Genomic DNA, 115,343 nt, shown 5'->3' with positions numbered 1-115,343 from the left:
CGGACGCCATCTCTGCGCTGGGCGACAAGGTGCAGGCACGCCACATCGCCGAAAAGGTTGGCGCTCCTCTGGTTCCCGGCACGGCCGACCCCGTCGAATCCGCTGACGAGATCCTGGCCTTCGCCCAGGAGTTCGGTCTCCCGATCGCCATCAAGGCTGCCTACGGCGGCGGCGGCCGCGGCATCAAGGTGGCCCGGACCATCGAGGAAATCCCTGAGCTTTTCGAGTCCGCAGTGCGCGAGGCCATTGCCGCCTTCGGCCGCGGCGAGTGCTTCATCGAGCGCTTCCTGGATTCCCCGCGCCACGTCGAGACCCAGTGCCTCGCTGACGCCTACGGAAACGTCGTCGTGGTCTCTACCCGTGACTGTTCGCTCCAGCGCCGCAACCAGAAACTCGTGGAAGAAGCCCCGGCGCCGTTCCTGAGCCCCGAACAGAACGAGCGCCTGTACGAGTCTTCCAAGGCCATCCTGAAGGAAGCCGGCTACCTGGGCGCAGGAACATGCGAATTCCTGGTGGGCCAGGACGGCATCATCTCCTTCCTCGAGGTCAACACGCGTCTTCAGGTGGAGCACTGTGTTTCAGAGGAAGTCACGGGCCTCGACCTGGTCCGCGAGCAGTTCCGCATCGCCCGAGGCGAAAAACTCGGCTATGGCGATCCCGAGGTCCGCGGCCACTCCTTCGAATTCCGCATCACCGGCGAAGACCCGGGCCGCAACTTCATGCCCGCACCGGGAACCATTAGTACCCTGAAGAACCCGACGGGTCCGGGCGTCCGCATCGATTCCGGCGTCGAACAGGGAGACGCTATCAGCGGGAACTTCGATTCCATGCTGTCCAAGCTGATCGTCACCGGCGCCAGCCGCGAACAGGCCCTCCAGCGTTCCCGCCGCGCCCTCGAGGAAATGGTGGTTGAAGGCATCCCCACCGTCATTCCCTTCGACCTCGCAGTGGTGACCGATCCCGCGTTCGCTCCGGCCGAAGGCCCGTTCAAGGTGCACACGCGCTGGATCGAGACCGAATTCATCAACAACATCCCCGCGTGGACGCCCACCGGAACCGGAACAGAAGCCGTCGACGCCGGTGAGCGCCAGCGCGTCGTCGTCGAGGTTGGCGGCAAGCGGCTGGAAGTTGTCCTTCCCGCGACTCTCGGCTCGGTTTCCTCGGTTGCCAGCGCGGGCGCCAAGGGTGCGAAGGTCAAGAAGCGCTCCCGTTCGGCGGGCGCCACAGCCGCCGTGGCGGGCGGCAACGCCCTCACTTCGCCGATGCAGGGCACCATCGTCAAGGTGGCAGTAGCCGCCGGCGATGTGGTTGCCGAAGGCGATCTGATCGTGGTCCTCGAAGCCATGAAGATGGAACAGCCCCTCACCGCCCACAAGGCCGGCACGATCCACGGCTTGGTGGCCAAGGCAGGCGAAACCGTCTCCGCAGGCGCCGTCATCGCGACGATCGAAGACTAAGCACAGCTCAAATGGTTCCGGCCCCGCACCAAGAGGTGCGGGGCCGGAGCCATTTAACGGGAGGCTGCTAATGCAAGATCAGGCCACGTTGTTCTCGTAGTCTGTGTCCTTGGTTTCCTTGGACAGGAACAGGGCCACAAGCGTCAACACTGCCATGGCGCTGAGATAGACACCCACCAGGACTGTGCTGCCCTTGGCCGATTCCCAGAGCCACACCGCGATGAACGGAGCCACTGCCGCACCGAGGATGCTGGACATGTTGTAGCTGACGGCGGATCCGGTGTAGCGGACGTTGGTGGGGAACAGTTCCGGGAGCAGTGCGCCCATCGGTCCGAAAGTGAGGCCCATCAGGGTGAAGCCGATGATCAGCAATGCCATGGTCCCCACGAAACCGCCATTGAACAGGGGCACGAAGAGCAAGCCGAACACCAGGATGCCCGCCGTTACGGCCAGGAGCATCTTGCGGCGGCCGTACTTTTCGGCCAGCGGACCGGCCACCAGGGTGAAAATGCCGAAGAAGACGACGCCGGCAATCAGCATCCAGAGGAAATCGTTGCGGGCGATGCCCAGGCCGGGGACGAACGCCGCGGCGGCCGCTTCGGTCATCGGCTTTCCGGCCTTCACTGCAGCTGCTTGCGCGCCCGCCAAGGTGGGCTTGGTGCCGTAGGTCAGCGTGAACGTGGTCATCAGGTAGAACAGCACGTACGTCGCAAGCATGATGAAGGTACCGAGGATCAGCGGGCGCCAGCTCTTCTTGAACACGCGTCCGATGGGCAGCTTGGCGACTTCGTTGGATTCCAGCACCTTGGTGAATGCGGGAGTTTCAATGAGCTTGAGGCGTACATAGAGGCCGAGGATCACCATGACGGCGCTCAGCAGGAACGGCACGCGCCAGCCCCAGGCGGCGAAGGCCTCGGGAGTCAGGGTGTAGCTGAAGATCAGGAAGATGATGTTGGCCAGAATGAAGCCGATCGGCGCACCCATCTGCGGAAATGTTCCATAGATGGCGCGTTTGTTGGCCGGCGCGTTCTCGGTTGCTAGCAGCGCGGCGCCGCTCCACTCACCACCGAGGGCCAGGCCCTGGGCGAAACGCAGGACTACCAGCAACGTGGGGGCCAGGAAGGTCCAGCCGGGGACCTGTGCCGTGGGGAGGCAACCGATCAGGAACGTGGCAATACCCATGGTCAGCAGGGACGCAACCAGGGTTCCCTTGCGACCGAACTTGTCACCGAAGTGGCCGAAAATTATCGAGCCGAGCGGCCGGGCGACGAAGGCGACACCGAACACCGCGAACGAGCTCAGAAGCTGGGTGGTCTCGTCCGCCGTCGGGAAGAAGAGTTTGGGAAAGACGAGCACGGCTGCCGTGGCATAAACGTAGAAATCGTAGAACTCGATGGACGTGCCAATGAGGCTGGCGAAGATCACGCGTCCCCGCGAGTTGACCGGCTTGACTGACTCGCTTTCCTTGGATTCAGCGATGGAAGACATGTAATGGTTGCTTTCGTTCACGCCGGCCCGGCCTTCCTGAGCCTGCCGGCAAAGATTATTGAAAGTTCAATAATAGTTCCCTATATCCAACAAGTGGACAATCGAGTCCAACATTCGGACGCTTTGAAAAGTCTCACTTTGTGGTCCGCGCCACAACAACCTCACCATCGCCTCACGCACCGGTGACCCCCGCCGATAGGCAAATGTCACAGCACGTTTACAAACCGCGACGGTCCGCGAAACGCGCCATCCCTAACGTGGAAGTACAACGTCCCCACAAAGGAGGCACTCCGTGACAGTTGACCGAAGCACCGAAATCCTCACCAACGAGCAGGCGCCCACCGCCCTCGTCCCCGAGCTTGAACACCGCCCTGGCCGCTGGATTGCCAACTGGGATGCGGAGAACAAAGAGCAGTGGGAAGTTGCCGGCCGTTCCATCGCCAAGCGCAACCTGTACTGGTCCATCTTCGCCGAGTTCCTCGGCTTCGTCGTCTGGCAGCTCTGGTCGATCGTCGTCGTCCAGCTCCCGGCAGCAGGCTTCAAGTTCGACACCAACCAGATCTTCTGGCTCATCTCGATCCCCAGCCTGGTCGGCGCCACGCTGCGCATCCCCTACACCTTCATGGTTCCGAGGTTCGGTGGCCGCAACTGGACCATCGTCTCGGCCCTCCTGCTACTGATCCCCACGGCGGGCCTTGCCCTGTGTGTCTCGACCCCCGGCACTCCGTTCGGCGTCATGCTGCTGGTAGCGGGCCTTGCAGGCTTCGGTGGCGGCAACTTCGCCAGCTCTATGGCAAACATCACCTTCTTCTACCCTGCCCGTGAAAAGGGCTGGGCGCTGGGCCTGAACGCCGCGGGCGGAAACCTCGGTGCCGCCGTCGCGCAGCTTGTCGTCCCGATCGCCGTCACCCTCCTGGCCGCCGGCACGGTCAACCTGCCCATGGCCGGCCTCATCTGGATTCCCCTCATCCTTGTCGCCGCGTTCGGCGCTTGGAAGTACATGAACAATCTCACGAGCGCCAAGGGTGACGTTGCAGGCTCCGTCGCCGCGCTCAAGGAACCGCACCTGTGGATCATGGCCTTCCTCTACATCGGCACCTTCGGCTCGTTCATCGGCTTCTCCGGCGTCTTCCCCAAGCTCATCAAGGACTACTTCCCGGCCTTCTCCGCCTTCCACGTCGGCGCGGTGGCCCTTTCGCTCGCGTTCCTTGGCCCGCTGGTCGGCTCCCTGGCCCGCCCCTACGGTGGACGCATGGCCGACCGCATGGGCGGAGCCCGGATGACCGTCACGGCGTTCGCAGCGATGGCAGTCATCACGCTGACCATGATCTGGACCCTTCCGCTCAAGAACTTCTGGCTCTTCCTGGTCCTGTTCCTGTTCCTCTTCACGGCGAGCGGTTTTGGAAACGGCGCCACGTACCGCATGATTCCGGTCATCTTCGCGACGTCGAGCCGGGCCGCACGCTCCGGGGCAAAGCCCGCCGAGACCGCCCGCCTCGCGGCCTCCTCCCTTGGCCTGATCTCGGCGATCGGCGCCTACGGCGGATTCGTCATCCCCCAGGTGCTCAACGCTTCCAGCGCTTCCGGTTCCTACACCCCCGCGTTCTATGGCTTCGTCGGCGCCTACGTGCTGATGCTCATCGTCTGCTGGGTCTGCTACCTCCGGAAGGCCAACCGTAACGCGATGGGACACATCTAATATGCCCAATGGCGCCAACACCCACTGCCCGTATTGTGCGCTGCAGTGCGCCATGACCCTGACCCCGGCAGCGCCCTCGGCGCAGCCGGGGTCAGACCCCGCTCCCGCAGCAAAGGCACTTCCACTACTGGAAGTATCCGGCCGCGACTTCCCCACCAACCGGGGCGGGCTGTGCCGCAAGGGCTGGACATCGCCGTCGTTGTTGAACCACACCGGACGCGTCACGGAACCCATGCTCAAAGGGTCCGACGGCGTCCACCGGCCGGTCACGTGGGACCAGGCACTCAGGCTGGTCACCGGAGCCGTCAAGCAGGCCCGCGAGCAGTACGGGCCCGACGCCGTCGGCGTGTTCGGCGGCGGCGGACTCACCAATGAGAAGGCCTACCAGTTGGGCAAGTTCGCCCGCCTGGCGCTGGGAACCTCGCGCATCGACTACAACGGACGTTTCTGCATGTCCTCCGCTGCGGCAGCCGGAAACCGCGCGTTCGGCGTGGACCGCGGCCTCCCGTTCCCCGTTGAGGACCTTGATTCGGCGAACGTCATCTTCCTTCTCGGTTCCAATGTTGCCGAGACCATGCCGCCATTCGTCCAGCACTTGCAGGGCGCGCGTGACTCCGGCGGGTTGATCGTGGCCGATCCCCGCCGTTCCGCGACGGCCGCATTCACCGGCGACGGCGGTGGCATCCACCTGCAGCCGACCCCGGGAACGGACCTCGCCCTGCTGTTGGGTATCTCCCACGTAGTGGTCCACGAAGGCCTCGCCGACGCCGAATACCTCCAGAACCGCACCACCGGGTACCCGGCGATCGTTCGTAGCCTCGCCGCATTCTGGCCAGAGCGCGTCCAGTCGATCACTGGCGTACCCGCCACGCTCATCCGTGACACCGCCCGCCGCCTCGCCGACGGCGCCCGACGCGGCGGCAGCTACATCCTGACCGGCCGCGGAGTCGAGCAGCACGTGGACGGTACGGACACCGCCACCGCCGCGATCAACCTCAGCCTCCTCCTCGGCCTGCCGGGCTCCACCCGCAGCGGCTACGGCACGCTGACCGGCCAAGGCAACGGCCAGGGCGGCCGCGAGCACGGCCAAAAGGCCGACCAGCTCCCCGGCTACCGCAAGATCACCGATCCCGCCGCCCGCGCCCACGTCGCCAAAGTGTGGGGCGTCGACGAATCCCTCATCCCCGGCCCCGGCCTGCCGGCCGTGGAGCTGCTGAAGTCTTTGGGACAGCCCGACGGCGTCCGTTGCCTTTTCGTGCACGGCGCCAATGTGGCGGTGTCAGCCCCCGACGCCGGTGCGGTGATCGAGGGCCTGCGCAGCCTGGACTTCCTGGTTGTCTGCGATTTCTTCATGTCCGAGACTGCGCTGGAGGCCGACCTGGTCCTCCCGGTCACCCAATGGGCCGAGGAAGAAGGCACGCTGACCAACCTCGAGGGCCGCGTGCTCCGGCGTCGGAAAGCCCTCACCCCTCCCCCGGGCGTCCGCAGCGAATTGTGGCTCATGGCCCGGCTCGCCGAATCGCTCGACGCACCGTCCACGTTCAGCGACGATCCCGAGACCGTCTTTGAGGAGCTCCGGCTCGCCTCTGCAGGCGGCTTGGCCGACTACTCCGGAATCGACTACGCCATGCTGGATCGCGGAGAGGCCGCCTACTGGCCCTATCCCACCGGCAGTTCGGGAACGCCGCGACTCTTCCTCGACAGCTTCGCGCACGCCGGCCGACGCGCGGTGATGGTCCCGGTGGCTCCGCAGAAACGGTCCCAGCGCACCGCCGTCGTCGGCTCTGATCCCGATCCGCTGACGCTCGTCACCGGGCGGCTGCTGGAACATTACCAATCGGGCGCCCAGACCCGCCGCGTGGCCGAGCTCGCGGCCGCGCAGCCGGAGCCGCTCTTGCAGATCCACCCCGCAACAGCCGCCGTCAGGGACATCTCCGACGGCGACTTCGTCCGGGTCTCCAACGAGCGCGGAGAGGTCCTGTGCAGGGTGGAGCTCAGCAACAGCATCCGCACGGACACAGTCTTCCTGCCCTTCCATTTCCCGGGACTGGGCAGCGCCAACCGTCTCACTGAGGCGGTCACGGATCCCATTTCCGGCATGCCGGAGTTCAAGACCAGCACGGTCTGGGTCCGGAAGGCGGCACTACCAAATGTCGAATCGGCGTTGGCTGCCCAGTTGGCTGTGTCAGCGGCGGCCGGCTCGTCAATGCAGGTCAGCTTGTCAATGCAAGTCGGCGTGTCAACGCAGGTCAAGGAGGCATCGTGAGTGAGCGAATTGTGGTGGTGGGGTTCGGGCCGGTCGCGGCCCGGCTGGTCGACGAGTTGTTGCCTGCCGTGCGCAGCGGCCTTGTCCAGCTGCTCGTCGTCGGGCAGGAAGCCGAAGCCGCGTACAACCGCGTCATGGTGGCGGAACTCGGCGTAGGCCGGACCACCGCGGAGGCCCTCGCGATGGCGGACGCTAGCGATTTGGCGGCCGACGGCGTCGAGGTCCGGCTGGGCGTCACCGTCAAACGCATCGACCGCGCACGCCAGCAGGTTGTCCTTTCGGACGGAACTACGCCCGGCTACGACCGCTTGGTGTTCGCCACGGGCTCGCGGCCCGTCATCCCCAACCTCACAGGCATCAACCCTGATCCGTCACACCCGGTGCTCCCGCTAGGCGTGACCGCCCTCCGTGACGTCCGCGACGCCGCGCAACTTCGCGACGCCGTGACTGCAGGCAAGCGCGTGATCGTCCTCGGCGGCGGCGTACTTGGCCTCGAAACGGCCCTGGCCGCGGCAGAAGAAGGCGCCCTCACAACTGTGGTGCACAACGGTTCCTTCCCGCTGGGCCGCAATATCGACCGCGGCGGTGGAGCCGTTCTCGCGGCGAGCTTGCGCAACAGCGGGATCACCATGGTGGGCAACGCCCGTTCCACGGCTGTGGAGCACAATGGCCCCGACGGAATGTTTTCCGCCCTCGTGCTGAACGACGGGTCAAGGATCGAAGGCGAGCTGCTGGTTCTGTCCTGCGGCGTGCGCCCGCGGATCGAACTGGCCGAAGGTTGCGGACTGCCCGCGGCCACCGGCATCCTGGTGGATCACCATCTGCGGACCTACCATGAGCCGCACATGTTCGCGATCGGCGACTGCGCCGAAGTCCGCTGCGCCGATGCCGAGTGCGCCGAATGCCGCACCGCACTGGGCCCTTCCGGCCTGGTGGGTCCGGGCTGGCGCCAGGCCGAGTGGCTTGCCGAGTACCTGATCCTCCTTGCCGAGGGCGGCCAGGACGCAGCTGACGCGTTGGCGCCCCTGCCGCAGGAGAAGCCCGGTGTCGTGGTGTTGAAGGCACGCGGCATCAACCTGGCCGTCGCTGGCGACAACAGCGCCGAACCATGGGATGACGAGCTGTTGTCCGTCGGTGTCTCCGAGGGGAAACCACGGCGCCAAGTTGCCCAGTGGGCCGATCCGGAACACGGCCGCTACGTCAAAATGACGACGCGCGGCGGCGCGCTCGAAGGACTCGTGACCGTAGGCATGCCGCGCACGGCCGCGGAACTCGTGATGCTGTTCGAACGCGGCTCCGAGCTGCCCGCAGACCGTTCACTCCTGCTGCGCCTGGACGGCCCGGACCAGCTCGGTTCTTCTGCTTCGAATGACGATCCGCAGCGCACAGTTTGCCGCTGCGCGGGCGTCAGCGGTGCGAGCATCGAGGAAGCAGTGTTGGATGGATGCTCTTCCGTGCCGGAGGTTTCCAAAGCGACCCGCGCGGGGACTGGGTGTGGAGGGTGCCATGGGGACATCAAGGGGATTATTGAACGGCACTTCCAGGGGGTCGCGGCGTAAGGGTTTGGGGACTCGGACGCAACTTCCCCTACAGGGTCAGAAGCAGGGTGTCCGAGCCGCCGTTCCGGCCGACCCGCACAAACCCGAATCGTTCGTATAGATCCCGGGCCCGGTTGCCATCCTCCACACTGAGACTGATGCTTCGTAGGCCGCGAGAGCGTCCTAGAGCGATAAGTGCAGTCATCAGTGCGGTGCCAGCACCCGCTCCGCGAAGACCGGGCACGACGCCGATAGTCAGTTCCGGGATGTCCGTCGCCACGAAGCCGTACCCGGCGTCGTCGGCGGCGAAGATGCGGCACCATGCGGCTCCGATGCCTTCGCCGATCCCGATCTCGGCGACAACACCGAAGTCCCCCGGGCGGGGCCAGCCCCCGACGTAGTGCGAGAATTCCGGATCATTCATGACCTGTTCGCGCGTAAACCGGTCACCCCCGCGCCAATTCGCTGCTTCAAAGCAGGCCGCCCAGAGTGTCGACGTGTCTTCGGCGGTTGCTTCGCGGACTCTGACTGCTGCGTTTCCCATGATTGCCACGCTATTCCGTCGGGATTTGGGGTGTGGTGGTCGCGCCGCGCCAGCTGAACAGGCCCTCCCGGTCCTCGTCGGTGAGCTCCGCGGCGTCGAGGAAGGCTTGGAGATCGAATTTTGCCAAGGCAGCCCGGAACGCGCCTTCGGTTGTTGTACCGTGTTGCCGGCACAGTTCCTCAAGCATAGGTTCAGCGTTGTGTCGGTTGCTGCGGGCTGCACGAACATCACCCAACCTGACTGTTTCCAGATAGTCGTCGACCATGCGTTCCGGGTCGGTGCCGATAGCACGAAGCAGAGCCATGGCAAGTAGGCCCGTCCTGTCCCTGCCTCCCATGCAATGGAAGAGGACCCCTCCTGCAGGTGCGTTGACCACAGCCGATATCGCGGCGCCGGCCCGTTCGGGCATGGCTGCAAGGTGCGGGAGAAAGTAAAGCGCTGTGCCCACTAGGCCGTTGTCCCAGTAGTCTGCCCAGAACGCTTTGTTTTCCAGACCATCAAGATCGACATGGATGGTGGTGAGCCAGTTGGGCCGTTCCCGGGTGTCTGTGTTGCGTTCCCCTTGCTGACGGAGGTCGACCACGGTGCGGATCCCGGCGTCATAGATCTGCTGCCATCCGTTCCCGGTGATCCAATCGACGTTCTCGCTCCGGAAAAACACGCCTCGCGGAGTAAGTGTCCCGTCTGCGCGCCGTAGACCACCGAGATCCCGTCCGTTGACCAGACCGTCAACTTTGAGTGTGCGGTCTTCGTTTTCTTTCGGATCCCCCATGGCCCTAGTAAACCAGGGAGTGCTTACCCGTTGGGCACCGAGGAACTGCGGTTTGCTCTCTCAAGGCACGTCACACCGCAGCACGTGGTCACACCTGAAAGTAGTGGTTTCTGCGCGCTTTTTGGCGTGGGTCGATGTGCGGTGGCGGGATGAACCACGGCACGCCTGCTTGGACTTGGATGTGCCATTCTTCCTTGTGGATGAGGTGGTGGTGGTGGCTGCAGAGCAAGACACCATTGTCGACGCTGCTCGGTCCACCCCTGGACCAGTACGTGATGTGGTGGGCTTCGCACCACGGGGCCGGCATCGTGCACGAGGGGAACGCGCAGCCTTTGTCCCGGGCGGTGATGGCTTTACGGATATGGGCGGGGAAGATCCTGGAGGCCCGGCCGATGTCCAGGACCTGGCCTTCCCCGCCCAGGACGACGGGAATGATGTCCGCATCGCAGCCGATCTTCCGCAACGTGGCCGCCGGGACCGGACCGGTGAACGTAAAGCTCCCCGTGCCGCGTTGCTGCCCGCCGGAACGCCCGGCTTGTCCGGATTGGCCTAGTAAGGTGGGCTGCCCGGCTTCCGTCAGCGATGCCAGGAGGTCCCGGTGATCGATGGTGGCCATGATCTGGGGGCGCTGGCCCCCGGCCGCGGGCAACGCCCCGGTGGCGAGGGCAATCTTGCAGGCGCCCAGCAACCCATCCAGGAGTTTCTGCGCCCTCGTGCGGCGGTCCAGGGACGCGCCATCATCGCGTGAACCACCCCGAAGACCGTCCGCCGGAGCGTTTGCCGGCGCGCTCCCGCCGTCGGCGTCCACGGTATGGTCCCCCGGTCCTGGCTCCCGGGACGTGGAGGTCCGCGGATTAGTGGCGGTGTTCATCACGGTGAGCAGGTGCTCGTATTGGTCCTGGGTGGCGAAGATCTCCACATGCTGCAGCCCGTGTTTGGGCCGCCGCAGGAACGCGCCTTGGAGGTGGCGCAGGGCTTCTTCGCTGGGCTCGGCACCGTCCTGGTCGATCGCGTCGGTCCAGCGGCGGGCGATCCTGGCCAGGAAATCGGCGTCGTTCTCGACCGCAGTCATCGTCAACGCGTGTTCCATGTCCGCGGCAGCGTCGGGGCTGCACAAGGGCCGGACCCGTCCCAACGCCATCGTGATGGTGGTGGCCGGCCGGGACGCGATGCTCCCGCAAGCAAAAGCCGCAGCAATTTCCCCGTACCGCGGCTGGATCCTTTGCCCGGTGAGGGAGCGGCCGGGCAGCAGGTCCTCCGCCAGGGCCACGCGTCGGCGGGCCTCGGCCGCGCTGATCTGCAGCAGCGTGCGCAGGTGCTCGCCGGTGTTCCTGAACTCCCTGAACCCGGCCCGGACCTCCACCGCAGCGAAACCGCCGCCCGCGACGCCGGCACCAGCACCGGCTGCCCCAGTTTCCGTTCCGGGGCTGTCGGCACCATCACTGGAACCGTCCGTCGGCGCTTCGGCTCCCCAGCCCGTCGTCCAGGCGAGCTCGCCGGCCGGCTCCTGCTGCCGCACCTGGTGAAGCTGCCCCGCGGCAACGACCTGCAAATAGTCCAGGGTGCGGGAGAGCTCCTCCACGCCGAAGGCAAACGCCGCGGAGTCCTGCAACCCCAGCGACCCGACGTCGTCCACCGCCGTCCGCGCCAGCGAGCGCAACGCCACAAGAGCACTCTCCAGAACCCGCTGCGGACCACCGTCACTGCCGCCGTGATCGCCGACGCGAGCCTCGCCCGGATCAACCGGAGAGAGCAGACGCGGCCCCGGCGCCAGACCAGCCGCCGTCGCCATCCACGGCTCGCGCGCCTTGTGGGACACCACGAACCGGCCACCCGGCGAAGCGCCCTGGCGGGTGGTGAGGTATCCGATCGCTTCCATGGAAACACTCTGCCAGCAGGCACCGACAAAATAGCCCGCCCACCTGCGTCAGTGTCGCGTGATCCTCAAAGTACTTGATTCACCGACCATAACTTCGGCCTCGCCACCGATCGGGAACGTCAGGATGGGCGAGGTGTGGCCAAAGTCGACGTTGGCGAGCACCGGCAAGCCTGCAAGAACGGATTGCTTGGCCACAATCAAAGCCAGCAGTTCCCTCGTCATTCGGCTTGCCTGCTGAAAGCGACCTATCACCAGACCCCGAATGCCCTTTGCCCCTGGCGTCTGCAAAATCGACGCAAGGTCCCGCGCAAATGTGGCCGGATGGCTTTCGAAATCGTCCTCCAAGAAGAGGAGCGCCCCCTCCAAAGAGGGCATGTTGTCCGTTCCCTGCAGGAGATTCAGCGTGCAGAGGTTTCCGCCCACAATCCGGCCGGTCGCAGCGCCTTCTTGCAGCGGCCACCAACCATCGCTCGGAATCAGCGTTCGCCCATCTTGGTCGCGGAACCATGCGTCGTCGGTCCAAGCCGCGGCCGGTCTCAATTCCACGGGCGCCTCGCCAAAGAGCGCGTCTATGAACCAGGCTTGAGTCTCCTCAGAGTGGTCCCGCATGCCGAACGTGGACCAGTGTGGCCCCGAATAGGTCACCAATCCAGTGCGCGCGTGGATGGCGTTTTGAAGGGCCGTGATGTCTGAGTAGCCACACAGTATCTTCGGGTTCGCCTGGATGAGCTCCCAGTCGAGGTACGGAAGCAATTCGTTGCTGCTGAATCCGCCGATCACTGTCAGGATTCCCGCCACGTCCGGATCCGAGAAGGCGGCATGAAGATCGTCAACACGCGATTGCACCGACGATGAAAGAAGTCCATCCATTTCGTCCACGTGCTCGCCGAACGAAAGCCGCAGACCCATCTCCGCGAAACGCCTCTCGATGTGGCTGGTGTTGTCGTGCTCCATGACCACAGCGCGGCTCAGTGCGGGCGCGACGACGCGCACCATGTCACCGCGACGAAATTTGGGCGGGTAGATAGAAGGCATGTGCTCGACGCTAGCAAACCCGATGCCGACCAGCCGCTTGCCTTCCTACTCAGCGAGCGTACAAACGCAGAAGCTCAGGAAGCCATCGAGGCTGGTGAACAAACCATCCTCTGGGAAGAAGTCAAGGCCGACTTGGGTCTGTAAGGGCGGGACCGGCGGCGTTGGGACCGACGGCCCCGGCATGCTCGCTCCATCTACTACGACAGTTCCTACCAGCGACAGCGAGTCCGCCGCTCTGGCTTTCATCGAGCACGCTCATCGGCGACTGCGACCCTCAGTGCGCCGCTATGAATCAGCCGTTAGTTGTTCGTGGACAATCTGCCAGGCTTCATGTGTTCGGATGAAGACGTTGGTGCCGCGTCCTTTTCCGGACTGTTGCTGACCTTCGACAATTCCCGTCCAGGAGAATCGGTAGCGGCACACGGCAGCATCCTCTTGCACCAGCACCCATGTCAATTCATCCACAACGTATTTCTCGTCCTGAATAGCACGGAAGGTCGCCTCGATGGCTGCCCGGGCCTGATCGAGCCCCTCATGAGATCCGTCGGAAAACCAGTAGGTAGCGTCCTTGGCTATGTACGGCAGAACCCGCTCGATGTCGTGCGTGTTGTTGGCCGCCTCATACCCGCGCATCACGTCGGTGAGTTCATTCACGAGCCTCTGCCGGTTCCGCATCTCCATCCCCACACTCTTGCACAACCCCACTCAGTTGCCGCAAGCCGATCCTTGACCGGCGAACCGGGCGTTGGAGTCCCAACGAGCCCGGCCCCACGCAACGTCCGGCTTATGAGCCGCTGAGAAGTTCTTCAGTGCCTGCCCAAAGGCGCGCCTGCATCGCTGAGTCACCTCCGGGATGGACAGGGGTGAGTCGGCGGGTGTTCTTGACGGTGTAATAGCCACCGGACTGCCCCGCAAAAGCGGGGTCTGTGGCTAGTTTCACGATGAGACCGGCGCCACGGGCCGGATCGCCGATGCGGAGCACGGAAAGGATCTTCTCGAGTCTGGCGGCGAAACCGAGTTCACGGCCGAGTCCGGTGACATTGAAACCCGGGTCCAGGCAGTTGGCGGTCAACCCAGTCCCGTCGAGGCGGCGAGCGAGTTCGAGGGTGAACATGATGTCGAGGAGCTTGCTCTTGCCATAGAGCCGAGACGACCCCCGCGCGGTGAAAGGAGCTGTGTCCGTCAGGTCCGAAGGGAGGGTGAGTGTTCCGTACCGCCGGGAAGCCTCGGACGCGACATTGACGATGCGAGCGCCCGTGGACGCCTTCAAGGTGGCGAGGAGTTCCTGGGTGAGGATCCACGGGGCGAAGTAGTTGACCGCGACCATTTCGGGATAGCCGTCCGGGGTGATTCTCTGTTCGAAGGCGTGGAGGCCGGCGTTGTTGATCAACACGTCGATCCGCGCGTAGTGAGCGGCGATTTCGCGTCCGACGCGGCGAACGTCCGCAGTCCGAGCAAAGTCGGCTATGAAAATCTCGATTTCTGTTCCAGGCGCGGCCGTTTCGATGTCTGCTGCGGTTGCGGCGGCGCGCTCGGGGCTTCTGGCAGTGATCCCGAGGCGCGCGCCCTGCTTAGCGAGTTCGATAGCGGCGAGGCGTCCGAGGCCGCTTGTTGCTCCGGTGATGACGATTGTCGGCACTTCGGACGGCGACCGAGATATGGACATGGACACTCCTTGAGGGCAGGCTTGGCCCACTCGGATATAGTGGGTATTTCCAAATCATAAGAAGTTGATGGGTAAATGTCTACTAAATTCGCTGATCGCATGTCGGACGATCCGTCACGTCGAGACCTCGAGCTGGTACTCGGCGTCGAACTCAACGCGCTCCTCAGCGCGTCCCGGGCCCTCACCGAGCGGAGCGCGGCCGCATTCCACCCGGCGCTGCAGCCTGCCGCGTTTCACCTGGCACGCTGGCTATACGCCTATGGCCCCGCGAAGCCCAGCACGCTTGCCGAAGCTGTCGCCATGGACAGGAGCTCCACCAGCAGCCTCATCGGACGCATGAAGAACCTCAAACTGCTCGAGAGCACGCCGGACCCCGATGACAAGAGAGCAGTCATCATCGCGCTGACGCCCGCCGGGGAAGCACAGGTGCGCGAAGCGCTCGACGTTCGCGGAACGACTTTCTTCGAACGCACCGCGCACTGGTCCACTGATGACCTACGCACATTCACCACTCTCCTTCACGCTTTCAACTCCCCTCGCGAATAAGAGGACCGCCAGCGAGTGGCAGGAGCCGGAGACAGCGAAAGGGTCCATCGGCATCGCACCGCTGGACCCTCTCGCTTCAAGAGCTCTACATATGAACGTGCAACCGTCGCGCCGCTTCCGAGATGGACCCGGTCAGCGAGGGGTACACGGTAAAGGTGCTCGCGACGTCGTCGACGTGAAGTTTCTGCTTCACCGCAACAGCGATCGGGAAGATGAGCTCGGAGGCGTTCGGTCCGACGACGACGCCGCCGATCACGGTGCCCGAACCCTTACGCGCGATGATCTTGACGAAGCCGTCCTTGGAGTTGCGCATCTTGGCGCGGGCGTTGCTCAGCAGGGAGAGCATGACCACGTCGCCCTGGTACTTGCCCGATTCGAGGTCGGCCTCGGAGACGCCCACGGAGGCGATCTCCGGTGAAGTGAAAATGTTTGAGGCCACTTGGCGGAGCTTGATCGGCATGACCGCGTCGCCAAGGAAGTGGGCAACCGCGATGCGGCCCTGCATCGCGGCGACCGAGGCGAGGGCCAGGATCCCCGTGCAGTCGCCAGCAGCGTAGATGTTCGGCGCTGTGGTGCGGGAGACGCCGTCCACCTTGATGTGACCGGATTCCGTGACAGCCACGCCCGCCTCTTCCAGCCCGATTCCGGCTGTGTTGGGGATGGAGCCAACACAGACGAGGCAGTGGCTGCCCGAGACGGTGCTGCCATCACCGAGCGTCACCTTCACGCCGGCGTCGGTCCTTTCAACGGCCTCCGCGCGCGAGCGGGACAGAACGCGCACGCCGCGGCGCTTGAAGACACCTTCAAGGACCTGGGCGGCGTCGGTGTCCGAGCCGGGCAGCACCTGGTCGCGGCTCGAAATCAGGGTGACGTTCGAGCCAAGGCCGTTATAGGCCGAAGCGAATTCGGCGCCCGTGACGCCGGAACCGACGACGATCAGGTCTTCCGGAAGTTCCTCGAGGTTATAGATCTGTGCCCAGTTCAGGATGCGCTCACCGTCGGGCTTTGCCGTGGGCAGTTCGCGGGGGTGCGCGCCGACGGCCAAAAGAATGGCGTCGGCCGTGATCGTCTTGACGCCGTCCGAGGTGATGACCTCGATGGTGTGGTTGTCCAGGAGCTTTCCGGAGCCCATCAGAATCTCCACGCCGAGGTGCTCAAGGCCCACCCGGATGTCGTCGGACTGCTCCCGCGCGAGGTGCAGGACGCGGTCGTTGATGTGGCCCAGATCGGCGCGCATGCCCGGTGCTACATCGCTGCCGTCGACGGCGAACTTGACTCCCAGCTCCCCCGCCTCGCCGACGCGGGTCATGAGATCCGCCGTCGCGATCAGGGTTTTGGAGGGTACGACGTCGGTGAGGACGGCTGAGCCGCCGAGCCCGGCGCGCTCGATGAGGGTTACCCGCGCTCCCAGGTGCGCCGCGACCATGGCCGCTTCATATCCGCCTGGACCTCCGCCCAGGATCGCGATTCGTGGTGAGCTGAAGTCAGGATGCATGGTCACAATGTTCAATTGTCACTTATTGCCGGCGGACCTGCCACTAAGCCCCACCTGAGAATGCCTGTGGAGGCCGCTGTCCTGCCCAACAGCGCCCTGTTCAACAGCGCGCACGGCACTGTAGTTTGTACCAGTGAGTAACGCAGAGCTGATCAACACAGACCCATTCGAGGCCGCCAAAGCTGCGGCCGACTACATCGCAGCGGAGACCGGCGTCGAATCCCACGACGTCGCGCTCGTGCTCGGCTCAGGCTGGGGCGCGGCTGCGGATCTCATAGGCGAAACGACGGCGACCCTCACGGCGTCGGAAGTTCCCGGCTTCCACGCTCCTGCCGTTGAGGGGCATGTGGGAACCATCCGCTCGGTCCTGACGAAGGAGGGCAAGCGGGCCCTCGTCCTGGGTGCGCGTACCCACTACTACGAAGGCAAAGGCGTTCGCGCAGTGGTCCACGGCGTGCGTACGGCTGCGGCAGCAGGATGCAAGACGCTGGTGGTGACGAACGGCTGCGGCGGCTTGAACGAGGCCTGGACCCCCGGCACTCCCGTGCTGATCAGTGACCACATCAACCTGACGGCGGCTTCTCCCCTTGAAGGCGCCACATTCGTCGACCTCACGGACCTGTACTCCTCGCGCATCCGCGGCCTGGCCCGCGAAGTGGATCCCACGCTTGACGAAGGCGTCTACGCCCAGTTCACCGGCCCGCACTACGAAACTCCGGCCGAGGTCCAATACGCCAAGCGAATCGGCGCGGACCTGGTGGGCATGTCCACCGCTTTGGAAGCCATCGCCGGCCGGCACGCAGGCATGGAGGTCTTCGGCATCTCCCTGGTGACCAACCTGGCCGCAGGCATCAGCCCGGTACCGCTCAGCCACCAGGAAGTCATCGAGGCGGGCCAGACGGCGAGTGCACGCATTTCGCGCCTCCTGGCGGACATCATCGCCAAGCTTTGATGCAGTACCCGGGAAGTCGAGGCTCTTCGGCAATTCCGGCGTCGGCGGCACCAATAGAATTTGAGTGATTCTCCGCCATAGCGCTCGAACCGGAAAGGACCGCTGATCATGACATCCGCGCCTTTCCGGTTCTTGCGAACAGGCCTGATCGGTTCAATCATTCTGGGCTTGGCCGCGGGTGGGCACCTGGCCGGTGGCGGTAGCCTTCCGGCACCGGCCATTCTGACGGCGCTCTGTGCCCTGACAATCCTCCCGGTCGCCATCCTGACGCGCGCCCGGCTTTCGCTGCCCGTCCTCGCGGGAATGCTGGGGGCCGGGCAGCTCTGCCTTCACTGGGCGTTCTGCGCCCTGTCTGGGGCTTCCACCGCGGCGCCGCTGCAGTCCGGGCATGCTGGACATGTTCCTTTGGTGCCAGCCTCCGAAACCGTAGGCGCCATCGCCTCAATCCGCGACGCGGCAAGCGACTGGCAAATGCTCGCGGCGCACACAGTCGCCACCTTGGGCACGGCTCTGGTCCTCGCGCGCGGCGAACAAGCGCTATGGGCACTGGCAGCGTGGCTGCGCCCGTTGGTCCAATTGCCCGCTCCAACAACGATTCAGCCGCTTCGCACCCCCGCCCCTTGCCCGACCCCGACCGTGCGTCCCCGCGGCCTTCCCGGCCTTCGGCTTCCCTCCCGGCGCGGTCCGCCGGCCCTGGTGCCCGCCGCCTGAGACTCTCCCCTTTCACATACGGGCAGGGACAGGCGGCAACTCGCTGCCTTCACCGGTCCGGACCTACGTCCGCCCCGGTACCTGACCGCTTTTCCTTTGTGAAAGGGCACCATTGCCATGAAGACCTCCCACCGCCGTACCCTCAAAACCGCCTGCGCCGCCACGATGGCCGCCGGGCTGCTCGCCTTCGGCGTCTCAGCCGCCTCCGCACACGTCAATGTCAATCCGGACGACCCGGCAGCGGGCGGCTACACCCACCTCACCTTCAACGTCCCCAACGAGTCCCCGACGGCCAAGACCAACAAGCTCGAAGTCTCACTCCCCACCGACACACCTTTCAACTCGGTGTCCGTGAAACCGGTCGAGGGCTGGACAGCCGAGCTCGTCACCACCACCCTGCCAAAACCCGTCACGGTCGCAGGGGCAACGGTGACCAAAGCGATCAGTTCGGTCGTCTGGACCGCGGACGCCGCACACCAGATCGGGCAGAACGAATACCAGGCGTTCTCGATCTCCGTGGGTGTCCTGCCCGACGCCGGCACCACCGTAACGCTGCCAGCGACCCAAACGTACACCGACGGCACGGTAGTGAAGTGGGACGAGAAGACCGTCGAGGGACAACCCGAGCCGGAACACCCGGCCCCCTCGTTCGTGACCACCGCCAGTGATGCAGCCGCATCGGCGGCTCCCACGTCCTCCCCGTCCTCCCCGTCCGTGACCCCGGCACCGTCAGCTGCGGCGTCGACGACATCCAACGATTCAGGATCCACGGCCGGTTGGTTCGGCCTCGCGGCCGGCCTCATCGGCCTGGCCGCGGGCGTCACCGCCCTGGTGCGATCCCGCCCCACGAAGGCCAAATAGCGCCACCACGCACAACCGAACTGCCCGCGCCGGAATCCGGTGCGGGCAGTTTTGCATCACCCGTCAGGGCCAGTTCACGTACCTCCGGATCCAGCCCGAGCGGCGTTCCGCCGGGAGCCCGTCGGATTCTGCTGGATCATTCTGTCCGTCGCAGGCTGCGGCCGCGAGATTCCGGAGCGCCACAGTTTGTCCATTCGAATGAATGAGCAAAATCCGACGCGACGCCGCTGAAGCGAGATGGTAGGAGCGGTCCACGGTTTGCCGGCCAGTCTTGCCGCCACGAAGACCGCCAGTGACAGACGTCGTCACGGCAATTTTCCGACTCATGTCAAGTCAATTCGCCCCAGCGTTAATGGCGTGTGAACTTTTTAAATAAATCTGATTTATTCAGAAATATTTGACCCGCCACGCTTTCCATGGCACGCGCGCGGTGTAAAAATGTAAACGCTTGCGCATATATGTCTGACATGTGGCCGATAGGCTCCCAGCCCTCTCGAAACATGGTTTGCAACCGCATCCAGCGCACGTCAAGCTTTGATCGGTCCCGGCAAGTCGACGTGCCAGGACCGCAGGATGGGGGCTTCCTAGAATCCCCCATCCACCCGACACGATGGCGTTCCTGACGACGCCATTGGTGTTACCGGGAACGCCGGAGTGCGGACCAGGGCTTGCGCCCATTCCACGTAGTCCAACCTCCGCGAGAAGAGCAAGCATGAAATCTCACTCAAACCCCAACAGGCCACGCCGACGCCTGCGGTCGGTAGCCGCTTTTGCGGCCGCCGCCAGTGTGGCCGCCACGGTGCTCATGGCATCCCCGGCAGCACAGGCGAACCTGCCTGCCGACAAGCCGGCCACCACAATGCCGGCCCCGACGCCGGGATTCCCGTTGCCGACGGTCCACACGCAGGATGCATTTGATCCCGCAGCAAACTTCACGTCCAAGTGGACGCGGGCGGATGCCAAGCAGATCATGGCCCAGAGCAACCCGAACGTGACCGCCGGCCAGGACTCCATGAGCCCCAACGTCACCATGCCGGAGATTCCCAAGGACTTCCCGGCCATGAACGACGACGTGTGGGTCTGGGACACCTGGTCCCTGACCGACCAGAATGCCAACCAGATCAGCTACAAGGGCTGGGACGTCATCTTCTCCCTCGTCGCCGACCGCCACGCGGGCTACGGCTTCGACCAGCGCCACTGGAACGCCCGCATCGGCTACTTCTTCCGCAAGACCAACGCAGACCCCGCCAAGGACAAGTGGAACTACGGCGGGCACTTGTTCCTGGACAACACTTCCATCGGCAACACCGAATGGTCCGGATCCACACGCCTCATGCAGGGTGACCACGTCAATGTGTTCTACACGGCCACCACGTTCTACGACCGTGCAGAGCGCAACGCGGGCGGCGGCGGGATCGCTCCGGACGCAGTCATCGCCAAGGCCCTCGGCAATATCCACGCCGACAAGAACGGCGTGACCTTCGACGGCTTCCAGCACACCAAGCTGCTCGAGCCGGACGGCAAGCTGTACCAGACCAAGGCCCAGAACGCCGGTTTTGCCTTCCGTGACCCGTACACCTTCGAGGACCCGGCCCACCCCGGCCAGACCTTCATGGTCTTCGAAGGCAACACCGCCGGAAACCGCGGCTCCTACAAGTGCACCGATGCTGATCTTGGTTACCAGCAAGGCGATCCCCACGCCGAGAACACCAACACGGTCAACACCACCACTGGTTCCTGGTTCCAGACGGCGAGCGTCGGCCTGGCCGTCGCGGACAACAAGGACTTGACCCAGTGGCACTTCCTGCCGCCGATCCTGTCCGCCAACTGTGTCAACGACCAGACTGAGCGCCCACAGATCTTCATCCAGAATGAAAACGGCAAGAACAAGTACTACCTGTTCACCATCAGCCACCAGTTCACCTACGCCGACGGCATGCGTGGTCCCGACGGCGTCTACGGCTTTGTCGGCAACGGTGTCCGTTCGGACTTCCAGCCCGTGAACAACTCGGGACTCGCGCTCGGCTCGCCGACCGACCTGAACCTCCCGGCGAACAACCCGAGCGGCACCCAGTCGGCGCAGCAGAACGGCCGTCAGTTCCAGGCCTACTCGCACTACGTGCAGCCGGGCGGCCTGGTGCAGTCATTCATCGACAACGTTGACGGAGTCCGTGGAGGGTCCCTCTCCCCCACGGTAAAGATCAACTTCGCCGGTGGCGTGACGCAGGTTGACCGCAGCTTCGGCAAGAACGGCCTCGGCCCGTTCGGCTACCTCCCCACCAACGTGCGCGTCGGCGGGGAAGGCCTCTACAAGTAGGCCACAGTCAAAACCAGCCGGGCAGGGAGAGGATTTGCTGCCTGCCCGGCAATTATGGGGCGCCCGGTTCACCCCGGGCGCCCCGCTCCACAACCCAGGAAGTCCCATGCTCCACTCTCCCCAGCGCCCGTCCCGGCCCGCCCGCAAGGCGGCACTCGCCGTCGTCGCCGTCGTTCTGGCAATGTTCGCGAGCTCCTGTACCCCGACGCCGGACGCCTCGCCGTCCGCGGCGAACCTACCGTCCGCCGGCGGCACCGCCGTCGGAATGGCTGGCCCGGCGCCGTCCGAATCGGACCCGTGGCGGCCTGCCGCGCACCTGACTGCCTCGCAAAACTGGATCAACGATCCCAACGGGCTTGTCTACGAAAACGGCACGTATCACGCGTTCTACCAGCACAATCCGCACGGCAACTTCTGGGGAGATATGTCGTGGGGCCACTCCACCAGCACCGATCTGGTGCACTGGACCCAGCAGCCGGTGGCATTGGAAGGCTCCGCTAGTGAGGAGATCTTTTCCGGCGCCATCGTTCCGGACACCAAGAACGCCTCCGGCCTGGGCACCGCTGAAAACCCACCTCTGGTGGCCGTCTACACCAGCTCATACGGCGACGGCGGGGCTCTGCCAAAGGGTAGCCAGGCCCAGTCCGTGGCCTACAGCCTGGACCATGGGAAGTCCTGGACCAAGTACAAGGGCAACCCGGTGCTCAGCCTGCAGCCGGCGTCGAACAACTTCCGGGATCCCAAGATCACCTGGTACGAGCCCGGTAAATACTGGGTCATGACCACGGTGGTAGCTGACGCCCAAGTGGTGAAACTCTTCAAATCCACGGACTTGCTGCACTGGAATTTCCTTAGCGACTTCTCGGGAGTAGGCGCCCAGGGCGGCCTCTGGGAAGTTCCCGAGTTGCTCCAGATAGACGTCGACGGCGGCAGCGGGCTGAAGAAGTGGGTCATGATCCTGAGCATCAACCCCGGAGGCATCGCGGGAGGCTCCGGCATGCAGTACTTCGTTGGCGATTTCGACGGCACACGGTTCACGGCAGAAAACGCGGCAAAGCCGGGTGACCCTCTGACGGAGTCGCAATGGCTTGACCACGGAGCGGACTTCTACGCGGCCAACACCATCACAGCGGCTCCTGGTGGAAAGCCGGTACTGCTCGGCTGGATGGGGAATTGGGACTATGCGCAGTCCGTCCCAAGCACCCCGTGGCGCGGATCCATGGCCATCCCCCGCCAACTCACTCTCGTAGCTACGGGAAGCCGCTTCGAGCTCCGTTCGACCATCGCCCAGGCTGCCGCGGATGCCCTCACGAACACCAAGACCAGTGAAGTACATGGCAAAAACCTCACCGTCACCGACTCCATGGAATCCCTCGGCAGCGACTTTGGGTCCCGAACCCAGCTGATCGACGCCGAATTGGACGTTGCGGACTCCACGGACGCCGGCATTGTGTTGCGGGGTTCGGCGGACGGGAAGGCCAGCCTCCGGATCTCGTACAACCGCGCAAGCCAAACCCTGAAAGTGGACCGCTCCGCGGCCGGAACCTCCAACTTCTCGCCGAAATTCAGCCCCTACCACCAAGCCTCCGTGCCCATGAAGGACGGCAAGGTCCGTCTCCGCATACTCCTTGATTCCTCGTCCGTGGAGGTCTTCACACAAGACGGTTCGGTAGTCATCTCGGACATCTTCTTCCCGCAGTGGGACAACACTGCTGCCGCAGCCTTCAGCGCGGGCGGCGCGGCGAGCTTCGTACTCACCAGCACGCGGATGCAACCCTGACGCCCAGCAGCCCAACTAACTCGCATTAGTTGTCGTTTAGACGCCTCATAACGACAACTAATGCGAGTCAGTTGGGGTGGAGTGGCCATACTGTGACGGCTGACATAGGCCTTGACCTCGGCATTCATTCTCTTTGACGATAGCTTTATCCCTATGACATCGAGCGATGCCGAATTTGAAAAGCTGATATCCGACGCCGGCGAGTGGGCGGCCCAGGACCCGGACCCGGTCACTGCAGCAGCACTGTCCGAACTGATCGGACTCGCTTCCATGGGCGTCGCTGCAGCCCGTCAACAGCTTGAAGACAGTTTCAACGGAACGCTGCAGTTCGGTACCGCGGGACTCCGAGCCGCCCTCGGTCCCGGTCCCAACAGGATGAACCGCATGGTGGTGCGGCGGACAGCAGCAGGTCTGGCGGCCTTCCTCAAGGACGCCGTTGAGGCAGCTTCCCCCGGAACCCGGCCGCGCGCCGTCGTCGGCTATGACGCGAGGCACAACTCGGACGTCTTCGCACTCGAATCTGCCGCCATCTTCACGGCCGCAGGAATCGAAACCTTCCTGATGCCTTCGGCGCTTCCGACCCCACTACTGGCTTACGCGGTCCGTTCCCTGGATTGCGACGGCGGTGTCATGGTCACAGCGAGCCACAACCCGCCGCAGGACAACGGATACAAGGTGTACCTGGGCGGCCGTGCCGTGGAGGAAAGCGGCCGGGGGTCCCAGATCGTGGCACCCTACGATTCGCAGATCGCAGCAAGCATCGAAGCCGTGGGGCCTTTGGACTCCATCGAACTGGCTGAATCCGGCTGGACTGAGCTGCCGCGCACCATCACCGGCGAGTATGAGGCCGCGATGGCCGGCCTGGCCGACGTCGAAAACTTCCCGGCCCGTGAGCTGAAGATCGTTTTGACCCCCATGCATGGCGTGGGTGGTGAGACTGCGGTGTCGGTACTCAATGCGGCGGGCTTCATGGACGTCTCGCTCGTGGAAGAGCAAGCAGCGCCGGATCCGGACTTTCCCACGGTCAGTTTCCCCAACCCGGAAGAGCCCGGCGCACTGGACCTGGCTTTGGCAGCAGCTGCACGCTTGGGTGCCGACATCGTGCTAGCCAACGACCCCGACGCCGACCGCGCGGCTGTAGCGGCGCAGGATCCCGATACAGGTGCTTGGCGGATGTTGCGGGGCGACGAAGTAGGCGCCCTCCTTGGGGCACATGTGGTGGCCCGCCACGCCGCCGACGTTCGGCAAAGCGACGCGACCCGGGGCGTTTTTGCCAATTCAATCGTCTCGTCCCGATTGCTCTCCCGCATCGCAGCGGCGGCTGGCTTCGCCCATGAGGAAACGCTGACCGGATTCAAGTGGATTTCCCGCGTGCCCGGACTCGTCTACGGCTACGAGGAAGCTTTGGGCTACTGCGTTGCGCCCGAACTCGTCAGGGACAAGGATGGCATTTCCGCTTCCTTGCTCATCGCCGAACTGGCGGCGGCGGCCAAGGCCGAAGGAAAGACGATCTTCGACACCTTGGACGAGATCTACCTGGTGCACGGCCTGCATGCGAGTGACCAACTCAGCATCCGTGTGGCGGACCTTGGATTGCTGGACGCCATGATGAACCGGCTCCGGGCCGATCCGCCGGAGTCCTTTGGCGGTTCCGCCATCGAGACCTTTGTGGATTTGGCCGAGGGAAGCGAACAACTTCCGCCAACGGACGGCCTCCTCTACCTGACCAAGGACCTAAGCCGCGTCATCATCCGGCCCAGTGGCACCGAGCCAAAGCTCAAGTGCTACCTGGAGGTCATCAAGTCGGTCGGTTCCGCGGCGGAACTCGCAGAAACCCGGCACGCCGCGCGGACCACTTTGGACCACATACTCGCCGACGTCCGCGAGGCCCTGGGCCTCTGAGCTAGACCTCGACTTCGATGAAGCCGTCAACCATGCGGGTCTTGAATGCCGGGAGCCGGAGCCCGGGGTTGGAATAGCACTCACCGGTCTGCAGGTCGTAGACCTCCTTGTGCAACGGCGAAGCGATAGTGGGGCGTGATCCCCGGGAACCGGTGATGCCGCGGGCCATGACGTTGGCCAAGGTTGCAGGGTCCTGCTGGGCAACTGCGTAGACATTTTCGGCGTCGACGCGGAAGAGCGCCACCTGCACACCGTCGATCAACGCTGCCTCGCCCCAAGCCGGTTCCAGCTCGTCCAATGGGCATACACGGTGCCAGCCGGACGCCGTCGGCGCGCTCATCAGTTGTTCTTCCCGTTCCAGAATGACGGTCATGTCAACCCCTCTCGCTATGCCTGCGGCCGGACAAATGCTGTCCTTTCCTTTCAGGCGTTGGCCGCCAGGCGGCCATACCTTCAAGGTAGGCGGGGAGTGTTTCACTGGAATGCAGTCAATGTGTCCGGTGCGTAAAAGAGACCTCACACGCCCCGACATCCAATCGTGACCCAGAAGTTAAGACCACGAAACAAAAGGGAAACTGAAGAGAAACTGCCCGTCCGTAGTCTGAAGTGACAAGTTGCGGAGCACGTTCTGCGGCGTATGCGAAAGGCCACCAGTGACCGGACACACTTCCACCCCAGAAAACCAGCGCCGTATTGTTGTCGCCGGCGGGGGCCCTGCGGCCCACCGTTTTGCCGATGCCATGCATACCCGCGGTCTCGAGGGCTGGCACGTCACGGTCCTGACCGAGGAAGAGCACGTTCCGTATGACCGGGTCACGCTGAGCAAGGCGCTGACCGATGTGGACTATGACCTCACCTTGGGCGACATGTCCATGTGGGACCACGATTCCCTGCATCTGCGCACTGGCGAGCGGGTCGTCAAGATCAACCCCGAAGCCAAGTCCGTGGAAACGGCGGCCGGCAATAGCTACGACTACGACCACCTGGTGGTGGCCACCGGCTCGGACGCGGCAGAGCTCCCCTTTCCCGGCGGCGAGCTCGCGCATGTCTACCGCACCCTCGACGACGTCTGGGCCATCAACAAGGCCATTGCCGAACTGACGGAGAAGCTGGGCCGGACCGTCAAGACCGTGACTATCGGCGGCGGTCTCCTCGGCTTGGAAGCAGCAGCCGGCACCATGGAGTTGGGCGCGCAGGCCACCGTCATCAACGGTTCACGCTGGCTCATGAACGCCCAGCTGGACGAGGGCGCCGGCCAGGCACTGGGCCGGCTGGTCGCTGCCAAGGGACTCGAAGTCCTTACGGGAACCTACCCCGCCGAAGTATTGTCCGACGACGACGGCCAGGTCACCGGCGTCCTCATGAAGGACGGGCGCATCATCCCCGCCGACATGGTCGTCGCGTCGATCGGCATCCGCCCCCGCGATGAGCTGTTCCGCGCTGCGGAAGGCGACGCGGACGGCGGAAACCAGCTGTTCGAACTCGGCAAGAAGGGCGGCGTGGTCATCAATGACCACTGCGCCACCCCGGTCCCCGGTATTTGGGCCATCGGTGAAGTCGCGAACTTCGAGGGCATGTGCCTGGGGCTCGTGGCCCCGGCGAACACGATGGCCGAGATCGTTGCCGACCGCCTGCACGGCGGCCAGGCCACGTTCCCGGGCTTCGACACCGCCACGAAGCTCAAGCTCTCCGGCGTGGACGTGGCCAGCTTCGGTGACGCGTTCGCCACAACCGAGCACTCCCTGGAAATCGTCTACGCCGACCCCGCCCGTGGCGTCTACCAGAAAATCGTCACCACTGACGACGCCAAGACCCTGCTCGGCGGGATCTTCGTCGGCGACGCCACCCCCTACATGAGCCTGCGCCCCCTCCTCGGACGCGAACTCCCCGCCGAACCCGGCGCCTACCTCACCGCCGCCGGCGGCGACGCCCCCGAAACCGAACTGCCCGACGACGCGATCCTGTGCTCCTGCAACAACGTCCCCGCCGGAAACATCCGCGATGCCATCAACGGCTGCGGTTCCTGCGAGGGCAACGCCCCCGTCCGGGAACTCGGCGAGCTGAAGACATGCTCCCGGGCGGGCACCCAGTGCGGCTCCTGCGTCCCGATGCTCAAGAAACTCCTCGAAGGCGAGCTGAAGAAGTCCGGCATCGAAGTCTCCAAGGCCCTCTGCGAGCACTTCAGCCTCTCCCGCCAGGAACTCTTTGACGCCATCCGCGTCCTGGAACTGGACTCCTTCGAAGACATCCTGGCCAAATACGGCACCGGCGCCGGCTGCGACATTTGCAAACCCACCATCGCCTCCATACTGGCCAGCCAAAACAGCGAATACGTCCTGGGCGCCGGGCGCGGCACCCTGCAGGACACCAACGACCGCGCCCTGGCCAACATGCAAAAGGACGGCACCTACTCCGTGGTCCCGCGCATCGCCGGCGGTGAAATCACGCCGAAGGGCCTGGGCGTCATTGCCGCCGTCGCGGAGAAGTACGGTCTCTACACGAAGATCACGGGCGGGCAGCGCATCGACATGTTCGGCGCCCGCCTCGAACAACTCCCGGAGATCTGGAAGGAACTCGTCGACGCCGGCTTCGAATCCGGACAGGCCTACGGCAAGAGCCTGCGCACCGTGAAATCCTGCGTGGGATCCACCTGGTGCCGCTTCGGCGTCCAGGACTCCGTCGCCATGGCCATCAACCTGGAACTGCGTTACCGCGGCCTGCGCAGCCCGCACAAACTCAAAATGGGCGTCTCCGGCTGCGCCCGCGAATGCGCAGAAGCCCGCGGCAAGGACGTCGGCGTCATCGCCACCGACAAAGGCTGGAACCTTTACGTCGGCGGCAACGGCGGTTTCCTGCCCGCCCACGCGCAACTCCTCGCCCAGGACCTGGACGACGACACCCTGATCAAATACATCGACCGCTACCTCATGTACTACATCCGCACCGCCGACCGGCTCCAACGCACCGCGCGCTGGCAGGAAGAACTCGAAGGCGGCCTCAAACACATCGAAGACGTCATTGTCCACGATTCCCTCGGCATCGCCACCGACCTCGAAGCCGCAATGGCCCGCCACATCGACACCTACCAGGACGAATGGGCCGAAACCCTCAAGGACCCTGAACGCCTGCGCCGCTTCCGCTCCTTCGTCAACGCCCCCGACCAGAAGGACGAAGCCATCACCTTCGTCCCCGAACGCGGCCAAATCCGCCCCGCCACCAACGAGGAAAAAGGCGGCGTCCTCATCGCCAGCACGATCCCCGTCCGCGGCCAGGAATAAGGAGCAAAAAAGCCATGCAGCTCACCATCGACCTCACAGGCCGCGACGTTTTGGTCACCGGTTCGGCCCACTCCGCACGGCAGGCCGTCCGGCGCTACGAAGCCGCGGGCGCCGTCGTGCACCGGCTCAGCGTTCCGGAAGGCGGACCGGACGACGGCCCGCTGCCCGAGCGCCCCTTCCTCGTCGCGGCCGTCGACGACGGCCAGTCCGGCTGGGAGCCGTTGCTTGAGCGCTGTCGCACAGCCGGGATCCCGGTCGCCACCGAACCGGCAGCTGGCGAGCCGGGCCACGTCACCCTGGTCGGCGGCGGCCCCGGCGTCCTCGACCTACTGACAATTGGCGCGGTCAACGCGCTGCGGGACGCCGACGTCGTGTTCTACGACCGGCTCGCCCCTTACGCGGAGCTGGCGCAACTGACGTCCGCGGAACTGGTGGACGTCGGCAAGCGACCAGGGCACCACAAAGTCGCCCAATGCGACATCGAAAAACTCATGGTCGACGCCGCCCTGACGGGCAAGAACGTGGTTCGCCTCAAAGGCGGTGACCCCTATGTGTTCGGCCGCGGCGGCGAGGAAGTCAGCGCCTGCGTCCAGGCGGGTGTCCCCGTCCGGGTCATTTCCGGCGTCACGAGCGCCATCTCGGTCCCGGCTGCTGCGGGCATTCCCGTCACGCACCGCGAGGTCAGCCACATGTTCACTGTGGTCTCCGGCCACGCACCGCTGACCGAGAAAGAGCACACGCATCTGGCCGGGCTCGGCGGGACCATCGTGGTCCTCATGGGCATCGGCACCCTCCCGCAGCTCGCCGCCGGGCTCCGCCGGGCCGGAATGGACCCCGCAATGCCTATGGCCGTCGTCGAACGCGGCTACCGCCCCGGACAACGCACCACCATCGCCGAACTCGGCACCATCGAAAGCGCAGCCGCCGGCTGCACCAACCCGGCCGTCCTGGTCATCGGCGAGGTGGTCCGGGTGGCTGAAGCCAACCGAAATCATGCCGAAGCCTCCGCAGACCTAAACCGACTCGCAGCTTCCCTCCTTGAAGCCTGAAAGAACACACATGACTACGTTGAATGCCCTTGATTCCATCGATGCAGGCTCGCCGTTGGCCACCCCCGGACCAAACGACGATGCCCCGCTGGACGGTTTCCGCATCGGAGTGACTTCTCACAGGCGTTCGCGTGACTTGATCGAGGCGCTAGAACGGCGGGGTGCTTCGGTGCTGCATGCCCCGGCTTTGAAGATCGCGCCGGTCCAGGAAGACATCACGCTCATCGAGGACACGAAAACGATCATCGCGGCCAAGCCCGATATCTGCATCGCCACCACCGCCTACGGCATGCGGCGCTGGTGCGAGGCTGCGGACTCTTTCGGCATCGGCGAGCAACTTCTCGACGTCCTGGCCGCCTGCCGCATGTTCGTGCGGGGACCGAAAGCCCGGGGTGCGGTCCGTGCTGCAGGGCTTGCCGACGTCGGGATCAGCAGTGACGAAACCACCGCCACACTGGTGGACATGCTCCTTCAGGAAGGCGTCCGGGGGAAGACCGTAGCCGTGCAATTGCACGGCTACACCGATGTCCGCCAGCTTGAGCGCCTCCGGATGTCCGGCGCGACGGTCCTCACCGTCACTCCGTACCGCTGGGTAAAGCCCGACGGCGAAGACAAGCTGCCGCGCCTGATCGAAGCCGCGTGCAGTGGAGACTTGGATGTACTCACCTTTACGAGCGCACCGGCGGTAGACGCCATGTGGAGCACGGCCCACGAAATGGGCATGTACCGCCAGCTGATCGAGGCCCTCAAGACCCAGGTGACCGTTGCCGCCGTCGGGCCTGTCACCGCACAGCCGCTGATCGACGCCGGACTCGCCCCCCTCATCCCGGACCGCTACCGCATGGGCGCGCTCATCCGCCTCGTCACCGAACATCTGGCCCTGAACCATGTCCGCCGGCTCGACACTCCCTCAGGGAACATCGAGCTGCGCGGCCGCTGTTTGAAGATCAATGGTTCCGTGGTGGAACTGGCCCCGGCTCCGCTGCTCCTGCTGCGGGCGCTTTTGGGAGCCGGGGGTGCTGTGCTGTCCCGCGAGGCGCTTTCCGATCTTCTGGAATTGCGTGGCTCGGTGCATGCCTTGGACATGACGGTGAGCCGATTGCGGTCCTCGCTGCCCGACGGAAAGCTCGTGGAAACCGTGGTGAAGAGAGGTTACCGGCTCCGCGTCTAACCCTGGTTCTTGTGGACGAGGTAGATGGCACCGGTGGTGACGTCTTCCTCGAGTGCTTCCAGGGTGCGGCCACGGGTTTCGGGGACCTGCTTGACGACGAAGATCAGGGCCAGCGCCCCGACGACGGCGAAAAGGAAGAAGGTGCCGGTGATCCCGACCCCCGCGACCAGCGACGGGAAGAACAGCGAGAGGAAACCGTTCACGACCCAGAGGAAGAAGATCGAGACGCCGGTACCGAAGCCGCGCATGTGCAGCGGGAAGACCTCGGACAGGTAGACCCACACCGCGACGTTCAGGAACGTCTGCATGGACCCGACGAAGGCAACCACCAGGAAGAGGATCACGTACGGGCGGATCGGGTTGCCCACGGGCAACATCATTGAGGCGAACCCGATGAGCAGGTGGCAGCTGGTGGTCAGCGTGAGCCCGAGGATGAAGGTCTTGCGACGGTCGATCCGGTCCATCAGCGACAAAGCGATGACGCCGCCGATCACGGCGATCACGCCGGGCGCGATGTTCGCAATGAGCGCGCCGCTCTCGTTGAAGCCCGACTCGACGAGCACCGTCTGGCCGTAGTACATGATCGAGTTGATGCCGGTCAGCTGTTGGGCGACGCCCAGGCCAATTCCCACAAGCAGAATGCGGAACAGGTTCTTGTTGCTGAAGACCGCACGCCAGCCGATCTGCTGGCTCTCCTGCTCCTCCTTGGCGACGTTCTCGACCTCGCCGAGCTCCGCAAGTGCACGGTCCTCGGAGCGGACGGACCGCAGTACCGCGAGGGCCTCATGGTGCCGGCCCTTCTCCACGAGCCAGCGCGGCGACTCGGGCACGCGGAGCATCCCGAAGAACAGCGCGATCGCCGGCAACGCGCAGACCGCAAGCATGATGCGCCACACGCCGGGGATGTCGCCCCACACGATGCCGATGATGGCGTTGACGACGAAGGCCGCCAGCTGACCGACGACGATCATGAGCTCGTTGCGGCCCGCCAGGGAGCCGCGGATCTCATACGGGGCCATCTCCGCCAGGAACACCGGGACCACCGCGGAGGCGCCACCCACGGCGAGGCCGAGCAGGACGCGACCGACGACGAGCACTCCGAAACTCGGGGTGAACACGCACACCAAGGTGCCGGCGAAGAACAGCACGGCCAGCAGGATGATTGTCTTGCGGCGCCCCCACCCGTCGGAGATGCGGCCGCCCGAGAGCGCGCCGATCGCCGCGGCGAAGACGAGCGAGCTGGCAACGATTCCCTCGGTGAACGGGGTGAGGCCGAGTTCGGCCGTCATTGGCCTGAGCGCCCCGTTGATGACACCAGTGTCATAGCCGAACAACAGGCCACCGAAGGTGGCGATCAGGGCGACCAGGCCAAGGCGCTTACGATGCGGGCCGCTGGTCAGGGGAGGAAGCGCGACTGCGCTGCCGACTCCCCTGTGGCTTTGCGTAGCAGACATCAGGACTCCTTTGTCTTGTGATGCGGGTCATACACCCGCTCTGAATAACAGACTAACGCGCGAAAGACTTAAATGTAAGGTCAATCTAACAAATGACTTAATTGAGACTTCTTCGCCGTGGGAAGATGAGGGCATGGGCTTTGACCGACAGTACCGTCCCGCAACCCAGAGCGATGTTGCGCGTGAAGTCGGCGTCTCCCGCACACTCGTGTCGTTCGCCTTCCGCGATGCCCCTGGTGTCAGCGGCGAGACGAAACGGGCCATCTTCGACGCGGCAAAACGTCTCGGTTACCGACCAAATGCGGCCGCTGCCGATCTGGCACGCAAGCATCGCTCCGCCGTCGGGCTCTATTTGATGGACATCCACAACGAGGTCTACGCCGACATCCTCAGTGGCGTACAGATGGCACTCCCCCAGGCCCGCAACCGACTCATCCTGAGCGTCTCCCAGCCGATCGACGGCGTGGACCCGGGAGCCGTGGATTCGCTGATCGAGGCGCGGGTGGGGATCATCATCGCAGCAACGCTGCTGGACCCGGACGAACGAGTGCGGGAACTGGCGCAAATAGTCCCGATCGTCAGCGTCGCGCGTCCGGTGGCCGGCGTCGACAGCGTGTATTCGGACGACGACGCCGGCGCGCGCGCCGCCACCGAACACCTCCTCAGCCTTGGACACACCCGGATCGCCCATCTTGCCGGACCCGACTATGACGGCCACACGGTCCGCCGAAGAAGCTATGAGAAGACAATGCGCGGTGCGGGCCTCGTTCCCTGGACCGTGCCGGCCGATGACTTCACGCAAGATGCCGGCCAGCGTGCCGCAGCTGAACTGCTTGACGCCGCGGACCGCCCGACAGCCATCTTCACCCACAATGACCAGTTCGCGATGGCGGCACGCGAAGCCGCCTACGCCAGGGGCCTGGCCATTCCCGGGGACCTGTCGCTGGTGGGCTATGACAACTCACGGACCGGCCGGCTCCACGGCATCGACCTGACGTCGGTGGACCTCCACGCGATGGAACTGGGAAGCGTCGCCGGAGCCGTGGCCATGGACCGGCTCAACCATCCCGATGCTCCCATCGCGGACGAGCGCCTCACACCTGAGTTGGTAGTCCGCAACTCAACGGCGGCGCCCAGGCGCTAATTCCACATCATGGACAGGTTCCCGGCCCGGTGGGAACATGGCCGTACATTCACTCTTGGTCCGGAGGAACGGCCATGAAAAACTTCGCACAGCTGCACGCGGCGATGCACAGATCCCTCCACAGGGTACTCCCCTCCCTGGTGCCCCGCCGCCAGATCGAACTCACCGGCCAGTACGCCGAAGTGGACGGCATCAAGTACGCCATGCCGCTCAATTCGAACGACTTCCCCATGCTGATGGCGGCCTTTCCCATCAACAAACGCGCCGCTGCCGGACTGCTTCCCGGCAAGGAAATGCGCCCCTTCAGCCTTGGCGGCAAAGGGCTGCTGATGGTCACTGTGGTCAATTGCACGTCGACGGACATCGGCAAATACATCGAATATTCCCTGGCCATCGCGGTCACCCACGGCAGCCGGCCCGTTCCGCCGCTCCTGCCGCTCATTTTCCAGAAATCGTTCGGGCTTGGCCAATTCGTGGTGGACCTACCGGTCAGCACCGAAATCTCAGTCAAGGGCGGCAAGGGAATCTGGGGCATGCCCAAGCACCAGGCCAACCTCGACTTCGTCATCACGGACACTACGGTCTCGGCCCAGTACGACCAGGACGGAATGCTGGGCTGCTACATCGAAATCGAACAGCCCGCTCCGGTCGGGCTCCCGGTGAGGCTCGCGGTCTCCAACTATTGCGCCTTCCGCGGGATGCTATGGAAGTCCAACAGCTATGTCGAGGGCACCGCGAACGTCGCTTACGGCAGGCAGGCCAAGGCGCGGCTCGTCCTGGGCGACGCTCCCGGCGTCGCCCCGTTGAAAACCCTCGGCGTGGCACCCAAGCCAGTGTTTACCGCGTGGCTTCCCGAAGCGCATTGCGTCCTGGACGACCACTTCGAGGCATGGTTCCTCACGGCTTCCACGGAAGCAGGTGCGGCCGCCCTCCGCGGCGGAGGCACAATGGACAGCGTAGTTGGGCTCGGTCAGGGCCAGGAGTGGTTGGCGCCTCCGGACCGCTCCCGCACAGCGCCATAGCCGCGCCGGGTTTATGCCCAGACGGCCGCGTGTGACCCAGCTCATTACCGGCTGGTAACCATCAGGGAACAGGCCACCGCCAAATGGCAACAACAGGGAAACACTACTGAAAAACCCCGCGCCTACGCTGGGCACAGGCACATCCACCACAACTCAGTTCAGCGAAGGGACCCACCATGTCCATCACCCCATCCGCAGGCTCCGTCCACCTCGTCATCGCAGGAGCCGGGCCCGCAGCCCAGGCCCTGGTCCGCCGGCTGACTGGGAGTAGCTCTTCGCGACAGCCGGGAACGGCATCGTTCCTCGGCACCATCACAGTGCTGAGCAACCGCGACGAGGGCCCCGATGCGCTCCTGGAGCTCGCCGCCCTCCCCCAGGTCTCCGTGCGTTTCGGCCAGGCCGCGAGCTTCATCGATGTCCAGGCCCGCACGGTCACCACTACCGAGGGCCTCGAGTTCCCCTACGATCAGCTGGTGATTGCCACCGGCTCCTCCCCCATGTTCCCGCCGGTCCAAGGCGCCGCGCGCAGCCTGAACTACTCCACCATCGACGACGCCGAACAGATCGGCACCGCGGTCAAGGACATCACCCGGGTCCTGGGCCGTCGCCCGCTGGGGATTTTGGTTGGTACCGGTCCGGCAGCCGGCCAGGCCGAGGCGGTGCTGCGTGCCCGCGGAGTCCGGCCCATCCGTACCACCTTGCGTCCAGCTGCCGTCATGCCTTCCGTCGCTGGTTCGGCCCTGCCGGCTACCGGGATCGTCTTCGAAGACGGGAGCAGCATGAACGGCGATCTTGTGGTGCTCGCCGAGGAACGGCTCCCCCGCAACGGGCTCGCTGGGAGTGCGGGCCTGCAAACAGCGCCCGACGGCGGCATCAGGGTGGGGCGCGACTTCGCCACTTCGGTGCCGGGCATCTGGGCGATCGGCGACGCCGCATCCCGGGACGGCATGCGCCTTGGGCTCGTCTTGTCCTCGAATGCCGCAGCGGCACACTGCGCCACCCGGCTTGAGGAAGACGCCAGGTTCCGCACTTCCAGCCCCACACAGTCCCCGCGTTCCGCACGCTCCGCCGTCGCCGCGGCCTGAGGCGGCTCGGGCGGCCTGGGCCGGCCTGTGGCGGGCCAATACCCAGCCCGCCCGGCCGTCCGAGGGAGCCTCCACGGCAGCCGGGCAGTGTGGCAAGATGGTCATTTGACGAGCCGCGACCCTTGCGGCACACCGGGCCCGCCACGGAAGGACCTCCATGAGCAACGAAGCCTCCACAGCACTGGACAATAGTGCAAGCATCGCTTCATACATCGACCACACTCTCCTCAAACCAGAGGCCAGCGAAGCCGAGGTGCGCCAGGTCTGTGCGGAGGCGGCCGAGTACAAGTTCAAGTCGGTGTGCGTCAATCCGATTTGGGTCAAGACCGTCACGAAAGCACTCAAGGGTTCCGGAGTGCTCACTTGCTCGGTTGTCGGTTTTCCGCTGGGCGCCACTCCCAGCGACGTCAAGGCCTTCGAAGCACGTGGTGCCGTTTTGGATGGTGCGGATGAAATCGACATGGTGATCAACATCGCCGCGGCCCGCGCCGGGGACAAAGGCGCGTTGGTGGATGACATCACGGCCGTAGCGGAGGCGGTCCACGCCGGCGGAGCCATCCTCAAGGTCATCATCGAAACCTCCCTGCTGAATGACGAGCAGAAGATCCTGGCTTGCGAGGCATCGGTGGAGGCGGGGGCGGACTTCGTCAAGACCTCAACTGGTTTCAACGGTGGCGGCGCCACGGTGGAAGACGTCGCGCTCATGCGCAAGACAGTTGGCCCGGACCTCGGCGTCAAGGCGTCCGGTGGAGTACGTTCCCTGGCCGATGCACAGGCTATGATTGCTGCTGGTGCAACACGTATCGGTGCGAGCTCCGGAATTGCCATCGTCAAAGGTGAACAAGGTTCATCCGCGTACTGAGTTTCCCGGCAGCCGCCATAGTTTTTGAGCCCCCCGGGGCCGAGGAGGAAAGCATGTCCCAGAACACCAGCCAGCCCATCGAAAAAGAGAACCCCCTGGGCCAGAGCATTCTGCTCTTTGTGATCAGCATGGCCCTGTTCCTCGGCGCCATCTATTCCCTGACTTTCCTGACGCTGGAGAACACTTGGCCGATGGCCATCTGCCTGGTCCTCTTTGGCCTCGCGTTCTGGATCCCGCAGACCATCCTCGGCCGCTCCAACTCGGCTGGCGAAAGCTAGGACTTAACCGCAAAAGCTGTGGCCCCGGACTTGGTCCGGGGCCACCGTAGTTTAAGCGCGACTCCACCACTTCTGACCCCTTTGAACGCGGACGACGGCGACTCGCCCCAAAAAGGCGTGTCGCTGTCGTTGTCGCGCAAAGATGGTCAGAAGCGGTGATCGAAACGGTCGGTCAACCACCTAGGCCCAACAAGAGTGCAAGGAGTGCCGGCCACTGGTTCCGGAGCAATGCCCACGCCGCCAGGCCAAGTCCAACCATGGCGTAGCCGCTCACGGGAATCAAGACCAGCCATTCCCGCCGGGAACCGGCCTTGCCAAGCAAAGGGATGGAGAATGCGCCGTTGGCCCGCCAGATCCCGCTGACGAGGGGCAGCTTGCGCCAGAACTTCGGCGGCTTGATGACGATGGGCCACAGCAGCGGCACTCCCCCGGTGGTGATCATGTCGCCCACAATGTGGATTACGACGCCGGTGAGCATGGATAGCGGTAGCCAGCTCCACTGATGCGGGGCGAACCACGTGACCAGCCCGGCCATGGCTAGCGCGAAGACCCAGTTGGCGATCCACCCCGAGTTCGGGAACAGCTTGAGGGCTTTGGCGGCCAGGTTGATCATAAACATGCACAACAGCCCGGCGCCAACGGACAAACGGCCCACGGGAGTATCCAGCTGGAACTGGGCAGCCATGGCGGCGAGCACCACGAAAGCCGAGGCGCCCAACAGCGAATGGGTTCCCTGGCGGTGCCCTCCGCTGGCCTTCTCGATCCCGACGGCGATCACGTTGGACAGTGGCGGCAGCGAATGGGCGATGGTGCTTGAGCGGTGGTCCCAATCGCACACCAAAGCAGTCCCCGCCGTCGTCATCGCTCCGATGAGGATTCCAGTGGCGTCCAGTGGGTACCAGCCCAAGGCGTACGGGCCGGTTGAAGCAATAGCTATCCACGCCGCGGCCCCGGACGCGGCGTGGTGTCCTCCCATCATCGCTTAGCCTGCGGTCTGCGAAGCGCTGGACGTCGGCGAAGCCGAGAAGAAGATAGCTTCGATCACGGTGTTGGCCCACTCCAGGATCTCGGCGTCCTGCAGGTCGCGGCCGCCGATCCTCGCCGTCTTGGGCTTGGGGATCAGCACGGCGTCGAGGGCCGGCTTGGTCTGCGAGCCAGGGTACATGCGGTTGAGCCGCATGACCTTGGATTCGGGCAGCTGGGCGGGCGAGAAACGGATGAAGTTGCCTTGGAGCGCGACGTCGGACAGTCCCGCTTCGCGGGCACCCACCCGGAAGCGCGCGACGGCGATCAGGTTCTTCGCGGGTAACGGCGGCTCACCGTAACGGTCCACGAGTTCTGCCAGTACCTCGTCGATGGCCTCGTTCGTGATGGCCGCAGCCAGTTTCCTGTAGGCCTCCAGCCGCAGGCGTTCTCCCGGCACATAGTCGTGCGGCAGGTGGGCGTTGACTGGCAGCTCGATCTTCATGTCGGCGGCCTTCTCTTCGGCCTCGCCGCGGTATTCGGCGACGGCTTCGCCCACCAGCCGGATGTACAGATCGAAGCCGACTCCTTGGATGTGCCCGGACTGTTCCCCGCCCAAGAGGTTGCCGGCACCGCGGATTTCGAGGTCCTTCATGGCCAACTGCATGCCCGCGCCAAGCTCGTTATGGGCCGCGACGGCTTTGAGCCGTTCGAGCGCCACTTCACCCAGGGGCTTCTCGGAGGGGTAGAGGAAGTAGGCGTAGGCGCGTTCGCGGCCACGGCCCACGCGGCCACGCAACTGGTGGAGCTGGGAGAGGCCGTACTTATCCGCGCCGTCCACAATCAGGGTGTTGGCATTGGAAATATCCAGGCCGGTCTCAATGATGGTGGTGCAGACCAGGACATCAAAGCGCTTCTCCCAGAAGTCCACGATGATCTTTTCCAGGCGGCTCTCGGACATCTGCCCATGCGCCACTTCAACGCGGGCTTCTGGGACGAGTTCCCGGATCTGGGCGGCGATGCGCTCAATCGAGGACACACGGTTGTGGACGAAGAACACCTGGCCTTCGCGCATGAGTTCACGCCGGATCGCCGCGGAGGTCTGCTTGTTGGTGAACGGCCCAACATACGTCAGCACCGGGTGCCGCTCCTCCGGCGGTGTGGCAAGCGTGGACGTTTCGCGAATACCGGTGAGGGACATTTCCAAGGTACGCGGGATGGGGGTGGCGCTCATGGCTAGGACATCCACGTTGGTGCGCATCTTCTTGAGGGCTTCCTTGTGCTCCACACCGAAGCGCTGCTCCTCATCGACGATCACCAAGCCGAGGTCCTTGAACTCGAAGTCCTTGGACAGCAGGCGGTGCGTTCCAATGACCACATCCACGGTGCCGTTCTTGACTCCCTCCATGGTCTCCTTGGCTTCCTTCGTACCTTGGAACCGGGACAGCGGCTTGACGCGCAAAGGGAATCCGGAGAAGCGCTCGGTGAACGTTTCATAATGCTGCTGGGCGAGCAGTGTGGTGGGAACCAGCACCGCAACCTGTTTGCCGTCCTGCACGGCCTTGAACGCGGCGCGGACGGCGATCTCGGTCTTCCCGTAGCCGACGTCGCCGGAGACCAGACGGTCCATGGGAATCTCGCGCTCCATGTCGGCCTTGACCTCATTGATGGTGGTGAGCTGGTCCGGCGTCTCCACATACGGGAAGGCTTCCTCAAGCTCCCGCTGCCACGGCGTGTCCGGAGCGAAGGCGTGCCCGCGCGAGGCCATTCGGGCCGAGTACAGCCTGATGAGCTCGCCCGCGATTTCCTTGACGGCCTTGCGGGCCTTGGACTTGGTGCTCGCCCAGTCCGCCCCGCCCATCTTGCTCAACGACGGCGTGTCGCCCCCGACGTAGCGGGTCACCTGGTCCAGCTGGTCCGTGGGCACGAAAAGCCGGTCGCCGGGGGCGCCGCGCTTGGACGCCGCGTACTCGAGGACGAGGTACTCGCGAAGACCGGCATCTCCCCCGGAGGGCCCAGCAGAGGAGCCGGCCACCTTGCGCTGGATCAGCTCCACGAACTTCCCGATCCCGTGCTGTTCGTGGACCACGAAGTCACCGGCGTGCAGCTGGAGGGGGTCCACGGCGTTGCGTCGTTTGGAGGGCATGCGCCGCATGTCCTTCGTGGACCCGGCCGACGTGCGGCCCAGGAGGTCCGCCTCCGTGAGCAGCCCCAGCTTGAGGCCGTCCAAGACAAAACCGCGCCCGACGGCGGCAGTGGTCACCTCGATGATGCCGGCCTGGGGTTCGTGGGCCAGGGAGTCGACACGGGAACACGGGATGTCAGCATCATGGAACAATTCAGCGAGACGCTGGGCAGGCCCGGGCCCGTCCGTGGCCACCACAATGCGCCATTGGTCCCGCACGTGGGAACCGATGAATTCGAGCATCTCCGCGACGTCGCCCTGGTAGCCGCGCGGTTCGCGGGCATGCAGGTTCAGGACGTCGATGTCGAGGACCAGTTCTTCGTCCGTCGCCAAGGACGTGATGGACCACCAGGACACGCCGTGGGCCAGCGCTGCGCTCCGGGTGTCCGCCAAGGATTGGAAACTGGCCGCATGCAAAGCTGAAGCGGCTTGGGAGCCCAATACTGAGTCGAGATCGAGGGGCGCGGCCCCGCCGTCGGACGCCGTGGACCAGGCCGCTTCGAGGAACTCCTCGTTGGTGGCCGCGAGGTCGTGCGCGCGGGTGCGGACCTTCTCCGGTTCGATGACCACCCCGATCGAACCTGCCGGCAATTGGTCCACGAAAGGCACCATCGCGTCTACCAGGACCGGAGCCAGGGACTCCATGCCCTCGACGGCGATGCCGCCCGCGATCTTTTCCAACATGTCCGCGGCGGCCGGCATCTCGGCCTTGAGCTTGGCGGCCCGGGACATCACCGACGGCGTGATGAGTATTTCCCGGCAGGGCGGGGCGTGCAATTCGGTGGGGTGGTGCACGGCCGGACCGGAGAGCGAACGCTGGTCTGCCACAGCAAACCAGCGCATCTGGTCCACCTCGTCGCCGAAGAATTCCACCCTGATCGGGTGGTCCTCGGTGGGTGGGAACACGTCCAAAATACCGCCCCTGACGGCGAATTCGCCACGGTGGGTAACCATGTCCACGCGCGAGTAGGCAGCGTCGGCAAGGCGGCGTACCACGTCGCTGAAGGGCATTTCCTGCCCCACCCTCAACGTCACCGGGACCAGTTCCCCAAGGCCCGCCACGACCGGCTGGACCACAGCGCGAACCGGCGCCACGACCACCCGCAGGGCACCCGCCGTCGAGCCCTCCGGGTGGGCCAAGCGGCGAAGGACTGAGAGCCGGCGGCCCACCGTGTCCGAGCGCGGCGAGAGCCTTTCGTGCGGCAGGGTTTCCCAGCTGGGGAAGGCCGCCACCGAGTCCGCCGGAAGATAGGCCGCCAAAGCCTCTGTTAGATCTTCGGCTTCGCGGCCCGTGGCCGTCACGGCCAAAACCACCGCGCTGTCTTCAAGAGCTTGGGAGGCGAGGCCGTCGGCCATTTCCGCCAACAACGCAGCCCTCAAGCCTGTGGGGGCGCTGATCTGGTAGTCGCTGCTGCGTTCGCTGAAGGCCCGTGAAGCCTCTGGCCTGACCCGCGCGAAGGTCCGGTCCTCACCCAGGGACCGCCGCAATCCATCAAGGGATGAGACGGTGCCGGCGGGGCTGGTTCCGGAGTTAACCGCTGACGGTTGGCCTTTGGGGCTCATGGCTGGCACTCCTCGGGAGAGGGAGGTCGGATAGGGGAAGGCAGCACGAAAACCCGAAATTCTCTCGAATCCCGGGGCGTTCCTAGCCTACCCCGCCCACACCGTAGGATGTTTGGGAGCCGCAAGAGCTTTCAACCGAGATATTCCACGGAGGACCCCATGGCCCTGAACGCATCCACCACCCTGCCCTACGGCGTAAACCGCGTAGCAGCCACTTTCATTGACGAAGACTTCCTGCGTCACACCAGCGAGTACGTCGGCGGCACTTTGGAATCATTCCAGATCGACGGCGACACTGCCGGCGCTTTCAGCACCATCACGGTCCGCACGCTGCCCACCACGCGCCTCCCGGAGATCGCCCGGAAGTTCGTGGGCGAAAAGCTCACCGTCACGCAGACCGAAAAGTGGGAAGCGCCTACGGCCGATGGTTCCCGCACGAGCACCATCTCCCTGAAGATCTCCGGTGCCCCGCTGGATGTGACTGCCGTCCAGCGCCTGGTGGCCGACGGCGGCAACACCCGCGTCGAGCTCGAAGGTGCCGTCACGTCGTCGGTTCCGTTCCTCGGCGGCAAGATCGCCGAAGCGGCCGAACCGATGGTGGGCAAAGCTTTGAACATCCAGTCCCAGCAGGCCCAGGCCTGGCTCGAAAGCCACTAGCGTGAAGCTGGCAGCCGGGCTGTCGATTGTGCTGATCGTCGCGGGGGCCTGGTCCCTGATCGTTTGGCCGCAGTTCCTGCGTCGCGTCATGGCAGACTCCCGTGCCCGCGACGCGAAGGGGAAAGCCACGAAGTTCCTCACGGTCCACGTTGTGTTGGTCACCATCTCCATGGTGCTCGGACTCGCGACGGCAGTCATCGGGATCACGGCCCTCCTCACCTAACGCCCCTCCCGAGCCCAACTGACTCGCATTTGTTGTCGTTTTGACGCCTCATAACGACAACAACTGCGAGTCAGTTGGGGGCCCACGCCGCCAGGGTTCCCTGGCCGTGGGGCCCCACCGGCGAGGGTCCCTGCCTGAGCTTGCGAAGGCTGGGAGCCGGTGGGGACTTGCGAGGCGAGGGTGGCGGTGGGGATCAGGTGGGGCCCTCGGCGGGGCGGGTGCCCCTTTGGCTAAAATAGAACGCTAAAATAGAACACAGGTGCGCCGGGAAGTCTGGTCGGCAACAGTTTTGTCGACCCCAAACTCCCCAAGGAGCCACATGGCGAACCGCCCGCACCCGGCTGCCCCTTCCAGGGTTTTCAGCCGCTCCAGCTTCCCCGAGTACCAACGGATCCTGGCTATTCTGCGCACTGAAACAGTTGGTGGCGCACTTTTGCTCGCCGCCACGGTGGCCGCGCTCGCCTGGGCAAACTCACCCCTTGCCAATGGCTACTTCGCACTGCGCGAAGTCAAGATCGGCTACGCTCCCTGGCATTTGGAATTGAGCCTTGGCCACTGGGCCTCCGACGGGCTCTTGGCCGTTTTCTTCTTCATCGCCGGGCTGGAGCTCAAGCGTGAATTCGTGGCCGGGGAATTGCGGAAACCCGCAAAAGCGATCGTCCCGGTGGCGGCAGCAGTGGGCGGTGTGGTCCTTCCCGCCCTCATCTATGTGGTCATCAACCTCGGCTCGGGCGCGGAAACACTCAAGGGCTGGGCCATCCCTACGGCCACTGATATCGCCTTCGCTTTGGCCGTCCTGGCGGTCATCAACACACATTTGCCTGCGGCGTTGCGGACCTTCCTGCTGACACTGGCGGTGGTGGATGACTTGATTGCCATCGGCATCATCGCGTTCTTCTACTCGAGCGGCCTTGAGCCCTTCATGCTGCTGGCCGCCGCAGTGCCGCTGGCCCTCTTTACCTTCCTCGTCCAGAAGCGCGTCCGCAGCTGGTACCTGCTGCTCCCCCTGGCCGCAGCCACCTGGGCCTTCGTCCACGCCTCGGGAATCCACGCCACCGTGGCCGGGGTCCTGCTCGGCTTCGCCGTGCCTGTCGTGGCTTCAGGCAAGAAGGGAGAGCCCGCAGCCGGGCTCGCCGAAAGTTTCGAACACCGCTTGCGTCCCTTCTCCGCCGGCTTTGCTGTCCCTGTTTTCGCCTTCTTCTCCGCCGGCGTGGCTTTGGGTGGCGCCGAGGGACTCGGAGCTGCCCTGCGCGATCCGGTAGCTGTAGGCATCGTCCTGGCCCTTGTGGTGGGCAAGATGGCAGGAGTCTTCGGCACCACGTTCCTCATCACAAAGACCACCCGCGCGCGGCTGGATGACGGCCTTGCATGGATCGACGTCGCAGGGCTGGCCATGCTGGCGGGCGTCGGTTTCACCGTTTCCCTCCTGATCGCCGAGCTGGGCTTCGGTACCGGTTCCCCGCACGATGACCACGCGAAAGTGGCCATCCTCGCCGGTTCCCTCGCCGCGGCGGTGCTTGCCGCCGTCGTGCTCAAAGCCCGTAACCGTCACTACCGCAACGTGGCGCGGGAGGAACAAAGAGACGACGACGGCGATGGCGTGCCTGATGTCTTTACTAGCGCCTGAGGCACCTCGTCCCGCGCCTTCGCCTCGATTGGCCGGCTGTTATCGATTGCCGCGCAAGAACCGGACGATCCTGCCGGTCAGCCGGCCGGGCCGCCTGGCAAGATCGGAAAAACTCGTCCTGTTCAGGACGGTTTCCTCCAAGGACGCCATCCTTCGTCCGAGCTCGTCCACGCTTGAATTTATCCGCTCCGCCAACTCGCGCAACTCATGGATCGCCCCTTCTTGCTGGCCGTGCATCTGGGCCAAATAGAGCAAGGTGCCGTATCCGGTTTTGCCTGCCTCTTCGCGAAGGTAGACATCACGCACGTAGCGGTCGAACTTCTGGTGGTCATCGGCACCGGCTATGACGCTGTTTCCCAGGTCGCCTTGCGCCGATGGTCGCTGGCACCAAAAGGCAAGAGGCTCGCCATCCAGCAGCTCGATCGGGAAGGCCGAGAGGAAGCGGAGATTGAACTCCCAGTCCCCCACGGCGTCCAACGCTTCGTTGTAGCCCCCTATGCGCTCGTGGACGGCGCGGCGGTAGAGGAAGGAAATCGGCACCACGCGGTTGCTGCGAAGCATATCGGACAAGGTGATCGCCCGAAGCTCACGCTCAAACCCTTGGGAGCCGGTCTGCTCGATGACTCCACCACGGATCTCCTCATAGACGATATCCGTCCGAACAGCCACGCCCTGGGCCTGCGGCGCCTCGTCGAGGAAGCCTACGGTCTTCTTCAGGAAGTCCCGGTGCCAACGATCGTCGTCGTCATGGATGGAGATGAACTCCGAGGCCGTGGCATGGATTCCCGCGTTGGACGCGGCCTCCATGCCTTTGCTGGCCTCGTGGTGGAGGATCGTCAGCTTGCCGGCGGGAAGGTGGTCCCAGGTCCTGGCGAGCGCATCCACGGGAACAGGATCCCCGCCGTCGTTCACGACGACTACCGCAACATCCTCGAAGGACTGGTCAAAGATGTCCGCGAGCGCACGGCGCAGGAGGACCGGCCGGTTCTTTGTGCGTACGACGACGGCGACGCGGGCCTGGGCGTTCATCGACGGCCTCCGGAAACACGGCGCAGCACGCTGGCTCCGCGGCGCAACAGGGAAGCAGCCCTGAACGATCGTGATCCCAAGATTCGTTCCTTTTCATGCAGCGCTTCATTCCGTTCATGCAACAGTAGATCGCGTTGCGAGCGGACATCGTCCCACTCCGTCCAAAGGCTGGCGATTCCCCCGCTCAAGGCGCGGAACTGGACGCGTTGCTGCTTGGCCTGCTTGGCCCACTCAGAGTCCGACTCGAGCGTCACGACGTCGCCCAGCCCCTTTGCCGCTTCGACACCTGTCGCCGAGAAAATGCTTGCGACGGCGTCCCACCAGTTCTCGTGAACGGCGCGTATCTGGGGACGTAGCGATTCAAGGTGCTCACGGATTTCCACGCGCCTCGTCCATGCCTCGGCGATCGCAAGGTCGAAACCGCCGATGGCGAGGCTGCTCAGCGGCAATGCCCAGTCCTGCACGCCCCAGTTGCCCATGGCTCCATGCAATCTCACGTCGGAGTAGGAGTCATTCGCGAGCGCAACCACCGGCACTCCGGCAGCAAGGCCGAAGACCGCAGGGTGGTAGCGGTTCGTCAGCACTAGTTCCGCCGCCACCGTCAATGCCGCGGCTGCGGGGGCCGGAAGAACGGGGCAAACGCGAACCCGGCCGCTCTGGGAGTGTGCCAATACTGTTTCATGGGACTCGTGGTCACCGCCCAGGCCTTCTTCGCCAAGGGGGCCCACGTGCGGGATCAGATAGACCGGAAGACCTGTCAGCTCCACGGCCCGGTCCAACACTTCTCCCAGCTTCGCAAGGCTGCGGGTTCCGTCCCGCCAGGATTCGGGACCAAAGGTCGCCGCGATGAAAGGGCCGGTCGGAAATTCGAATTCTTCCCCGGCTGGATGGTGCTCGTCTTCCGATCCGGGCGGGACCAGGAAGCTGGCATCGTCCAGAACCCTGGTCAGTTTCTCGGATCCCAAGCCCATCTGAAAGCCCAACGCATAGGAGGATGCCTCCCGGGCGCCCACCAGTGCCGCGTAATCCAGGAGCTCGTGGAGAACTTGCTGATCCTGGGGCAACAGCGTGGGGCCGAAGGTCTGGCCGCTGACAACCAAGGGCTTGCCCAGTTCCTTTGCTATAAGGCCCAGCGCCGCACGTTCATAGAGCAACCATCCATACAAGGAATTCATGTTGCCGCCGCCCGCGATCAGCACGCCGTCGGCCGACTTTACTTCGTCAATGACCCGCCACACGGAATCTTGCGCGGGTAAGGCAGTCCGGTCTCCACGAGCCGCCCGGCGGACGAGATCCAGGTGGTTGCTGCGCTCTGCTGGCGGCCAGGGGAACACCAAGGTGTCTATCGCGTCCGTGCCGTAAAGTTCCTTGGTTTGTCCTGGGTCACGGGTGAGGAGGACGATTCCGGCTTGCAACCGGGCCCGAAGCTCATCGGCCGCTGCGATTGCCATCGCCTCGTCACCTACGTGGTAGGCCACCTGGCCCAGATCGCCTTGCACCAGAATCTTCAACACTCGGTCCTTCCCTAACAGGCGCGCAGCGGCTGCATTGGCTAGATGCCTAGCCACTTCCGGATGCGCTGAAACAGCCTATCGTTCTTCTCCGGGGACTGACGAACCGTAGCGATTCTCCGGGTTTTGAGTGCTGGCACCCAGGGAATACCACGATGGGAATGATACGAGTAGCCCACATTTCAAATGGAGTAATGAGCCTTTCAAGTAGGGTGGTTGGCACGCTGTTTGGGCGGTATCGGCAGGAATACCTTGCTGCTATGGACGGGAATGGTATGGAACGGGTGTGGCATGGGGCCCACAGGAAAACCCAAGAGAAGAACTGGTCATTGTTCTTTGTTTGGGCAATTCTCGGTCTCATGTCGATTTCGGTGCTCATCGCAGCGGTACCCAAGTGATGCGATGACTAGGCCAACGGTACAAAAAAGCTCGGACCGGTTTTAGCGGGTCCGAGCTTTTCTTTGCCTCGTACGTTTTCCAACGCAATATAGCCAGCCGTGAATGCCGCAGCGTAGCTGCGTTCGAGCATCTGGCCTTCAGCGCATTAGCCCCGCGACTGCGGCAAGAATTGTCGCGGCGACGAGGGCGAGCAACAATCCCACAACCACGAATTCCGCCCGGCGGACCCGATGCTGGCTCCGGCGCCATTCGCGCCTGCTCTCCAAAGTAATCATGCTTCGAGGCTAAGTCCGTCCCAGGGCCCGAAATAGAGTGGACGCTACTCGACCTCAGGCTGCCCGCATTAGAGAGCCTGCGGCACCCCTTGGCTGGCCTCGGCCTGGCGCAGCGCGTCCTCTGCAGCAACCCAGGCGAGCATGGCGCACTTTACCCGGGCAGGATACTTGGCAACCCCGGCCAGGGCTGCAGCGTCTTGGAGCAGTTCCTCATCTGCTTCCAGCTTGCCGCGTGAACGCATCAATTCCCGGAAGTGATCGATCGTGTGGCGAAGGGACATCGGGGACATGCCCGGTGCCATTTCACTGAGGATGGACGCGGACGCCATCGAAATGGCACAGCCGTCACCGTCCCAATGGATTTCCGTGACAGCCTGTCCGTCTCCGTCGGTGCCGAGACTGAGCCGAAGGGTGATCTCGTCCCCGCAAATGGGATTGAGCTGGTGGCTCTGTCCCGTGTAGCTCTGTCCGGTGCCCGGAGCGCCCGTTGCGGCGGCCGGAAGGTTAGCGAGGTCTCCGCCGCTGCGGGTCTTGGAGTGTTCCAGGATCAGCTGCTGGTACAAGGAGTCCAGACCGCTCATGATGCGACTCCGGAAGCCGTTACCCCAAAGTAAGGCCTGATCTGGGCAACGGCCTCAACCAGCAGGTCCACTTCCTCGGACGTTGTGTAAAGGTACGTACTGGCCCTGGTGGAAGCGCTCAGGCCCAGCCTGCGGTGCAAAGGCTGGGCACAATGGTGACCCACCCGGACAGCGATGCCCAGGTTGTCGAGGTACTGCCCGACGTCGTGCGCGTGCACTCCGGAGACGTCGAATGCGGCAAGCCCGGTCCGTTCTTCCCCCGGCCCGGGGCCCAGCACCCGCACGCCGTCGATAGCGCTGAGGCCCATGACAAGCCTCTGGCCGAGCTCCGCCTCACGCAGGGCGATCCGGTGCATTCCTGTTTCGCTGAGGTAGTTTGCTGCGGCAGCGAGGGCCACCGCCTGCGAAATAGGCTGGGTTCCGGCCTCGAAGCGCTGGGGGGCGGGCAGGTATCGGGCTTCTTCCATGGTCACCGTAGTGATCATGGAACCGCCGGTCAGGAACGGTGGCATGGCATTGAGTAGCTCGCTGCGGCCATAGACCGCGCCGATCCCCGTTGGCCCCAGCATTTTGTGGCCGGAGAATACGGCGAAGTCCACGTCCATGGCCTTGAAGTCCAAGGGGAGGTGCGGCGCGGACTGGCAGGCGTCCAGGACTACCAAGGCGCCTACTTCCCGGGCCATCCGGACCAACACGTCCACGGGGTTGATGTTGCCAAGCACGTTGGAAGTGTGGGTGAAGGCCAGGATCCTGGTGCGCGGGGTCAAGAGGCGTGCTGCCTCTTCAAGACGCAACGCACCGGCGTCGTCGAGGGGAATGTACTTGAGGCTTGCTCCGGTCCGCCGGCACAATTCCTGCCAAGGGATCAGGTTGGCATGGTGTTCCATTTCGGTGACAAGCACTTCGTCGCCCGGCTTCAGGGCAAAACGCTCGGCGCCGCCGGCTGCCCGGTCCACACTGGCATTCGAAAACGAATAGGCCAAGAGGTTCAGCCCCGCGGTGGCGTTGGCGGTCCAGATCAGCTCATCGTCCTGCACGCCCACAAAACGTGCCACGGTGGCACGCGCGTCTTCGAAGGCATCCGTGGCCTCCACCGCAAGGTGGTGCGCGCCGCGATGCACGGCAGAGTTCCGCTGCTCATAGAATTCCTGCTCAGCCTCGAGCACGCTCCGGGGGTTCTGCGAGGTGGCTCCCGAATCCAGGTAGACCAGCGGTTTGCCATTGATTTCCTGCTCAAGAACGGGGAAATCGTTGCGGATGCGACGGACTTCATCGTCATCGAGTGCGGAAACCTGGGCATCTCCCCACGCGGGGGTGGAAACCATTGTCAAAACCGGTGCTCCTTGTTAGGAATACGTGTTGTGGGGAATACGTGGCAATCGCCAGCGGCTGACCGCCAGGAGTGGCGGCGTCACCTTGTAATTGTCCCACCAATCGGCTTCGCTGCCTTAATCGGCAGTGCGTTGGCCCTATTCCTCCGGCTTCGCCAACTCGTCCCACAGCTCGGAAAGCTTCTGCCTGCGCGAAACTCCGAGCTTGCCGTAAACCCGCTGCAGGTGGGCGTTGACAGTGTTCACGGCGATACCCAATCGGGCAGCCACCTCCGCGCTGCTCAGCCCGGAGGCCACCAAGGCCGTCACTTCGCGTTCACGCTGGGAAAGCTTGACGATGCCGGGAAGGACCGAGGACCCGGCCTCCGGGCTGACCGGGTGGGGCTCGTCAAAAGCGAACGCCTCCTCCTGGTCAAACGCTTGCTGAGGTTCACCCATGCTTAACTGTCCTGTTCCCATTTCCTGTCCCGATTCCTGTCCCGACGGCATGCCGGACTCGACGCTCCACACCAGCTCTGACACTCCCGCCCCCAACTGCCGGTATCCCCGGCTGCCAGTACGGGCGGCCAAGCCGAGATTCAACATTTCGAGCGCCCGGTGTCCCTTCTTGGCGGCAGAACCGGCAAGCTGGAGAAGTTTCCGGTGCGAGTGTTCCGCGCCAATCAGCACTGACCGGGCGGCGGACGAATAGCTTTCGGCGAGCTGCGAGGCAAGATAGTTCCCGCCGCTGGCTCGCGAATCGTAGGCCGCCAGGGCGCGACGTACCTGGTTGACGTCGCCCAGCAACCACGCCGCCGCAGCAAGTCCGCCGAGGGCCGGTGGCAGGAGTCCGTCAGGGTCGGCTTCATCCAGCCGGGCCTTGGCTTGGCGGAACTGTTCACACGCCAGTTCCAGGCTCCCCTGCCTGGCAAGCACGAGCGCCCTGTAGAGGTGCGCAGACCCGCCGAAATAGCTCATCCGGTTGCTGTAGCTGGAACTGCCGGCGCAGAACATTTCGGGGCCACCCCATTGCCCGCGCCAGATCAAATTGGACCCGTGGATGGTCAGCACAGTGGAGTGGAAGTCCACAGGGCACCGTGGCAGCCGCCCCACGGCTTCGAGGGCCAGCGTCGAAAGAGCGACCGCGTCCGCGAACCGTCCGCTGACGGCCAACCCTTGGGAGACGAGCGCCATCAATAGCACGCCGGCCTGGGTGGGCGCTGGTGGATGGCGCTCCGAACGCAGTCCGGGATCGACCAATTGGCTGTGGCAAAGCCTTTGGAACAGCTCACCACTGGCTGAAGGCCAGCTTCCGTTCTGGGCATCCAGATACAGCTGGAGAACATCCAGTTCGTCCCGGACGGCCGAATGGTCAAGATGGGCTGGCTCGCCCGGCTGGATGCCGACGGCGGCAGCCTCCAGCCGCCGTCGGGCATCCTGAAGGACCGCCTGAAGCACATTCGCCCCGGGCGATGTCGGCAAAAGTGCATGCAGCAAAAGCCATACCGCGTGGGCGAAGTCCACAGTCAGGACGTCAGGGGTGTTTGCCACCAGACCCTTCAGGACCCTGACAGCCTCGGGGAAATCCCTTGTTTGGTAGAGCGCCCTGGCCAGTTCCACACCTGCAACCAGTCCGAGTTCCGGTGCCCGTACCGCTTCCGCGGACCGCCGGGCCCGCCGATTGTCGTGAATGTCGTTTGCGGCAATGGCCACGGCCATGAGATCCGCGTCCGGCACCGGCAAACCGCTTGCCTGTTCGAGGTCCACGCGACGGAACAGCGTCCAGAGCGAGTCATCGGCAACGGGTGCGGACGTCGCGTAGATGCTCCGGCGAAGTTCGAGGATCCGCGCAGGTCCCAGCTGCTGCCGGGCCAGCCTCCCCTCGATGGCATGGCTGAGCGTTGCCGTCTCCTGGCTGTGTGCCTGGATACGGATCGTTCGGTCGGCCCGCAGCGCTTCGATCGCCCGCTTTTGGACAAGTTGTTCAAGGACGGCCAGCGGTATCGGCTCCCCCACCGCCAGAATATCCACGACCTGCCGCTGTGGCACGGAATAGCCCTCAAGCCGGTGGCGGGTTAGCTCGAGCGCTTGCGAACCGTCCAAGCGGATCGGTCCGGACAGCATCCAGGAATCAGCCTGCTCCACGATCTCGCCACGCGCTGCGGCTTCGTCCAGAAGCAACTTCGCGGTCTGCAGGTTTCCTCCGGTGAGGGCATGGATGTCCCGGACCAAACTGCGGGCAGCGTGCCCGCCGAGGCGATCATCAAGGAATTCGCGAAGCTGCTCCTGCGTGAGATCGTCCAACGTCACAACGGACAGCTGCCGCGAAACCACGGACTCCATCAGTTCCATCCTCAAGGGCCGGTCCGAGCGGTGGGTGGCAATCAGGCGGATGTCCGGTTCAACAAGCAACTGGCTCAGGAGCCAAAGGGACATGTCATCCAGGAAATCTATGTTGTCCAGGACCAGCAAGGCAGCGGAGCCGGATGTCGCGGCGCCACGCACTGCCTTCCGGCACGCCGCAACGATGGAACCCGGCCACACTTTGGCCCTGGCCGGCAGGTCCGGAACAAGTGCCATGGCGATTCCAAAAGGAATATCCGCGAACGACTCCGAGACGTTGTGGGCGATCACGCTGAAGGATCCGCCCAGCACTGAAGCCGCGGCGTCCAAGAGGGTGGTCATTCCGGAGCCACCCGGCCCCGAGATGACTATCCCGGCCGGTTCCGGCCCTGACAAGGCAATCACAATCTCTTGGAGCTCGGCTGCCCGAATAATCGGGGGCGAGGTGTGGGTCCCTTCGGTATCGTCCATGGTCCTGTCTCATCTTTGGGCCGCCGGACACGCGTTCCTGACGGCTGCGGCACGGACCGGTGTCATTTCCAAACGTTACCTTCGGGTTTCCGTCCTGGATTGAGTGGTAACTACTTGGGTTTTCCGGGGTTACTTGCGCGAAACATCCTCGCTCCACGGAGCCTTCCGGCGAGGTGCAACGGCTCCGTTTCCAGGCCGGTTCCGGCCCCGGATTTGTACCCGCTGTTACCACCCTGTGATCTGACTGTGTAAGCTGGTGCCGCAAGAGTAAGTTCCGGCTGGCTACTTCTGGGGAGTTGAAGCGCAGCCGATTTTCGTAACAACTCTGTCGTGACACACCATTTGGCCGTGTACGACGCTGCGGCGTTTTCGGCTGCAGATCGCCCTATCCATTGCCCAGGTCTCGTATGTCTATGTCCCCAACAGATATGTCACCCAAAATATGAAACACCTGTTAACAGCACTCATCGCCGCGGCGCTCCTTGCCTTCGGCGGGTTCGCAACCATCTCCGCTGTCCAGTCGTCACACAAATCCTCCTACCAGGCCGGCGGCAGCGGTTCGTATTCGCGGCCGAGCTCGTCGCCTTCCGCTTCATCCGCGCCAACGCGCACCGCCACGTCGGCGCCGACGCAGACGCCGACGCCGGCTCCCACCAAGGTCACGACGCCGTCGAGCACGCCCGCTCCGGCCGCACCGTCTCCTTCCGCTACTGCCGCCGGCGCACCCGCACCAACGGCAGCGCCCCTGCCTGTCACGGGAACGTACCCGCTGCACACCAACATCGTGAGCACCACCTTCTGGGTGGGCGAGATCTTCAATGCCAGCCTCTCGGACGGCTCCCAGGTCTGCTCCACCTACAACGGCCAGTGGGCTCTGCAGCACACCGGCGTCAACATGGGAACCACTCCGTCCAGCGCGAGCGGTTGTCCCGGCAGCACTTACGGCGGTTGTGACGGTGTTAGTTCCGGCACCGGCACTAATTTCCAGTGCGCCACGGAACAGCGCGTAGCCAGCAATGGATACTTCCCGCTGCATCAGCCCAAGCCCTTGCAGAACCCGTTCTATTTGGATCTGCCTTACGACGACGTCAATGACAGCGTCGCTTTCGCCGAGCGTTGCAAGGTGATTCCGTGGGCCGCCGCTGACAACGCCAAAACAGGCGTCAACCACTGCGCGGACTCGAGCTACAGCTACATGAAGAACGCATGGGTCCAGATCACCGGCCCCAACGGCGGCGTCTGCTACGGACAAGTCGAAGATGCGGGCCCCTCCAGCGGCTCCCTCTACCACGATTCCGCCTACGTCTTCGGCGCGAACAACGCGCGTCCTGCCAACAAGCAGTTCTCCGGCGATCCTAGCCAGGGTGCGGGCATGGATGTGTCACCTGCCCTGAACGGCTGCCTGGGCTTCGCTGACCTGAACGGCGACAATGACCACGTATCGTGGCGTTTCGTTGACCGCGCCAGCGTGCCGGCCGGTCCATGGCTCACCGTTGTCACCGCTTCGGGAGTCGCCAACTAGCGCCACACGCGTTCCCTGAACCCTTAAGGTCAGCAGGACACTACGCATTCCGGGAGTGTCAGACGCCCATGCTATGCAGCCCAAATGGCTGTGTGGCGTGGGCGTCCGTGTGTCCGGGCACCTTGGCCAGCCTGTGCGCTAGCCCGCCCGCACAACAGAAGGCCCCGGCGTCGCGATTTCCTGAGGTTGGCGTTGGATCCTCCGGACCGGACTGACCCAGACTCCCGACGAAGTCGACGAGTATGCCCTGGGCAAGACCTGGAGGCAGATGACCGCGTCCAGGATCCGCATCAGCGGAAACAACGGAGCCATCAACAGCAAGCGCGGGCTGCGCATCGAAACAGCGGCAAGGACTGTCAAGAAGAGGTCCGGCAGGAAGACTCCAATGAGAACGTCCTGGGGCCGCAGGACACCCGACAAAAAGACAAAGACGTCCGATCGATTGCCAAAAACCCACACCTCCACAGCAGCGAGGGACGATAGCAGGAAAGCCGGCACCAGAAGCACGAAGAACAGGCAGCTGGCTACGAGCTCAACAATGTACAGCCCCAGGACAAACCAGAATCTGCCGAACTTCAGGCCGTGCCGCCTGACGGTCTGCCAGAAACCAAGTATCCACCGCCGCACCTGTTTGATGTAGTCCTTCAGATTGTCCGGATCCTGGGTGTACGCAACAGCAGCGGAGGGGTGGAATGCGATCCGTCCCAGCTTCTTTGCATGGATTTCAAACGTCATGTTGAAGTCTTCGATCACCAGTCCGGGCGCCAAGACCTCTATTTTTGCGAGCGCGCTGGTTCTGTACATGCTGGCAAATCCCGGAACGATGGACACGACATTGGCGCCCCGAGCTGCTTGGCCGTATTTGAGCAGCAGTTGGACCACGATGTACAAACGCTCCCGGTAGGCCACCAGGAAGCGGCCAATCGCTGTTGGAGATGCCGGGCTCATGATTGACTTGGCCCGTCCCGCGACGGCGACCACTGTGGGATCGTCAAACAGTGGCAGCCCCGTTTCGAGGTAATCCGGCGTCGCTCGGGTGTCTGCGTCCAGGAGCATGACCACCTTGAACCGTTTGCACAGATCGAAATGGGCGATGCCTGCCGCGAGTGCGCCTGCCTTGCCACGGTTCGGTTCAAGCTCAAGGACCTTCACCCCGGCGGCCCGCGCAATGGCTGCAGTGTCATCGGTGGACATGTCCGAAACGACGTGGATGTTGCGTCGAGGGACCAAAGCGGACGCGGAAAGGATTGTCTCCTTGATGACCAGCGCCTCGTTGTGGGCGGCCATGAGGACCGCGACATTCGCCGGGTAGATCCGCACACCCTTTGAACGATGGCGGGCCCGCTGACGTCGAGGGATCGGCGCCTTAGCCCCGCGCAGCAACGCGATCAACCTGCGGATCCGGTAGGACAATCCCCGGGCCCGCCACGACTCCTCACCTGCAAGGCGGACCAGCCCGGCAAGGGACCAAAAAATCGTACTGACCCCCAGAACCAAGAAGATCGAAAGAACAACTATCACGGCGACGGAGCTCCCACTGTGTCGTACATTTCGTAATCATCGGTAGCAAGCTGGCCGTCGCTGAAGAGGTTCATTCCAAAGCTGATGGCCTCGGCTCCTGCCGGAACGGGCGGCGTTTCCCAGATCGCCTGCTCGTAACTGGTGTTCGCCGCGAACCAAGGACTGGCCGTCCAGTAGGTCCACGTGCCCAGCTTGTTGCGGTAATACACTTCGAATTGGGTCTTCGCGGTGGACTGGTACCACGCCCTGAGCGAATAGCTGTGGCCGGCACTCACACTCGGGGCGCACGCTCCGAGATCGAGGACGGGAAGCAATTTGGCGTCACCGGACGAGTATTCGGTCACGTCCAGGCGTCGGGCCACGGCACCAGTGTGTCCCGGGGTCAAGGTGCTCAGAACTGCGGCATTCTGGCCGTAGGACGACACCTGCCAGCATTGCGGCAAGCCATACTTTCCAGCGATTTCCAGCCCCGGATTCCGAATGGCGTTCTTTCCCGGTGCTGCCGGCGCGGCCACGGGGCCGTTCACCACTGGTTTCGCCACGCCGCCGATCACGTCATGTACCGTACGCACGGCCATGGTCCCCTGTTGGGTCTTGGCCGCGAGCCAGGTGGCGAACTGTTCGAACAACGCGGGGCTGATGGAGCGCGGACTACCGCTGTTGTCGATGTCGTAGAAGGTCAGCTGTAACCAGCCCCCGGCCTTTTCGGCCTGCGACACGGTCGCCTCAAGGTCGGCCAACGTCCAGTTGCTGCCGACCTCGGATGTTGCCCGTGTCCGGAACAGGTCGGCGGGGCGGACGGTTTCCGCTGCCGCGCAGCCCACGCAGTCAATGGGGGTGTTTATCTCGCCGAAGCCTCGCGCGCTGTTGTAGCCGCATCCTGCGACCAACTCTTCCGATTTCGCCGTTGAAGCCGCAAACGGATAGGCAAAGGAGGTGACCTTGAAGCCCCAATCCGTGAGGTTCACCCGATCGTTGCAGATCTGCCTCGACGCTTCGTCCGGCTCTACCGAAGTCACATCGGCAAGAGTGACTGTATGGCCGCCGATTTCATTCTGGTCCGCGGCCAGGCTGTGGAGATTGTCCGTTGTCATGTAGTCAGGTGCGCCAACAAAGCCCGAGTCGATGAAAAAGGTACCCCGGAGGCCGTGGTCCTTCAAGATTTGAGCCGCCTGCATCTGGCTCGCCCGGCCCGCATCAAACGTCAAGCTGACAGATGAGAGCGGGGCTGCAGAAGGGGTGGGGTTGTTGTTCCCGGACCCTCCGAAGGGAAGGTGGCTTCCGTTGATCAGCGATGTGGTGCCCGTCAATAGGAGCAGCACCGACACCCACGAGGCAGCCCACAGACCTGCACGCTTCCTGGAAGTGCGGACCGGGCCGGATTCGATGCCCTTCCCCCGGGGACTCATCGCCAACCCGCGCTGCCGAGGTTCCTGAAGGGGCCGGTGGCGACTGGGGGAAGCCTCGGTCTCAAAGGCTTATTCACCACCGGCCCCCGCTCAGGGGCCCTCTCTATGAGGGCGTGCTGCCGTCCGGCAGCACCGTCAATTGGCGCTGGGTCTATGGGAGGGACCGCGCTGAAACCGCCGAGAACAGGCTCGAACTCCAGGCAAACGCCTTCTCGGATGAATCCGCCGCGTCCTGATGCCGCTCGGTCCAGAGCGTCCATTTCCATTGTGAGACCTGTCTTTCCCCCGTTGCCCTCAACCAACTGACACCATCAGCGTATGAATTAGGGCGACGACGGACACGAGTAGGCTCTACCCGTCTTTACACTCAACCTTGATGTCCGAACAGCTCCACTACTCGTGCGCTACGCGCCGAAGCCACCCGGATCAAACCCCGGGGCGCAGGCAGGGGCGAATCCGATCTGTTCGTGGTCAAATGGTGCAATCAGGGCAGTCGGAGTTTAAGGATGGCGGAAGAGCGTGTCCAGGAAACAGGGAAGTGGCACGTCGGTTGCAGCTGAGGCGGGCAGGGCGCGGGGCATCCGTGGCTTGTCGGCGCAGGCCAATGGACCTCGCCGCCGGCTGTCAGCCATCGCCCGAGCCTGGATCGCCGCAGCCCTGGTGGTGGTGGGAATCGGAGGCTTCCTCGTGTGGCAGTTGACTACGGACGCAAACGGTTCGCTCGAACCACCCTGGTTTTCCGGCTACGTCGACGTCACCGTGGTCCCTCAGTACTCTTTCGAAACACCCTTGGGCGAGGGCACCAAGAATGTCACGCTGGCGTTTGTGGTAGCAATGGCTGGACAGGCCTGCACACCCAGTTGGGGTAGCACCTACAGCCTTGATGCCGCGAAGACGTCGCTCAAGCTCGAAGCGCGTATCGCGAAGCTGCGGTCAAACGGCGGCGCGTTCGCTGTGTCCTTCGGCGGCTCAGTGAACAGTGAGCTCGCCAACTCCTGCCAGAATGCGGCAGATCTGGAAAGGGCCTACCGGGCCGTTCTGGACCGCTACGACCCCGCAACCATCGACTTTGATATCGAGGGCGACAACCTTGCGGACAGCGCAGCCTGGCAGCGCCGTGCCGCAGCCATCGCTGCCCTCCAGAAGGAGCGGAGCAAGGAAGGGCATGCCCTCTCAATCTGGCTCACCCTTCCGGTCACCCCACAAGGTTTGACCGACGCCGGAACCTCCGCCGTTGACCAGATGCTCGCCGCCGGTGTCCAACTCGCGGGGGTCAACATCATGACCATGAACTACGGTTCAAGCCGGAGTGAATCCCAGAGCATGCTCGATGCCGGAACCTCAGCGGCCCAGTCCACCCACGATCAGCTCAGCATCATCTATCAGCGTGCGGGAATGACCCTCAACAGCGAGCAGATCTGGAGAAAGATGGGGTTGACCCCCATGATCGGCCGTAACGACCTCCCAGGCGAAGTATTTGACCTTGATGCGGCTCGCGGGTTGAACTCCTTCGCGATCAGCAAGGGAGTTCAACGAGTGTCCATGTGGTCCTTGAACCGGGACATGACGTGCCCGCAGGACACTCCCGAGGATCAGGCGAGCCATGTGTGTAGCGGCGTCGATCAAGGAACCCAACGCTTCTCCGATTTATTGAGTGCCGGACTCCACGCCAAACTGCCTTGACCCCGCCGATCAACAAAGGATCATGCCGGGCCAGGACGTTCCGCCTTGTCCTGGTTCTTGGCTTCGGCCGGGCGGGCGAGGTGCCTGCCGTTGCCAGGCCGAAACAGCTTCTTAAGCCACTGCATGGTTACCTCCGATTTTCGAGGGACTGCTCGCACCGGGTTGCTTGGACGGCCCCGGCGGCCGGGTCTACTTCACTTGGCTGACCGTGACGATGTTCAACCACGGTCCCGCCGGAACTTGGTCCCGTGGCACAAACTGCCAGTCGACTTTGTCCGACTCGCCATCAAGCTCGGAGAAACCAAGGCACCCGTTAAGCGCAGGCGAGACATCCATGCCGGCTCCGTTGAAGTTCTTGTTGGCAGGACGGGCATCATTCGAGCCGAAGACGTAGTTCTTGTCGTGGTACTGGCCCGGACCGGCGTCTTCAATCTGTCCGTAGCATTCGCGGTTGCCCATCCGGATCCTGACCCACTGGTTCTTCATGTAGCTGAAGGAACGGTTCTGGGCATTGCCCGCGAAACCTGGATCGTTGGCCCATGGGATGACACTGGCCCGTTCCGCAAAGGCAGTGGGATCGTTGATGTCATCGTAAGGAAGATCGAGGTAGAACGGGTTCTCCTTCGGAGTCATGCTGGTCGGAACGTATCCCTTGGCCTGCGTTCTCGCCTCGGTCTGGCAGCCGTTCGTCACGACGCCGTCACAGCCTCCGTAGCTTTGCATCCATTGGGAATCGTAAGTCGACATCACTTGGCTGCCATCTGCCGCCTTGGGATCAAAGATCTCGCCAACCCAGAAGGTCGTGGACACGATACCTGTGTGCCAGGGATATCGGCCGGCTGACTGTGTCGGACTCGGTGCCGGCCCTGGTCCGGTGCAGGCCGCCGTCAGCAGTGCCAGGCCAAATGCAAAGCAGACAGCTGGGCGGTTCCAACGCTTTACCGTCGATTTCGCCGTATTCACCATTCACTCCCTTGAGACCTTTCTTGGGTGCTTCTCGCAGTGTACGTGCCCTTGGGCGGGCGATCACCGGAAATTACCTGGGAAACCCCACCCACTATCCCTCAAGACGAACTGCCGTCAGCCTTTCGGAAAATCAAGGTTGTAGCGGTACAGGAAAGCAGCCATGGCGTCACGGTTGATTGCGGTGGTTGGCCTGTACGTGCCGTCAGGGAAACCGGTAGTGATGCCTGTGGATGCCAGCCAACGGATCTCGTTGTAGAACGGAGCGCCTACCGGCACATCGGAGAAGGTCGGTGCGTTCGCCGGCACGGCAGGACTGCCCTTGAGGCGGTAGAGGAACGCGGCCATCGCGGCCCGGCTGACGGCCTCACCAGGGTGGTAGGTTCCGTCGGGGTAACCCGTCGTGATGCCGGTCGAAGCCAGCCACCGGATCTCGTTGTAGAACGGAGCCCCAGCTGGTACATCGGAGAACGTGGGTGCGTTCGCCGGCACTGCAGGGCTTCCGGAGAACCGGTAGAGGAACGCTGCCATGGCCTCGCGGGTGATTGACGTGAGGGGACGGTAGGTGTTGTCAGGCCAACCTTGCGAAATCAAGTTGTTCGATAGCCAACTGATTTCGTCATAGAACGCCGAGGTAGGAGTGACGTCTATGAAGTGCTTGATGCCTGCACTGTCATAGAGTTCAAAGTCGTCCGTGGTCAAGGTGCCACTGCCGAGCAGGTTCAAGCCCAAACTGATGGCCGAAGCACCGGCTGGAAGCGCGGGCGAGGTCCACGTAGCGTGGGCCCATGCGGTTGACGCCGGGAAATACGGGCTAGCCGTCCAATACGTCCACGTGCCCAGCCCTGTGCGGTAATACACTTCGAATTGAGTCGTCGCCGTCGAGGTATACCAGGCTTTCATCTCATAGGTGTGGCCCGGGGTTGCACTCGGTGCGCACTCGCCTAGGTCCAGCGTAGGCACTAGCTTGGCGTCCCCACTGACGTAGGCGGACATCACGAGCTGCTCGGCATGGGTCCCGGTGGTGCCTCCATGCCCGGGGGTTACCGTGGTGAAGGCCGCAGTATGGCTACCGTAGCTGCCCTGGGCCCAGCACTGCGGCAGTCCCGAAGCTACCGGCCCGGCGGTTTCCAGGCTCGCATTCTTGATGAGGTTCCCCGCGGTGACCGGAGGCGGTGCCGCCGGCCCGGCGACAACGGGCTTGGACGCTCCGCCGAGTGTTTCCTGGACCGTTTGGACAGCGATCCGCCCGGCGGCCTTCTCGGCGGCCAACCACTGTACATACTGGGTGAAGAGCGCGGTGGATACCGTCAGGGGGTCTGCGATTCCCGAAGTTGGATCGATGCCGGTGCCGATGTGGTGGAACGTCACTTGCACCCAGCCACCGGCGGGCTCGGCCTTGGTGGCCAGGTTCTGCAGGTCGGTCAGCGTCCAGGTATTGTCCACTTCGTCCGGGGCCTTCGTGTTATAAGGATCGGCAGGGGGAAGTGTCTCTGCAAATCCCAGCCCGGCGCTGCCCGGCACAACGCTTTCAAGGTCTCCGAGCCCGCGGGCGCTGTTGTATCCGCAGGCCGCGACCGTGGTCTCCACCGCCGGCGTGAGGGACGCGAAGGGGTACGCGAAGTTGGTGACGGTGAATCCCATGTTGGTGAGATTAACCCGGTCATTGCAGATCTGGCGTTTGACCTCGTCCGCACCCATCTGGGCCAGGTCGGGGTGGGTGACGGTGTGGCCGCCTATCTCGTTTCCGTCCGCCTGCAGCCCCAGTGCTTGTTGGGTTGTCATGTAGTTCGGAGCGTTGAGGTAGCCGGACGGCGTAAAGAACGTGCCCTTGAGCCCGTTGCTTTTGAGGATGGCGGCAGCGGCGATCTGATCCGCGTTGGCGTCGTCAAAGGTCAAGGTAATGATGGTGTTCGGCGCCGCGTGCGCGGCCGGTACCGCTATCCCAAAAACAGACGTTGACATCAGGACGGTCAGAACGCCTGGAAGCCAACGCGATTTTCCCTTGGGACGCGAGAGTTCGAGCCTGTGGCGAGGTTGAGACAAAGACGCCCCCCAGATACGTTGCATTTGTCCTCAGCCTTTCCTTTCACGGTACTTGTCCAGTGGAACGACGCCGCTCCAGGCGGCGCCGCTCCTTTTTGCTCGCATCAAGACGCGAGAGTGATTTTCCAACCTGCGGGATCCAAGACTTTTGCCGGCTTGTAGTCGGCCGCGACGTTGAGGATGATCTCATCCAAGGTGGTCTTCGGGTCGAAGCCGACAAGTCCGAGGGACTTGCTGTTGTCCGGAACCCGCCGGCGCATGTCCTCGTAGCCTTCCGAGTACGCCTGCTCATAAGGCACCAAGGTGATGGCGCTGTCGCTCCCAAGGAGTTCAACGATCCTTTCGGCCAATGTCAGGATGGAAATCTCGTAGCTGCCGCCGAGGTTGTAGGCATTTCCATAGGCAAGCGGTTCCTCGGAAATGCGGACGATGGCGGGAACGATGTCGCCGACGTAGGAGAAGCACCTGGTCTGGTGGCCGTCTCCGTATACCGTCAGGGGCTCACCGACGAGCGCCTGCCGCACAAGTCGCGGAACAACCATTCCATAGCGGCCCGTCTGGCGCGGACCGACTGTGTTGAAGAGCCGCACGATGGCAACCGGCAACCCGAATTGGCGCCAGTAGGCATGGGCAAATGCTTCGTCAATGCCCTTGGCCGCAGCGTAGGTCCACCGGGATTTGAGCGCGGACCCCAAGATGCGGTCCGCTTCCTCCGAGAGGCTGTCCGAGGTGTTCTTGCCGTAGATCTCGCTAGTGGATGCCAGCAACAGCGAGGCACCTGATTCCAGGACCGAGTCCAGGACTACCTCCGTGCCATGGATATTCGTGCGGAGGCTTTCCAACGGGTGGTCGACAATCAGATTCACGCCAACTGCGGCGGCCAAATGGAAGACCCTGTCGGCACCTGCCACTACCTTGTCCACGGCGTCGCGGTCCAGAATGGTCCCTTCGATGAAATGGAAGTTCCGGTGGCCGATGACGCCTTTGAGATTCTCCAGGCGTCCGGTCGACAAGTTGTCCAGCACGGCGACTTCGTCCCCGGCCGCCAACAAGTGCTCAACGAGGTGGCTTCCTATGAACCCGGCACCGCCGGTTATTGCTGTTTTCATTACTCCTGCTTCCGTCGAAAACCTGGTGGATCTAGAGCCGGGTTACGTTGTCGGCTTTGGGCAAGCGGTACGTCGTGTCCAGGACTGCCGGTGCTCCGGCCAGCCAGTCAAGTTCCGTTTGGCTGTGCCTCGTGTGCAGGATCACCAGATCCGCACCCCAGTCAGCAGGCGATTGCTCGGATTCGAGTGTCCCGCCGTGACCGTCGGGAGCCGTCCGGCACCAGGGATCGGAGAATGCCACTTCCGCTCCGTCGGCGATCAAGGCGGCGATGATCTCCAACGCCGGGGATTCCCGGAGATCTTCGACATCGGGCTTGTACGCAACCCCGAGCACCATGACGCGGGCACCGGCAACACCGTGGTTGCGGTCCGACAGGATACGCCGGGCCTTCTCAACCACTTGGTGCGGCCTGCCTGCAATCCCGGCCATCGCTTGCTCGATCACCGGCGCCGTCAAGCGGGCTTTGCGCAATTGCCAGAGCAAGTAGTGGGGGTCGCACGGTATGCAGTGTCCGCCGACTCCAGGACCGGGGGTGAACGCCATGAATCCATACGGCTTGGTGGAAGCCGCATCGATGACGTCCATGACCTCCATATTGAGTTCGTGGCAGATATCAGCGAATTCGTTCGCCAAGGCGATATTGACGGCCCTGAAGGTGTTCTCGACGAGCTTGGTCATTTCGGCAACGTCCGCCGACGGCACGACGTGAACCAGCTTGGTGCTGGCGCTCAGAAGCCGTTCCGCAACTTCGCCGCAGGCCGGAGTCACGCCGCCAACTACCCGGGGAACGTCTTCGTGGGAGAACGAATCCACGCCAGGGTTGATGCGCTCCGGCGAAAATGCCACGAACACGTCGCGGCCTGGAATAAGGCCCTTGGCAGCCAAAGGCAAAGCCAGGAGGTCACGCGTGGATCCGACGTACGTTGTGGAGGTCAGCATCAGCAGCTGGCCAGTGGTGGCGAAATCGACCACCGAGGCGCAGGCCGCCCGGAGAATACCAAGGTCCGGGACCAAGTACTCGTCTACGGGGGTGGGAACGCACACAACCACTGCCGCCGCGTGGGCGAGCAACGACAAATCGCTGCTCAGCATGAAGGTCGGGTCGAGTAGTGCGTTGCTGAGCCGCTCCTTGTCGGAGTCCAGAAGATCAGCCCTCTGCTCGCGGATCACGGCCAGCCGGGCGTCGGACACGTCGAGGCCCAGGACACGCCGGCCGGAGGCGTTGATGGCCAGGGCCGTGGGCAGGCCGACATAGCCCATGCCCACGATTGCCACGTCGAAAGTAAAGGCCTGGTCCTGTGTGGTTGTCCGTGTTCCTGCGCCCTCCGGCCACGCTGGTGCCTGCGTGTGCAAGGACTGCGAGCTCCCGCTGGGCTCTGCCTTGAGAGTCTTTACCTTCGTGTTCGGTGCCATGGTCAGTCGACCTCCCGGTGCCTGTTGTCTCCAGTGTGAAAGAAAGCCGGCGACGAAACGGAACGTGCCCTGGTCTCAGAGGGCACATGACCGCCCGCCGCCGGCTCGATTGTGGGGGTACCCGCCGAATGCGGGAGACCGGTCGCATTGGAGTTGACTTCTCGCCGGATCACCGGGTGGTTTTCCTGTAGCAAAGAATTCTTCCTGCGTTTCATCTCGAGACCCACTTATCCCCAATTGAGTGGCGGTTGCCATCAGGAAAAGCGTATTAACGAACCCCTAGGACGGGCGCGAGTGTGCCATACCCGTCTTTGGATGCGCGGTCCCTTCCGAGGCCATTGACTACCCGTCCGAGCGCTCTTAACCACTCGATTCAGTACTCGCTTTTGGGCCTCGCGCCCTTTGCGCGCGTCCTTTATCGCAGCGGACGACGACGGTGCGAGACTTCGGGGAAGCGGTCACCCATCGCAGCGGGCAAAGGAGTCGCGCGTGCCGCTAGCCCAGGCCCTGCGTGCCGTGGGCACCGTTCATCAAGTCTTCCCGGTGGCTGATGCCAAGCTTGGCAAACATTCGGTACAGGTGACCTTCAACGGTGCGCAATGACAGGCCCAAGCTAAGCGCAATGTCCTTGTTGCTCGATCCCGACTGCACAAGCGTTGCGATTTCCTGTTCGCGCCGGGTCAGCTTCTGGAGATCCGGGGAGCCCCCTTCAACGGCCGGGCCGGCCTTGTCGAGAGCAGCGGTGCGGCGCTTGAGGAGTCGCTGTCCCTCGAGCTGGCGCGCCTTGTCCCCCCTGCTTTCCAGGATCCGTAAGGCGTGGCTGGCACAGTCAGCTGCGGCAAGCTCCAGTCCGTCCCTGGCTGCCGAATCACTCAGCTCAATGAGGCGATCCGCGTCCTTGTGCGTGAGGGCAAGCCCGACGCTCAGGGCAAACTCCGCAGTGCGGCCCTCGCTGCCCTCGGCTACTGCTGTCAGCCGACGCGCCACACTCGGGTCTCCCAGTCTCAGGACCAACATCAGGATGTCGATCTCAGCGCCGATCGCTCCGTCCGCGGCCGCGGAATCCGCAAGGGACATGAGCCTTGCGATCGCCGTTTGCGATCCGGTATGTTCGGCTCGCGCTACTGCGGCATGACCTTGTGCCAGCAGCGATGGATGCACGCCTTCCCGGATCAATGCGTCGTATTCGCTTGAGTACGTCACGGCAGTGTCCCGACGTTTCAGGATCGACGCCGCATACGCGGCGGCAGCTACGGCGTCGGGCAAGTCGCTTCCCATATCGGAGACCCGCAGCATGCTGACCGCCTGGCGAAGCCGTGGCAGCGCCACGCCCAGGTCTCCCCGGCGCAAGTCCACCATTCCTGCAGCCAAGTGGAGCATCCCGCCCGAATAGATCAGGGAGTTCGGTGCTTGGGAAACATGGTTTTTGAGGAACGTTTCAAGAACGCCAAACTCACCTGCCTGTTGCAAGGCCAGGATGTAGCTGCGCATCACCAATCCTGCGTACTGGAGGCTCCAGTCGCCGCTCGTGGCGACCATCTCCTGTATCTCCATCAGAATCTGGATAGCGGAAACCGGCCGTCCTGTGACCGCCATTGCCTCTGCGAGGAGGGTGCCCGCCACGAGGCGGGACTCGTCGTCGTCCGCTTCTTTCCAGATCTGGCGGAGCTCACGCTCTGTCTCGATGTAGTGACCTTCGGCTTGGAGGCCTTCCAGCGAGAGCAGCCTGCTTCCCAGCTTCCCGCGTTCCAGTTCCTCAGGGTCGATGCCCTGACGGGATTCGGCGAGCCTGGCCAGGGCTGCCTCCCATTCGTATGCTGCCTGTTTGATGGCGTTCGGCCCCACGCCTTGACGCCCGGCAAGCTGGGCCGCCAACATCGATGCCTGCCGGACGGTCCGCGGATCATGTGTCCGATCCACCACTCCGGCAAGCGAGGACACAGATCCCCTGATGTCGCCCCGGTACCATTTGGCCCGCGCCACCTCCACCTGGGCTGCGAGTCTCAGGGAGGGATCCTTGATTGCGCCGGCCACCCGTTCCACGTAGCTGGGGATGAACAACCGGTTGGCTAGCTGGGCTGCTTCTAGGATGTCGGAGTCCGGCACCTCGGTGCCCGATTCCAATCCCCAGGAGACGTAGCGCAGCAGGCCGTCCATCGTCTGCGGCCTGGCCTCCATGAGGGCCACGATCCGTCGCCGGATGGTCATGCTGTGGGCGGTCGGGACCAGCTGGCGGATCACTTCGCCAACCAGCGGCTGGGCTAGCCGGACATGCCGGGCGGAGTCGGACGCGATCTCGATGAAATGCAGCTCCTGCAGTTCGTCCACGGCGCTGGAGTCGCTGGCCTGTTGCACCACGTTCAGCGGGACAGGCTCCGCCAGTGCCACGGTCTCCAGGGTCTCACGCTGCGCGGCTCCCAGCATCAGGATCTGGTTCCGCACGAGGTCCATCAAACGCACGCTGGTTCCCCGAAGCTCACCCGAAAGCATCCAGGCGTCGTTGCGGCAGACCAACTGGCCCAGCGACTTGGCGTGCTCGATGAGTTCCAGCAGGAACATCGGGTTTCCGCCGGAGTACTTGCAAAGGACGGCGCTGGTGCCCTGGACGACGGGCGCATCCAAGGCCTGGGCGCAAAGTTGGTTAACTTCCTGTTCGTTGAGTGGCTGCAAGTCGAATCGGTCCACGAGCCCCTCGGACCACATCGAGAAAACCTCTGCTGGCGGCGCAGGATACGGGCGGCACAAGAACACGACTTTGGCGGCTTCCGCCGCCGCCAACTGTGCCAGGACAGCCACGCTGCTGTCATCGATGTGATGTGCGTCCTCCACGATCAGGACGGCTGGTGCCGGATGCGGCTGGCCTGCCGGGTTCAACGCCGCTACTACGGCCCTGAGGACTGACAACGGCTCATTGATCTGGCTTGGGGTCAAGGCCGTCAGCAGTGGTGCCAAGGCGGCAAACGGTACCGAGGCCAGGGTGGGACCGGCAAAGACCCTGAAGGGGCGGACACGTTGCCCCAATTCATGGACCACTTCGTTAATCAGCGCCGTCTTGCCAATGCCCGCGTCGCCGAAAAGCAGGACCCCGGGGCCGTTGACATCGAGAAGGCAGTCGACGACGGCGGCCATCACGCTGAATCGTCCGACGAGTGCGTCGGTCGAAACCACCTCAGTCATTTCGCACCACCTTCGACGTTGCCGAGGGCGAAGCTCAGCTCGGAGCGTTCCACGATTTTCAGCTTGCCGAAGATCTGGTAGAGGTGCCCCTCTACCGTGCGTACTGAAACATGGAGCTTCGCCGCGATACCCTTGTTGCTCTCCCGCTTCGCCGCCAGCTTGGCGATCTCCAGCTCGCGGGCAGTCAGCTTCAGTCCCTCTTGGTTACCGCTTTGCGGTGTGCGCAAGCGCTGCCGGCACGTCTCCGCGAGCTGGCGCGCCTTCCTGAGGACCGTCTTGTCCAGCTGAACCTGGTCCAGGTGCAACACGGTCTCGGCGATATCGAAGGCGAACCTGTCGTTCTGCATCTCTTCGGCCAACCGTGCTGCCTCGAGAAGAAGCTCTGCGCTTTCCGATATCGTCGCCCGCGCGTACGCAACGCACAGTTCAGCGAATCGTCCCTGGCACCGGAGGGCCGAGTCCAACAGTCGTGGAGCGGCTGCCACCGCGCCAAGCCGAACGGCCGAACTGAGGCAAAATATCTCGTGACCGGGGGCACCCTCGTCCCGATCGGCGTCGGCCAAGCGGAGGAGCTCCTCGACGGCGGCCTCCGGGCCGTTGACCCGGTCCCGGGCCAACGCCGCGAGGTACTTCTTCGTCCGGTCCTTCCGCCACGTCGGCCGGCGCAGCTGGGCGGACGCTTCGTTCAGGTAGCGCAAGGCCTGTGCTTGCTCACCTTGCAAGGCCGAGGCGTAGGCCGCTGCCGTGCAGGCGACATCCAGCATGCCTTCATTGTCCTGGACCCGCAGCTGGCTTATCACCGGAATGAGCGCTTCCAAACCGTCTTGGCCCCGCCCCTGGAGGCACCGGAAGATCGCCTTGGGAAGATCGATAGCCGTGGGCAGTGCCTCGGCCGCGGAGACCAGGAGGTCATCGCCGGGCTGGACCATTTCCCCCTCTTTATCCCACCGTCCGGCAAGTACGAAGGTGAACCGCAGCCGCGATGTGGCGCGTCGGGCCGCTGCGACCGAAACGGCGGGATCATGGCAGTCAGCCATCAGCTGTTCCGCCATGTCCGCCGCCTCGGATTGCCGTCCCGTCAGGGCCCATGCCTCGCACAGCCAGCTTCCGGCAAGGAGGCGGAACTCGGTACCGTGCGATTCAAAGTCTTGAAGTACCTCTTCCAGTCTTGCTGCCATCTCAGCGTAGGAACCCGAGTAGCTGGCTGCCTGCGATTCGGCCAGGACAAGTTCCTCCCGGAGCGTGGCGATGTCCTGCCCTTCGCCGGCCGTGACGGATTCGTCTTCGAGCCGCCGACGGACGTGTGCGAGCTTCTCGCAAGCTTGCGCGGTGGTTTCGGGGAGGGCCAGAAGGACCGAGGCCTCGGCCAGCTTGAGCCGGACCCATTCGGAAAGGGTGGCTTCATCCCCGGATCCATCCTGGTGTTGCCGCAGCACGTCCCGGGCCCCGGCGACGTCACCCAGTGTCATCAACGCATGGGATTCCTCGGCTACTGCCCCGGGCATCGTGGAGTGGCTTGGAATGGACCGGACCAAGCGCAGGGCCAGCCGCGCATCAAGCTGCCGATTCGCCGTTGCGGCAGCTTCAAGCGCTTCTTCCCTTCCGAGCTTGGCTCCGCAGTCCAATGCCCAAGCGGCCATGGATAGCAACATCGAGCGTTGGCCAAGGGCCGGATCCATCGACTCAAGGAGCAAGCCTCGAAGTTCGTTGCTGCGGCCAGGGGGAACGTTCGCCCGGACCACGTCACCTACAAGCTGGCTTTGGAGCCGAGCCATCCTGGGCAGCGAATCGTCGACGACGAGGACGCTCCTTTTCTCGAGGGAATCAACATCGTCCGCCGATGCGAGCGCCAGCAGGGATTCCAGGGGCACGGCCCTGGCCAGTGAAAGGATCTCCAGGACTTTGCGCTCACCGCCGCCCATCCGCCCAAGCCGTGTGGTGATGAGATCGGTGATTGCCCTGCCGTGCAGTTCGCTCCGGGACGTCAGAACCCAGACGCCGTCGCTTTTCAGAAGCGAACCCGATTCGGCGAGTTCCGCCGCGAGCATCTTGAGGTAGTGGGGGTTGCCCCCGCTGGCTGTCCACAGGGCATGGGCGCCGGACGGAGAGACCTGTGCTTCCAGCCCGGCCTCAAGCCAGGCGTGCGATTCCTGGAAAGTCAGTGGTTTGAGGTCTATGCGGTGCAAGAACCCATCGCCGCAAAGCCGCGTAATCTCGCCGCAAAGCCGCTGCGGGTCGGTGCAGGTGAGGACAAGTTGTGCAGTGCCGTTCCTCGCGAGCTGGGCCACTGTCATGGCCGCCAACTCGTCAAGCTCGGCCGCGTTTTCAATGACCAGGTACACCGGCTTTCCCTCGGCGCGCTCTCGGAGCAAATTGGTGAGCGCAGACAACACCAGAACGGGATGGGCCAGGTATCCCGGGTCAAGATCGCTCAGAAGGATATTGAGGGCGCCGTACGGTGATCTCGCCAACGCCGCGCTGCCGCGGATGACGACGACGAATGAACGCCCGCGTAGTTCGTTCACCGCGCGAGTAATCAAGTAGCTCTTGCCACTCCCCGACGGACCCGTAACGAGCACTCCACCTTTGGAAGCTGCTAGCGCAAGGGCAATGTCCTCAACAGCGGCTCTAGGTCCAATCGGCGGCCAGGCCGTCGAAATTGCCGGCTTGCCTTCGGTTCCGTCAGGTGAGGATGGCGCCGAAGAAGCATCGAATGCCTGGTGCCGGGACCCGCCACCGGACCGAGCGGCATGGACCGTAGATGCACTGCCTGCTGTCAACATGAGCGAGACCCCCAGTGATCGAGTGGTGACACCCCCCAATTAACCAGCTAGCCGTCAGGCCTACACCAGTAGTGAGTACTCGACTTTCATACTGCCGGATACTCGTATGCGGGTGTGAGTACCCCTGCCCCGCGTGGCGGGTACTCGTCGCTGGCAGTGGCGCTCGTCCGAATCGAGAGTGCGCTACTACTGCCCTCCGGCTTCAGCTTGTACTCGACTCTCCCTGTGCGACGGCGGCAGCCCCGGCGAGTTCGTCCCTGCCGGTGATCCCCAATTTCGAATAACAACGGTACAGATGCCCTTCAACGGTCCGGACCGAGATAAGCAGCGTGTCTGCAATCTGCCGGTCGCTGAGGCCCTGGACCGCCAGATTGACAATGTCCCATTCCCTCTTGGTCAGCCTCGGAACCACGGACTCGTTCTGTGCTTCCTCGCTGCCCTGCCCCAGTTCTTCGTTGCAGCGCGCCAGCCCCGCGCGCGCAACCGCACTGAGCTCTTTGGTGCGGCCTCGATCCGATGCTCCCAGGGCCAAACCGTAAGCCTTGGCGGCGAGGTGGAAGACGGTAGCCGCCTGTAGCTTCTCCCCTGCGGATAGATACCGGTCAGCGCCCCCGAACTTGAGTGCGAGCCCATATTCCGCGAGCGCTTGCGCCCATTCGCCCTCCGTTGCAGCCGCGGTTTCACAAAACCGGTCCAGCCTGCTGGTGTCTCCCAGGCCGAGCGCAAGCTCCAGGGCGTGAAGTTCAAGGTACGTGGCGTTTTCTTTCGACGCGTTGTCAGCGTTGAGGTGCAACGCTTCCACGCCGGAGCCGTCAGCGTTGAGCAGCTCAAGTCCGGCTTCGAAAAAACTGTTGGCCTGTGCGGCGAGAAGGTGGGTGCTGTGTTGTCCCCAGGCCTTGTAGTCCGCCCGGAACCGTTCGGCTTCAGGCAACCCGGCGCCGGCTGCGGCATAGAAAGCCATGGAAGCACACAGTCCGAAGAGATTCTGCGGATCGCTGTCCCTCAGGGCTTCGAGGCCAGCAGTCAGCAACGGCAAGGCGTCGCCGGATTTTCCCTGCCTGATGGCAATGTACCCGGCCACCACGTAGGCCGCCCCGCCGAAGGAGGCCATCGAGACACCCGACGATTCGTAGTACCGGTCGAGGAGCTTTTGTGCGTCGGCCCAGTCACCTACAGCCAGCGCGCAAATGACGAGGCGGGCAGAGATGAACTCGGGGATGAAGAAGACGTCGTTCTCCTGGGGCTGCGCGAGGGCGGCAGCCTCCAGGACCAGCAGCTTTGCCTGACGCCCGAAGCCGAGAGCGCATAGCATCTCTGACTTCAGGGCCAGCGCCAGGGCCCTGAATAGTGGGGCCGAAGAGCCTTCCACGGTTCCCGATTGAAGGAGCACGCGCTCCAGTTCAGGGCCCATCCTCTCGTATTCGCCATCCACGGAGCCAGCAAGCAGCCCCACGAGGGTGACGGCGAGCGGCACCGCCGCTTTCGCGTCCGGCATCCGCTGGCCCTGGAGGCCTGGCTGCTGTTCGCCCCACTCGCTGAGGACCTCGGCTTCCGCCCGGATCAAGGAAGCGGACTGCCCGACGGCGGCCCGCGTGACCGCGCGAAGGAGGCTGCCGGATACTACGTGGGAGGGTCCGGCATCGCCATCCACTGTTTCCTGGGCCAGGACTGCCGCGGCCTCGTCCCGGCGGCCAAGATTGAAGTATGACCGGGCCATCACCGACTGAGCAACCGATTGCCACTGCATGTCCCGCACCGCAGCCGCCATGCGCAGTGCCGTGTCGCTCTGCAGGAGCTTCGCTGAAAGAACCGCGGCCCGTATCAAGAGACGATCGGGCACGTCCGCCCCGCAGTCAAGTGACCACGTCACCATCCGCAGCAAGGAATCCGGGTTGTCCTCCAAAACATCCATCCGTGAGATCAGCTGCCGGTGAAGTTGGAGGCTCTGCGCGGCCGGGACGATACTTCTAAGCACCTCTCCGTAGACCGGATTGACGAGTCGGAGGGTTGGCAACCCATTGCCCGCGGGCTTGATCAAATGCTGGTCAACCAGCTCCTGGACGGCCGCTTCTCCGGCCACAACGTGGATCAACGTCTCGTCCACCGGCTCTGCCAATGCAATCAAGCTCAAGGCTTCCCTGCCCGCGGCTGAAATGCGCATCAGCTGAAGTTTCACAACGGCCTCCAGCTTCACCGTGTGGACGGGGGTTGCGGCTGTCTTGAGCCATACGCCGTGCCTCTGGACGAGGGTCCCCGAGCTCTCGGCTTCGCGGACAAGGGTCTTCAGAAGAAGAGTGTTGCCCCCTGCCTCTGTCCAGAAACCATGGCTCGTGCTGTTCAGGACGATTCCCCCCAGCAAGGCCTCGCACAATTCGTGGCCTTGCTCGGCTGTCAAGGGCTCCAGGTCAAACCACTCGGCAGTTCCCTCGTGCCACAAGCGCAAGAGCGGCCCGGGAACTCCCGGCCGCGGAACGCATGCGGCCACGATTTTGGCCCATCCAGCCTGAACGAGCTCCGTCAGCATCGCGCACGTGGCGTCGTCCAGGTAGTGCGCGTCATCGACCAGCAGCAAAGCTGGTCCGGTACCTGCGCGGATGCCCTCAAGATGATCCCAAAGTGAGCGGAGCACGGCGACCCGGGAGGATATGTCGGCAAGCGAAAGATGGGCAAGAAACGGAGCAAGTACGCCATACGGGACAGCAGTCAGTGACGGACTCCCGTGAATCGGGACTACCGCAAGGTCCCCGCCAAAGACGCTGCCCAGCTGGGCTAGGAGAGATGACGCGCCGAGCCCGGAATCGCCCACGATGAAGACGGCGGAACAATCATCGGCACGGATTGCAGCTGTAATTCCAGGAAGCAAATGCCCATAGTCGAGCCACGGTTCAGGCGGCCTTGTACCGCTTTCTCCGACATGACCATGCACCGCCGCAGCGTTGTCATGACTGCGCGGTTCCTTCAAGCTCGCTCCTCGATGAGATTCCCATTTTCGTGAAGATTTGGTAAAGGTGGCCTTCCACTGTGCGGACGGAAACTTGCAACTGGTTGGCTACCTCTTTGTTACTCAACCCTTGACTGGCCATCTTTGCAACCTGACGCTCCCTTTCCGTCAATTCGGGTCCGAAAGTGTGCGGTGTCAGGGGCAGTACAGGCACGGTACCGACCAGGCGGTCCAGCCGTTGCTGGGCCAGCCTGGCGGACGCTGAATCGCCGGCTTCCCGGGCGATGTCCAAGGCCAGGACGGCACAGCGCGACTCCACCGCATCCAACTTCAGTTCCTGGGCAACGGAAGCGGCAAGAAGCAGGGTCTTCGGGTCCTTCTTGCGGCTTCCCTCCGCCACCATCCGGTTCACGGCGGCCATCTTGCCTTGGCGGCGGGATGAGACCTGCTCAAGGAGCAACAGCTCCTCCTCGGTGCCGTGGACGGTGGCGCCGAAGAGGCTGATGGATGCCGTTGTGATCCGTCCTTTCGCCAAGTCCCGGTTGGCCGACTCGATGAGGCTCTGCTTCGCCCCAGGATCCTTCAACCAGCGTCGTGCCATCTTGACGCAGAATTCGGCCATCCATGCGGGGAACCACGCTGTTTCCCCTTGCCCGTTTTCCGCCAATTCGAGAAAAGTCCGGGATTCCTTCACGTCGCCGGCCTGGGCGTAGGCAAAGGCAAGCGCCGAGTAGGCCAGTGCGGGTCCGTAGTAGTTGCGCCTGATCTCCAACTGCGCCTGGGCCCCCAGCAGGGTGTCGATCGCTACCGCGGCCCGACCGGCGTATGTATAGGAAACGCCCAGGGCAAGTTCGGCGGCGCCGCCAAGGTAGTGGATGTTCTTTGGTTGCTGGTCGAGGGTCGCCGTCAGCATCCGGGCTAGTTCTTCCCACTGTCCGCTGCAAAGGAGTGCGGCAAACAAGCCTTCGGACAACCAGTTGTGCAACCGCGGCCGCGCCTTTGCACGCTGCATTTTGTGCTTCAGTTCGCGCGCAAGCTCGATTGCCTCCATTTCCCTGCCAAGTACTGCCCAGGCCATGGTCAACAGGCTCCCGCAGCTCAACCTTTGTTGAAGATCACTGCCATCCCGGTACTCCTGCTCCAAGGCCTCGGCAACTTCGGAATACTCCCCTTGATGGACGTGGAGCTCGAAACTCGCGAGCCGGAGCATCCCGCATGCCCGTTCAATTTCGGTGGCATCCACTCCGCCTTCTTGCGATCGGCGGGAAAGATCCTCCTGCGCCTCGGCGATGAGGCCGGGTATCTGGAGATGCCCACCTGGAATCCACAACAGCGCACTGCAGAGCTCCTGGACATAGTCCGCATAGTCATACGCCGGGAGGCGCCGAAGCTGCTCGGGCGTCACATCCTTCAAAGCGGCCACCGCAGCCTCGTGCTCGGCCAGAATAACGTGGGAAACGCAGCGTTGCTGGGCGGCAGCCACCCATTCCTTGTCCTCACGCCCGATCTGCCGGGCGCATTCCAACGCGAACCAAGGATCGAATTGCCTGTTCGCTGCCGTCGCAGCCGCCAAGGCCACTCCGGGTTCAAGGGTTTCGCGGACGTTCAGCGTCGAAGAGGCAAACCCCAGGAGTGCCTCGGCGTCCAGGTCGCGGGTAATGCTGCCAATCACCCCGGCGGCAAGCCGCCGCAGTTCATTCCGCCGTGGCAGATCCATCCAGCCCCGGATGACCTCACCCATGTACTCGTCGCGCAGCGCCACCCGGCGGGCGCCTGACGGTTCGATGCGAAGATAACCGGACCATTCCATCTCCGCAACCACTTCAGGTTCCAGGACGTCCAGCAACACGGCAAGTGGAGCCGTTCGAATGAGGGCAAGCAGCTCCAGCGCTTCCTGGACCGCAGGGCTCTCCCGGGCCAGGCGCGACCGGACCAGGTCCGTCAGGACTTCCGCGGAAGAAAGGTGGATTTCGCCCTTCATTGCCCAAACCTGCCCGGCCAGATGCAGGTTGCCTGAGCGGAGCTGCTCGGTGACGATTGCTTGGAGCACCAAGGGATTTCCACCGCTGGACGCGTGCAAAGCGCTTGCAGCCGTCGCTGTCACTCGTTTTCCAAGGACGCCGCTGAGCAATTTGGCAACTTCCGCCCGGGAAAAAACCTGAAGCTGAACCTCGTCCAGGAGGCCGTCTTTCAACAGCCTGATCAGGTCTTCCGGCATGTCCGTGGCTTGGCGGACAGTGACGAGGACTTTTGCAGTCCCACTAATTAACAAGTGCACCAGAAGGGCCGTGCTCATGCTGTCCAAAGCAGGAAGTTCCGAAAGGACCAACAGCACTTCGCGTCCCGCGGCATCCGAACTTATCAAGTGCGATATGCCGTGGATGATCGCGCCAGGGGAATCTGCAGCATCTACTGGCAGCCTCGCGACCAGATGGGCCAGCGCCCCAAACGGAGTGTCGAGGTCCGCGGAGCCATGGAGGTGGAGAACGTGGGTCCTTGGAGTGAGCCGGGCCTCTACCGAACGGGCAAAAGTCGCTTTGCCAACCCCCGGCGCGCCAACCACCACCACTCCATACAAAGACGGTTCGCCGAGCGCTTCAATAACCGTATTCTGGAGGTCCTGCCGGACCAGCGACGACCATTTTCGACGCTCTGCAGCGCCTAGTGCTTGCCGCTCCGTTGCGGGTCGCCCTATTTCAGATTCAGGTGTTGCTCGCAATTTAGATCACGCTACCTTCGCAGCTCTGGCGGACGTGACGTTCAGCGGGTCGTTTGCTTTAGTATTTCTCTTCACCCCCAGCAGTGATTTGCAAAGTATCATAGCGATCGGCCCGAATCAATTACTCAGCCGACTAACCATCAGGGTACTTGTTAACCACTGAAATGAGTGTGCACGAGTCAACTGCGAACGCCAGGAATCGCCGTCGCGCGACAGCCAGTTTCAGCATATTCCAAGCAGCCGTACGTTAGGCCTTGACGGGGTGGAACTTCTGCTGGGCGGCAAGCAAACCTTCAGTCATCAATACCTCAACAGCATCCGCCGCTTCATCGAGGAGGAATGGAAGCTCTTTCTTCTCGGAGGCGCCAAAATCCCTGAGAACGTAATCCGCGGTGTCCATCCTGCCCGGCGGCCTGCCGACGCCCACGCGAACCCGCAAGTAGTCCTTTGTAGCCAAGGCCTTGGAAATATCCCGCAGGCCGTTGTGCCCGCCTTCTCCACCACCGATCTTCAACTTAACGGTATTGAAGGGAATATCTATTTCGTCGTGGACCGCAATCACGTGATCCGGAGCGATGTCAAAGAACCTGGCCAGCCCGGAAACGGGTCCCCCGGAAACATTCATGTAGCTCATCGGTTTCGCCAGTACCACCCGCGGCCCGCCGATCCCGAGCCTGCCCTCCACCACCTGGGCCCGGGCCTTGTGGGCTTTGAAGCTTCCGCCCATGCGCGAGGCAAGTTCGTCCAGGACCATTTGGCCGACGTTGTGGCGGTTGTGGCTGTATTCAGCGCCGGGATTGCCAAGGCCTACGATCAGCCAGGTGTCTGTCATGGAGTCATCCTAGGGAATCAAGGGTGTGGAATGAAAAAGAAGTGGCCGGGACCCCTCAGGGACCCGGCCACCCGCAAAGGCTTATGCCTCAAGTAGTCGGAACGACTACTAAACAGAGAGACTACTCGGCAGCAGGAGCTGCTTCTTCCTCGGCCTCGGAAGTGGCCTCCGAGATGTTGATGATGAGGGTCTCGGGATCGGTCAGCAGTTCCGAACCGCTCGGCAGGACGATGTCCGAAGCGTGGACGTGCTCGCCGGCCTTGCGGCCTTCGATGCTGATTTCGACGAAGGTCGGCAGGTTCGTAGCCTCGGCTTCGAGGGAAACCGTGGTGGCTTCCTGGTTGGCGACTGCGCCAATGGCAGCTTCACCGATAATGTGGACAGCCACGTCAACGGTAACCTTTTCGCCCTTGCGGACGGTCAGGAGGTCCATGTGTTCGATGATCTGCTTGATCGGGTCGCGCTGGATGTCCTTCACCAGGGCCAGGTGCTCTTCGCCGTTGACGTCCAGGGCCAGCAGGGCGTTGGAAACGCGGACGGCCAGGGTTGTGGCGCGGCCCGGCAGGTTGATGTGGATGGGCTCTGCGCCGTGACCGTAGATGACGGCCGGGATCTGGCCGGCTGCACGGGCGCGGCGGGCGAAACCCTTGCCGAATTCGGTGCGCAGTTCTGCTGCGAGCTTCTGCTCAGACATGTGTACTCCTTGATTACTGTGGCGCCGGCAAATTGCCGGCAAGTCGATCAGCAAGGGCGGAGGTCTGTGGTGACCTTCCACGCCCAACGGAATGCCGGCCGCTGAGCAGCAGGTTCAGTCCGCCTTCGTTGAAGGAGATTCAGACCCAGTCGATAACGGAGACCCGCAATCCGGTTTTAACCCGGATGTGCTCTCCCTCGCCAAGGTATCCCCAAGAGTTTAGCAGCCGGGTCCCGCCAAAGGGAAAACGGCCGCTGCCCGGCCCAACTGACTCGCATTAGTTGTCGTTTTGACGCGCGAAAACGACATCAACTGCGAGTTAGTTGGGTGGGGACGAGCCGGTGGGTGGGGATTAGGCGTTGCCGTCGAAAAGGCTGGTGACGGAGCCGTCGTCGAACACTTCGCGGATGGCGCGCGCAATCAGTGGTGCGATCGACAGCACCGTGAGCTGCGGGAAGCGCTTGTCGGCCGGAATCGGCAGGGTGTTGGTCACCACAACCTCGCGGGCACCGGAATCGGCCAGGCGCTGCGCCGCAGGCTCGGAGAACACAGCGTGGGTGCACGCGATGATGACGTCCTTGGCGCCGGCGTTCTTGAGGACCTGGACAGCGCCGGAGATCGTTCCACCGGTGTCGATCATGTCGTCGATCAGGACGCAGGTGCGGCCTTCGATCTGCCCGACGACGGTCTTCGAGACAGCCTGGTTCGGCACCGTGAGGTCGCGGCTCTTGTGGACGAACGCCAAAGGCGCGCCGCCCAGGCGCTCGGCCCACTGTTCTGCCACGCGGACACGGCCGGTATCCGGCGAGACAACGGTGATGTTGTCCGCTTCGACCCTGGTGCGGATGTAGTCGGCAAGCAGCGGGATGGCCATGAGGTGATCCACGGGGCCATCAAAGAACCCCTGGATCTGCGACGTGTGCAGGTCCACGGACATGATGCGGTCCGCGCCGGCAGTCTTGTAGAGGTCTGCCACCAAGCGGGCGGAAATCGGCTCGCGGCCGCGGCCCTTCTTGTCCTGGCGGGCGTACGGGTAGAACGGCGAAACAACCGTGATCCGCTTCGCCGAAGCGCGCTTCAGGGAATCGATCATGATCAACTGCTCCATGAGCCAGTTGTTCAGAGGGGCCGGGTGCGCCTGGATGACGAAGGCGTCGGTGCCACGGACGCTCTCCGCTGAGCGCACATAGATTTCCCCGTTCGCGAAGTCGTAGGCATCGATAGGCAGGAGTTCAGTTTCCAGCTCCTTGGCGATTTCCTGCGCCAGCTCGGGGTGCGCCCGTCCGGCGGCGAGAACTAGTTTCTTCTCGCCGTGTGCGGTAATTTCGCTCATGCCTTTGTGCCCTCTTCTGTGGTTGCCGGAGTACTTGAGGAATCGGGGGTGGCAGTGACGCCGTGCGCGGCTTGCGCAGCCTGCGCCAGCTGGGCCGAGTTGCTGCCCTGCCGGTTGGCGATGACCCAGCCTTCTGCATTGCGCTGAGGAGCAACACTCAGGGTGAGGGCTCCGGCGGGAACGTCCTTGCGGATGATGGCGCCAGCGCCGCTGTACGCGCCGTCGCCAATGGTTACGGGGGCCACGAAGACTGTGTTGGAACCGGTCCGCACGCCGGAGCCGATCACCGTGCGGTGCTTCTTCTCGCCGTCGTAGTTGGCTGTGATGTTGCCGCAGCCGATGTTGGTGTCCTCGCCGATCTCGGCGTCGCCGGCATAGCCGAGGTGGGACAGTTTGGAACCACGGCCGATCGTCACGTTCTTGGTTTCGTAGAAGGCGCCGATCTTGCCGGTCTCCCCAAGGACAGTGCCGGGACGCAGGTAGGTGAACGGGCCCACGCTGGCTCCGGCACCGATAGTGGATCCTGAGCCGTGGGTGCGGGTCACCTTCGCGCCTTCGCCCACCGAAACGTCGGTGAGGGTCGTGTCGGGGCCGACGACGGCGTCGCGCGCCACCGTGGTGGTGCCGTGGAGCTGTGTGTTGGGCAGGAGGCGGACGTCTTCATCCAAGGTGACGGTGGAATCGATCCACGTGGTGGCGGGGTCAACGACCGTGACACCGGCACGCATCCAGGCCTCGATGATGCGGCGGTTGTGCTCGGCACCGAGGGCGGCCAGCTGGACGCGGTCGTTTGCACCCTCCACCTGCCAACGGTCCTCGGTGACGACGGCGGAAACCCGGCCTCCGGCGTCGCGCGCCAGCCCGAGTACGTCGGTGAGGTACTTTTCGCGCTGGATGTTCTCAGTGGTCACCTTGTGCAGCTGCTCGCGGAGCACCTTTGCGTCAAAAGCGTAGATGCCGGAGTTGATCTCGCGGATGGAGCGCTCAGCGTCGCTGGCGTCTTTGTGTTCGCGGATGCCCAGCACGGTGCCGTCCTCGGCACGAAGGATGCGGCCATAACCATTGGCGTCGTCGAGGACGGCGGTCAAGACGGTCACCGCGTTGCCCTCGGATTCATGCGTGGCGACAAGCTCGGAGAGAAGGGAGCCGGTCAGCAGGGGCACATCGCCGTACGTGACCACCACCGTGCCGCTGAGTTCGGCCTTCGTGTCCAAGGCGTCAAGGGCTACTTCCACCGCGCGTCCGGTTCCTGGAACATCATCCTGGTCCACGATGACGGCGTCGGGATCGATCAGTTCAACGTGCGCGGCGACGAGGTCCCGTTCGTGGCGGACCACCAAGGCCAGCCGCTGGGGATCGATGGAACGCGCCGCGAGGATGGCATGCGCCACCATGGAGCGTCCGCCGATTTCGTGAAGGATTTTGGGAGTCCGCGACTTCATGCGCGTACCGGCTCCGGCAGCTAGGACAATTACAGCGGCGGGGCCAGTAGTATCGGGGCTCACGAAGTCGCTCTCCTTGCTCGGTTACGTCCGGGCGAACCCGGCTGCGGCATCTGCTCTATCCTACTCTTGCCGATTCACAGCCCTCCGCGCAGCCAGTGGACAGCTTCGGGAGAGGCAGTGCCTTCAGAGGCGGTGCCGGCAGACCACCGACAAGTTCCGCCCATAGGATTCGAACCTATACTCCACGGCTCCAAAGGCCGGGGTGCTGCCATTACACCAGAGCGGACCGTGCGCACGTGACCCTTGCGGACGCAGGGTCCGCGGTGTTCCCGTTTGACCGGGTCGCACACACAAGAATCTAGTTTGCCATGACCATTGAGGTGTTCGCGACTTGGCGCATCCCCGAGTCCTTTTCAGCGGTACTGACAGGCCCTCCCGAGGCCGCTTCACGCTTGACATAAGGCATGATAGATGCGTGAGCAACAGCACAGGACTTCCCCGGCAGTCGACGGGTTCCAGGGTGATCAACCACCCACCCGCAGGCCAGGTTGCACGTGCCCGGATGACAGGCTCCCAGCGCCGCTCCCAGCTCATCGAAATAGGCCGGGGCCTCTTTGCCGCCCGCGGCCTGGACGCCACAACCATTGACGAAATCGCAGCTGCCGCAGGCGTGTCCAAACCCGTGATTTACGAGCACTTCGGCTCGAAGGAAGGCCTCTACACGCAGGTTGTGGAGTTCGAATTCCGGATCCTCCTCGACGCCATCAACGAGTCCCTCGCCGCCGAAGCCAAACCACGCGTCCTCGTTGAACAAGCGGCCCTTGCCTTGCTTGGCTACATCGAAGAGCGGAGCGACGGCTTCCGGATCCTCATGCGGGATGCCCCGCCCTCCCAGCCCGAAGGCGCCTTCTCCACCCTGCTTTCCCACGTGGCGGACCGTGTGGAGGACCTGCTCGGCGACGAATTCTCCCGGCGCGGATTCAGCGCAGCCGACGGCGCCATGTACGCCCAGATGCTGGTAGGCATGGTGGCCATGACCGGCCAATGGTGGTTGGACCACCGCGAGCCCGACAAACGCGCGGTAGCCGCCCACCTGGTCAACCTGGCATGGAACGGCCTGACGGGCCTGCAAAAGGAACCGGAACTGCGGAGCGAGGGCTAGATTTCGGTCACGTCCGCGGGTTCCGTGGTCACCTCCGCGGCGCAACGGCCCTTTCGCACGTGTCCGCGGTCGCCTCCGCAGCGCAACGGCCCTTCGCGCGTTTCCATGGTCGCCTCCGCGGAGCAACGGCCCTTTCGCACGTGTCCGCGGTCGCCTCCGCGGAGCAACGGCCCTTTCGCCGTCGCTTAGACACGAGGCAAATGGACACCTACAGTCGCTGAGCGACTTCCAGTGCCCGATGCCTCGCGATGCGCTCCTACCCGAAGGCCCGCAGCGCCGCTCTTGCCAATCTTCCGTTTGGGATTCACCCCGATGCGCGCATTGGTTCCGACGCCGATGCGGCCTCGACACGCAAAATCCCTGTCGACACCGGAATACGCGCATCGGATTCCTCTTTCCGAGTCGAGGGCAAATTCGGGTGTCGAAACCTGCCCACGATTCACCAAACAACCGCTTCGACCCGCGCCCGGACTTTCGACGCAGATGTGCCCTGTCGACACGCAAAATCCCTGTCGACACCGGAATCCGCGCATCGAATTCCTCTTTCTGAGTCGAGGATCCATTCGGGTGTAGCGAATCTCCCAAGACTCACCGAGATGCGCTCCTACCCGAAGGCCCGCAGCACCGCTCTTGCCAACGTTCCGTTTGAGAATCACTCCTATGCGCCCATGGGTTCCAACGCCCATGTGCCCGCGACACGCAAGATCCCTGTCGACACCGGAATCCGCAACGGATTCCTCGATCTGTGTCGCGGGCACATTTGGGTGTCGAAACAGGCCCAGGATTCACCCCGATGCGCTCGTTCGCGATGCCTTGTCTTCCGCCAGAGCCTTGAGTTCCACGGACCCCGACCACTCCTCACCGCTGGCGGACGACGCCGGAAGTCCGCCGCCCCGCGTAACCGCCGGACTGCGGTTCTTCGGAAAGGAGCGCATCGCGATGCAACGGGCTAGGAGCTCGCTCAGCGAGCGAGTAGCCCCTTTGCGTTGAAGCGGCGTTCCGAGGGCCCCGAAGCGAGCTTGCGAGCTTTGGGAAGGAACCTCCGCGCTAAGCGACGTTCCGAGGGCCCCGAAGCGAGCTTGCGAGCTTTGGGAAGGAACCTCCGCGCTAAGCGACGCCGAAGGACCGTTGTCCGGCCCAAGGCACTAGTCGCGAAACATCGGGCGCCCGCCTACTCCCCCAGGATCTCCGCCGCCTCAAGCCACTCGAGCTCCAGGCCTTCTTTTTCTTCGAGGAGCTCCTGGAGCTTGGTGTTCAGTTCGCCGAGGGCGTCGAAGTCGCCGGATTGGGACTTGGCCGCCATTTGGACGTGGAGCTTCTCTTCTTGTTGCGCGATCTTGCCCAGCTGCCGGTCGATCCGGTTCAGGTCCTTACGGGCTTCGCGCTTCTCTGATTCGCTCGGCCCGGAAACGGCGGCGCCTGAGCCGCTTGCCGCCGTCGGGGTGCTGCTTCCGCTTGAGGTGCCGCCGGTCACTGCGCCGCTCGCCAGGGCAGCTTCGCGCAATTCCAGGTACTGGTCAACGCCACCCGGAAGTCCGCGCAGCTTGCCGTCGCCCAGGAGTGCCATTTGGGAATCCGTGACGCGTTCCAGCAGGTAGCGGTCGTGGCTGACAACAACCAGCGTGCCGGGCCAGCCGTCCAGGACGTCTTCGACGGCGGCGAGGGTGTCCGTATCGAGGTCGTTGGTGGGTTCGTCGAGCATCAGGACGTTCGGTTCGCCCACCAACAGGCGCAAAAGCTGCAGGCGGCGCCGTTCGCCACCGGAAAGGTCGGTGACGGGGGTCCACTGCTTTTCCTTCGTGAACCCGAGCTGCTCCACGAGCTGGCCGGCCGTGAATTCCTTGCCCCCAACGCTGAAGGAGCGCTTCTCGCGTTCGATGACCTCGATCACGCGAAGGTCGGACACGTCGTCGAGCTCCTTGACGTCCTGGCTGAGCACCGCGGTGACAACGGTCTTGCCGCGCTTGACCTTGCCCGAACTCGGCGTGATCTCACCGTTGAGGAGCCTCAGCAGGGTGGACTTTCCGGCACCATTGACACCTACAAGCCCAAGCCGCTGCCCCGGAGCCAAGCGCAAGGTGACATCGTCGAAGAGCTTCCGGCCGGCGTCGTCGCCCTTGAAATCCAGGGAGACGCCTTCAAGGTCCAGCACGTCCTTGCCGAGCCGGGCGGTTGCCATCTTGCTGAGGGCAACCGAGTCGCGCGGATCAGGAACATCGGCGATCAGATCGTTGGCGGCTTCTATGCGGAACTTCGGCTTCGAGGTGCGCGCCGGGGCGCCCCTGCGCAACCACGCCAGCTCCTTCTTGACCAGCTGTTGCCGTTTGCTTTCGACGACGGACGCACTCCGGTCACGCTCGGCGCGGGCCAACACGTATGCCGCGTAGCCGCCGTCGAACGGGTCCACTATGGCGTCGTGCACTTCCCACGTCCGGTTGCAGACTTCGTCCAGGAACCAACGGTCGTGGGTCACCACAAGGAACGCGCCCTGGTTGGCCCGCCAGCGGGTCTTCAAGTGCCGGGAGAGCCAGGCGACGCCTTCCACGTCGAGGTGGTTGGTGGGCTCGTCGAGCATGATGACGTCGTGGTCCTCGATGAGGAGCTTTGCCAAGGCGACCCTGCGCTTTTGTCCGCCGGAGAGGGCATGCACGTTGGCGTGCCAATCGACGTCGGCGACGAGACCGCCCATGATCTCCCGGATTTTGGGGTTCGCGGCCCATTCGTGGTCGGCTTGGTCGCCTACGATCGCGGCCCCCACCGTGAGGTCGCCGTCGAGCACGTCGGACTGGTCGAGGTAGCCGACATTGACGTCGCCGCGTTTGGTCACGCGGCCGGAGTCCGGCGTCGAGCGCAATGCCAGCAAGCGCATCAGCGTGGATTTGCCGTCACCGTTGCGCCCGACCATGCCGATCCTGTCGCCGTCCTCCAAACCAAGGGTTACGCCGTCGAGGATGGTGCGGGTTGCGAACGAAACGGTGAGGTTTTCACCGCCGAGCAGGTGGGCCACTGGGTACTACTTTCTGGTGTGAATAGTCAGGAAATCGCTACTGGCTGGATTGTCCTGGCGAAATCGGTACGAATCGCCCGGGTAAATAGTCAGGGCAAAAAGTCAGGGCGACTTGTCATAGGAGGGTATCGGAGATGATCCGGGCACCGGGAACCGGGCCGTGCACCGCAAGGGCGTTGTGACCCAGGTGCCGGAGGTCCTCGGCGAGCCCCTCTGCCGCCCGAGGGTTGTGGGCGAGCAAAGCCACGGTGGGGCCGGAGCCGGAAACAATCCCGGCGAGGGCGCCGTTCGACTCCCCCATCCCGATAGTGTCCCGCAATTGCGGAGCCAGCTCGATCGAGGCGCGCTGGAGGTCGTTGACAAGGACTTTGCTCAGGGAGTCCGGATCTCCGTTGCGCAGCGCCTGCAGGATCTTGGCGTCGACCTCGAGCGGTTCCGGGACGTCGAGTCCCTCGGTGTTCCGAAGCCTGTCCAAGGTGTGGAATACCTCGGGCGTGGAGAGTCCGTAGTCGGCGCAGACCAGGACCCAGTCCATCTGCGCTTTCGCGAGGGCGGGTGAGAGTTCGTCGCCGACGCCAAGCCCGACGGCGGTGCCTCCAAGCAGCGAGAACGGCACGTCCGCGCCCAACTCGGCTGCAAGGTGGGCCAGCTCTTCGCGTGATAAACCACTGTTCCAGAGGGCATCGCAGGCCAGGAGTGTCGCCGCGGCATCGGCCGAGCCGCCGCCCATGCCTCCGGCAACCGGGACGCGCTTGGTGATTTCCAAGTGCACGCCTGTGGCGTTCTCCGAGACATCCCTCATGATGGCGGCAGCCTTGTAGGCCAGGTTCCGCTCGTCCAGTGGGATGTCCACGCCGTCGAGGTCCAACGTGCTTGCGGGAGCGATGCTGACCGTAATCCCAGGGCCCTCCGTGCTCGTGGCGGCTACTTCCTCATACAAGGACACCGCGAGATACACGCTGGCCACCGAGTGGTAGCCGTCGGGCCGCAAGGGGCCGACGTTGAGGGAAACGTTCACCTTGCCGGGTGCCCGGACACGTACGGTCCGTGCGACGAAGCGCCCGCGGTTCGTACCGCTGATTGCCGGATTCATGCGTCCAGGGGGTGGCGTGCCTCGGCGATCCGGACAAAAGCGTTGATATCGAGCACCTCTCCGCGGGCCGTCGGGTCGACGCCGGCGGCAACGATGAACCGTTCGGCCTCCGCCGCGCTCCCTGCCCAGGTTGCGAGGGCCGCGCGGAGCGTCTTGCGGCGCTGGGCAAAAGCGGCGTCGATGACCGCGAAGACCTGTTCGCGCGTAGCGTGCGTTGCCGGCGGTGCGCCGCGCGTGAAGGACACGAGTCCCGAGTGGATCTTCGGCGCCGGCCAGAAGACATTCATGCCGATCACGCCGGCCTTGCGCATGTGGCCGTACCAGGCCGCCTTGACCGAGGGGACTCCGTAGATCTTGGAGCCGGGACCCGCGGCCAGCCGGTCCGCCACTTCGTCCTGGACCATGACCAGCCCGTGTTGCAGGCTCGGGAAATGTTGGAGCAGGTGCAGGACCACGGGAACCGCCACGTTGTACGGCAGGTTGGCCACGAGGGCGGTGGGCTGTACCGGAAGTTGGGTGACCTTCATGGCGTCGGAGAGGACGAGATGGAAATCGTCCGCAGCCTCCGGGCGCCAAGTGCGCACCGTTTCCGGCAACTTGCCGGCAAGTACGGGATCGATTTCGACGGCGACAACTGTTTTAGCGGCGTCGAGCAGGCCGAGTGTCAACGAACCCAGCCCGGGCCCGACTTCCAGCACGGTTTCCTCGGGGTCAATACCGGCGGCAGAGACGATCCTCCGGATCGTGTTGCCGTCAATGACGAAGTTCTGGCCCAGGGTTTTTGTTGGGCGGACACCGATTTCCTCGGCGAGCCGTCGGATGTCCGCAGCTCCCAGAAGGGGTGCGACGGCGGCGTGTTCGGAATTCGGTTCAGTCACCTAGGTATCGTATCGTCTGGCCGGCTAGCGGGAGCGCCCGCCAGCCATCTTCACCACGCGAAAAGGCCGGGCCCGGAGATTCCGGACCCGGCCAATTTCATTTTGCTTAGCTGGAAGCTGCCCAGCCACAGCCCCACGGTCCGAGGCCGCGCTGCGCGTAGACGCGGTTGGCGATGTCGATCTGCTGGGCCTTGCTGGCGGCGGCGGCGTTGGGCGCGTAGGCGCCACCGCCGGAACCGATCCAGGTCTGGATGTCGAACTGCAGGCCACCGTAGTAACCGTTGCCGGTGTTGATGGCCCAGTTCCCACCGGACTCACACTGCGCAACCTTGTCCCACATTGCCTCGTTCGGCGCGCCGGTAGGTCCGGAGGCAACAGCAGCGGCGGGGGCAGGCTTGGGGCGTTCCTTGGTTCCGACCGTCACCTTCGCGCTGACCGGCTGGACCGTCACGTCCGAGGAAACCATGGTCCGCGAAGCTTCACGACCATCCACCAGGACGAGCTTGAACGTCTTGCTGAGCAGCCCGAGGACGCCTTCCTGGGTTACGGTCTTCTGGTCACTGAACTGGGTGGCGTCTTCCGTGGTGACCGTGTCGAAGGGGACGTTCTCCGTCTCGGTGGCGGTCTTGCTTGTGTCCACTCGGGAAACCTTGATCACCATGTTCGGGACAACGGGAGCCGAGTTGGGCTGCGAAACCCGGTCGTTCGCGCCGAGCGAGACGCCGGCATCGCTGAGGACGGTGCCCACGTCGGGCGCCGTCGTGGTCTTTGAAGAGCTCTGCCCGTCCACGATCAGGCTGATCGTCTTGGGGGTCAGGATCGAAACGTAGGATCCGGAGACGGCCAGCTGCGTGTCTTTGGGCTGGGAGATAGCCGACGCGCTCGCGACGCCGAGTTCGGAGACGAGGCCTTCGACGTTGGGAGCCGTGGTGTTGACCGTACGCTGGGCGCCATCAAGGCTGACGGTGACGGCCTTGGCCAGGTTGACGTTGATGATGGAGCCGTTCTGCACCGAGGCGTCCAAGGCCGGGGAAACCCGGTCTTCAGCCTTCAGATCAACCTTGGCTGCCTTGACCACTTGGTCAACGGTATTGCCGAAGGTCTGGACGGAACTCACTTTGCCGTCGACGTTGAGGGTGACTGATTTGTTGTTGCCCGTAAAAGCAACCACTCCCAGCACTAGTGCCGAAAGCACCAGCAGCTGCGCACCGACCTTGACGAAACTGAACTTACCGCCCGTGGTGAAGAACTTGACCATGTTTGCCCGTAACTTTTGGACCATCCGGGCACGGGGAAAAGCGCACAGGGGCCTCCTGCCGCGGTCCCGGATGCAGGCCGAAGCATGCAGGAGGACTGCAGCGGAGCTGTGCGCCGCCACACTCAATTCAACTGAAAACACCAATTGCGAACGGAGTTAGTTTCCCGAAGGCCTTCCCCGACCCCGGCTACTGGTTACCCACTGTAACCGAAGCGTTATAAAGTGACCAAGATTTTTACATACCGGGTATGTATTGCAATTTTCTGCTCAGTCCCAGGATCCGTATGTCGCCACGGTGTTTTGAGCCAGTTGCGAGCACAGCGTGGAAAGCTCGGTTCCGGTCACTTCCGCCATGGAACGAACGGTGTACGGCACCATGTAGCTTGCGTTCGGACGGCCCCGGTAGGGGTGCGGCGTGAGGAACGGGGAATCAGTTTCGACGAGCACCAGTTCCGGATCTGCGATGGCCAGCGCGTCCCTCAGATTTGCCGCGTTCTTGAACGTCATGGTGCCTGCAAAGGACATGTACCAGCCGTTCGAGTTACAGATCCGCGCCAGTTCTTCATCGCCCGAAAAGCAATGGAATACCACCCGCTCCGGGGCGCCCTCTTCGCGGAGAACCTGGACGACGTCGTCATGGGCGTCACGGTCGTGGATCTGGAGGGTGAGGTCCAGCCTCTTCGCGATATCGATGTGGCGGCGGAACGAATGGCGCTGGTGCACCAGGCCGTCGCCGTGGGTGCGGAAGAAATCAAGACCGGTTTCGCCGATCGCGCGGACCCTCGGGTGGGCCGCCAGCTCTTCGATTTCCGCGAGCGCCGATTCCAGCTCTCCGCGGCCCGCGTAAACAGGGGCGTCGTTGGGGTGGATGGCGATAGCTCCGAGGAGCCGCCTGTCCGCGTCAAGCGCCTGGACCGTGAACCGCGATGACTCGAGGTCGCAACCTACCTGCACCGCGCCCTGGACACCTACGGCTTCGGCCGCGTCCAAAGCATCCGCCACCGCGACTTCGAGCAGGCCGTGGCGGAAGTCAAGATGCGTGTGGTTGTCCATCACGGGGACCGGCAGCGGCTCGGGAGGAGGTGGGTATTCCTTGCGGGAATCGCCGGTTTCAGGCGCGCGGTAGGAAGCCGGTGGGAGGGAATTGCACATGAATCCACCCTATCTTTCCCTACTGCCGCTTTCCTGATCCCTTCGTTATCTCTCCTTTATCCCTCCCTCCGGAACATACCCCTGTCTGCGGCGGGCCTAGGCTGGGTAGTCTGGTACAAAAGGCGGTATATCCCGGCCAGGGCACCGCGGCCCGGCTGGGGTGCTGTCATGGCTGAGGGGGTTGTCCATGGATTCAAAGCGACACGGCACCGTTGATGAACAGTTGCTGCGGGACGAGGCCGTGGTTGCCTTGCCTACTGAGCGCGAGTCCTTCAACGGGCACAAGCCGGCGGTCATGGATCCTGAGCAATTCCACGCTGCCAGCGAGAAGATCCTGGCGGCCATCAACAAAGTCATCGACGGTAAAGCCGAGGCCGCCAAACTTGCCCTCACGGTGCTCCTCGCCCAAGGCCACCTTCTGGTCGAGGACGTGCCAGGTGTCGGCAAGACGTTGCTCGCCAAGACCCTCGCCCGCACCATCGATTGCAAGGTCAGCCGTATCCAGTTCACCCCGGACCTGCTTCCTTCGGACGTCACGGGCGTCTCTATCTACAACCAGTCCTCGCGGCAGTTCGAGTTCCGGATGGGTGCGGTCTTCGCCAACATCGTGATCGGAGACGAAATCAATCGCGCCTCCGCCAAGACGCAGTCCGCCCTCCTCGAATGCATGGAGGAACACCAGGTAACGGTGGACGGCCATTCATACCAATTGGGCGAGCCGTTCATGGTCGTCGCGACGCAGAACCCCATCGAGATGGAAGGCACGTATCCGCTGCCGGAGGCCCAGCGGGACCGTTTCATGGCTCGCATCTCGATGGGCTACCCGGACAAGCTCTCCGAGATCGAGATGCTCGAGACGCATCAGGCGGTCTCACCTCTCGCCAAAGTCACCCCTGTGGTCACTTCCGCGGACGTCGCCGCGATGATCGCCACGGTCCAGCAGGTCTATGTCTCCCAATCCGTCAAGGAATATACGGTTGCCTTGGGCCGGGCCACCCGGGACAGCGCCCGCCTGCGCCTGGGAGCCAGCCCGCGCTCCCTGCTGCAACTACTGCGGGCGGCCAAAGCGACCGCAGCCCTTGACGGAAGGGATTTCGTCCTTCCCGACGACGTCATTTCCGTGGCCGAGTCCGTCCTGGCGCACCGCATCATCCTTGACCGCAAGGCCGCGAGTTCCGGTGATACGCCGCAGAGCATCATCCGGGCCATCCTGGCCTCCCTCCCGGTAAGCCAAGACGCCGCCGCGGAACGCCGAAGCAGCTAGGAGAGCGAAGGAGGGGGCAGGCATGGCGCTCATCGATCTACTTCCGAAGCATCTGTTCACTACCCGCGGTTGGGGCTTGCTTGCCAGCGGTGTTGGTTCCTTGCTTCTTGCCCAGATCATGGGCAGGCGCGATCTGCTGGCGCTCGGGATCCTGCTGGCGGTGCTGCCGCTGGTATCGCTTGCCGGCGTCCGTATCCTCAAACCGCGCTTCCAAGTATTCCGCGAATTCCATCCCTCTTCCGTGGAGACCTCCTCCACAGCAACGGTGCGGTTGGCTGTGGCACGGACCGGCGCGGCCGCCGGGCCGGTGATCATGGAGGAGCAGTTGCCGCCACGCTTCGGCGAACCTCCGGCCTTTCGGTTTCCTGCCCGGGCCGCTTCCGGTGGCACCAGCCGTTATGAATACCATTTGCGATCGGGCAAGCGCGGCCAGTTCAGGATCGGTCCGGTCACGGCCGAGTTCTGCGATCCGTTCGGCTTGTCGCTGCACCGGCACGAGATCGACGACGGCGACATCCTCACCGTGACGCCTGCCGCCGTCGAACTCCCCGCCACCGGCCTCGCGGGCGCACGCGGAAACGACGGCGTGACCGCCACCCGGATCCGCGCCAATCCCAGCGACGACGACGTGATGACCCGCGAATACCGGCACGGCGACCCCATGCGACGAGTCCACTGGGCCGCGACAGCGCGGCACGGCGAACTCATGGTGCGGCAGGAGGAATCCGTCACCACGCCCGAGGCGACCATCATCATGGACCAGCGCTATTCCGCTTTCGTGTCGGGCTCGGCCGCGGTTTTTGGCCCTGCCCACGAGGACGCTTTTGAACTGGTGAGCAGCGAGAACTTCGAATGGGTCGTGACGGCAGCGATGTCGATCAGCGCCCACCTTGCCGATCGCAACTACTCGCTGCGTTTCCTCGATGCTGCCGGGCACCCCGCATTTCGCGCATCCCGTTCCGCACCGTATCCCGAAACCGAGGAATTCAGCGGTTTGGGAGGCCTGCAATCCATTGCCGAAAGCCTCGCCGCCATTCAGCTCAGCGGCCCGCGGCATGTCCACGGCGAGCGCGGCCGCAAAGATGCGGCCGGCGTCGTCGACGGTGCTGAGGCGCCCTTCGACGACCACCTGATGGACAAGCTGGCCGCACACCGCCTGCGCGGTCCCGTTCTCGCACTGCTCGGCAATATGCCGCTCTCCGAGGCCCGCGCGTTGGCGCCGGCCGCCGGCTACGGGGCCAACGCTTTTGCCCTGGTGGTTACCGACCACCCGCGCCATGTCCAGCCCGTCATCGAAGCATTGAAGCTGGGCGGCTGGCGGGCCGTCGCCGTGAGCTCGAGAACGGATCTTCCCGCCGCATGGGCCGGCTTCGATCAAGGAGAGATCCTCGCAGCTGCTGCCGCAGCGATGGACGTCCGGCGTGGCGCGGCGGTGCCGCGATGACCACAACCTCCAGGAACAGCCCTCCGGGACGGTCCTCGCGCCCGGAGCCGGCAAAGACGAGTGACGCTTCGTCGGGTGGACCTGGAATGCAGTCCCGTGGCCAGGGAAGGGCGCCCCGCCCGGGAAAGCCAGGACCGGGTGCCTACCCTTGGGCTATGTCCGCGGCCATCGCGGTCGCCGTAATCGGAGCCTCGCTCTCGCTCAACGGCGTCTTCAGGGGTTGGGTGTGGCTGGTTCCCGCTATCACCACGGTGTTTATCGTCGGATTGACCTTGGCTGTCCTTCGTGCCCTGAGGGTCCACCCGGTGCTCACCACTTTGGGTGGCTTGCTCGCTTTGGTGTTCATCCTCGACTTCACCTTCTTCCGGCCTGAAAGCATCGCGGGCTTCATTCCCTCCGGTGCGACCCTGGACACGCTGGGCCAATTCCTCAAACGGGCCGGAGAAACGATGGTGTCGGAGACCGCACCCGTCTCCCCGAACGCTGGAATAGTGTTCGTCGCCTGCGTGAGCCTGGGCTTGGTGGTTGTCCTCATCGATGCCTTGGCGGTCCCGCTCGGCATGCCTGCGACGAGTGGCTTGGGCCTGCTGGTTGTCCTCGTTTTCCCGGCGACCATCAAGCCGCAAGGCGGCGGGCTGCTCGGATTCCTCGCCGCCGCCGTCGGTTTCATCCTGATCCTGGGCTGCAGCCAATGGTTCGCACCGGACTCGCGGCTGCAGACCGGCAACGCCCACGGCACGGGGCAGCTCAAGCGGTCCGTGGTGATCGGTGGCGTGGCCCTGGTGCTGGGCCTCCTGTTGCCATTGGCGGTTCCGGGCTTCGAGCGCGGGACGTTTCCGGTGGGTTCGCGGCTGAATCCCTGGGGCGTCTCCAACGGCCTGAACCCCATGATCACGCTCGGCAACAGCCTGCGGAATCCCACCAGCGACGGCAGCATCACCTATGCCACGAGTTCCACGGCCCCGGTTTACCTCCGCTCCGTCACCATTGACAAGTTCGACGGCGATACCTGGGCACCCGACGACCGCGAAGCCTCCCGGCGCATAGGACCGGGCCGCATGGCGCCGGACTACGCACTCCCCTCTGAGCTGGTCCGCCAATTGACGGTGGTCGATACCGGGCAGTTCACCAGTCCGTATCTGCCGGTCCCCTATGCCCCAACAGCCGTAAACGGCCTGAGCGGACGCTGGTCTTGGGATCCCGCAACGCTCAGCATCCGTGGCGAGGACACCACCACGAGGAACCAGCAGTACACCGTGTATTCGGCGCTGCCGGCGCTGACGTCGGCAACGTTGAGCCAGGACAACGCCAAGCCCACCTCCATCTCGCAGGATTTCATCCAGTTGCCAAGCAATGTCCCGGACATTGTGAAGAACACCGCCAAGACAGTGACGGCCGGCGCCAACGGCAACTATGCCAAGGCGATGGCGATCCAGGACTATCTGCGCTCATCTCAGTTCAGCTACTCCCTGCAGGCTCCGGTCCAGGGCGGTTATGACGGCAACGGCATGTCCGTGCTGGCGGATTTCCTGCAGCAGAAGAGCGGCTATTGCGTGCACTTCGCCTCCGCCATGGCCGTCATGGCGCGGCTGGAGGGAATCCCGAGCCGCATCGCAGTGGGGTACGCGCCGGGGCACGCCACAGGGGCCACAGTTGCGGTGGCGGGACAGGAACCCCTGGCGGAGTATCAGGTGGATGCCCGCGACGCCCACGCCTGGCCCGAGCTCTATTTCGAGGGGGTCGGTTGGGTCGCCTTTGAACCAACCCCTTCCCGCGGCGTGGTCCCGCCCTATGCGAGCGAGCCTGTTGCGCCGGGCGGCCCGAGCACCAACCTGCATGACGAGAACCTGACCCCGGGTTCCTCGACTCCCCCGCCGAGCACCACTGCTGTACCTCCGCTTGCGGGTCCGGGGGCCGGATCAGGCACGGCCACCGGTTACGCAACCGCTCTGTACGTCACCGCCGCCGCGCTCCTTTTGGCGGTGTTGGCGGCTTCCCCGCGGCTGGTCCGCTCCGGCATCCGGGCGCGGCGCCTGAGGCCGGCACGAGCCAAGCAGATCGCTTCGGGAGACGGGGCGGGCCCGGCCCCGTCCGGGGATGGTCCGGTCTTGGCATGGGCTGAGCTTCAGGACCTCGCCACGGACTACGGTGTACCACCCGTGCCCAGCGAAACGCCGCGGCATTTCGCGGCCCGATTGAGCAACTCAGCTGTACTTGGAACGCCGAGGGCGGCAGCGTCGCCGTCGGGAGCCGCCGACGACGCCGGGCAGCACGCAGTTGCATCACTCACCGGCGAGTTCGAACGGCAGCGTTACGGTCCCCCGGAGGGCCCCCAGGCGGACACTGCAGCGGAGCGAGCGAACGCGGCCGCGGTCCGGATCGCGGCTGTCCGTGCCGCGTTCCGGCGCAATGCGTCTTGGTTCGCAGTCTTCCGTGCCGATTGGTTCCCGCCGTCCTTGATGTCCAGGTGGTTCCAGCTCCTGTGGTCGCCATTCCGCTGGCTGGGTGGCATTTCTGCGGCGGCAGCAAGCCGGGCGGCAGCATCCGTGCAGAAACTGTTCGGGGCCCTCCGCTGGCGGCGCTGACCCAACCGGCTCGCAGTTGTTGTCGTTATGGGCGCCGAAAACGACATCTATTGCGAGTTACTTGGGCTTGGAACGGCAAAGGCAGGGCACCGGAACCCAAAGGTTTGGTGCCCTGCCTTCATTCAACGGCAGTTCCCCGTTGCGAGAGGTACGCCGAAGTTCTACTAGTCGGCGTAAGGATCCGCGATGCCGACGTACTGCGTGGTGAGGTACTCCTCGATGCCTTCGAAACCGCCTTCTCGGCCCAGGCCGGACTGCTTCACGCCACCGAAAGGTGCCGCAGCGTTGGAGATGACCCCGGCGTTGAGGCCGAGCATGCCGGTCTCGATCTTTTCGCTGACGCGCAGTCCGCGGTTCAGGTCCTTGGTGTAGACGTAGGCGACCAGTCCGTATTCGGTGTTGTTGGCCAGGTTGATGGCTTCGTCTTCGCTCTTGAAGGTGATGATCGGTGCAACCGGTCCGAAGATTTCTTCCTTCAGGATGCGGGCGTCCGCGGACACGTTCTTGAGCACGGTGGGCTGGTAGAAGTAGCCCGGGCCGTCCACCGGGGCACCGCCGGTGACGGCGATCGCGCCGTTGGCAACGGCGTCGGACACGAGGGCGTGCACGCCGTTGCGGGCCTTGCCATCGATTAGCGGGCCAACCGTGGAGTCCGGCTCGGTACCGCGCGCAGTGTTGAGTGCCGAGATCTTGGCAGCGAACTTGTCGGCGAAGGCATCGGCGATGGAGTCGTGCACAATGAAGCGGTTGGCTGCCGTGCAGGCCTCGCCCATGTTGCGCATCTTGGCCGCGACGGCCCCTTCGACGGCCTTGTCCAGGTCAGCGTCCTCGAAGACCACGAACGGTGCGTTGCCGCCCAGTTCCATGGAGCTGCGCAGGACCTTGTCCGCTGCTTCGCGCATGAGGGACTGCCCGACGGCGGTGGAGCCCGTGAAGGAGATCTTGCGCAGGCGGTGGTCCTTGATGAGGGGCCCGGTGACTGCGCCTGCCGTGGAGGTCTGGATGACGTTGAGCACGCCGGCGGGGAGGCCGGCTTCCTGCATGACCTGGGCGAAGAGCAGGCTGGTCAGCGGGGTCAGGTTGGCGGGCTTGAGCACCATGGTGCAGCCAGCGGCAACCGCGGGGGCAATCTTGCGGGTAGCCATGGCCAGCGGGAAGTTCCACGGGGTGATCAGCAGGCAGGGACCAACCGGCTTCTTCTGGACCAGGATGCGGTTCTTGCCGTCCGGGGCTGCGGAGTAGCGGCCGCTCACGCGGACGGCTTCCTCGGAGAACCAGCGCAGGAACTCGGCGCCGTAAGCTACTTCGCCGCGGGCTTCAGCCAAAGGCTTGCCCATTTCCAAGGTCATGAGCAGCGCGAAGTCTTCTGCGCGTGCCGTGACCAGCTCGAACGCGCGGCGCAGGATTTCGCCACGCTCGCGGGGAGCGGTGCGGGCCCAGGAGGCCTGGGCTGCGGCAGCAGCGTCCAGAGCGGCGGCGCCGTCCTCTGCTCCGGCGTCGGAAATGCTGATGAGCACCTTGCCCGTGGCGGGATCCTCGACGTCGAACGTCTTGCCGGATGCCGCAGGCAGCCACTGGCCGTTGATGAGCAGCCCCGTGGGAACGGATGCGAGAAGTTCGCTTTCGCGATCGGCGGTAACAGTCACAGTGACTCCTTCGTCAGTCGGTGCATGTTGTAGAGATGCACCAACACTTGATTTTTGTGGAATTACTGTCACGGTACTGCCCGCCGCGAAGCAGTGTCTACGCCTTCGCGCACTGCCGCGGGAGCAAGAGTTTGTGCAGTTGCACAGCCCCGGTTGAGCCCGGAGCTAGCGAGCGGCGAGCACCGTCCTAACGCGCCGCGAGCACAGCAGAGTACAGCTCGCGCTTGCTGATGCGGGCGTCCTCGGCCACTGCGGCCACCGCTTCCTTGAGCCTGACGCCCTTGGCAATGAGTTCATTGACCGCCGCAACATGGTCCTCAGGCTTGCCCGGCGCCTGTTCGGGGGCGCCGGCCACGACGACGGCAATCTCGCCGCGAACCTCGTTGTTTTCAGCCCACTCAAGCAGTTCCCGCACGGTTCCCCGGATGACTTCCTCATAGGTCTTCGTCAATTCGCGGCACACCGCGATGCGGCGGTCCGCGCCGAACCGCTCGTGCAAGGCGCGGAGCATTGGCTCAAGCCGGTGCGGTGCCTCAAAGAACACCATCGTCCGGCGTTCGTTGGCGAGGTCCGCAAGCCGGGAGCTGCGTTCTCCGGCCTTGCGGGGCAGGAATCCTTCGAAGCAGAAACGGTCCGTGGGCAGCCCCGACAGTGCCAAGGCCGTCAACACGGCGGACGGGCCGGGGAAGGCGGTGACGAACAGCCCTGCTGCCACGGCTCCCTCCACGAGGCGGAAGCCGGGGTCGGACACTGCGGGCATGCCGGCGTCGCTCACCATGATGATGGTCTTGCCGGCCCGGACGTGATCCAGCAGTTCCTCGGTCTTGGCGGCCTCGTTGTGCTCGTGGTAGCTGATGACCCGGCCGGACACGGTGATGCCGAGCGACTGGACCAGCCGATGCAGGCGCCGCGTGTCCTCCGCGGCGACGATGTCGGCCGTCTGCAACAACTCGATGAGGCGACTGGAGGCATCGCCGACGTTGCCGATGGGAGTGGCAGCCAGCACTATCCGGCCTACGCCGTCGGGCAGGGCGGGAAGCGCCTGCACCTCAAGCGACTCCGCCGAGTCAGGAACGGTGGTTTCATCCGGGGAGCTCAGCTGTTCAGTCACCCAACAAGCCTAATGCCCCGGCTGCTGCTTTCAGGGAGCTATCGGAGGCAAAAGGTAGCATGGGCTGAGTGACCGATACCTCCGTGCGCCCCGCCCCGCAAACCTGGTTGATACGGCCCCGGGAGGCTTTCACGGCCGAGGCCCTGCGGACGCGGCTCATTGGCAGCATCCAAAGTTGGCGGGATTATCCGCCGTCCTTGCGGCTGTGGTTCTGGCTGATCCCCACTATCACGGCCGTGATCGGCGGGATCCTGCGTTTTGTCCGCCTCGATGACCCTCATAGCCTCGTCTTCGACGAGACCTACTACGTCAAGGATGCCTACTCGCTCCTGGTCAGCGGCTACGAGCGGAGCTGGCCGGACAAGGCCAACGATGCCTTCAATGCAGGCAACCCCAACGTCCTGCTCAACTCCCCCGAATACGTGGTGCATCCCCCGGTGGGGAAATGGATGATCGCCTTCGGGATGTGGCTCTTTGGCTCGGACAATTCCTTCGGCTGGAGGTTTTCCGCGGCCCTGACGGGCACCCTCTCTATCTTCCTGATCGCCCTGATCGCCCTGAAGCTGTTCCGCTCCCACATCCTGGGCGCGGCCGCGGGGCTGCTGCTCGCCGTCGACGGCCACCACTTGGTCATGTCGCGGACGTCCCTGCTGGACATCTTCCTGATGTTTTGGCTGCTCGCGGCCTTTGGTGCCCTCCTGATGGATCGCGACGACGGACGGCGCCGTCTGGCGGCACGGCTTGCCGCGCTGGCAGGCGCCTCAAAGGACGGCCGGCCGACGGCGTTGCACCTCGCCTCAGGGCCGTGGCTCGGATTCCGGTGGTGGCGGCTGGCGGCCGGTGTTTGCCTCGGCTTGGCGGTTGGCACCAAGTGGTCGGCGCTGTTCTTCGTGGCCGGTTTCGGCTTGATGACCGTGTTCTGGGACATGAGCGCGCGGCGCATTGCCGGCATCCGGAGTTGGCCCAGTGCCGGGATCATCAAGGACGGCATTCCTGCGTTCTTCACCATGATCCCGGTGGCCGGAGCCGTGTATTTGTCGACGTGGACCGGCTGGTTCCTTTCCAAGGACGCCTATTACCGGCAATGGGCGGATACGAATCCCTCCGCCACGTGGGGCTGGATTCCCGGGCCGTTGCGTTCCCTTGCCTACTACCATTTGCAGGCTTACAACTTCCACCAGGGCCTCAGCTCGCCGCACCCGTATTCGGCGAGTCCGTGGACCTGGCTCGTCATGGGCCGGCCCACGTCGTTCTACTATGAGTCCCCCAAGCAGGGAACCCCCGGCTGCGATCTGCCCAACTGTACTTCGGCGATCCTGTCCGTCGGCAACCCGGTGATCTGGTGGGGTGCCACGATTGCGCTCTTCGTGGTGCTGTTCTGGTGGGCGGGACGGCGCGACTGGCGGGCAGGGGCAATCCTGGCCGGCGTCGCCGCGGGGTATTTGCCGTGGTTCATGTATCCGGAGCGCACCATGTTCTACTTCTATGCGCTTTCCTTCGAGCCCTTCCTCGTGCTGGCTCTCGTCTATGGATTGGGACGAGTGCTCGGTAGGAGCGAGGCTCCTCCGTGGCGCCGCCGCTCCGGCCTTTACCTGGTTGGCCTTGTGGTGGTCGTTGCCGTGCTGTTGTCGGCGTTCTTCTATCCGGTGTGGACGGCAGAAGTGATCAGCTATCAGGACTGGCGCATGCGTATGTGGATGCCGTCCTGGATCTAGGGACCTGCCCGGAAGGTCGGGACGGCACCCACGCAAAGAAGCGGCCCGCCTAGGATTGGATATTCCCGGGCGGACCGCTTTTTCGTTGTTGCCGAAGTGCTACTTCTCGCGCGTCCCGGCCGGCGTGCCGGCCTCCGCGCGGGCCACCGAGTCGGTATCCGCGTCGGTATCCGCCGCATTCGCGGCGCCTTCCGCAGCAGCTTCGTTCTTGGGAGAGAGCCCGCGACGACGGCGGGTAGGCCAGGTGAAGATGAGGGTCAGCAGGGCCGTGATGGAGACCAAAGCGCCGATCGCAATTCCGGAGTCCATCCAGTACTGTCCCGGGAACAAGCGGATCAAGGTGTCGTCCAGCGCGAATGTCCAAGTGCCGTTGGCGAAGAAGATGTGGTGGAAGTCCGTGAAGAACTGCTGCCAGCCCAGTGCCGCAAGCGTGCCCAGTCCCAGGATGAGCACCACGGTGACGATCGAACCGGCAAACAGGCCGCGGCGGATTCCGCCCGTGCTTCGCTTGCGCAGGTACAGCATTGCGACGATGCCAATGATGATCATGAGGGCGCCGGCACCGAACGCGGAGAGCATCACCGTCTTGACGTCGGCCATGTGGGAAACTTCGCCCTCTTTGAACAGCTTCTCGCCGTTCTGGTTGACGAGCTCGCCCAAGTAGCGTGGCCCGGACCAGTTGCTGAGATAGTCCAAGGCATAGGAACCATAGGTCATCCGGTCATCGGCGTTGAAGCCGTAGCCATCGCCGGGGAATCCCGGCCGGTAGTACTCCACCCACAAAAACAGCGGACTCGCCACCGCGCGGATTGCCAGCACCAAGAGCACCACTGGGTAGAAAACGGCCAGCAGGACCTGGAAGATGCGCGGCGCCACCGGCTTGGCGTTGGCAGCCTGCTCGCGCTCGTGGTTGCGTCGCTCCACCTCGGCTTCCGGAGGGCGGACCTGAAGGGCCGACGTCGGCAGGGGCTCGGCGAAGAGGGCCGGTTCCGGCCCGGCTTCCGCTGCCTCAGCGGCTTTGCGGTCTGCCCTGCTCTCCGGCTGTTGTCCTGGCGCGGACGCAGCTCCCGGCTTGCCCTCTTCAGGCAAACGCTTCGTCGAAGAGTCTTGGGCTCCGTCAGCAGCCCGTGCCGGGCGTGCGTCAGCGGCCTGTGCCGGGCGAGCGTCAGCGGGCGTTGACTTGGGGGCAGGCTTCATCCATTCGAAGGCCGGCTCATCGCCGTCGTCGTGGGTATCCGCGTCCGGGTCTTTGGGGATCGGGCTCTTCTCGGTCACTTCGATTTCACTTCCGTAGGATTCACATGCCGGAGCAGGAACGGTCCGCTGGCAATCTTCTCTGCCTTTGAGCCTACCGTCAGCCCTCGCGGAGAGACGATGAGCCACCCCGGCGAACGTCGGATTGCGGCCGGGCCCGAGCGCCGTCAGGCGGCTATCTCCCGGTAACCGGCGTCGTTTGCGTCCAGGTCGCCTGTGGCGCCGGCACGGAACGCCCGTCCGCCCAACACCAACGCATAGACCCAGTATGCCGCGAGAACGAGGGAACCGATCAGGATCTTGGCCCATACCGGAAGCGGGCTGGGCGTCACAAAAGCCTCGACGAGTCCGGAAACGAACAGGACAAGCACCAGGCCTAGAGCCACTGTGATCAGGGAACGCCCCTCTTCCGCGACTGCCTGCATCCTGCGCCGCGGGCCTGGCGAAACCATGGCCCAGAAAATGCGGAGCCCGGCGGCGGAGGCGATGAACACCGCCGTTAGCTCCATGAGGCCGTGCGGGAGGATGTAGCTGAAAAACACATCCATCTTGCCGGTGGCGGCAAACACACCCGCAGCGACTCCCAGGCCCTGTGCATTCGAGAAGAGCATGTACGGCACCCAGAAGCCGGTGATGCCCAAGGCTACGGCCTGCGCCCCGATCCAAGCATTGTTCGTCCAGACAGCGCCTGCGAAGGACGCAGCAGGGTTCTCTGAGTAGTAGCCAACGAAGTCATGGTCGACGTATTGCTTGACGGCGTCGCTGCTTCCCAGGGCCCTCAAGGCTTCCGGGGACGTTCCGATCCAGAGCGTGTAGGCCGCAGCCACAAGGCAGAAGAAAACCCCGCAGCAGACCGTGAGCCACCGCAAGCGGTAGAACGCGGCCGGCAGGGACACCACAAAAAAGCGGGCGAGGTCTTCCATGAAATTCGACCGCGCCCCGGTGAAGCGGGTACGGGCCTGGGCGAGGGCCGCCGACAAAGATGCGGAGAGTGCGCTCTCCGGGGCCACCGACCGGATGAGGGACAGGTGTGATGACACCACTTGGTACAAACGCAGAAGCTCGTCGGCTTCACCGCCGTCAAGGCGTCGTTTGTGCGCGAGCTCGTGCAAGCGGGACCATTTGGTCCCGTTCACGACAGAGAAGGCATCCATGTCCACGGCTCTACCCTAATCCCAACCCTCCCAAACAGTCCCACCATCCCCGCACCCCCTGCTCCAGATCCGTGGCCGCGGTTAGACTCGATCCAGCGGGAGCCGTCCGGTCCCGCAGACAAGTGGCAATGCTTGGGGGCAGGCTTGAGTTCGATCATTACCGGCGAGGCCGTGGTCCTTGAACTGCGGCCGGCATCGTTCGGGGCGAGGGCCCTCGGGCTCATGCTCGATGTCCTGGTTCATGTTGTGTTGCTGTTCGGTCTATTGCTCCTGCTCAGCGTGGTGGCACGGGATGTGGACGTGGACGCCGTCCGTGCGATGGCCCTGTCCAGCGTGGTGCTGTGCTTCGTCGTGGTGCCCGTGGCGGTGGAAACGCTGAGCCGCGGCCGCTCGCTGGGCAAGTTGGCTACCGGTCTCAGGATCGTGCGCGACGACGGCGGATCCATCCGCTTCCGGCACGCGGTGATCCGAGGGTTGATCGGCTTCCTGGAGATCTACGCGACGTTCGGCGGATTGGCCATCGCCGTGGCGCTCTTCAACGACAAGTCGAAGAGGCTCGGAGACGTCGTGGCCGGAAGCTATTCGCTCAGGCAGCGCGTTCCTGCTGAACCCAAAATCCTCCCCTACGCTCCTCCGCACCTGCAGGCATGGGTGGGACTCGCGGATATCGGCAGGGTTCCGGACGGCACCGCGCGGCGGGCGTCACAGTTCATCCAGCAGGCCTCCCGGATGGCTCCGGACTCGCGCGCCAGCCTGGCCGCAGCCCTCGCAACCGAACTCGCGGCTTACGTCGCCCCACCGCCGCCGCCCGGAACGACGCCGGAAGGCTACTTGCACGCGGTGTTGGGCGAGCGGCGAAACCGCGAACTGGAACGATTGCGCCGCGCAGAACAACGCAGCGCCATCGTCGGGGATCGACTCAACAAGCTCCCGTTCACGCGCTAGCCAAGCGCGCGGCATGCAAGGTGCGCCCCGCCGTCGGGCAGCACTGCGGCAAGTCCCGGCAGCGCTCAGCGCTTCGCGTAGCTGGCCCAGGCAATGTTCCAGTCGCCGAAGCCTTCAAGGGGCTCCACCGCCGGGGCGCCGGTGTTCAGGACCTGCACCACATCCCCCGTTCGCATGTTGTTGAAGAACCAGGCGGCGTCAGCCGGGAGCAAGCCAACACAGCCGTGGGAGACGTTGCTTGCGCCAACGGCTCCGTAGGCTGATGGAAGCGCTTGGTGCACATAGACCCCCGAGTTCGTGAGCCGGTTGGCGTGCTCGACGACGAGCGGTGCGTAGTAGCCTTTGTCACCGGGTTTGAGGCCGATGCTGCCGGCGTTGAACTTGGAGTGGCGTTCCTGCTCCATGATCACGGCATAGCCGGTGGGCGACAGCCAGTCCGGGCTGCCGAGGGTGACGGGAGCCGTCTTGACGAGTGCGCCGTCAAAATACACCTTCATGGTCTTGGTGGCGTCGTCCACCACCGCGATCCGCTGCGGACCGGTCGTGAACGTGGCCTTGACGTTGGAGTTGCCGATCATTCCGCTGCCGAAATCCCTGCCGAACAAGGGCAAATCCATTGTGACGCTCGTGTTGGCTGCCCAGAATGTCTTCGGGCGGATCCGCACCTTCTGGTCCGAATACCAGCGCCAGGCCACTTCCTGGCCCGAGGAAACACCAATCTTCACGGACAGTTCCATGGCGGCTTTATCGGCCACAGGCTCGCTGAAGTTGATTTCGATGGGCTGCCCCGAACCCATGATGGAACCGTCGTGGGGGAACAGCACGGCATTGGCCTCGTTGGGCGTGGATACCGTGGTGAAAGTTTGGGTCTTCCGGGTTTCCCGGCCCGCGCCGTCAACAACGGTAAACCCGTAACGGTACTCGGTGTTGAACTTCAGGGGCTCCAGCGTGGACCAGGTGCTGCCGTCGCCGCTGATGGTTCCCTTGATGGCCATACCGCCTTTGACCGGGACTAGTTCAACGCCCTTCAGCGTGCCATGCACGGCCTTCACGGATGGCCCGACGGCGGGATTCACTTCGCGGGCACCGTCAAGCGGAGTGATGCCCAGTTCCACTGCCTTGACGACTGAGGACGCTGGCCCGGCGTCGGTACGCTGCGGCGATCCCGCTTCCGATTCAACCGCCGTTTCCAGCCAACGAGGGGCGGTTGCAACGCCGATTCCTCCGGCCGCGACGCCAGCACAAATCCCCATGATTCCGAGAATCTTCCCGGTTTTGCGTTTCCTCTGCGACCCCATAGTGCAACTCCACATCCCCCTGCAGAAAGCCAGCCCCCAAGACTGACCCGCCAAGTCTACCGGGGGTACTAATGCGTCCGAACCGTGCCGGAAGTTGGCGTATTGATCAATTGGCGTACTGCGCCCAGGGGATGTTCCAGTCGCCAAAGCCATCGTCGAAATTGGCGTAGTCGCCCTGGGTATTGACCACCTGGACGACGTCTCCGGTTGTCATGTTGTCGTACACCCATTTCGCACCGTCAGGTCCCAGACCGATGCAACCGTGGGAGAGGTTCGTAACGCCGATGTACGGCAAGGCTGAGTCGGTGGCCTGGTGGATGAACTCGCCGCTGGGTGTCAGGCGCGTGGCGTAGTTGACGTCAAGCTGTCCGTAATAGGCCGGATCTCCCGGCTTAAGGCCGATGGTGGAGGCATCCATGTGCTCTACCCGGTACTTTTCCATGAGCACCAAGTAGCCGCGCGCGGAAGGGAACCTGGTGTCGCCCATGGTGTCCTGCCATTGGCCCACTTGCTGATCGTTGACACTGACCGTGAACGTGTGGGCAACCGCGTCGGCCACCGCCACCTTCTTATCGCCGATCTTGAAGGTGTTCGTCTTGTTGAAGTTGCCGATCTGGCCGTTGCCGAAGTCCACCCCGAACAGCTTGAGGTCCACTGTCACGGTACTGTTCGCTGCCCAGAAGTTCTCCGGGCGGTAGCGCACCATGGTGTCGCTGAACCAGTGGAAGGCACCGACTTGGCCCGACGTGGACGTGACCTTGATGGCCTTCTCGACGGCGGCTTTGTTAACCACGGGTTCACTGAACGTGAGCTGGAGAGGCTGCGCCACGCCTACCTTCGACCCATCCAGGGGGTACATGGCGGCGTCTGCCTCGTTCTGCGTGGAAACCGTCGTGAAGGATCCGGTCTTCGACGTTGCCCGGCCGGCGGCATCCGCAACGGTGTAATTGAAAGTGTACGAGGAGTTGAATTCGAGGGGCGTGGTTGCGGTCCAGCTCAGCCCATCCGGGGTCAACGCACCATCGATAGCCTTTCCTTCGGCGCTCGTCAGGGAGACTCTGTCCAGGGTTCCGTCCTTGACGCTGATCGTGACGGGCGCCGCCGGGTTCACTTGCTTGGCCCCGCTCGCAGGCGAGGCAACCACCGTGGCAGGCTTCACGACGGGCAGCACGGCTGCCGCCTCGCTGCGTTCACCTGAGGATCCCTCGGATTCGATTGCCGCACTGGCCGCATGCGGGGCCACTGCAGCGAACGTGCCACTGAGCGCGGCAATGAGGCAGACAACCACGATCCAGGCAACCTTCCGGAACCTGCTTCGCTTCGTGAGTGCAGTGTCCACGTGCCCGGCACTGCCACTATCCTGCTCAGTGTCGAAGAGCCGCGCGGCGTCCACATGCTCGATACTGTCTGCTTGCTCGCCGTCGGGATTAAGACCCATTCCTGTTTTCTCCAAAACTCACGCCCCCCAAAAAGCCCACGCCCCACAGCCGCATCCTAAAGGACGTGGCTTGATATTGGCTGGGAGCCCGCCTGCCGGCGTGCCCCCAGCCGGTGTTCTCAGTACCGGTAGTGTTCCGGCTTGTACGGCCCGGCAACGTCAAGGTCCAGGTATTCCGCCTGTTCCTTGCTGAGTTCGGTCAGTTCCACGCCCAAAGCATCCAGGTGCAGGCGGGCGACCTTCTCATCGAGGATCTTGGGCAGCACGTAAACCTGGTTCGAGTATTCGCGCTCGGCCTCGGGCTGGTCCTTCTTGGTCCACAGCTCGATCTGGGCGATCGTCTGGTTGGCGAAGGAGTTGCTCATGACGAACGAGGGGTGGCCGGTCGCGTTGCCCAGGTTCAGGAGGCGGCCTTCGGAAAGCACGATGATCGATCGCTCTTCGCGGCCGTCGGCTGCGGCGAACACCCACTCGTGGACTTGCGGCTTGATTTCGACCTTCTGGACGCCGGGGATCTTTGCCAGTCCGGCCATGTCGATCTCGTTGTCGAAGTGGCCGATGTTGCCCACGATCGCCTTGTTCTTCATGCGGAGCATGTCGGAGGCCATGATGACGTCCTTGTTGCCGGTAGTGGTGACGAAGATGTCGCCCTGTTCCAACACCGAATCCAGCTTGGCCACCTGGTAGCCATCCATGGCTGCCTGGAGCGCGCAGATGGGGTCGATCTCCGTCACGATCACGCGCGAACCCTGGCCGCGGAGCGCCTCAGCGGCGCCCTTGCCGACGTCGCCATAGCCGCAGACGACGGCGACCTTGCCGCCCATGAGGACATCCGTGGCGCGGTTGATGCCGTCCGGCAGGGAGTGGCGGATGCCGTACTTGTTGTCGAATTTGCTCTTGGTCACCGAGTCGTTGACGTTGATGGCCGGAAACAGGAGCTTGCCCTGTTCGGCGAGCTGGTAGAGGCGGTGCACACCCGTGGTGGTTTCCTCGCTCACGCCACGGATGCCTGCGGCGATGCGCGTCCACTTCTTCGGGTCGGCGGCAAGGCTATTCCGCAGCACATCGAGGATGAGTGCATACTCTTCGGGATCGCTTTCCGTGGCAACCGGCACCGCACCTGCGGCTTCGAACTCGACGCCCTTATGGACCAGCAGCGTGGCGTCGCCGCCGTCGTCGAGGATCATGTTGGGGCCCAACTCCGGGTTCGAGTCGGCGCCCGGCCAGCTGAGGATCTGCTCGGCAGTCCACCAGTATTCGTCGAGGGTCTCGCCCTTCCAGGCGAACACGGGAACACCCTGGGGATCCTCGACAGTACCCTTGCCGACCACGACGGCGGCAGCGGCCTCATCCTGCGTGGAGAAGATGTTGCAAGAGGCCCAGCGGACCTCGGCGCCGAGGGCCGTCAGCGTCTCGATGAGCACCGCGGTCTGCACGGTCATGTGCAGGGATCCCGCAATGCGTGCGCCCTTGAGCGGCTGGCTCGGACCGAACTCGGCGCGCAGCGACATGAGGCCCGGCATTTCGTGCTCGGCCAGGCGGATCTGGTGGCGCCCGGCTTCAGCCAGGGAGATGTCTGCAACCTTGTAATCGAAAGTCATGGAAATCCTTTGGAAGTACCGAATGGTCAAGTCAGGTGGGGCTCAGGCGTGCTGGCCTGCGTCGTGCTGGCCTGCGTCGTGCTGGCCTGCGTCGTGCTGGCCTGCGTCGTGCTGGCCTGCGTCGTGCTGGTCCGAGGCAGCGGCGTTGGCTGCGGCCAGCAACTCCGGAGGCAGCAGCAAGGGGATTCCGTCCTGGATGGCATAGCGGAGCTTTTCGCCCGAAGCGGCATCCGCCGTCGAGACGAGTTCCTCGCCGTCCTGCTCCAGCGGGGACCCGGTGACCGGGCACCTCAGGATGGACAACAATTCAGGACTGACCTTTGGCATGGTTGAAGCTCCCTGGATGGCATCTCGCGGACGCCGCTTTGGACAGATATGGCAGCTTCCAGAGTACAACCCGGCGGCGCAGCGCACGTTGTCACAAAGCGCGTCACACAGGGAGCGGCGACACACGCGGTCAGACGACGTGCAGTTCCTGGTGCCCTGGGTTGCCCTGTGTGTTGCCCTGCGGGATCAGGAGGGATCGCGCAGGATGCGCAGATGGCGCCTGGTTCCCTCTACCGGGGCCGGCCCGTCAAAGGGGGCGCGGACAGTCCGCTGTTCCGGTACGGCCGGGGCCGATGCGGCTTCGCGCACGGCGTTGGCCAGGGCAAGGAGATCGTCCGGCCCGGGCTGGGGCGGGGAGGACGGCATGGCCAGTCGCATGACTTCCCAGCCCCTCGGTACAGTCAGCGACTCGGCATGCTGCGCGCACAGATCGTAGGAATGCGGCTCGGCATACGTGGCCAACGGACCAAGCACTGCCGTGGATTCGGCGTAGACGTACGTCAAAGTAGCCACCGCGGACTGGCGGCAAGCTGATCTGGAACACTGACGAATTGCACCCACAACATCCCAGATTAGCCGCACTTCGCCGCGGCGCGGTGCATTGCCTCTTTGCGGGCATTATGTCGCGTTGGCCGAATCACGGGACTAAAGTCGATATATGCAGTCACAGCACCACGTTCCGGGCTTCACAGTCCATTTGTCCGGCACCGAGGACAGCCAGGAAACGACGACGGCGGGCGCGTCCGCACGCGGCTTCAGGGAGCGCCGCAGGAACCGCCATGGGCGGGGGTTGCGCGGTGAAATCATCCTTCCCAACCTTCCCGGCTACCGGACGCGTGCCGAAAGGTTCGACGACCTCGTGCTCGATTCCGCGGAACGGCTGCAGGACATGTGGGGCAAACGGCTCGACGGCGTCGCGTTCGCCGTAGACGAGATCCCGCCAAACCTTGAGCAACTGGTGGCCGAGGGAACCGCGGCACCGCTGGGCTCTTACACCCCGGCGGCCCACGGCGCAGGACCCGTCATCACCATCTATCGGCGCGTCGTCGAGCACACCACCGGCGGCCGCGAGGACCTCCAGGACCTGGTGCACGACGTCGTCGTCGAGTACACCGCCGAGATGCTCGGAGTACCGCCGGAGACCCTGGACCCCGTTTACCGCCGTCGTTATCAGTAACCCAGGGTGACCTGTACTTTTTCATGGCCGGCAGCGCCGTCCTGGATGGTCAGGACCGAAACCCCGGATTGCTCGCCCTCCTCAAGCACGAGCGCGCCGTAGGCCGCGTCCCCTGCCGCGGACACGATGTAGCCGGAAATCGCGGCGCCGTCGGACTTATCCGGAACGCCGATGACGGAGGTGGTCCCCCCGGCGATGTCGACGGTTTCCGTTTTGTGTATCTTGCCGTCCGAGGTGACCGGCGTGTAACTGACCGTGGCCCGGCCCGTCGGCACGCCGAAGCTAAGGAAGCGAGTGCCGCCTTGGGGCACCGCCACCACATGCTGGCTGCCCAAACGTACCGCGGCCGGAGACCAGGCGAAATCAACCGGATCCCCAGCCTTGAGTCCCCGCGTTACGCGGGAGGACGCGGCGAAGGAAACGTCCGAAGTAGCGCTGACGGTATACATGCCGGCCGGGACGCCCGTGAGCGGCACTTCGGTAACCGAACCCGCTTTGGCGGTCACCGCTCCCCCACCGGGCAAAGCGCGCTGGCCGTTCGGCCCGAACAAACGCACATCCACCACGGCGTCCACAGGACCGGGGACGGTGATCTGCAAGGCCGGAACGACGTCGGCAAAACCGGGCTTGTCCGCGAGTGACTTGACGGCGGCCGGGTCCTGGACGTCCACCCCGGTCATGACCTGGGAATCAGCGGCGCTGGCACCCGGGGTAATGAGCTCGACACCGCCGGCGGTGAGGCCACGGAGAACGCTCTGCTGGATGGTTGCCGCGACCGGGCCGCCGCTGCTGCGCAAATGCACTGAGAGCTGGCCCTCGTTCGGGGCCAGTCCGGCCAAGTTGATGGACCGGGTAGTTCCTGGCGAAACGAGCAAGCCACGGCTGTCCGGGGCTTGGATCTGTCCACGGGCACCGAACAGGTCAAGATTGACTGTCGCCGGTGTGCCCGAGGCATTACTGATGTTCAAAACCGCGGTCCGCCCCAGTGCGGTGTTGGCTCCCAGGAGCCATGAATCGTTGACCGGTTGCTGGCACGGTGCTGCCGCCAGGCCGCGGAGGTCGCCGTCGCCGGCGGTGTAGCTCATCAATCCCGCTACCGCGGCCATCTGTCCGCCGATGGGATCTGCGCCCACCACAGTGACGTCGCCTGCGGGCCTCTGGGCCACGACGCCGGCGTTCAGGACGGGAGGCCCTGACGCCGGGGGCTGGGTGGCGGCGGGAGGCTTGGCAATATCGGCGATAGCGGAGCCACCCAGCGAAGCGAGGTTGCTCCCGGGAACGGATCCGGTGGCGTCACTGAGCACCACCGCATCCAGGAAGCTCTTTGCTGAACGTGAAACAGGGCTGAACTGGGTGTCGGTGCCCGCCGCGGTTCCCTCGGCGAGGCGGGGAGGTGCCGGACACACTGCGGTTGTCCTGCCTGCCGGGACATCCGCAAGCGCCATGTCCAGGGTTTTGCTTCCCGACGGGGAAGGCAGGATGGATGCTGCCGACACCACCCCGGCCCCTGCAGCAAGGAGCAACGTAGCGGAAAGCGCCCCCAACACAACGGCCTTGTTCTTGTTCCCGGCTTTGCGCTGGCCGCGCTTCCTTGACCCCGCGCTGACCTCGGGTGCCGGGTCTTGGTTGTCAGACACTGCTGTACTCCTTACGGAGAGAGTTTTGTTCCTTCAGGAAGCCGGTCTTCGGCCTGCGGGCGGGCATGGGGATGGCCAGCAGGACGGTCAACCCAATAACTACGGCCTGCAGAATGCCGAGCCAAGGCTCCCAAACCGTGGTGTAGCGGATCTCGATCTGGCCGCCTGCGGACGGCAAGGTGAATGCTTGGGCCCATCCGGACGTCGTCGGGCTCAATTGGCGGCCATCCAGCCAAGCGCTCCAGCCAGTGTCTGCCCGCTCAGCGAGCACTACCAGGCGTCCGTCCCCGCCTGCCGGGATGCTGCCGGCGGCAGAGGTTCCGAGGGAAGGCAAGAGGGCAACAACGGCACCATTGGCATCCACTACCCTGACACGGTGGGCGGTTTCGGCGTCGGCCGCGGCGGCCTGGTTGAGCGGCGTGACACGCCACAACCACCCGGAATCGGTCTTGCCCACCGCCACCAGGCCGGGAACGGAATCGATCCGGTTGGCCGTCAACTGGGCAGCGGTGTCGGCTGACTTCAGAACCACGAATCCGGCACCGAGCTGCTCAAGGGCGGGCCGCGGGTCTACGCCTGTTCCCGCGACGATCGTGGCTACGGCGTTCCGGATGGACGCGGTAGCGTCGTCGTCGGCCACAAGGAGTTCCTGCCCTGGTGATCCCACGATGGAACGTGCGGCTGCGACCGTGGAAAGCGAGTCCAACGTAGTCCCGGCCCCGCGCATGAGGGATGACGTGTAGCCACCGTTCTCACCGGCGGTGATGACCAGCGTACGGGTCTGTTCCGGCCCCTGGCCGTGGTCGACGGCGGTGGCGGGCAGAGTGCCCTGCCCTAAGGGCTGGACCAGCCGCGGCGTGCCAAGCGCGCCACTGGCCGAAGGCGAGGTGTCTGCGCTGGCCAGGACATTCTGGGTTGCCCATAGGCCCATGCTGGCAAGGGGGCCGGCAATGAGGAGAAGGGTTGCGACAGCGGAGACGGTTCGCATTGCCGCGCGCCGGACCGGGCGGCCGTCGTCTGCCTTGGCTTTCAGCTGGAGGAGGTTATCGGCACCGATCAACGCCGCTGCCAGGAACGCGAACCCGGCGGCGGAAACTGCCGGACCGGTGAAAGGTGCGACGAGCAGGTTGCCGTCGGCGCCAGTCGCCACATGTCCGGCGAGCCATGCCCAAGCCAGGAGCAAGAGGGCCCCGGCCCAAAGGAAACGCGTGACGCGGGACCGCCGTCCGGGCACAAAGAGTGCGGCAACGGACAGGAGCAGGACCGGAGCGCCGACCAGCAGGGCAAGTGCCAATGCCCACGGAATACCCGACGGGCCAAATAGTGCCAAGCCGGCCAAACCGCCGTTGACATCGAATTTCAAGGGTTGGCCAAGCAATTGCTGCCACAACGGTGCGGCGTCGAACCCCAGCGGGAGGCCCGGATCAGCCAACAGGGCGCGGGGCCGTTCCAGGACCGAGAGGACATACGGTGCAAAGAGCGCGGCGCTCGGAAGCAGTGACCACCATATGGTCCGCCCGCGCCGCCCCAAGGCGATGCCGCAAAAGACAATGAGGACGGCAAAGGGAGGTAGCAGGGACGGCGCAGAAGCTGTCACGACAGCCAGCGCCAGGCCGGCCGCGGCGGCAGCCGTCCACGACGGAGTGCCGTTGGCGCCCGGCTTGCCCGGCAACGGCTTCGCTGGCAATGGCTTCGCTGCGGCGTAGCCGGACGGCTGGATCTGCTGGTGATTCTGTTGCTGGTCCAACGTAGTGCCGCGCCCTAGCGCCGATCCAGTGGCCCGAAAGAGGGCCAGCACCAGCAGGGGCATCGCCACGTGGGCCAGAAGGGCGCCGGCCCTTCCTTGGTTCAATGCGACTTGGAGGGCTGGCGCTGCGGCCCAGACCAGCGCCGCAATGAAACGGTAACGGCGCAGGGTGGTCATCGCGCCCGCGGCAAACCAGGCGCCCAGGCCTGACAGCGGCATGGCCAGCAACAATAGCCACACGGCGGCTGTGTTGGAGTCGCTTCCCCCGAGCATTGACACAAGCCACAGGATGTAGGCGAACGGATCCCCATGTCCGGGCAAGCCGGCACCCAAGCTGATCCACCAGCTGGACGCGGACCGCCAAATGTCACTGGATGCGGACAACGGCAAGAGGCCTCCGCCTGTCACCCCGCTTGCCCCCAGGAGCCCCAGCAGCCCCACGATGGAAGCAGCCAGCGCAACAAATCCGGCGGCCACCGCGCCCGTGCCGATCCAACCACGCTCATTCGTTGCGAGGGCCACGAAATCGTCACCGGCATCGCCACTCGGTTCCGGAGCCAGGGAATCAGTCTCCTGGAATTCGTCCGCGCCAATCGCCTCGACGAGGGAGCGGCGGTGGGCCCACACCTCGCGCCGCGGAGTCTGCAGACCCTTGACCATCGAGCGTCGCACGCGGCGTGTCCGGGCCGCGTTCCGCCTGGAACGCCAAATCGCCCTGGGACGGCCGAGCGCCGCCACGGTGGCGCCAAGCTGGGAAATCCCGTAACCCGGCTCTTTGACGAGGATGCTCAAGACGAGCCTCACCATACTCCCGAGCAACGCGCCGAGCGCGTGCAGCGGAACCTTCCACGGCGAAGCGTGGGTGAGCCTCAAATGGACTTGGCTCTTGCGGGCGGCGGCAGGTGTCGCGAGGCCGTGGGGGCGGTGCTCGACGTGGAACATGCGCGCCGCCGGGACCACCACAACCCTGTTGCCCGCAAGCCAGTTGCGCCAGCAGAAATCGACGTCGTCTCCCACGCCCGGAAGGGCAGGGTCAAAACCGCCCAGCTGCTCCCAGGCATCGCGGCGGATCAGCATGCCTGCGGAATTCACCGCGAAAGTGTCCGTGCGCCCGTCGTACTGGCCTTGGTCGAGTTCGTCGGCTTCAATGAGCGTGAGCCGTTCGGCCCAGCGGCTCGTGGACAGGCCGGCGTCGATGAGCCTGCGTTCCGCATCCCAAGCCAACTGCTTGCAACCGGCCACAGTGACCGAGGGAGCGCGCTCGACTGCCTGAAGCAGCTCGGCGAGTGCATCCGGGGCGGGAGCGGCGTCGTCGTGCAACAACCAGATCCATTCCACGGTTCCCGGCTCCCGCGAAGGGGCCGAACGGGCCAGGCCGGCTATGACGGCCGCGCCGAAGCCCACTTTGTGTTCGCCTGTGCCGGTGACATTGGCCTTACCGAGAGCCCGCTGCAGCAACGCGGCGGACTTGTCCCGGGAGCCCGTATCAATGCCAATGGCGGCATCTGCCGGACGCGTTTGGTCCAGCAGGGCCGCCAGGGTTCTGGGGAGGTAGCTACCGCCGTCGTGCGAGACGACGACGGCGGTAACGTGTACTGCCTTGAGAATCAGACCGCTCGCTTCCTCAGCCTGCGGCGTTCACGCTCGGAGAGCCCGCCCCAGATACCAAAACGTTCATCGTTGGCGAGTGCGTATTCAAGGCACTGCGAACGGACATTGCACGCACCGCAAACCTTTTTGGCATCCCGCGTGGAGCCGCCCTTCTCGGGGAAGAACGCCTCCGGGTCCGTCTGGGCGCACAAGGCGTCCGTCTGCCAGCCAAGTTCGCCTTCGTCGTCGAAGTCACCTTGGCCCGGAAGCCCGATCCACACCGGCTGGGCCGGGTTGTCGAGCGGACGGCGCAGCTCCATCGGAGGATCGTCGAGATCGTCCTCCGGATCTACCGGTTCGCCCCCCACAAGAGCCTCGTGGGCAGCAAGAAGGGCAGTTGCCTGGTCTTCCAACGACTCCCGAGTGGTCTCGATATAGCGGTCCGCCGCCTGCGGATCTGCCGGGTCAACATACCAATCCCCCGGAACTTCGCGCGATCGGTACTTCACCGACGCATATTCCGCGACGACTGCATCTTCCTGGATACGCAACGCTTGCCCCATGGCGTCCCTCCTGATGTTTGCAGCTGCTGCCGTGCTCATTCGGTACTCGGTTATGTACCCGATACTCCCGCAGCGGCGTTCGATATCTAATTACACGTGTGTAACTACCAAGCCGTCAAGCCGCGCCGGGATAATAATCAACTTTCCGCACTAACTCCCGCCGCGCCACGCCCGGGATTTTTTCGCCCCGCCCGCGCGCCCCCAACGAAAAACGGAAGCTTCGAATCACTTAAGATGTATTTTCATTGAATTTCAGGGAAATCACTTGCCCCCTCGAGCACCGCGCCGACGCCACCCCCCAGCCCAGTGTGGTGCAATTCACACGTGCCGGCGCCGGGCCGGGCGCCCCGTGGCAAGATGTAGCCATGAGCACCCCCGCGATGAACCTGATGGCAGCCCTGCGTTCCGGACACGCCACATCCCCCCGCCTGACCTGGTACGGGCCGGACGCCGAACGGGTGGAGCTCTCAGGCCGGGTCCTGGATAACTGGGTGGCCAAGACCAGCAACCTGCTTCAGGACGAGTTCGACGCCGAGCCAGGCATGAGCCTTCGCCTGGACCTGCCGGCCCATTGGAAGTCCTTTGTGTGGGCACTGGCTGGATGGCAGCTGGGCATGGAGCTGGTGCTCGACGGCGGCAGCGCCGATCTGCTTGTCACAGACACCCCTAACGTCGGTGCCGGAGCCGACTTTGACGCCGTCGTCGCCGTGCCGCTCGCGGCACTGGCGATGCGCTGGCCGGGAGAACTGCCGGTCGGCGTCGTGGACTACGCGGCTGAAGTCCGCTCCCACGGCGACGTGTTCATGGCGCACGCCGAGCCGGACGCCGCACTGCCGGCCCTGCGCCGCCCGGAATCCGGACACCCGCACAGCGAATTGCTGGACGGCTTCGCCAAGGAACACGACGCCGGCGTACGCCTGCTGGTCCGCGCGGCCGACGGTTTGGAGTCGGCCCTCGCGGACGCACTCGGCGCATGGAATAAAGACGGTTCAGTAGTCCTGGTGCACCCGGACGTCGACGTCACCCAGCACCTGCTGGACAACGAGCGCGTCAGCGGGGCTTGACCGCGTCTTCGCCTTCATCGGAGCTGGCCTCGGAGCTGGCGGCATGGATGGCCTTGGCCTTGGCCCTGTGATGGGCTTCGATGATCTCGTGGTCATGCGAGAAGGCCTCCTCTTCGTCGAGCTCCTTGTTGAACACCAGGAAGCGGTAGGCGAAGAAGCGCACGACAGTGGCTACAAGGATGCCGACGACGCCTGCAGCGAAGAGGACGTTCTTGTCCTGGATGTTCATGCCGTATTTGGCGATGGCAGTCAGACCGGTGGAAATTCCGATGCCAATGCCGTTGATGATGATGAACATCACGAACTCTCGCACCACGTTCTGCTGGCGGCGGTGACGGAAGGTCCAGAAGCGGTTGGCGATCCAGGAGAAGACAGTGGCCACGGTTGCGCCGACGAAACGGGCCTTGGCCTCACTGTCCGACATCGGGCCGTGCATGAGATAGTAGGTCAAGCCGTTATCTATGACGAACGCAACACCGCCGACAGCGCCGAACTTCGCTACTTCGCGCCAAAAGAGCGAGGCGAGCCCGCGCATGCGATCTGCAAGTGTGTTGATCATGACCCTCCATGGCCGTTGTTCTAGGGGGCCGATGGGCCGAAGCCTCCATTTTAGCTCCGATTCCTTGGAGCTTCCCGAACTTTTCCGCGCCAACAGCCTCGCACCGAGGCTGCACGGGACCCAGCGGCGAACAGAATAAAGGAACCAGCCGCTGGTTCGGTAGGCTGAACCTTGTGACTTTTCCTGTAATTGGCGTGGTGGGCGGCGGCCAGCTCGCACGAATGATGGCCCCGGCCGCAACCGCTCTTGGCTTTGAACTCCGGGTCCTTGCCGAAGGTGAGGACGTTTCCGCGGTCCAGGCCGTGGCAACGGCTCCTATTGGCGACTACAAGGACCTCGCTGCGCTCCTTGAGTTCTCGCAGGGCTTGGACGTCATGACGTTCGACCACGAGCACGTCCCCACAGAGCACCTGAGGGCGCTGATCGAGGCCGGAGTCAACGTCCAGCCTGGTCCTGATGCCCTGGTGCACGCGCAGGACAAACTCGTGATGCGCGCCGCGATCGACCGCCTGGGGCTCCCCAATCCGGCATGGGCTGCCGTCCACGGCGTCGCGGACCTGGTGGCTTTCGGCGGGCAGGCCGGCTGGCCGATCGTCTTGAAAACCCCCCGCGGTGGCTATGACGGCAAGGGCGTGCGCATTATCCATTCCGCCGACGACGCCCGGACCACCACGGACTGGTTTGAAGCCATGAGCCCGCTATTGGCCGAAGAGAAGGTGGAGTTCAGCCGCGAGCTTTCCGCGCTCGTTGCAAGGACCCCCGACGGCGAATCCCGCGCCTGGCCGGTTGTCCACACTGTCCAGGTGGATGGCGTCTGCGACGAAGTGATTGCGCCGGCCCAAGACATTCCCGTCGAAGTTGCTGCGGCAGCCGAAGAGGCAGCGCTGCGTATCGCCAATGAACTCGGAGTCACGGGCGTCATGGCGGCGGAACTCTTCGAAACCCCCGGCGTCGGGGTCGGGTTCCTGGTCAACGAGCTCGCCATGCGGCCGCACAACACCGGCCACTGGACCCAAGATGGCTCCGTCACCAGCCAGTTCGAACAGCACCTGCGCGCAGTCCTCAACCTTCCGCTCGGTGCCACCGACGCCCTGGGCCCGGTGGTGGTCATGAAGAACTTCCTGGGCGGCGACAACCAGGATCTCTACAGCGCCTACCCCAAGGCCCTCGCCTACGAACCGGCCGCAAAGGTCCACTGCTACGGCAAGTCCGTGCGGGCCGGCCGGAAGATCGGGCACGTGAACCTCGTGGGCAACTCGACGGCAGACGTCGCCTCCATCCGACACCGCGCCACCGTAGTGGCCGACATCATCCGTGACGGCCGCATGCCGGCCGAGACCACCTCCGAGGAGACCGCATGAGCGCAGGGAACGTCAGTGCCGAGAACGCGATTACCGAAAACGCGAGTGCGGCGAACGCCACCCCGATCGTAGGCCTCGTCATGGGCTCCGACTCCGACTGGCCTGTCATGGAAGCTGCGGCGGACGCCCTGGCCGAATTCGGCATCCCCTTCGAAGCCGACGTCGTCTCCGCCCACCGCATGCCCACGGAAATGATCCGCTACGGGCAGACCGCCCATGAGCGCGGCATCCGCGTCATCATCGCCGGAGCAGGCGGCGCAGCCCACTTGCCCGGCATGCTCGCCTCCGTCACCCCGCTGCCCGTCATCGGCGTCCCGGTCCCGCTGAAGACCCT

The 115,343-nt window shown here is 64.1% G+C and carries 87 protein-coding genes and 1 tRNA gene (2 of these 88 running past the window's edge); 35 read left to right on the top strand and 53 right to left on the bottom strand.

The window, feature by feature from the left end:
* On the top strand, positions 1-1,457 hold the 3' portion of the coding sequence (locus tag NFJ07_RS06675) for an acetyl/propionyl/methylcrotonyl-CoA carboxylase subunit alpha (RefSeq protein WP_269993328.1). 352 nt of this gene lie to the left of the window's left edge; the window shows 1,457 of its 1,809 coding nt (coding positions 353-1,809); its start codon lies beyond the left edge, outside the window; the stop codon is at positions 1,455-1,457.
* A gap of 78 nt (positions 1,458-1,535) precedes the next feature.
* Here NFJ07_RS06675 and NFJ07_RS06670 read toward each other — a convergent pair whose 3' ends face one another.
* Positions 1,536-2,945 carry an MFS transporter gene (locus tag NFJ07_RS06670; protein ID WP_269993327.1) on the bottom strand — a complete coding sequence of 470 codons (1,410 nt, stop codon included), beginning with the start codon at positions 2,943-2,945 and terminating at the stop codon, positions 1,536-1,538.
* A 292-nt stretch (positions 2,946-3,237) separates the two neighbouring features.
* On the opposite strand from NFJ07_RS06670, the gene NFJ07_RS06665 reads away from it, so the two are divergent.
* From NFJ07_RS06665 to NFJ07_RS06655, 3 genes are read left to right on the top strand one after another with little or no spacing between them, the layout of a single operon-like run.
* Positions 3,238-4,644, top strand: coding sequence for an MFS transporter (locus NFJ07_RS06665; protein ID WP_442865307.1), 1,407 nt, complete (start codon positions 3,238-3,240; stop codon positions 4,642-4,644).
* A gap of 1 nt (position 4,645) precedes the next feature.
* Complete coding sequence (locus tag NFJ07_RS06660) at positions 4,646-6,910, top strand: molybdopterin oxidoreductase family protein (protein ID WP_269993326.1); 2,265 nt, start codon at positions 4,646-4,648, stop codon at positions 6,908-6,910.
* A complete protein-coding gene (locus tag NFJ07_RS06655) occupies positions 6,907-8,469 on the top strand; it encodes an FAD-dependent oxidoreductase (RefSeq protein WP_269993325.1) in 1,563 nt (520 codons plus the stop codon). The genes NFJ07_RS06660 and NFJ07_RS06655 overlap by 4 nt, the downstream gene beginning before the upstream one ends.
* Positions 8,470-8,497: 28 nt before the next feature.
* On the opposite strand, the gene NFJ07_RS06650 is transcribed toward NFJ07_RS06655, so the two are convergent.
* The 4 genes from NFJ07_RS06650 to NFJ07_RS06635 all read right to left on the bottom strand — a co-directional run bounded on the left by NFJ07_RS06650 (position 8,498) and on the right by NFJ07_RS06635 (position 12,678).
* Positions 8,498-8,992 (bottom strand): GNAT family N-acetyltransferase, encoded by a 495-nt coding sequence (locus NFJ07_RS06650; RefSeq protein WP_269993324.1) that lies wholly within the window; start codon positions 8,990-8,992, stop codon positions 8,498-8,500.
* A gap of 10 nt (positions 8,993-9,002) precedes the next feature.
* Positions 9,003-9,764 (bottom strand): tyrosine-protein phosphatase, encoded by a 762-nt coding sequence (locus tag NFJ07_RS06645; RefSeq protein ID WP_269993323.1) that lies wholly within the window; start codon positions 9,762-9,764, stop codon positions 9,003-9,005.
* Between the two features lie 88 nt (positions 9,765-9,852).
* A complete protein-coding gene (locus NFJ07_RS06640; protein WP_269993322.1) occupies positions 9,853-11,643 on the bottom strand; it encodes a DUF222 domain-containing protein in 1,791 nt (596 codons plus the stop codon).
* Between the two features lie 48 nt (positions 11,644-11,691).
* Positions 11,692-12,678, bottom strand: a complete 987-nt coding sequence (locus NFJ07_RS06635; RefSeq protein ID WP_269993321.1) for a S66 family peptidase — start codon at positions 12,676-12,678, stop codon at positions 11,692-11,694.
* Between NFJ07_RS06635 and NFJ07_RS06630 the strand changes: the two genes are divergently transcribed.
* The gene (locus NFJ07_RS06630) at positions 12,679-12,822 is read left to right on the top strand and encodes a hypothetical protein (RefSeq protein WP_269993320.1); all 144 of its coding nucleotides are present in this window, start codon (positions 12,679-12,681) and stop codon (positions 12,820-12,822) included.
* A 141-nt stretch (positions 12,823-12,963) separates the two neighbouring features.
* Here NFJ07_RS06630 and NFJ07_RS06625 read toward each other — a convergent pair whose 3' ends face one another.
* Both NFJ07_RS06625 and NFJ07_RS06620 read right to left on the bottom strand, forming a co-directional pair.
* Positions 12,964-13,359 (bottom strand): YybH family protein, encoded by a 396-nt coding sequence (locus tag NFJ07_RS06625; protein ID WP_269993319.1) that lies wholly within the window; start codon positions 13,357-13,359, stop codon positions 12,964-12,966.
* Between the two features lie 103 nt (positions 13,360-13,462).
* The gene (locus NFJ07_RS06620; protein WP_269993318.1) at positions 13,463-14,344 is read right to left on the bottom strand and encodes an SDR family NAD(P)-dependent oxidoreductase; all 882 of its coding nucleotides are present in this window, start codon (positions 14,342-14,344) and stop codon (positions 13,463-13,465) included.
* Positions 14,345-14,419: 75 nt separating this feature from the next.
* On the opposite strand from NFJ07_RS06620, the gene NFJ07_RS06615 reads away from it, so the two are divergent.
* A complete protein-coding gene (locus NFJ07_RS06615) occupies positions 14,420-14,890 on the top strand; it encodes a MarR family winged helix-turn-helix transcriptional regulator (protein WP_269993317.1) in 471 nt (156 codons plus the stop codon).
* Between the two features lie 85 nt (positions 14,891-14,975).
* Here the strand turns inward: NFJ07_RS06615 and NFJ07_RS06610 are convergent, their stop codons facing one another.
* Positions 14,976-16,391: an NAD(P)H-quinone dehydrogenase gene (locus tag NFJ07_RS06610; RefSeq protein ID WP_269993316.1), complete on the bottom strand. Its 1,416-nt coding sequence runs from the start codon at positions 16,389-16,391 to the stop codon at positions 14,976-14,978.
* A gap of 127 nt (positions 16,392-16,518) precedes the next feature.
* On the opposite strand from NFJ07_RS06610, the gene NFJ07_RS06605 reads away from it, so the two are divergent.
* From NFJ07_RS06605 to NFJ07_RS06595, 3 genes are all read left to right on the top strand, one after another.
* A complete protein-coding gene (locus tag NFJ07_RS06605) occupies positions 16,519-17,337 on the top strand; it encodes a purine-nucleoside phosphorylase (protein WP_269993315.1) in 819 nt (272 codons plus the stop codon).
* Between the two features lie 108 nt (positions 17,338-17,445).
* Positions 17,446-18,048 carry a hypothetical protein gene (locus NFJ07_RS06600; RefSeq protein ID WP_269993314.1) on the top strand — a complete coding sequence of 201 codons (603 nt, stop codon included), beginning with the start codon at positions 17,446-17,448 and terminating at the stop codon, positions 18,046-18,048.
* 117 nt (positions 18,049-18,165) lie between these two features.
* Entirely contained in the window at positions 18,166-18,909 is a 744-nt protein-coding gene (locus NFJ07_RS06595; protein WP_269993313.1) for a YcnI family copper-binding membrane protein, read from the top strand.
* Between the two features lie 63 nt (positions 18,910-18,972).
* On the opposite strand, the gene NFJ07_RS06590 is transcribed toward NFJ07_RS06595, so the two are convergent.
* On the bottom strand, positions 18,973-19,236 hold the full coding sequence (locus NFJ07_RS06590) for a hypothetical protein (protein ID WP_269993312.1): 264 nt from the start codon (positions 19,234-19,236) through the stop codon (positions 18,973-18,975).
* 385 nt (positions 19,237-19,621) lie between these two features.
* Here NFJ07_RS06590 and NFJ07_RS06585 point away from each other — a divergent pair, with 385 nt between their 5' ends.
* The 3 genes from NFJ07_RS06585 to NFJ07_RS06575 all read left to right on the top strand — a co-directional run bounded on the left by NFJ07_RS06585 (position 19,622) and on the right by NFJ07_RS06575 (position 24,908).
* Complete coding sequence (locus tag NFJ07_RS06585) at positions 19,622-21,226, top strand: glycoside hydrolase family 68 protein (RefSeq protein WP_269993311.1); 1,605 nt, start codon at positions 19,622-19,624, stop codon at positions 21,224-21,226.
* Positions 21,227-21,332: 106 nt separating this feature from the next.
* On the top strand, positions 21,333-23,006 hold the full coding sequence (locus tag NFJ07_RS06580) for a glycoside hydrolase family 32 protein (RefSeq protein ID WP_269993310.1): 1,674 nt from the start codon (positions 21,333-21,335) through the stop codon (positions 23,004-23,006).
* 153 nt (positions 23,007-23,159) lie between these two features.
* Positions 23,160-24,908, top strand: a complete 1,749-nt coding sequence (locus NFJ07_RS06575) for a phospho-sugar mutase (RefSeq protein WP_269993309.1) — start codon at positions 23,160-23,162, stop codon at positions 24,906-24,908.
* Between the two features lies 1 nt (position 24,909).
* Here NFJ07_RS06575 and nirD read toward each other — a convergent pair whose 3' ends face one another.
* A complete protein-coding gene (gene nirD / locus NFJ07_RS06570; RefSeq protein ID WP_269993308.1) occupies positions 24,910-25,281 on the bottom strand; it encodes a nitrite reductase small subunit NirD in 372 nt (123 codons plus the stop codon).
* 280 nt (positions 25,282-25,561) lie between these two features.
* On the opposite strand from nirD, the gene nirB reads away from it, so the two are divergent.
* From nirB to NFJ07_RS06555, 3 genes are read left to right on the top strand one after another with little or no spacing between them, the layout of a single operon-like run.
* Positions 25,562-28,186 (top strand): nitrite reductase large subunit NirB, encoded by a 2,625-nt coding sequence (gene nirB / locus NFJ07_RS06565; protein WP_269993307.1) that lies wholly within the window; start codon positions 25,562-25,564, stop codon positions 28,184-28,186.
* A 14-nt stretch (positions 28,187-28,200) separates the two neighbouring features.
* A complete protein-coding gene (cobA, locus tag NFJ07_RS06560; RefSeq protein ID WP_269993306.1) occupies positions 28,201-29,235 on the top strand; it encodes a uroporphyrinogen-III C-methyltransferase in 1,035 nt (344 codons plus the stop codon).
* A gap of 10 nt (positions 29,236-29,245) precedes the next feature.
* Positions 29,246-30,406 carry a uroporphyrinogen-III synthase gene (locus tag NFJ07_RS06555; RefSeq protein ID WP_269993305.1) on the top strand — a complete coding sequence of 387 codons (1,161 nt, stop codon included), beginning with the start codon at positions 29,246-29,248 and terminating at the stop codon, positions 30,404-30,406.
* Here NFJ07_RS06555 and NFJ07_RS06550 read toward each other — a convergent pair.
* Complete coding sequence (locus NFJ07_RS06550) at positions 30,403-31,860, bottom strand: sugar porter family MFS transporter (protein WP_269993304.1); 1,458 nt, start codon at positions 31,858-31,860, stop codon at positions 30,403-30,405. The two genes, NFJ07_RS06555 and NFJ07_RS06550, sit on opposite strands and share 4 nt — an antisense overlap.
* Before the next feature lie 133 nt (positions 31,861-31,993).
* Here NFJ07_RS06550 and NFJ07_RS06545 point away from each other — a divergent pair, with 133 nt between their 5' ends.
* From NFJ07_RS06545 to NFJ07_RS06525, 5 genes are all read left to right on the top strand, one after another.
* The gene (locus tag NFJ07_RS06545) at positions 31,994-33,004 is read left to right on the top strand and encodes a LacI family DNA-binding transcriptional regulator (RefSeq protein ID WP_269993303.1); all 1,011 of its coding nucleotides are present in this window, start codon (positions 31,994-31,996) and stop codon (positions 33,002-33,004) included.
* A 74-nt stretch (positions 33,005-33,078) separates the two neighbouring features.
* Positions 33,079-34,026, top strand: coding sequence for an acetoacetate decarboxylase family protein (locus NFJ07_RS06540; RefSeq protein WP_269993302.1), 948 nt, complete (start codon positions 33,079-33,081; stop codon positions 34,024-34,026).
* Positions 34,027-34,202: 176 nt separating this feature from the next.
* The gene (locus NFJ07_RS06535; RefSeq protein ID WP_269993301.1) at positions 34,203-35,111 is read left to right on the top strand and encodes an FAD-dependent oxidoreductase; all 909 of its coding nucleotides are present in this window, start codon (positions 34,203-34,205) and stop codon (positions 35,109-35,111) included.
* Positions 35,112-35,268: 157 nt separating this feature from the next.
* On the top strand, positions 35,269-35,973 hold the full coding sequence (gene deoC / locus NFJ07_RS06530) for a deoxyribose-phosphate aldolase (protein ID WP_269993300.1): 705 nt from the start codon (positions 35,269-35,271) through the stop codon (positions 35,971-35,973).
* Positions 35,974-36,026: 53 nt separating this feature from the next.
* Complete coding sequence (locus NFJ07_RS06525) at positions 36,027-36,251, top strand: hypothetical protein (RefSeq protein ID WP_269993299.1); 225 nt, start codon at positions 36,027-36,029, stop codon at positions 36,249-36,251.
* 172 nt (positions 36,252-36,423) lie between these two features.
* Here the strand turns inward: NFJ07_RS06525 and NFJ07_RS06520 are convergent, their stop codons facing one another.
* Positions 36,424-37,230: a metal-dependent hydrolase gene (locus NFJ07_RS06520; RefSeq protein WP_269993298.1), complete on the bottom strand. Its 807-nt coding sequence runs from the start codon at positions 37,228-37,230 to the stop codon at positions 36,424-36,426.
* A 3-nt stretch (positions 37,231-37,233) separates the two neighbouring features.
* A complete protein-coding gene (mfd, locus tag NFJ07_RS06515) occupies positions 37,234-40,962 on the bottom strand; it encodes a transcription-repair coupling factor (RefSeq protein WP_269993297.1) in 3,729 nt (1,242 codons plus the stop codon).
* A gap of 159 nt (positions 40,963-41,121) precedes the next feature.
* On the opposite strand from mfd, the gene NFJ07_RS06510 reads away from it, so the two are divergent.
* The 3 genes from NFJ07_RS06510 (at position 41,122) to nhaA (ending at position 43,469) form a co-directional block, all read left to right on the top strand.
* A complete protein-coding gene (locus NFJ07_RS06510) occupies positions 41,122-41,619 on the top strand; it encodes a DUF2505 domain-containing protein (protein ID WP_269993296.1) in 498 nt (165 codons plus the stop codon).
* A 1-nt stretch (position 41,620) separates the two neighbouring features.
* Complete coding sequence (locus NFJ07_RS06505) at positions 41,621-41,842, top strand: SCO4848 family membrane protein (protein WP_234750845.1); 222 nt, start codon at positions 41,621-41,623, stop codon at positions 41,840-41,842.
* Positions 41,843-42,161: 319 nt separating this feature from the next.
* Complete coding sequence (nhaA, locus tag NFJ07_RS06500; protein ID WP_269993295.1) at positions 42,162-43,469, top strand: Na+/H+ antiporter NhaA; 1,308 nt, start codon at positions 42,162-42,164, stop codon at positions 43,467-43,469.
* A gap of 39 nt (positions 43,470-43,508) precedes the next feature.
* Here nhaA and NFJ07_RS06495 read toward each other — a convergent pair whose 3' ends face one another.
* The 7 genes from NFJ07_RS06495 to NFJ07_RS06465 all read right to left on the bottom strand — a co-directional run bounded on the left by NFJ07_RS06495 (position 43,509) and on the right by NFJ07_RS06465 (position 52,171).
* A complete protein-coding gene (locus NFJ07_RS06495) occupies positions 43,509-44,498 on the bottom strand; it encodes a glycosyltransferase family 2 protein (protein WP_269993294.1) in 990 nt (329 codons plus the stop codon).
* Positions 44,495-46,012 (bottom strand): polysaccharide pyruvyl transferase family protein, encoded by a 1,518-nt coding sequence (locus tag NFJ07_RS06490; protein WP_269993293.1) that lies wholly within the window; start codon positions 46,010-46,012, stop codon positions 44,495-44,497. Before NFJ07_RS06490 ends, NFJ07_RS06495 begins: the two co-directional genes overlap by 4 nt.
* A 533-nt stretch (positions 46,013-46,545) precedes the next feature.
* Positions 46,546-46,683 carry a hypothetical protein gene (locus NFJ07_RS06485; RefSeq protein WP_269993292.1) on the bottom strand — a complete coding sequence of 46 codons (138 nt, stop codon included), beginning with the start codon at positions 46,681-46,683 and terminating at the stop codon, positions 46,546-46,548.
* Positions 46,684-46,751: 68 nt separating this feature from the next.
* Complete coding sequence (gene sufU / locus NFJ07_RS06480) at positions 46,752-47,264, bottom strand: Fe-S cluster assembly sulfur transfer protein SufU (protein WP_269993291.1); 513 nt, start codon at positions 47,262-47,264, stop codon at positions 46,752-46,754.
* Positions 47,261-48,595 (bottom strand): aminotransferase class V-fold PLP-dependent enzyme, encoded by a 1,335-nt coding sequence (locus NFJ07_RS06475; RefSeq protein WP_269993290.1) that lies wholly within the window; start codon positions 48,593-48,595, stop codon positions 47,261-47,263. Before NFJ07_RS06475 ends, sufU begins: the two co-directional genes overlap by 4 nt.
* 138 nt (positions 48,596-48,733) lie before the next feature.
* Complete coding sequence (locus NFJ07_RS06470; RefSeq protein WP_269993289.1) at positions 48,734-51,388, bottom strand: helix-turn-helix transcriptional regulator; 2,655 nt, start codon at positions 51,386-51,388, stop codon at positions 48,734-48,736.
* 537 nt (positions 51,389-51,925) lie between these two features.
* Positions 51,926-52,171 carry a hypothetical protein gene (locus tag NFJ07_RS06465; protein ID WP_269993288.1) on the bottom strand — a complete coding sequence of 82 codons (246 nt, stop codon included), beginning with the start codon at positions 52,169-52,171 and terminating at the stop codon, positions 51,926-51,928.
* Between the two features lies 1 nt (position 52,172).
* On the opposite strand from NFJ07_RS06465, the gene NFJ07_RS06460 reads away from it, so the two are divergent.
* Positions 52,173-52,910 carry a hypothetical protein gene (locus NFJ07_RS06460; protein ID WP_269993287.1) on the top strand — a complete coding sequence of 246 codons (738 nt, stop codon included), beginning with the start codon at positions 52,173-52,175 and terminating at the stop codon, positions 52,908-52,910.
* 138 nt (positions 52,911-53,048) lie between these two features.
* Here NFJ07_RS06460 and NFJ07_RS06455 read toward each other — a convergent pair whose 3' ends face one another.
* Both NFJ07_RS06455 and NFJ07_RS06450 read right to left on the bottom strand, forming a co-directional pair.
* Positions 53,049-54,431, bottom strand: coding sequence for a glycosyltransferase family 2 protein (locus tag NFJ07_RS06455; protein WP_269993286.1), 1,383 nt, complete (start codon positions 54,429-54,431; stop codon positions 53,049-53,051).
* A complete protein-coding gene (locus tag NFJ07_RS06450; protein ID WP_269993285.1) occupies positions 54,428-55,840 on the bottom strand; it encodes a polysaccharide deacetylase family protein in 1,413 nt (470 codons plus the stop codon). The genes NFJ07_RS06455 and NFJ07_RS06450 overlap by 4 nt, the downstream gene beginning before the upstream one ends.
* Before the next feature lie 519 nt (positions 55,841-56,359).
* On the opposite strand from NFJ07_RS06450, the gene NFJ07_RS06445 reads away from it, so the two are divergent.
* Positions 56,360-57,523, top strand: a complete 1,164-nt coding sequence (locus NFJ07_RS06445; RefSeq protein ID WP_269993284.1) for a chitinase — start codon at positions 56,360-56,362, stop codon at positions 57,521-57,523.
* A gap of 189 nt (positions 57,524-57,712) precedes the next feature.
* Here NFJ07_RS06445 and NFJ07_RS06440 read toward each other — a convergent pair whose 3' ends face one another.
* From NFJ07_RS06440 to NFJ07_RS06380, 13 genes are all read right to left on the bottom strand, one after another.
* Positions 57,713-58,333 carry a hypothetical protein gene (locus NFJ07_RS06440; protein ID WP_269993283.1) on the bottom strand — a complete coding sequence of 207 codons (621 nt, stop codon included), beginning with the start codon at positions 58,331-58,333 and terminating at the stop codon, positions 57,713-57,715.
* 270 nt (positions 58,334-58,603) lie between these two features.
* Positions 58,604-60,451, bottom strand: coding sequence for an S-layer homology domain-containing protein (locus tag NFJ07_RS06435; RefSeq protein ID WP_269993281.1), 1,848 nt, complete (start codon positions 60,449-60,451; stop codon positions 58,604-58,606).
* Between the two features lie 185 nt (positions 60,452-60,636).
* The gene (locus NFJ07_RS06430) at positions 60,637-61,641 is read right to left on the bottom strand and encodes a dTDP-glucose 4,6-dehydratase (RefSeq protein WP_269993279.1); all 1,005 of its coding nucleotides are present in this window, start codon (positions 61,639-61,641) and stop codon (positions 60,637-60,639) included.
* A gap of 31 nt (positions 61,642-61,672) precedes the next feature.
* Entirely contained in the window at positions 61,673-63,055 is a 1,383-nt protein-coding gene (locus NFJ07_RS06425) for a nucleotide sugar dehydrogenase (protein WP_269993277.1), read from the bottom strand.
* Positions 63,056-63,550: 495 nt separating this feature from the next.
* Positions 63,551-66,232 (bottom strand): helix-turn-helix transcriptional regulator, encoded by a 2,682-nt coding sequence (locus tag NFJ07_RS06420; RefSeq protein ID WP_269993275.1) that lies wholly within the window; start codon positions 66,230-66,232, stop codon positions 63,551-63,553.
* On the bottom strand, positions 66,229-69,015 hold the full coding sequence (locus tag NFJ07_RS06415) for a LuxR C-terminal-related transcriptional regulator (protein WP_333482041.1): 2,787 nt from the start codon (positions 69,013-69,015) through the stop codon (positions 66,229-66,231). Before NFJ07_RS06415 ends, NFJ07_RS06420 begins: the two co-directional genes overlap by 4 nt.
* Before the next feature lie 202 nt (positions 69,016-69,217).
* Complete coding sequence (locus NFJ07_RS06410) at positions 69,218-71,977, bottom strand: helix-turn-helix domain-containing protein (RefSeq protein WP_269993272.1); 2,760 nt, start codon at positions 71,975-71,977, stop codon at positions 69,218-69,220.
* Positions 71,955-74,519, bottom strand: coding sequence for a helix-turn-helix transcriptional regulator (locus NFJ07_RS06405; RefSeq protein ID WP_269993270.1), 2,565 nt, complete (start codon positions 74,517-74,519; stop codon positions 71,955-71,957). The genes NFJ07_RS06410 and NFJ07_RS06405 overlap by 23 nt, the downstream gene beginning before the upstream one ends.
* Positions 74,520-74,922: 403 nt before the next feature.
* Positions 74,923-75,507, bottom strand: a complete 585-nt coding sequence (gene pth / locus NFJ07_RS06400; RefSeq protein WP_269993268.1) for an aminoacyl-tRNA hydrolase — start codon at positions 75,505-75,507, stop codon at positions 74,923-74,925.
* A gap of 121 nt (positions 75,508-75,628) precedes the next feature.
* Positions 75,629-76,201: a 50S ribosomal protein L25/general stress protein Ctc gene (locus NFJ07_RS06395; protein ID WP_269993267.1), complete on the bottom strand. Its 573-nt coding sequence runs from the start codon at positions 76,199-76,201 to the stop codon at positions 75,629-75,631.
* Between the two features lie 352 nt (positions 76,202-76,553).
* Positions 76,554-77,534: a ribose-phosphate diphosphokinase gene (locus tag NFJ07_RS06390; protein ID WP_028266439.1), complete on the bottom strand. Its 981-nt coding sequence runs from the start codon at positions 77,532-77,534 to the stop codon at positions 76,554-76,556.
* Positions 77,531-79,039, bottom strand: a complete 1,509-nt coding sequence (gene glmU / locus NFJ07_RS06385) for a bifunctional UDP-N-acetylglucosamine diphosphorylase/glucosamine-1-phosphate N-acetyltransferase GlmU (protein ID WP_269993264.1) — start codon at positions 79,037-79,039, stop codon at positions 77,531-77,533. Before glmU ends, NFJ07_RS06390 begins: the two co-directional genes overlap by 4 nt.
* Before the next feature lie 154 nt (positions 79,040-79,193).
* Positions 79,194-79,265: transfer RNA gene (locus tag NFJ07_RS06380), tRNA-Gln, on the bottom strand.
* Between the two features lie 189 nt (positions 79,266-79,454).
* Between NFJ07_RS06380 and NFJ07_RS06375 the strand changes: the two genes are divergently transcribed.
* Positions 79,455-80,141: a TetR/AcrR family transcriptional regulator gene (locus NFJ07_RS06375; RefSeq protein ID WP_442865305.1), complete on the top strand. Its 687-nt coding sequence runs from the start codon at positions 79,455-79,457 to the stop codon at positions 80,139-80,141.
* A 1,171-nt stretch (positions 80,142-81,312) separates the two neighbouring features.
* Here NFJ07_RS06375 and NFJ07_RS06370 read toward each other — a convergent pair.
* The 5 genes from NFJ07_RS06370 to NFJ07_RS06350 all read right to left on the bottom strand — a co-directional run bounded on the left by NFJ07_RS06370 (position 81,313) and on the right by NFJ07_RS06350 (position 87,529).
* Positions 81,313-83,148, bottom strand: coding sequence for an ABC-F family ATP-binding cassette domain-containing protein (locus NFJ07_RS06370; RefSeq protein WP_269993263.1), 1,836 nt, complete (start codon positions 83,146-83,148; stop codon positions 81,313-81,315).
* Between the two features lie 115 nt (positions 83,149-83,263).
* Complete coding sequence (locus NFJ07_RS06365; RefSeq protein WP_269993262.1) at positions 83,264-84,241, bottom strand: 4-(cytidine 5'-diphospho)-2-C-methyl-D-erythritol kinase; 978 nt, start codon at positions 84,239-84,241, stop codon at positions 83,264-83,266.
* Positions 84,238-85,119, bottom strand: coding sequence for a 16S rRNA (adenine(1518)-N(6)/adenine(1519)-N(6))-dimethyltransferase RsmA (gene rsmA, locus NFJ07_RS06360; RefSeq protein ID WP_269993261.1), 882 nt, complete (start codon positions 85,117-85,119; stop codon positions 84,238-84,240). Before rsmA ends, NFJ07_RS06365 begins: the two co-directional genes overlap by 4 nt.
* Before the next feature lie 106 nt (positions 85,120-85,225).
* Positions 85,226-86,377, bottom strand: a complete 1,152-nt coding sequence (locus NFJ07_RS06355) for a resuscitation-promoting factor (RefSeq protein WP_269993259.1) — start codon at positions 86,375-86,377, stop codon at positions 85,226-85,228.
* Between the two features lie 267 nt (positions 86,378-86,644).
* Entirely contained in the window at positions 86,645-87,529 is an 885-nt protein-coding gene (locus NFJ07_RS06350; RefSeq protein WP_269993257.1) for a TatD family hydrolase, read from the bottom strand.
* A gap of 187 nt (positions 87,530-87,716) precedes the next feature.
* Between NFJ07_RS06350 and NFJ07_RS06345 the strand changes: the two genes are divergently transcribed.
* From NFJ07_RS06345 to NFJ07_RS06335, 3 genes are all read left to right on the top strand, one after another.
* Positions 87,717-88,793 (top strand): AAA family ATPase, encoded by a 1,077-nt coding sequence (locus NFJ07_RS06345; RefSeq protein ID WP_269993256.1) that lies wholly within the window; start codon positions 87,717-87,719, stop codon positions 88,791-88,793.
* 22 nt (positions 88,794-88,815) lie between these two features.
* The gene (locus NFJ07_RS06340; RefSeq protein WP_269993255.1) at positions 88,816-90,237 is read left to right on the top strand and encodes a DUF58 domain-containing protein; all 1,422 of its coding nucleotides are present in this window, start codon (positions 88,816-88,818) and stop codon (positions 90,235-90,237) included.
* Between the two features lie 155 nt (positions 90,238-90,392).
* Positions 90,393-92,822: a transglutaminase TgpA family protein gene (locus NFJ07_RS06335; protein ID WP_333482040.1), complete on the top strand. Its 2,430-nt coding sequence runs from the start codon at positions 90,393-90,395 to the stop codon at positions 92,820-92,822.
* Between the two features lie 164 nt (positions 92,823-92,986).
* Here the strand turns inward: NFJ07_RS06335 and NFJ07_RS06330 are convergent, their stop codons facing one another.
* Positions 92,987-94,468, bottom strand: a complete 1,482-nt coding sequence (locus NFJ07_RS06330; RefSeq protein ID WP_269993253.1) for an NAD-dependent succinate-semialdehyde dehydrogenase — start codon at positions 94,466-94,468, stop codon at positions 92,987-92,989.
* 187 nt (positions 94,469-94,655) lie between these two features.
* A complete protein-coding gene (rsmI, locus tag NFJ07_RS06325) occupies positions 94,656-95,516 on the bottom strand; it encodes a 16S rRNA (cytidine(1402)-2'-O)-methyltransferase (protein ID WP_269993401.1) in 861 nt (286 codons plus the stop codon).
* Between the two features lie 131 nt (positions 95,517-95,647).
* Here rsmI and NFJ07_RS06320 point away from each other — a divergent pair, with 131 nt between their 5' ends.
* A complete protein-coding gene (locus NFJ07_RS06320) occupies positions 95,648-97,294 on the top strand; it encodes a dolichyl-phosphate-mannose--protein mannosyltransferase (RefSeq protein WP_269993252.1) in 1,647 nt (548 codons plus the stop codon).
* 99 nt (positions 97,295-97,393) lie between these two features.
* On the opposite strand, the gene NFJ07_RS06315 is transcribed toward NFJ07_RS06320, so the two are convergent.
* Entirely contained in the window at positions 97,394-98,569 is a 1,176-nt protein-coding gene (locus NFJ07_RS06315) for a TIGR01906 family membrane protein (protein ID WP_269993251.1), read from the bottom strand.
* Positions 98,570-98,715: 146 nt separating this feature from the next.
* Complete coding sequence (locus NFJ07_RS06310; RefSeq protein WP_269993250.1) at positions 98,716-99,708, bottom strand: stage II sporulation protein M; 993 nt, start codon at positions 99,706-99,708, stop codon at positions 98,716-98,718.
* Positions 99,709-99,846: 138 nt separating this feature from the next.
* Here NFJ07_RS06310 and NFJ07_RS06305 point away from each other — a divergent pair, with 138 nt between their 5' ends.
* Complete coding sequence (locus NFJ07_RS06305) at positions 99,847-100,647, top strand: RDD family protein (RefSeq protein ID WP_269993249.1); 801 nt, start codon at positions 99,847-99,849, stop codon at positions 100,645-100,647.
* Between the two features lie 65 nt (positions 100,648-100,712).
* Here the strand turns inward: NFJ07_RS06305 and NFJ07_RS06300 are convergent, their stop codons facing one another.
* The 5 genes from NFJ07_RS06300 to NFJ07_RS06280 form a co-directional block, all read right to left on the bottom strand.
* Positions 100,713-101,900, bottom strand: coding sequence for a L,D-transpeptidase (locus tag NFJ07_RS06300; RefSeq protein WP_269993248.1), 1,188 nt, complete (start codon positions 101,898-101,900; stop codon positions 100,713-100,715).
* 151 nt (positions 101,901-102,051) lie between these two features.
* Complete coding sequence (locus NFJ07_RS06295; protein ID WP_269993247.1) at positions 102,052-103,383, bottom strand: L,D-transpeptidase; 1,332 nt, start codon at positions 103,381-103,383, stop codon at positions 102,052-102,054.
* Between the two features lie 119 nt (positions 103,384-103,502).
* Positions 103,503-104,984, bottom strand: a complete 1,482-nt coding sequence (ahcY, locus tag NFJ07_RS06290; protein ID WP_269993246.1) for an adenosylhomocysteinase — start codon at positions 104,982-104,984, stop codon at positions 103,503-103,505.
* Between the two features lie 42 nt (positions 104,985-105,026).
* The gene (locus tag NFJ07_RS06285; protein WP_269993245.1) at positions 105,027-105,311 is read right to left on the bottom strand and encodes a Trm112 family protein; all 285 of its coding nucleotides are present in this window, start codon (positions 105,309-105,311) and stop codon (positions 105,027-105,029) included.
* A 186-nt stretch (positions 105,312-105,497) separates the two neighbouring features.
* Positions 105,498-105,872, bottom strand: a complete 375-nt coding sequence (locus NFJ07_RS06280; protein ID WP_269993244.1) for a DUF3499 domain-containing protein — start codon at positions 105,870-105,872, stop codon at positions 105,498-105,500.
* A 97-nt stretch (positions 105,873-105,969) separates the two neighbouring features.
* Between NFJ07_RS06280 and NFJ07_RS06275 the strand changes: the two genes are divergently transcribed.
* On the top strand, positions 105,970-106,488 hold the full coding sequence (locus tag NFJ07_RS06275; protein WP_269993242.1) for a metallopeptidase family protein: 519 nt from the start codon (positions 105,970-105,972) through the stop codon (positions 106,486-106,488).
* Here NFJ07_RS06275 and NFJ07_RS06270 read toward each other — a convergent pair.
* From NFJ07_RS06270 to NFJ07_RS06260, 3 genes are read right to left on the bottom strand one after another with little or no spacing between them, the layout of a single operon-like run.
* Positions 106,482-108,125 carry a DUF5719 family protein gene (locus NFJ07_RS06270; protein ID WP_269993240.1) on the bottom strand — a complete coding sequence of 548 codons (1,644 nt, stop codon included), beginning with the start codon at positions 108,123-108,125 and terminating at the stop codon, positions 106,482-106,484. The two genes, NFJ07_RS06275 and NFJ07_RS06270, sit on opposite strands and share 7 nt — an antisense overlap.
* The gene (locus NFJ07_RS06265) at positions 108,118-111,480 is read right to left on the bottom strand and encodes a glycosyltransferase family 2 protein (protein ID WP_269993400.1); all 3,363 of its coding nucleotides are present in this window, start codon (positions 111,478-111,480) and stop codon (positions 108,118-108,120) included. Before NFJ07_RS06265 ends, NFJ07_RS06270 begins: the two co-directional genes overlap by 8 nt.
* Entirely contained in the window at positions 111,480-112,025 is a 546-nt protein-coding gene (locus NFJ07_RS06260) for a WhiB family transcriptional regulator (RefSeq protein WP_269993399.1), read from the bottom strand. Before NFJ07_RS06260 ends, NFJ07_RS06265 begins: the two co-directional genes overlap by 1 nt.
* Before the next feature lie 365 nt (positions 112,026-112,390).
* Between NFJ07_RS06260 and NFJ07_RS06255 the strand changes: the two genes are divergently transcribed.
* A complete protein-coding gene (locus NFJ07_RS06255; protein WP_269993239.1) occupies positions 112,391-113,089 on the top strand; it encodes a TIGR03089 family protein in 699 nt (232 codons plus the stop codon).
* Here the strand turns inward: NFJ07_RS06255 and NFJ07_RS06250 are convergent.
* Entirely contained in the window at positions 113,076-113,648 is a 573-nt protein-coding gene (locus NFJ07_RS06250) for a GtrA family protein (RefSeq protein ID WP_269993238.1), read from the bottom strand. The two genes, NFJ07_RS06255 and NFJ07_RS06250, sit on opposite strands and share 14 nt — an antisense overlap.
* Positions 113,649-113,821: 173 nt before the next feature.
* On the opposite strand from NFJ07_RS06250, the gene NFJ07_RS06245 reads away from it, so the two are divergent.
* Together NFJ07_RS06245 and purE are read left to right on the top strand one after the other, a co-directional pair.
* Positions 113,822-115,009: a 5-(carboxyamino)imidazole ribonucleotide synthase gene (locus tag NFJ07_RS06245; protein WP_269993237.1), complete on the top strand. Its 1,188-nt coding sequence runs from the start codon at positions 113,822-113,824 to the stop codon at positions 115,007-115,009.
* An 80-nt stretch (positions 115,010-115,089) separates the two neighbouring features.
* On the top strand, positions 115,090-115,343 hold the start of the coding sequence (purE, locus tag NFJ07_RS06240; protein ID WP_269993398.1) for a 5-(carboxyamino)imidazole ribonucleotide mutase. It continues 271 nt past the right edge of the window; 254 of the gene's 525 nt are visible here — the first part of the coding sequence; its start codon is at positions 115,090-115,092; its stop codon lies off the right edge, out of view.

It is taken from the genome of Arthrobacter sp. B2a2-09 (genome assembly GCF_027587375.1).
Classification (GTDB): Bacteria; Actinomycetota; Actinomycetes; order Actinomycetales; family Micrococcaceae; genus Arthrobacter.
The sequence above is the reverse complement of the archived record's forward strand: the minus strand, read 5'-3'. Positions and strand labels throughout refer to the sequence as shown.

Excerpts from the sequence above, each read along its gene's own strand:
- NFJ07_RS06390 (WP_028266439.1), bottom strand. The coding sequence starts at position 77,534 with ATGAGCGAAATTACCGCACACGGCGAGAAGAAACTAGTTCTCGCCGCC.
- NFJ07_RS06340 (WP_269993255.1), top strand. The coding sequence starts at position 88,816 with ATGGCGCTCATCGATCTACTTCCGAAGCATCTGTTCACTACCCGCGGT.
- NFJ07_RS06660 (WP_269993326.1), top strand. The coding sequence starts at position 4,646 with ATGCCCAATGGCGCCAACACCCACTGCCCGTATTGTGCGCTGCAGTGC.
- NFJ07_RS06365 (WP_269993262.1), bottom strand. The coding sequence starts at position 84,241 with ATGAATCCGGCAATCAGCGGTACGAACCGCGGGCGCTTCGTCGCACGG.
- NFJ07_RS06645 (WP_269993323.1), bottom strand. The coding sequence starts at position 9,764 with ATGGGGGATCCGAAAGAAAACGAAGACCGCACACTCAAAGTTGACGGT.
- NFJ07_RS06600 (WP_269993314.1), top strand. The coding sequence starts at position 17,446 with ATGACATCCGCGCCTTTCCGGTTCTTGCGAACAGGCCTGATCGGTTCA.
- NFJ07_RS06250 (WP_269993238.1), bottom strand. The coding sequence starts at position 113,648 with ATGATCAACACACTTGCAGATCGCATGCGCGGGCTCGCCTCGCTCTTT.
- NFJ07_RS06620 (WP_269993318.1), bottom strand. The coding sequence starts at position 14,344 with ATGTCCATATCTCGGTCGCCGTCCGAAGTGCCGACAATCGTCATCACC.
- NFJ07_RS06275 (WP_269993242.1), top strand. The coding sequence starts at position 105,970 with ATGCAGTCACAGCACCACGTTCCGGGCTTCACAGTCCATTTGTCCGGC.
- NFJ07_RS06395 (WP_269993267.1), bottom strand. The coding sequence starts at position 76,201 with ATGTCTGAGCAGAAGCTCGCAGCAGAACTGCGCACCGAATTCGGCAAG.
- NFJ07_RS06510 (WP_269993296.1), top strand. The coding sequence starts at position 41,122 with ATGGCCCTGAACGCATCCACCACCCTGCCCTACGGCGTAAACCGCGTA.
- NFJ07_RS06590 (WP_269993312.1), bottom strand. The coding sequence starts at position 19,236 with ATGAGTCGGAAAATTGCCGTGACGACGTCTGTCACTGGCGGTCTTCGT.
- NFJ07_RS06485 (WP_269993292.1), bottom strand. The coding sequence starts at position 46,683 with ATGATTACTTTGGAGAGCAGGCGCGAATGGCGCCGGAGCCAGCATCGG.
- NFJ07_RS06670 (WP_269993327.1), bottom strand. The coding sequence starts at position 2,945 with ATGTCTTCCATCGCTGAATCCAAGGAAAGCGAGTCAGTCAAGCCGGTC.
- NFJ07_RS06450 (WP_269993285.1), bottom strand. The coding sequence starts at position 55,840 with ATGAGTCCCCGGGGGAAGGGCATCGAATCCGGCCCGGTCCGCACTTCC.
- NFJ07_RS06520 (WP_269993298.1), bottom strand. The coding sequence starts at position 37,230 with ATGATGGGAGGACACCACGCCGCGTCCGGGGCCGCGGCGTGGATAGCT.
- NFJ07_RS06355 (WP_269993259.1), bottom strand. The coding sequence starts at position 86,377 with ATGGTCAAGTTCTTCACCACGGGCGGTAAGTTCAGTTTCGTCAAGGTC.
- NFJ07_RS06595 (WP_269993313.1), top strand. The coding sequence starts at position 18,166 with ATGAAGACCTCCCACCGCCGTACCCTCAAAACCGCCTGCGCCGCCACG.
- NFJ07_RS06650 (WP_269993324.1), bottom strand. The coding sequence starts at position 8,992 with ATGGGAAACGCAGCAGTCAGAGTCCGCGAAGCAACCGCCGAAGACACG.
- NFJ07_RS06550 (WP_269993304.1), bottom strand. The coding sequence starts at position 31,860 with ATGTCTGCTACGCAAAGCCACAGGGGAGTCGGCAGCGCAGTCGCGCTT.
- NFJ07_RS06585 (WP_269993311.1), top strand. The coding sequence starts at position 19,622 with ATGAAATCTCACTCAAACCCCAACAGGCCACGCCGACGCCTGCGGTCG.
- pth (WP_269993268.1), bottom strand. The coding sequence starts at position 75,507 with ATGACAGACACCTGGCTGATCGTAGGCCTTGGCAATCCCGGCGCTGAA.
- NFJ07_RS06350 (WP_269993257.1), bottom strand. The coding sequence starts at position 87,529 with ATGTGCAATTCCCTCCCACCGGCTTCCTACCGCGCGCCTGAAACCGGC.
- NFJ07_RS06435 (WP_269993281.1), bottom strand. The coding sequence starts at position 60,451 with ATGTCAACGTCTGTTTTTGGGATAGCGGTACCGGCCGCGCACGCGGCG.
- NFJ07_RS06615 (WP_269993317.1), top strand. The coding sequence starts at position 14,420 with ATGTCTACTAAATTCGCTGATCGCATGTCGGACGATCCGTCACGTCGA.
- cobA (WP_269993306.1), top strand. The coding sequence starts at position 28,201 with ATGCAGCTCACCATCGACCTCACAGGCCGCGACGTTTTGGTCACCGGT.
- nhaA (WP_269993295.1), top strand. The coding sequence starts at position 42,162 with ATGGCGAACCGCCCGCACCCGGCTGCCCCTTCCAGGGTTTTCAGCCGC.
- NFJ07_RS06580 (WP_269993310.1), top strand. The coding sequence starts at position 21,333 with ATGCTCCACTCTCCCCAGCGCCCGTCCCGGCCCGCCCGCAAGGCGGCA.
- deoC (WP_269993300.1), top strand. The coding sequence starts at position 35,269 with ATGAGCAACGAAGCCTCCACAGCACTGGACAATAGTGCAAGCATCGCT.
- NFJ07_RS06345 (WP_269993256.1), top strand. The coding sequence starts at position 87,717 with ATGGATTCAAAGCGACACGGCACCGTTGATGAACAGTTGCTGCGGGAC.
- NFJ07_RS06495 (WP_269993294.1), bottom strand. The coding sequence starts at position 44,498 with ATGAACGCCCAGGCCCGCGTCGCCGTCGTCGTACGCACAAAGAACCGG.
- nirD (WP_269993308.1), bottom strand. The coding sequence starts at position 25,281 with ATGACCGTCATTCTGGAACGGGAAGAACAACTGATGAGCGCGCCGACG.
- NFJ07_RS06575 (WP_269993309.1), top strand. The coding sequence starts at position 23,160 with ATGACATCGAGCGATGCCGAATTTGAAAAGCTGATATCCGACGCCGGC.
- NFJ07_RS06540 (WP_269993302.1), top strand. The coding sequence starts at position 33,079 with ATGAAAAACTTCGCACAGCTGCACGCGGCGATGCACAGATCCCTCCAC.
- NFJ07_RS06260 (WP_269993399.1), bottom strand. The coding sequence starts at position 112,025 with ATGGGGCAAGCGTTGCGTATCCAGGAAGATGCAGTCGTCGCGGAATAT.
- mfd (WP_269993297.1), bottom strand. The coding sequence starts at position 40,962 with ATGAGCCCCAAAGGCCAACCGTCAGCGGTTAACTCCGGAACCAGCCCC.
- NFJ07_RS06425 (WP_269993277.1), bottom strand. The coding sequence starts at position 63,055 with ATGGCACCGAACACGAAGGTAAAGACTCTCAAGGCAGAGCCCAGCGGG.
- NFJ07_RS06285 (WP_269993245.1), bottom strand. The coding sequence starts at position 105,311 with ATGCCAAAGGTCAGTCCTGAATTGTTGTCCATCCTGAGGTGCCCGGTC.
- ahcY (WP_269993246.1), bottom strand. The coding sequence starts at position 104,984 with ATGACTTTCGATTACAAGGTTGCAGACATCTCCCTGGCTGAAGCCGGG.
- NFJ07_RS06535 (WP_269993301.1), top strand. The coding sequence starts at position 34,203 with ATGTCCATCACCCCATCCGCAGGCTCCGTCCACCTCGTCATCGCAGGA.
- NFJ07_RS06625 (WP_269993319.1), bottom strand. The coding sequence starts at position 13,359 with ATGGAGATGCGGAACCGGCAGAGGCTCGTGAATGAACTCACCGACGTG.
- NFJ07_RS06545 (WP_269993303.1), top strand. The coding sequence starts at position 31,994 with ATGGGCTTTGACCGACAGTACCGTCCCGCAACCCAGAGCGATGTTGCG.
- NFJ07_RS06555 (WP_269993305.1), top strand. The coding sequence starts at position 29,246 with ATGACTACGTTGAATGCCCTTGATTCCATCGATGCAGGCTCGCCGTTG.
- NFJ07_RS06295 (WP_269993247.1), bottom strand. The coding sequence starts at position 103,383 with ATGGGTCTTAATCCCGACGGCGAGCAAGCAGACAGTATCGAGCATGTG.
- NFJ07_RS06420 (WP_269993275.1), bottom strand. The coding sequence starts at position 66,232 with ATGACTGAGGTGGTTTCGACCGACGCACTCGTCGGACGATTCAGCGTG.
- NFJ07_RS06415 (WP_333482041.1), bottom strand. The coding sequence starts at position 69,015 with ATGTTGACAGCAGGCAGTGCATCTACGGTCCATGCCGCTCGGTCCGGT.
- NFJ07_RS06640 (WP_269993322.1), bottom strand. The coding sequence starts at position 11,643 with ATGGAAGCGATCGGATACCTCACCACCCGCCAGGGCGCTTCGCCGGGT.
- NFJ07_RS06335 (WP_333482040.1), top strand. The coding sequence starts at position 90,393 with ATGTCCGCGGCCATCGCGGTCGCCGTAATCGGAGCCTCGCTCTCGCTC.
- NFJ07_RS06465 (WP_269993288.1), bottom strand. The coding sequence starts at position 52,171 with ATGTTGGTGTGCAGCGGGTACGTTCCCGTGACAGGCAGGGGCGCTGCC.
- NFJ07_RS06300 (WP_269993248.1), bottom strand. The coding sequence starts at position 101,900 with ATGGGGATTTGTGCTGGCGTCGCGGCCGGAGGAATCGGCGTTGCAACC.
- NFJ07_RS06430 (WP_269993279.1), bottom strand. The coding sequence starts at position 61,641 with ATGAAAACAGCAATAACCGGCGGTGCCGGGTTCATAGGAAGCCACCTC.
- NFJ07_RS06255 (WP_269993239.1), top strand. The coding sequence starts at position 112,391 with ATGAGCACCCCCGCGATGAACCTGATGGCAGCCCTGCGTTCCGGACAC.
- sufU (WP_269993291.1), bottom strand. The coding sequence starts at position 47,264 with ATGAGCGGTCTGGACTCCTTGTACCAGCAGCTGATCCTGGAACACTCC.
- NFJ07_RS06635 (WP_269993321.1), bottom strand. The coding sequence starts at position 12,678 with ATGCCTTCTATCTACCCGCCCAAATTTCGTCGCGGTGACATGGTGCGC.
- NFJ07_RS06470 (WP_269993289.1), bottom strand. The coding sequence starts at position 51,388 with ATGGACGATACCGAAGGGACCCACACCTCGCCCCCGATTATTCGGGCA.
- NFJ07_RS06525 (WP_269993299.1), top strand. The coding sequence starts at position 36,027 with ATGTCCCAGAACACCAGCCAGCCCATCGAAAAAGAGAACCCCCTGGGC.